This window comes from Kolteria novifilia (genome assembly GCA_007748055.1).
Taxonomy (GTDB): Bacteria; Planctomycetota; Planctomycetia; order Kolteriales; family Kolteriaceae; genus Kolteria; species Kolteria novifilia.
The window spans coordinates 57,672-173,014 of sequence record CP036279.1 but is presented as its reverse complement, the minus strand read 5'-3'; the positions used below and the strand labels follow the sequence as shown (position 1 = coordinate 173,014).

The window sequence follows — 115,343 nt, the reverse complement described above, 5'->3', positions numbered from 1 at the left end:
GGCGATGCTCGCCGAACCGCGGTTCGTCTCCGGGAGGGGGCGACTCGATTCTCGGGTGATGGAGCACGCCGGCGGAGTCCTCATCGCCAAGGGGGGGGCCGAGGGTGTCTACGCGGCGGGCCTTGTCGAGCGGGGACTCGGCATCGCGATCAAGATCGCCGACGGTTCCGAACGTGCCCATCCCGCCGTCCTTGGTCGACTGCTCCGACAGTTCCTTCCAGACATCGACTGGACGGCGATCGACCGAGAGTTCGGCGTCCGGTTCCGTGATCCTTTCGGCCAAGAGGTCGGCGCGATCGAGGCCGCCTTCTGACTTCGTTTGCCCCGATTTAGTGTCTTGATTGGCAAGTTCGTTCCATGAAATCCCAGCGCTCAGATCGTGCGGGAGACTGCCCAATCACAGGTGTGTCCCACGTACCCACGGCGAGCGTGGTCCTTTCACGCATGCCCACGGCGAGCGTGGTCCTTTCACGCATGCCCACGGCGAGCGTGGGCATGATACCCAAGATGTTTTGGGGCAATAAATTAGCCAATCACGACCCTAGCGAGTCAGCTTCTTGTACTTGATGCGATGGGGCTGATCAGCGTCCTTGCCCAGACGCTCGAGCCGTTGCTCGTGATAGGTTTGGTAGTTGCCCTCGCACCAGTGAACGTAGCTGTCTCCCTCGAACGCGAGGATGTGCGTCGCGATCCGGTCGAGGAACCAGCGATCGTGGCTGACGACGATGGCGCATCCCGGGAAATTCAGGATCGCTTCCTCCAACGAACGGAGGGTGTCGACGTCGAGATCGTTCGTTGGTTCGTCGAAGAGGACCACGTTGTTGCCATCTCGGAGCAGCTTGGCGAGCTGCACGCGATTGCGCTCTCCGCCGGAGAGGATGCCGACCTTTTTCTGTTGCTCGGTGCCTCGGAAGTTGAATTGCGAGACGTAGGCCCGCGTATTGATCCGCCGGTTGCCGATCTCGAAGAACTCCTGATCGTTGGAGATCTCTTCCCAGATCGACTTGGAGCTATTGAGCGAGTCGCGGCTTTGGTCGACGTAGCCGAGTTTGACGGTTTCGCCGATGCGCAGCGTGCCGGAGTCGGGCGTTTCCTCGCCAATGATCATGCGAAAAAGGGTCGTCTTGCCGGCGCCGTTGGGGCCCAAGACGCCGACGATGGCTCCCGGAGGAATCCGGAACGAGACATCCTCGAAGAGCAAGTTGTCGCCGAACGATTTGGAGAGGCCCTCGGCCTCGATGACCATGTCGCCGAGGTGCGGTCCGGAGGGAATTTGCATCTCGAAATCGTCGTTATTCGCCTCGGCCGCCTCGGCCTCGAGCTTCTCGAAGGCCTGCACACGGGCCTTGTTACGTTTCATCCGTGCCGGGGGCGTCATCTGAATCCACTTGAGCTCGCGCTCGAGGGTCTTCTGCCGAGTGGTCTCGCGTTTCTCTTCGAGGAGGAGCCGAGACTTCTTCTGTTCGAGCCAGGCGGCGTAGTTGCCCTTGTAGGGAATGCCACGGCCGCGATCGAGTTCCAGAATCCACTCGGCGGCGTTGTCGAGGAAGTAGCGATCGTGGGTGACGGCCACAACCGATCCGGGATACTCCGCCAGATGCCGTTCGAGCCAATCGATCGACTCGGCGTCGAGATGGTTTGTCGGTTCGTCGAGCAGCAGCAAGTCGGGGCGTTCGAGCAGGATCTTGCAGAGCGCGACCCGGCGCCGCTCTCCGCCGGAGAGGCTGGTGACGTCGGCGTCCCCAGGGGGGAGTCGCATCGCGTCCATCGCGATCTCGACGCGACGATCGAGCTCCCAAGCGTCGCAGGCCTCGATCTTCTCTTGCAGTTCCGCTTGCTCCTCGAGCAGTTGGTTCATCTCGTCGTCGGAGAGGGGTTCGCCCAGTTTCTCGTTGACGGCGTCGTAGCGATCGAGCAGCGCCTGGATGGGGGCGACCGCGTCCATGACGTTGCCCAGGACGTCCTTTTCGGGATCGAGCTGAGGTTCCTGGGAGAGATAGCCGACGGTGAAGTCTTTGAGGAGTTCGGCGGTTCCCTCAAACTCCGTATCCTCCCCCGCCATGATGCGAAGGAGGGAACTCTTCCCGGCGCCGTTGCGGCCTAGGACGCCAATCTTGGCTCCGTGGTAAAAGGAGAGAGAGACATCCTTGAGCACGTATTTCTCGCCATGCTTGCGCGAGAGTCCTTCCATGCGAAAAATAAAACGCTCGGCGGCCATTGCCATCCTTCCAGCACTTCTCGGAACCGTGGATCGTGAACTATTCGCAACCATTTCTACGGAACGGGTGGCGAATGGTCGCTACCGCGCTCGGCGAATGAGGGATGACTCTTGAGTAAAAGAGGTTGACGACGATCAGGTGAAGCTTATAGGGCCGCGATGTAGCCAGCGCCGTCCCACGTGGAATGAGCGCCGGTTAGCCGGTGGCGCAATCCAAAACAATGGTCGCGAGGCGCTGAACGTTGGGTCGGTTCAGGTTAGGCAAGCCCGCGCGGATGGGATCTAATCCTTCGAGGAGAAGCGGAATGAAGTGTCATGGATGGCTTCTCGGGGTGGTCATGATGATGACTCCCTTGGTGGTCGGCAACGAGGCGCGGGCCGAAGACGAGATTCCCGCCTCTGAACTTCCGGTGTTCGCGCTCCCCAGCGATGCGGGCGTGGCCCTTGAGAAACCGAGTGCTGGATCAGATCTGGCGCCCCCTCCCCCCGCGGTCAATCCGCTCTTCGAGGTCGCCAATCCCGGCCTGATGGAAGAGGAGCCGGAGAGTCCTCAAGGGGCGATGCTGACGAACTTCACGACCGCTCAACTCGGTCGCGAAACCGAACAAGTCGTCACCCTTTCGTGGGTCGGCCCGTCCGAAATCAAGGTCGGCAAGCCCTTCGGCTACGAGTTGGTCGTCCGCAATGTCGGGCTGGAGACGGTCGAGAACGTCACCGTCAAGGATACCTTCCCGGCCAGCGTGAAGGTCGTCTCGGTCGAGCCCCAAGCGGCCGGCGGCGAAGGCTTCTACACCTGGCGCTTCGGGAAGCTCGAGCCGCAGGAAGTTCGCCGGATCCAGATGCAGCTCGTCGCGATGGAGAAGGGCGAGTTCAACTGCCAAGCCCTCGTGACCGCGACCAGCCCCTCGATGGCTCACATTCGCGTCAGCGAACCGAAGCTGCAAGTGGCTCAGTCGGCCGCCAAGAAGGTGATGGTGGGTGATTCCCTTCCCGTCACCGTCGCGGTCAGCAATCCCGGCGACGGCAACGCCGACAACGTGATCATTCACGCCCAGCTCTCCGATGGTCTCAAGCACGAGAGTGGCTCGGAGTTCCATTTCGAGATCGGCACCCTCGGCGCCGGCGAGACGCGAGCGATTCAAGTGATCTGCTCCGCGATCAAGGGAGGCAACCAAGTCATCCGCACGACGGTGGTCGCCGAGGACGGCGTGCTCGAATCGACCGCCGAGTCGGTCGTCGTGGTGACCGAAGCGACCCTCGCGGTGAAGGTCGACGGTCCGAGCCGTCGCTACCTGAATCGCTCAGCTCAGTATGTCGTGAACATCTCCAACGAGGGAACGGCCCCCGCGAACAACGTGAAGGTCACCTCGAATCTGCCTAGCGGCTTCCGCTACACCAGCAGCACCAGCGGAGGACGCTATGACGTCGCCGCGGGAACACTCGACTGGTTCATCGGCTCGATCCAGCCGGGCGAGACCAAGCAGGTGGCGTACAAGTGTATCGCCATCAAGCCGGGTACCCAGAATCACAACGCGGTGGTCTCGGCTCATCGCGGTTTGGCCGCGAAGGACAAGATCGACACGACGGTTGAAGGGATCGCGGCTCTCTTCCTCGAGGTCATCGACGTCGATGATCCGGTCGAGGTCGGGGCCCAGACCGCTTACGAGATTCGGGTGACGAACCAGGGTTCGCTCGAGGCGAGCAACGTCGTCATCCAGGCGCTGGTTCCGCCGCAGATGGAAGTGGTCGGTGCCCAAGGACCGGTTCGCCACGCCCAGCAGGGTCAGGAAGTGGTCTTCGAACCTGTCAAGAAGCTCGCTCCCCGAGCGAACGCGATCTACCGGATCATCGTTCGCGGCACGGGGGTGGGTGATGCTCGCTTCCAAACGCGGCTGCTCTCCGATTCCTTGAAGGAGCCGGTGATCGAGGAAGAGAACACGAAGGTCTACGCCGACTAAGGGCGGTGACCGACGAATGGACGACAGGGCCGCGTGACAAAAGTCGCGCGGCTTTGTCATTTCTTGGTGTTGGTGAAGAGTGGGTGGGAAGGAAAGGTTGGCCCAATGGCCGACAGACTCTCGGAGAGAGCCTGCCGGCACTTGGCCAGACAGAGACGGTGTTGCCACCGCCACCGAGGGCCCGAAGTGCCCTAATTTAGCCAAGCCAATTGTTGCTTATCTCCCGATCTTGTGTGTGAAAGTCCGGTGAAGGCCGCGTGAAGATTGTGCTGACGGTGGACTGTCACGTTTGTTTGACTCCGATGGAAGACGACGTTTGCCTGCCCACGACAAGCGTGAGTCCTTTGGGCCTGCCCACGACAAGCGTGAGCAGGGGCACCCAAGGCGTCCAAGGTGAGTTCGCCGTCGGCGGGAAGGGACGTCCCGACGGTCAGGTCGATACCATCGAATCGGTCGTCGACGTTACCGCGGTCACTTCCGGGAAGACGCGACGCAGTTGCTGTTCGAGACCGAACAAGAGTGTCTGGCGTTCGTGGGGCAGCGGGGTTCGGTCAAATCGCCAGCGAAGCTGTAGCAGGCCGTCGTCTTGGAGCGTCGCCGACCCGAAGGAGCCACCCGTCGTCCGTAGCGAAGGCTCCACCTCCTGCATGATCCATTCGGAGATGGTCGAACAAAGTTCCGCACGCCGCGCGGCGGAGGAACGCTCTTGCTCTTGCTCTTGCGTTAGGACGCGGCGGCGAACTTCGTCGACGTCCTGGGCGAGCTGAGCCTTGAGGGCCGCCAAGTCGGCGAAGCGCTCGGTCCCGCGAAGACGCGACAGAAAGTCGACTTCCACCCACGCCCCGTACAGGCTTCCCGAATAGTCGAGCAAGTGAATCTCGACCTTCCGCTTTTCCTGGTCGAAGGTCGGGTTGGTTCCAACATGACACGCCCCGGCATAGGGCGTCTCCCCAACATGAACTCGCACGGCGTAGACTCCATCCTTGGGGACCAGGACGGGGATCGACTCGAGATTGGCGGTCGGAAACCCGATCGTCGCTCCACGCTGATCGCCTTGAACGACCTTTCCTCGAATCCGATGGGGCCGGCCGAGCATGCGTTGGGCATCCTCGATCTCGCCTTCCCGCAGCGCCCCACGGATGCGCGTGCTCGAGACCGCCTCCCCCTCGCCCTCGACGAGTCCCACGATATCGCAGGGCATCGTCGCTTCTCGGCAGAACTGCCGCAGCGTGTCGACGTTCCCCGCGCGGCCTTTGCCAAAACCAAAGTTGGGGCCTTCGACCATCGCGACGGCTTGAAGTCGGCCACGAATGATGTCGTCGAAGAAGGCTCGGGCCTCGAGATCGAGGAGTCGGTGATCGGCTTGATAAATGATGACGCCATCGGCGCCGGCGGCGCGGAGTAGTTCCGCCTTCCGCCCGGGCCAGACCAGCGGGGTCGGCGCGAACTGAGGTCGCAAGAGGGCGATCGGATGGGGTTCGAAACTGACCGCGATCGCGGGAGCTCCGAGCGCCTGGGCGCGGGTGCGCAAGCGCGCGAGTAGCCGACGATGGCCACGGTGGACGCCGTCGAAGTTTCCGATCGAAACGACGCCATGACGAAGCTCGGAAGGGAGTTCGTCAAAACAGTCGTGGATCACGGTCGTGTCCGTCCCAAGACCAAGAGTGAGCCCATCACACGAGAAGAATACTAGCTCATCGTGGAGACCGGTGCCGGCTCCAGGACCGCATCGTTCTTCGCCGTTCCTCTTTCCAGGGGAGTGGGCGGCTTCCAATGTCTGTTGTGGGGAATTCGAGGAGCCTGGCCAAGGGCATTGCGAGCGTGGGAAGTTTTTCCAGCTTACCCCGCTTCTCGGGGAGGGGCTTCGCGCTAGCCTTCCGAGGGCGCCGATTGGACGTCTTGGCAGGATTGGGACGGTTTTACCGGGAATTCGGACGACGTCCTGCCGATGAAAGACGCAGTACCCAAAGAACGCGCACCGACGGAACTGGGTTTCGGCGCAAATCGAGAATCGAGAAATTTCGATTTCACAGGGCCCCCCGACGGCGCCGATGGAATTTGGGGGCCTTTGTATCCACAGGCCAAGGACGGCGACGGATGCGTACGCAGGCGGCAATTGTTGGAATCACGCTCGCGCTTGCCGCTGGCCCGGTGGAGCTTGGGTACGCCCAGGAGCCCATGCCGCCGCAAGAGTTTCTCGTCGGGCAAGAGGTTCCTCTCGATCCCGACCAGATGCCGCCGCGGGGATTGAGCATCACGCAATCGACTGCCGCCACCGCCCCCGCGACACCGCCGGGGGGAACGGCTCCCACCAACCCGCCGACGACTCCCGGACAGCCACCCGAGCCGCCCGCCTCCGATGTCGGAAGCGGGATGCCTCCCGGTGCCATGCCCGGTACCGAGGGGGATGTCGTCTACGAGGATGAGTTCGTTGTGCCGCCTTCGCCACCTCCCGTGGGTGGCTATACGCCGCGGATCGGTGCTCGTTACCAAACCGAGGGATACGGCTACGAAAACGGCTACTCCGCGATCCAGGGCTTCCTGCCCCTGCTGGAAACCCCAGGCGAGGGACTCACCTTCCTCGACGCGAACATTCTCATCAACAACCACTCGCAGCGGGCCCTCAACGTCGGCCTCGCGCATCGGCAGTTCTTCGAATCCGCCAACCGGACGCTCGGCGGGTACGTCTTCTATGACAACCGCGACGACGAACGAAACTACAACCAGGTCGGCCTCGGCATCGAGACCCTTGGACGGGCGCTCGACGCTCGCCTCAATGGCTACATCGTGCTCGGGGACGCATTTGTCAGCAATTCGTACTACGATCCGCGCTACTTCGAGAGCGTCATCCTCCTGACCGAGAGCTTCCAGGAAGCCCTCAGCGGGGTCGACTTCGAGGTGGGTGGTCCGGTGCCAGTGCCGCTGGTTCGCGACTTTAACCGCGTCTTCGTCGGAGGCTACTACTTCCGGGCCAACGAAGTCTCCGAAGACGCGATCGGCTTCAAGGCGAGGCTCGAGTCGCGCTTCACCGATCACGTGATCACGAACCTCGAGTTCCAAACCGATCAGCTCTTCGGGCAGGATCTCGTCTTCGGGGTGCAGGTCTTCTGGCCGGGCTTTCGGCCTCGCAACCTGACGCCACGGTCCGACGGTCGCGACCCGATGATCGCGCCGATCGCGGTGCGTGATCGACTGGGCGAGCCGATCGTCCGCAATCAGAACATCGTCCTGGTCAACGACACCCGGACCGTGGTGGCGACGAACTCGTCGACCGGCGATCCGATCACCGTGATCCACGTCTCCAGTTCCGGCTCGGATACCGGAACGGGAACGGTCGACGATCCGGTCAAGACCCTGCCCGAGGCGCAGGCGATCTCGACGACCGACAACATCATCTTCGCTCACGCCGACAGCGTCTTCTCCGGCCAGGGGATCACGTTGCAATCGGGGCAGTTCTTCTACGGCGAAGGCATCACCCATACCTTCACCTCGACGCAGGGGACCTTCACGCTCCCAACCGCGACATCGGGCACGGAGCTGCCGATCATCCTCAACTCGCCGGGTAGCGCCGTCACCCTCGGCGATAGCAACGAGGTCTCCGGCTTCACGATCCGCTTCCCGACGATCGCCGGCGTCCTCGGCGACAACGCGTCCGATCCGAACATCAACTACGTTTCGATCAGCGACGCGGGCGGAGCGGGTATCCTGCTTCAGAACGTCACCGGAACGACGTCGATCTCCGACAACACGATCCTCCGCGCTGGTTCCGACGGCATTCAGATCACCTACGCACCCGATTCGACGACCAGCGTGACCGCCAACATCGAAGACAACACGATCGACGACTCAACGAACAACGGTATCTCGCTGATCGCGGCCCAGAACACGACGCTCACCACGACCATCAGCGGCAATACCGTCGACGACAGCGGCTTGGCGAACCTCTTCCTCTCGGTGCAGGATAGTAGCACCGCCACCGCCACGATCAGCGACAACACCTTCACCGACGCGTTGGGCAACGACGGCATCTCGATGGACGTCACCTCGTCCTCCGCGAGCCTGACCGCGACCATCGAGAACAACACGATCACCGGCAACATGCTCGACGGTATCAACGCGACCGCCAGCAGCGGCGCGACGATGACGCTGACGATCTCGAACAACACCGCGATCGAGAGCAATCGCGGCAACGCCATCAGCATCACCGCGGGCAGTTCCAGCAGCAACGTCTCGGCGGTCGTCACCAGCAACACTCTGGTCAGCTTCAACAGCGGTTCGGGCGTCTACCTCGACGCCAACGGCGGAACGCTCTCGTCGCGGATCTCGAGCAACACCTTCAGTAGCAACACCGGCTCGGGCGTGGAAGGCATCGCCGAGAACGAGGGCATGCTGACCGTCGGCCTCATCAGCAACACCTTCAGCACCAACGCCTCGGCGGTCTCCGTCACCAATGACGGTGACACCAGCGACACGACGACCACCGTCTGCTTGACGATGACGAGCAACACCTCGTCGGATAGCAACAGCGGCACCGACTACATCTTCACCAACAACACCGAGACCGCCTCGCAGTTCCAGATCGAGGAACTCGACGATCTCTCGTCGAACAACACGGGAACCTTCGAGTTCGATCCGACCGAGGACGACTTCGAGAGCGTTAGCTCCGGAACCTGTGTCCTGCCGACGTCGAACTAGACGACGCACCACCCGACGTTCGGTGTCCCAAACAACGTTCGGCGTGCCACTGGCTGCTTGTCAGCCAGTGCCAATAGGTCAGCTTGTCAGCCAGTGCCAATAGGTCAGCTTGTCAGCCAGTGCCAATAGGTCAGCTTTTGTCAGCCAGTGCCGATGGATCGTGTCAAGACGTGACGCTGAGGGCGAAGGCCTACTTGCCGGACAGGACGCCGAAGGCGGCCAAGTCCCTGACGACGAAGTAGTGCCCGTGGTCGGACGTCACGATCATCACCGCGTCCTGCCAAGAGCTGTTCTCTTCCACCCACTTCGTGATCGTGCGAACGGCGTCATCACCACTCTCGATGGCGCCGATCATGTTGTCGACGTTGTTGTCGTGACTGGCCCAGTCGACGTCTCCCGCTTCCACCAACAGCCAGAAGGGCTTGTCCCGCGCCGACAGCGCGATCAGGGCCGCCTCGGTCATGTCCGCGAGCGTCGGGTTCTCCTCGATGTCGGCGGGCGAGTAGATCTCGGCGGTCCGTTCCTTGCCCACGGTCGGAGTGTAGTCCCCGTCGGCAGTTCGGTAGGGGAGGTGCTGGTCCCGCGTCCCGTAGTAGCCAAAGAGCCGCAGCTTCTCGTTCCCGGCGGCGACGGCGTCGGCCAGGAGATTGTCGCGCCCACTTCGCCCGGCGGTCCGTTGGCTGACGAGATACTTGCCGCCGCGTTGGTGGTCGATCGCCTCGAGATCCTTCCGGGTGAGAAACTTGTTGCCCGCGACGAAGTTCGCGCCTTGGCTGCTGTCGGAGCTGACGTCGCAGCCGTGCCCCGCGCCGATCAGGACGTCGAGTCCCTCCAGCGGTTGGTCGGGATGACGCACCGATGGCAGTCCGAGCATGTCCCGCGTGATGTCCTGATAGTCGCCGCGGAGAACGTTGTTGGCGTAGGCGCAGGCCGGAGTCGCATGACTGACCGGAACGCTGGTGACGACGCCGGCGCTGTAGCCCTTCTCCTGCGCGAGGCGTCCGAAAGGCTTGACGTCGCGACCATCCGCGGCGACGTTGATCGACCCGTTGAAGGTCTTGATCCCGCTGTGCATCGAGGTGGCCGACGCGGCGCTGTCGGTGTAGGTGTGACGCGTCGAGGAGCCGAGGCCCTTGATGTAGTTGGGCTCGGTCGGCGTCGACCACGCATGGGGACCCGCTTGGGAGACGTCGTAGCCGCCGGTGGCGGTGGGGACCGCGATCGCCTGGGTGTCGACGTTCAGGCGCGGCGCCTCGCCAAAGGGACTGGTGACCATCTCGCCGAACTGGGTGGTGCCGTCGGCGTCGTACTCCTGGAGGAAGTGTCCCGCTCCACGCCCCTCGTCGTAGCTCTTGCCGGTGCGGTAGATCGACGATGCCCGCAGCCCGTGCCAATCGAGTCCGTCGAAGACCACCAGAATGATCTGCTTCTTGCCCGCCTCGAGGGCCGCCTCCTGGATCTCGGTGATCGCGGTCTGATCGAAGTAGCCGGCGTCGGGATTGAGTGTCGCCGGGGGGAGCCGACCGTAGAGCTTTCGTAGTCCCGCCTCGTCGCGGTAGACGCTCCGCTTGCCAGCATAACTCGCGAGGTCGATCCCGTCGCCTTGGCCCTTGGTCCCGAAGGCGAAGACCGGGACGATGCGGTTGGTGTGGTTTTGCCACTGGGTATAGTCGTCGGGATTCGTGCCCCAATGAACGACCGAGCAGCGCCCCGTTTCGACGGCGGAGCGTTGCAGATCGCGCACCGGATCGCCGGTCGCGTTGGCGCCGGATGACTCCGAGCGGCTACATCCCGTGGTGACGAAGAGGGCGACCACCAGTGTCTTGACAATCAGCGAGCGGCGCGGCGTGGCCAATGGCTCGAACGCTGCGGGAAGGTGGGTCGGGGTTCGGTGCATCCTGCCTGAAGACCTCCGGGGTGAGCGGGACTACTGAAGCTGCGCGACACGACCCCGAAGGGACATCAGTTGTTGATCGTCGACGACGCCGATGATGACGTCGCTCGACCGGTTGCGTTTTCTCTTGGTTACCAGCGCGATCCGGGCGGAACCGGACGCCATGCGCTGCTGGACCTCGGCCACCGACGCGTCGGCGTCGACACTGACCGAGTGCTCCCCGTCGAGGCTCGCGAAGCTCAGATCCTTGCAATTCTCGACGAGGGTGGGGGCGTAGTGCAAGACGCCCCGGACCAAGCCGTTGTCGATGATGATCGCCAGTCGCTTGTTCGGCGGCCACGTCGTAACCAGGGAGTCGATGGGGGCGAGGAAGAACTCGTCGGTCATGAAGTCGCGAGCGCGGAAGGAAAGCACGAAGCCCGACTCGAGCCCTTCCGCCAAGGGCGTGCCCTGTTGCTTCATGCCGTGAGTGTAGACGTTCTCATAGGAGAAGGTCTTGCGCACGGTGTAGGCCGCCGCGACCGTCAGGATCGCGGGCTGCACGAAGTCGAGGTTCTGCGTCATTTCGAAGACGATGATGATCGAGGTGAGCAAGGCGCCCGTGGCCCCGCCGACCATCCCGGCGATTCCCGCCATCGCGAAAATCGTCGGCTGAAACCCGGCGTCTGGGAAGAGAGCCTGGAGGAAGAACCCCAGCGCTCCTCCCGACATCGCCCCCAGGAAGATGCACGGCGAGAAGATGCCGCCGGACGCTCCCGAGCCGAGCGTCAGCGCGGTGACCACCAACTTCACGACGACGAGTACGAGCAAGAGCCAGGGCGATGTCAGCCCGCCGCGCAGGACGTCCTCGATCGCCGCGTAGCCGACACCCTGGACATAGAACCGACCCTGCCAGAGATGAACCAGGTACAAGACGATCCCCACCAAGAGCATCGCCGAGCAATGCCGGAGGTAGTAGTTCCCGCTAATGCCTTCCGTCTTGCGCGTCACCCAGTAGATGGAACGAACGAAGACCGAGCATAGGAGCCCCAAGGCGAGCCCGAACATTAGGTAGACCGCCAGTTGATAAGGGCCGGTGTAGACCGTCGGAGCCCCTTCGAGGGCCGGGATGTAAAAGGTCGGATGCAAGCCGAAGTAGTAGCGACCGATGAGCGTGGCGATCGTCGTCGAGATCGCCACTGGGAGGAGCGTCGTCGCGGTGATCGACGGAAGAAGAAGCTCGACCGCGAAGCAAACCCCCGCGATGGGAGCGTTGAAGGTCGCGGCGATCCCTCCGGCGGCGCCGGCGGCGATCAGGGAAATTCGCTGCGAGGCGGTCATCGAGGGAACCTGGCCCAGGGCCGATCCAAGCGACGCGCCGATCTGCATGATCGGGCCTTCGCGGCCGGCCGAGCCGCCACTGCCGATCGTGATCGAGGAGGCGAGCGCCTTAAAGATCGCGACGAGGGGACGGATGCGTCCCTCATGGTAGTAGATCGCCTTCATCACTTGGGGAACGCCACTGCCACGGGCTTCGGGCGCGAAGCTCGTCACGATGAATGAGACGATCACCGCGCCGACGACGGGCGCGAGGATGATCCCAATTCCCCAGACGCTCTGGGGGGGCTGGTCCATCAGCGGAGTGAACGAGCAGGTGCCGAGAAAGAAGAGGTTGTGAGAGAGATCGACGAGGGCACGGAACGCGACGGCGCCGAATCCCGAGAGGACACCGACGACGAAAGCGAGCACGCCGAGGGTGAAGTGACCGAGCGGCTTCGGGCCGGACGAGAGAAGAGGCTCATTCTGAATGGGCATTGCCGCTCGCTTCTTCGCGCTTGGGGATCGCGTTGCTAGGCAAGATCCGCGACTTCGGGACGGAGACGATCGAGCTTTAGCGACTCGTAGGCGTCATGCCGCCCTGTTTATGCAACAGGGGGAGAAGGGAAAAGGGGGCAAGGTGATGCTTTGCGGACATCACGTGTGCGATCGGTCAGCCGAGACCACTCGGCGCCCCGATGGCGCACTCGTTGAAAGAGCCTTGGGTGTCATGTTCTCAATTGGCTAGCGTGATCCACATGCCCATCATGCCCACGCAAGCGTGAGTCTTCTGATCATGCCCACGCAAGCGTGAGTCTTCTGATCATGCCCACGCAAGCGTGAGTCTTCTGATCATGCCCACGCAAGCGTGAGTCTTCTGATCATGCCCACGCAAGCGTGGGCATGTCACCCAAGAGGCACCCAGGAGGTTCTTAGGCAATGAGTGGACCAATCGGGACTGCTAGACGGCGCTGAGAATCACCGCCGCGTTCTGTCCGCCGAAGCCAAAGGAGTTCGAAAGGGCACAGTTGACCGGTCGTTCGCGCGCCTCGTTGGGAATGTAGTCGAGATCACACGTCGGGTCGGGATTGGTCAGGTTGATCGTCGGTGGCAACACCCCTTCGGAAATCGTCAGGGCGGTTGCCGCCGCTTCCACGGCGCCGGCGGCGCCGATCAGATGGCCGATCATCGACTTGATGCTGCTCATCGGAGTCCGCTTGGCGTCGGCGCCGAGGGCTCGCTTGACCGCCATCGTCTCCATCTCGTCGTTGAGACGGGTGCTCGTTCCGTGAGCGTTGATGTAGTCGATGTCGTCGCGATCGAGATTCGCTTCGCGCAAAGCCCCTTCCATGGAACGGGCGGCCCCGATTCCCGTCGGACAAGGTCGGGTCAATCCGAAGGCGTCACACGAGGATCCGTAGCCTCGGACCTCCGCGTAGATCTTGGCGCCTCGCCTCTTGGCTCGCTCATAGTCCTCCAGGACGAGCACCGCCGATCCCTCGCCGAGCACGAAACCGTCCCGCTCGCGATCGAACGGCCGGCTCACTTCGTGTTGCGGGCGCTGCGAGCGACTGAGCGCTCCCAGGGCGGCGTAGGCGACAAGCATCAGCGGTTCGAGACGACTGTCGGAGCCACCCGCGAGCATCACGTCCGCATCGTCGCGGGCGATCAGCCGAAAGGCCTCCCCGATCGCTTGGGTTCCCGCGGCACACGCCGTGGTGACCGTGATACACGGCCCTTCGGCATGATGCAGGATCGCCAAGTGAGAACTCAGCATGTTCGGCAGTTGCTTGAGCAACCAAAGTGGTGGAAGGTGGTTGGGTCCGACCGTCCCGAACTTCTGAGGGTCGAACTCGCCGTCTTGATCGATGCAAGCGGCGATCGCGGGGGCGAGTTCTCCCAATTCCATGGGAACGACCCCCGACCCCATGCAGACGCCGAAGCGGGCCGGATCGAGCGAGTCGTCGGACAAGCCGGCAAAAGCCGCGGCTTGATGAGCCGCCCCGACGGCGAACTTGATGTTAGGCCCCATCACCTTCAGTGACTTGGGGTTCTTTACGTAAGGCTTGACATCGAAGCCCTTAACTTGTCCGCCAATCGTCGTTGGGTAGCCGTCCGTGTCGAATCGGTCAATCCGCGAAACTCCCGATCTGCCCTCTACACAGGCGTCCCAGAACTCTTCCGTGGTATTCCCGTTCGGGCTGACAACGCCGATGCCGGTGATGACGACCCTGCGCATCCCTTTCCCCAAACCAGACTCGTGTGAAATACAGGCCAAACGACGTGAGGAGGGGCCGGTCAACCGTCGCAAACCGTTACGATCGGACCTTTTGCGGCCCTCCTCAAGCCCGCAGCCATCATGTGTTTTCCATCTTTCCTATTCAATCTATCTTGCCGAAATATGACCCGATTTGTCCGCCGTGAGTGAGCTTACGCCCGCATGACCGATACACCCGTGATGTCCGCGAGTCGAAATCCGGTTTGGAGGAGGGGAAGTTCGCCGAAGCGCGCGAGAACGAACACGGATTGGGCGTCGGTGAGCGATCAAGAGAGGAAATGGAGAGCGACTCTGACCAAGATCGTGCTCTGCCCCAGCTTGAGGTCGGTGTTCGTGCGACCCTAACCCTTTGGCACTGGCAGACAAGCAGCCAGGGGCACCCGAAAAGTTAGATGGACCAGTGCACTAGTCGGTCGCGTCGAGGTAGCGGCGGGCCCAGAGTTCGAGCATCAGCAGCGACCAGAGGCGATAGCCGTGATCCCAACGCTTACTGAGATGTTCTTCGATGAGTCCGTTGATGTATTCGGGGCGGAACCAGCCGCGCTGTCGTGCCTCTTGTCCGAGCAGGAGATCGCAGGTCATGTCCGCCAGATCGTTGCGAAACCAGGCGTGGATCGGGACGCCAAAGCCCATTTTCGGGCGTTTGAGAAGCCGCGTCGGGATCAAGTGGCCGAATGCTTGCTTGAGAAGATGCTTGGTTTTGAGGCCTCGTAGCTTCATGCTCGCGGGCATCCGGCCGGCCAGGGCAACGACTTCCTGGTCGAGAAAGGGGCTGCGGCATTCGAGCCCGCACGCCATCGAGGCGATGTCGACTTTCGCCAGCAGGTCGCCCGGCAGGTAACTCAGGAGATCGACGTAGCCCGTCCTCGTGACGAAATCTCGCCCCGGCAGCTCGTCGTAGAGGTCGAAGATCCGAGATTCCGCCCGGTAGCCATTGAGTTGCTGCTGGAATTCGGGATCATAGAGAGCATCGCGCGCCGAGCGATTGAGGATGGAAATCCACTCGACGTAGCGTTGCTTCGGCTCCTTGCCGAGGCTCTCGACTAGACGCTTGAACCGCCGCGTCTTGGACTTCTGATCGTTCGACCCGGGAAGGCGTTGCCAGCCGCTCCAAGTGGCCGCGTCCCGGAGGATGCCGGGCATTCGGTCGAACCACTCTCCCAGCCTGACGGCTTGATAGCGCGGGTAGCCCCCGAAGAGCTCATCGCCCGCGTCGCCGGTGAGCGCCACGGTGACGTGCCGTCGACTCAGTCTTGAGACGTACCACGTGGGAATCGCGGAACTGTCGCCGAAGGGTTCGTCGTGGAAGTGGGTCAGTTTCTCGACGATCTCCGCCGCGTCGGGATTGACGAAGAACTCTTCGTGGTCGGTCCGGTGGAAGTCGGATGCCTCGCGAGCGAAGGGAGTCTCGTCGTAGTCGCGTTGCCGAAAGCCGATCGAGAACGTTTTGACGGGCGAATCGCTGAATTGCCGCATCAAGCCGACGACGATCGTCGAGTCGATCCCGCCGGAGAGGAACGCGCCCAACGGGACATCGGCGATCAAGCGGAGTTTGGTCGCTTCGGCGAGGGTGGTTTGCAGCTCCTCGATCCATTCGGCTTCGCTATGGCGGACTTCTTCTTGATAGGGCGGGGTCCAGTAGCGTTGCAGGCGGAGTTCGCCGTTCTCGAAGGTGGCGGTATGGGCGGGAGGGAGCTTGAAGACGTTGCGGAAGATGGTCTTCGGGGCCGGGACGTACTGGAGGGTGAGAAAGTCATCCAGCGCGAGTGGATCGAGTTGCTTGGGAAACCCCTCTTCGGCCGCGAGCGATTTGATCTCGCTGGCGAAACGGATTCCCTGGTCGTCTTGCCAATAGACGAGGGGCTTTTGCCCAAGGCGGTCGCGCGCGAGAAAGAGCTTCCGCGCCCGGGAGTCCCAGATGGCGAACGCGAACATGCCGCGGAGATGATGAACCATCTCGGGTCCGTGCTGCTCATACAGATGGACCAGGACTTCCGTGTCGGTTTTGGTTCGAAAAACGTGCCCCAAACGCTCTAATTGGTGGCGAATCGGGGCGAAATTGTAGATTTCGCCGTTAAAAGTGACCCAAATCGTCTCGTCTTCGTTGGAAATCGGTTGCCGACCGTGGTTGGGATCGATGACCGCGAGGCGGCGATGACCAAGGGCGACGCCCGGGGTCGCGTGGATGCCTTGACCGTCCGGCCCCCGATGATGAAGCCGATAAGTCATCCGCTCGATCAGGCCTTCCGGGGTCCTTCGTTCCGGGTCGCTCCAGACAATGCCGCAGATACCACACACGCTGGGGGTTCTCCTCCGCCGCGAAAGACAGTCGGGATCGCGATGGCCACAAGGTCGTCACCGTCGACGTTCCGTGCCCCCAGGGTTGGGGCGGCAGGGGCAACCAAGCGGAGACCGGCCGCGAACCGGAAGGCGTGTGGTCAGTCTATACGGCCCGAGGGATGACACAACGTCGGCGCGACGCGCGGTTAGCTCGGGTGTTGGATTTTCATCGCGGCCTGGGAACGATACACTTGGTAGGACGGCGAAACCGCAAGTTCCGCACCCCCGATTGCGGACTCGAAGGATTTCGCGTCTGGGTGAGAGTGGTCCGGAACATCGGACGGGAGGCATCAGCGTGGAATACGACGAGTTCGGATTTCCGGTCCCTGAGCAGTTCGAGGACCAGAAGCCCCGCTATCGGGCGAAGATCACTCCAGGCCGGATTGCTGTCTTGATGTTCGTACTATTCCTCGGTGTCCTGATCGCGTTCGCCGCCGAATACGGCGACAAGCTCGCGGACAACTTCAAGGACGGCCTGGCTCGTTTGGCGGCCAACCGCCCCATGCGAATCGAGGCCCAGATCATCTCCCGGCTACAGCGTGGGGATGTCGACGGCGCCCTCAAGGCCTCGGATGAACTTGCCAAGCTCGTCCCTAAAGCGGGCTTCCTGTGGCGCGGTGAGATCCTGATGCGGGTCAGTCGGCCGGGAGAGGCCGCGAAGACCTACCACCGATTGGTCGAACTCGATCCCACCGATCATCTCGCCCTCAACAACCGCGCCTATGCCCTCGCGCTTGCGGAGGAGAACTTGGACGAGGCGATGGAAAACGTCAACCAAGCCATCGACATCGCCGGAGACGTGCCGGCGTATATCGACACCCGCGGCTATCTTCTCTATCTCTCCGGCCGCGTTCCCGAGGCGCTCGAGGACTTCAACAAGGTGCTCTCGGATCAGGCGCGGCGCTCGCAGACGCGGGACGCGGGGATCGGCGAACTCTTCTTTCACCGGGCCCTCGCGTACAAGGCCCTCGGGAAGGAGGAGTTGGCGAAGAAGGACTTCAACACCGCCACCCGCTTCGGCTTTCTCAGTGATCGCGAGCCGCAACCCCTGAAACCGATCGTGGAGAGCAAGGAAGAAGGGGAAGAGCAAGCCAAGGAAACACCGCCGGCTCCGAATGAGTCCGAGGTGAGCGAGGAGGCTGTCGAGCCCTCCAAGCCGTAGGCTTTGGATGCCACTGGAGATCATGTCCGTTCGGTTCGCGTCGAGGGGCGAGGCGGGCCCGAACGATGTAGCGGGGAATTAACGTGGTCGACGATCCATTCAGCGAGGAAGACGGGCCTACCGATCCCGTAGGCCAGGAAGTACTCGATCTCCTTCGCGAAGGCCGCAAGATTCAGGCCATCAAGCTTGTTCGCGAACATACCGGAGCGGGGCTGAAGGAGGCGAAGGAGGCCGTCGAGGCGATCGCCGCCAAGCACGGTATCGAGCCTCCCAGTAGTCAGGGATGTGCCGCCAGCGCGATCTTCGTGGCGATCTGCATCGCCATCGGCATCGTGGTCGCGCTGATCTCGTAGGACTCTGTCAAGATCCGACGTTCGGGGACCACTGGCCGCTCGCCAGCCAGTGACCGTCGACGGTGTCTCGACTCCGGCGACACCTTGATGGCACCACCGGCTCCCTCTCGACCTCTCCCAGGTCAGGGAAGAAGTTCGGCGACGTCATCGATCTCGGAATCCTCATCCTCTTCGTACTCGGCCCAAACTTCATCGACCTCGTTCTCGCCAAGTCGCCGCCGACGCTCCGTCGTCGTGGAGGTGTCGGTGGTCGTCTCCGTCGTCGTGATGTTCGTGGTTCCCGCGTCGTCGACGGGAGTGGAGGCGTTGACTGGCGGCGCGGTCCTGGTTTCGGTGTAGCCGAGGAACTGGGTCGAGACCGTCGCCGTCGGATCCGCGCCGGTCAGGTCGACGCTCGCGGTCTGCTCGGGGAGCGTGATGTTGCCCGGGATGATGTCGTTGGTCGTCGACGCGAAGAAGAACCGCTTCGAGACGAACTCGGGCCGCAGTCCGAGGAAGCCAAAGTTGTAGTTGACGCCGTCGGTGAACGCCGGCAGCGAGATGTCGACGATTGTCGACGTGTTGACCATGGTTCCTCCCGCGGTCCCGACGATGGTCTGGCCGGGGATGTACGCCGCGGGTTGCTGGATCGTGATGTTGTAGACGCCAGCGGGGAGATTGACGGTGAAGTTGCCGTTCTCGTCGGTTGACGTGACGACCGTTTCAAACGGGCAGATGAAGGTGTTGCCCGAGATCGTGATCGGGGTGTCGGCCAAGCCCGGCTCGCCCGGCTGACGAATGCCGTCGTTGTTGAAGTCGATGAAGACCTGCCCGGAGAGACTCGAAACGATCGGATCCTCGATCCACTCGACGATCGCCGTCGCGTCGGCATTTCCCGAAGTCGCGGTGATGACGTCGAAGCCGGGGTTTGTCCCGGTGTAGTTGAGCACGGCCTGTCCGAAGATGTTGGTCGTCAGCGACACGGTTTGAGGATTCGCCCCGGTGATCGTGAAGTCGACCGTCGCGCCGAAGACCGGGTCGCCGGCGAAGTCGAGGACCGTGGCGGTGATCGTCGCGGTTTGATCGGTGCAGCGTTGTTGGAAGTCCGGCTCCAAGGTGATCGAGTCGACGTCTTGCGAGGGGTCGGTCGAAAGCAGACGAAGGAAGGTCGTGACGGTCGCGGTATTCGCGGTCTCGTCGACGCTCCAAGCGAACGCGGTGGTGATGTCGGCTGGGCCGTAGACGGTGCCGAGGTCGGGATCATCAAAGGGAGGAAGGTTGGTCGTGTTGATGTTGCCATCGATGGTATAAGTGGTGCCGCCGCCGGTGATGTCCGATCGCAAGTTCGAGAAGGAGTCCGCCGCCCAGCCATCGTAGTTCGCGTTGACCTGTTGCGTTCCATCCGAGTAGATGCCGCCCTGGCTGAAGCCGACTCGTTCGGGATTGTCGAGGGTGAAGGCTTGGAAGTTCGACGCGCCCGCTGTCCCCGACGGAGCGAGAATGTCATCGGAGACGCCTCCAACATCCTCGTCGAGATAGCTGATCACCTGGAGATCGCCGAGAGCCGATGCGCTCGTGAACGTCACTTCGGTGAAGACGGTGTCACCATTCGGCGCAATGGAGGTGCGCGCTTCCCAGTTGATATCGCCGTTGGCCCCCGCGAAGGTTCCCTGGCTGACGACCGAGCCGTCGGTGTCGAGAAAGGCCGGCGTCGTGACGGTCGTGCTCTGAAGCGTGACCGCGTTGCCGTCGGATCCGACATCGACGTACTGGAAATAGTCGAAGATCCACTGACCTTCGGTGATGAGGGTCGTGTTGCCCTGCGCGGTGACCGAGGAGCTGATTCCATTGCCACCATCGCCGACGTCGATGCCGAAGTAGCCGACCGAGTCGGGGGCGAGGCCGTTGTCGATGAAGACCGGTACCCATCGATTCTCGAGCGCTTCGAGAGAGGGTTGGAAGCCGCCTCGAGCGGCTTGCCGCGCCGGAGCCTGAACACCGCGGGTCAACATCGCCATCGCATACTCCTTGCCGATCTGCCCGGCATGGGCATCCATCCCCCACCTGGAGACGTTGCGCACGCCTTCCCCGCTTGGGGCATCGAGAATCGGTGGTAAATCACCCACAATTGGAATCGGTCGCAGGAAGTGGAGAATTGAGAAAAAGGGGAGAATCGCTACGACCGGCGGAACAGCCGGAGGTGGCGGCTTGGGAAAACCTGCCACTTTCGGGGCCATTCAGCGAGTCGTGAAGGCGACGATCCGATTCCTCGTCCGGGTGATGCGATGGGAGCGGTCGACAAGTGCACCGGTTCATTAAAGTTTTCGGGTACCACTGGCTGCTTGCCCGCCAGTGAGTACGGGCAACCCGAAGCGAGACGTTTGACCTCGCTCTAGTGTCCAGATTGGCGAGTTCGTTCCATCAATTTCGACCCTCTGATCGTGCGGAGGACTGCCCAATTGTGGGCGTTTCCCGCATGCCCACGCAAGCGTGGGTCTTTCCCGCATGCCCACGCAAGCGTGGGTCTTTCCCGCATGCCCACGCAAGCGTGGGTCTTTCCCGCATGCCCACGCAAGCGTGGAGCATGGCACCCAAGAGTCTGCGGAGCAATGAATCAACCAATCAGGGCACTAGGTTGTACCTTTCGTAACGGCTTCTTCCTCCTCGAGTTCGGCCAAGACTTCGTCGATTTCGTCACTGCCGAGGTTGCGGTAGCGATCGGCGTCGAGTTGCTGGCGGTGCGCCGTCCATTCGTTGTCGATCGCCGGCGGTGTGATGACGGGGTCTTCCTCTTCTTGCTCCTCCAGCGATGGAAAGAAGTCGTCGGTGACGATGGGGGCCGAGTCGACTTGGGGGGCCTCCGTGGTGACGGGGACGATCACGGCGGGGCCGGTCAGGTCGACGTTGGCGGTCTGTTCGGGACGCACAATGTTTCCCGGCAAGACGTCGGTATTGGTGGACGCGAAGAAGAAGCGTTTCGAAACGAACTCGGGCTGGAGTCCGAGGACCGTGAAGTTGTAGCCGGTGCCGTCGACGAATGCGGGCAGACTGATGTCCACGATCGTGGAGGAGCCGATCGCCACGCCCCCCGCGGAGCCCGCGACGGCTTGTCCCGCGATGTAGGCGGGAGGGGATTGAATGTTGATCGTGAAGATCCCCTCGGGCAGGGCCACCGCGAAGCTCCCGTCGGCGTCGGTCAGGAGGCTCACCGACTCGAAGGGGCAGATGAAGGTTGTTCCGGAGATCGTCACGTTCGTGTTCGCGATTCCCGGTTCGTCCGGTTGGCGAACCCCGTCGCCGTTGAAGTCGAGAAAGACCGCGCCGGAGAGACTCGACACGATTGGCTCCTCGAGCCATTCGACGATGGCGGTATCGGTGCCTGCTCCCTCGGTGGCGGTCGCGGTGATGACGTCGAATCCCGGTTCTTCCCCCACGTAGCCGAACGTCGCTTGACCGAAGATGTTGGTCGTGACGGTGGTCGACTGTGGATTGGCACCATCGACGACGATGTTGAGCGTGGCGCCGACAACCGCCTCCCCGGCGGAGTCCAGCGCGGTGGCGGTGAACGTCACCGTTTCTCCGGTACAGGCTTGGGTGAAATCGGGCTCGAGGATCAGCACGTCGACTTCCGGCTCCGGGATCGTCGGTAGGAACTCGAGGAAGGTTGTGATCGTTGCGGTCGTGGCCGAGGGATTGACGGACCAAGCGAACGCGGTGGTCACGATCTCCGGCCCGTAGGCCGTCCCAAACTCTGGATCGTCGAAGGGCGGGAGATTCGTCGTGTTGATGTTTCCCTGAGGCGTGTAGAAGGTTCCCGGCCCAAGGATGTCGAGAATCAGGTCCGGGTACTCGTCGGCCGCCCAACCGACGTAGCTCGCATTGACGAGCTCGACGCCGTCGGAATAGACCCCGTACTGGGAGAAACCGACCGGATCGGTGGCGTTTAGGACATAGGCCTCGAAGTTGGAGGCGCCCGGGGATCCAATCGGCACGAGGATCTTCTGGGGATCGTCGTCGAAGCCACCGATCAGCGTGTCGAGTTCGGAGATGAACTGGATGCTCCCGAGGGGATTGTCGGAGTCGAGGGTGACCGATGTGGTGGCGACCTCCGATCCGGGCTCGAAGCTCGTTCGAACCTCCCAGCCGACCACGCCGTTCTCGCCATCGAACGTACCTCGACTGACCACACTGCCGTCGGTGTCGAGAAAGGCTGCTTCGGTGACGTTCGTGTTTTGCAGTTGGACCCCACCCCCGTCGGAGCCGACGTCGACGATCTGCTCGTATTGAAACATCCAGTCCTCGCCGGCCGAGAAGACCCCGTTGAGTTCGGCCGAGTTCGACGATTCCAGGACTTGTCCGCCAGTGAGCACGTTAAGGCCGAAGTGACCGCTCGTGTCGACCGGCAAGCCGTTGTCGATGAAGACCGGCACCCAGCGATGTTCGAGCGCTTCGAACGCGGGCTTGTAGCCACCCACAGGACGTTGGAAGGTCGCGAAGGGACGAATAGAGCGGATCGCTCGAGACATCCGAAGCTCCTTGTGCATTCGTTCATGTAAGCGTGATGAGGCGGGCTAGCAAGCTTATTGCATGGCGCAAATGCCTCACTTATTGCATCGGCATCAAGTGGTCGGACAACTGAGAAAAAGCGAGCAACTCCTACGATCCGACCAATGGTCACGAATGGAATACGAAGCGAGAGGTTGGTGGGTGGGGGCAGCGCGAGGAGATGATCGACGCGTCGACGCCGACGGGGGATGTCCGCGGCGCTACGTGGGTGGTGGTTGCGTCGGCACGAAGCGCTCTGTCCCAACGTGAAGTTGGTGTCTGTGCAATCTCAGCAGTCCGTTGATTTAAGCGAGCCGGCAGCGAATAGATCAACGGGCTGCTCACCCTTTGGCACTGGCTGACAAGCAGCCAGTGGCACCCGACGACTTCGGTGAACCGAGCAGCCAGTGGCACCCCAAAACTTTGGTGAACCAGTGCACGAGGAGCACGGGTGCCCGGCCGGGGACGCACGAGTCGAATGGGAACGTGGCACGAGTCGAATGGGATCGTGACACGTGCGATGTCGAGCGCCGGCGCGGGAGCTGTTGGCAGTTGAGCTGGGAAAGGGAGAGAAGGATTTCGCCGCCGTTCCCGGAGATGATGGAGGGGGCGGCGACGTCGATGGAGCTGGAGGATGGGTTCCTCGCCGCGAGTCGTTCCGGGGCGAGGTGTCGTCTGAAGGGGCAGTCTGGGGCGGTGTCGTTAGAAGCCGATGGCGGCACCAACCGTCAGTCCGTGAGCGATGACCGAACTGTTGGCGATATTCTCCGTCGACCGCTCGGGATAGCCCGCTTGGGAGGGAGCGATACTCGCCGGGTTGACCCCTTCGCCGATGAGGTCGGTCGTGCGAACGATCGGCGTGAGCAACAGGAAGTTGTAACCGATGCTTACCCGAGCCGGGCCGAACTTGCCGGTCACCTTCGCGCCGACCTCCGGGATGATGCCGAAGTCGAGGTGCTCGTCGCGGAGCCCGTCGTTGGAGGCGTTGACGAGGACGCCGCCGTCATTGGTCACCGTCGGTTGGCCTGGGGTCACGACCTGGGTCGAGCCGTCGTAGCGGAAGTTCCCGCCGACGCCACCGATCGCGAGCTTGGTGAGGAACCCGGCTTCCCAAAAGCGGCCTTGGGCCTTCACCTCGCCGCCGATCTGGACGCCGCCGAAGTAGTTTTCCGCGTCGAAACGCTCGTGAACGTTGAACTGGGTACCTTGGATCGTCGCGGCGGTCGGATCGGTCGAAACGAGTCGCTCCTGAATGCGGAGGGACTCCTCGAACTGCATGTAGCGAATACCGCCCATCATGTTGAACTCGAACAGGCCGCCGCGGGCAACGTTGACCCAGCGATTGAGCTCCGCGTCAAGCATGAGGTTGTCGGTGTTGAAGTTGATGCTTCCCTCGGAGAGGCCCGGATAGGCGACGAGTTGAGAGTCTTGACGTCCGAGCAGCGTGTTGGTGAAGGGGCGAGCCAGGATCGGGTCTCCGTTGGAGGTATATCCCGTGCTGGCACCGTCGCCGAGCCCGAAGAAGAGGGCTTGGAAGTAGCCTTCCTCGAAGTCGTTGTTCGAGAAGTCGATGGTGATGCGTCCGCCGTTTTGGGGCTGATCGATGATATTGCCCTCGAGCAGCACCGACGTTCCCGGGCGATCCAGGACGCCGGCGTCGGCCCGCGCGGTGCCGTTGGGGCTGGTGGTCAGCAGCGGCTTCTGGTCGCTGGTGATCTCCCAGAGGAGCCACTCGGCGCCGAAGCGGAAGGTCTGGCGTCGGCCGCCGATCCCGACCATCTCGGCGGGTTCCTCGACAAACTCATCGAAGACCGGCTCCTCGACGACGGAGGTTGGCCCCGTCATGAGTTCTTGAGCCCCAGCGGTCCCGGCAACGAAGAGACCGACCGCGGTGATGAGGAAGGCGTATTTCATGGACTGGCGCTCTCCTTGTCGGCCGTGACGCTCCGTGGTGGCGCCATGGACCGACCGTCGAGGATCTCGAGAACATTCGGTTCTCTTCCTCTAGGTCCCTCGACCGACTGGCGGCAGAGGGGATCTCTCAGTGCACGAAAAAGTTATCGTAACGCGGGATGGACCGACTTTAGCGAGTGTGGCAGATCAAGGGATTTTGGGGCTTTTTTGGAAAAGCAGCGAAGAGCGGCTCAAGCGGGCTGTGACTCTTGGTAGGTTGCGCTGACGGCTTGCTTGCTGTTAAAGAGACTTTCGGACGCCAGTCTCTGGGCGCGGGAATGGTCGCGAGGGAGGCTCATGGCATGCGACTAAGAAGAAAGGGAAAGCGCCAACGAGTGGTAGGAGTAAGGGGGTAGTGAATACTTGAACGGTTCGCTTACCGTCGACGTCGGTACATCGACTTTTTCTCGATGAAAAGTGGCAAAACTTCGCCGCATTAGGGAAATCCCCAATGCCAGCTCCTGGTCGTGGGCGGTAGAATTGGGTTCGTGGGCTCAGTGGTCTCCTCACATTCCCCCCTGTTGGCGTCGTTGATCGTTCCCGAGCCGTCACTTTGGAGCACTCCGTCGAACCAGCGGGTTGGGGCCAGGGAGAGGGAAGGCGATGTTGGTGGTTCATCTCCTCGCGGTCGCGCTGTTGACGGGCGATTCCCATTCGCAACGTGTCTACGACGACCTCACCGCTCTCGACAAGAAGTCGATCTACACGCTTTACCGCTCCGCGTACAAGTTCGGCAAGTACAAGGAGGACGCCGTCGCTTGGGTGTCCCGTGCGCGCCGTGTGCCCGAGGGGACGGTCGAAATGGTGGTCGACGAGATGCGCGATCGGGTCTCGTACAAGCGCAAGGACGAGGACGAACCACGCGGGGCTCAGGCCCGGAAGATCACTGGCATCGATGGGGTCAAACGCTACGGGTCGGTGGAACGCATCGAATGGAACGGGTCCTTGCTGCGCCCCGATCAGTTCGTCAAGAAATGCGATCCGGTCGAGGGCTCGACCCTCAAGGGACAAGCGACCAAGCGCCCGATCACCTTTGACGGTAAGGTGGGTGAACGGCGTGGGATGGGGTTGCTAGTCAATGTGATCAAGGCGGGCAATGACTGGGAACGGCCGGTCTTGCTTCCCTTCAAGCTCTGCACCGCCGACATCAACGACTGGAAACGGGGCATGAACGTCCGCGTTTTTGGTTGGATCGACGACGCTCAACCGACGATGGAGATCGACGGCGAGGAGATTCCCTGCTTCGTCGCGGCGGCCGGTCAACCGGTGGGCAAGCAACATCCGGAGCTACGCTGGACCTACGAGTTCGTCAGTCGCTACGGTTCGGCCAACGACGCGATCGGGTGGGTGGTTCGCGTCAACGTGAAGAACACCGGCGGGCAGGCGCTCGAACAGCTTCAGTTAGAGGTGAGCCTCAACAACCGCAACCAGGGCGGGGCACTCTCGAGCGACATGGAGTACGTGGAGTTCGCCCGCATCGATCCCGGCGAGACGAAGAGCACGCTGGTGCGTCTGTTGAATCTGACCGAGAGCCGCAATAACCCCTCGGTGTCGATTCGGCTCCTCTCGGCGAAGGCCGATCTCGACTAGCGATCTGGTTCGGCGATGTCCGAATCGCGTATCGCGAGTTGACGGTTCACCCCGTGTGAGTCTCTTTTGCATGCCCACGGCAAGCGTGAGTCTCTTTTGCATGCCCACGGCAAGCGTGAGCACGGCACCCAAGCGCGGCGGGCGCGATCGCCTTACTCGGCGACTTCCTCGTTGCCCTTACTCTCCTTGGGTTGGTTCCTGCCGACGGAGGTGTCGGGATCGGACTTGTTGTCCTTGAAGTCGCTGACGGTCATTTCCCCGATGCCGATGGAGGAGTCGGCGCTGGTCTCGGGAATGTTGGTTCGCATCGGAAGTTCGATCTCGAAGGTGCTCCCTTCCCCTTCATGACTGGTGACGAGCACGTCGCCACCATGCTCGCGAGCGATCTTGCGGCTCACGGGCAAGCCCAGGCCACTACCGCGCGAACCTTTGGTCGACGAGAAGATCTGGAAGATGCGTTCGACCTGTTCCTCGGGGATGCCGCAGCCGTTGTCGCTGACGACAATTTTGACGGTGTTCGTCGCGGGGGAACGGGAGGTAACGAGCCGGACGATGCCCTCTTCCTCGCCGTCGACGGCATCGATCGCGTTGGTGACGATGTTCAGCGACATGCGATGGATCGCTTCGGGATCGACGGCGATCTCGGGGAGTTCCGGGTCGAGTTCGAGCTTGATGGTGGCGCCGAAATCCTTCGCCCGCCCCTCCATCAGTTCGGCGACATCGCGAACGATCTCGTTGAGATCCGACAGCTCCCACGCCGGCTCGCGCTCCTTCGAGAAGCTGAGCATGTCCATTACCAGGTTGTAGATCTTGTCCTGGTTCTTCTCGACGATCCGCCAACCCTTTTCGATGACGTCGGCTTTCTCGTCGGTCAGGCCCATCTCAACCAAGTAGCTGCCCGACTTGAGCCCCTGCATGATGTTCTTGATGTGATGGCTCAGCGTCGCGATCGTCTGCCCGATGGCGGCGAGTCGTTCGGCCTGCATCATCGCCTGGTAGAAGCGCGTGTCCTCGATCGCCAAGCCGGCTTGGTGGGCGATCGCGATCATCAGGCGGAGATGGTCGTCGCTGAACTTGACCGGCGTCTGTTTCTCGAGCGCCTTTTGCCCATCGCTCTTCGTGTCGAGATAGACGACGCCGAGCGTTTCGTGACGACCGCGAAGCGGAACGCAGATCGCCTCGCGAATCCCCAGTTTGACGATACTCTGGGCCTTGCCGAAGCGTTGGTCCTGAGAGGCGTCGAGGACGATAACCCCTTCTTCCTTTCGCAGCACGTAGTCGACGATCGTCCGGCTGAGCGTGATCGTCTCCTTTTGATCGGGCTCCTCGGCGAAGCGGACGGCGGTCGGCTCGAGCTTGCCGGTGTCGACGTCGCGGAGCACGATGCAGCTCCGGTCGGGCTTCAGCGACGAGAAGATCAGGTCCATGATGTGATCGAGGAGCTGATCGAGATCGCTGATGCGGCTGATCGCCTGGCTGGTCTCGTACATGACCGCGAGGTTGGAAAGGGCGTTCTGAAGCCAACGACTCTGGGCCCGCTCGGGGTTGCGCAGAAAGGCGGTTCCCTCGTCGTGCTTGATGGCGCGAAGGATCGCGGAGGACTCGGCGACTTGTTGGGGGCTGACCACGCTAATGCGTTCGGCCATTTCCGCGGGCCGACTCTTGCTAATGCCCGCGTTGAAGATGAGTTCCGTTTGTCCGATCAGGACGCGATCGCCGGTCTTGAGCAGGCCGCGATCGATGCGGGCATCATTGAGGAACGTGCCGTTGGAACTCTTCAAGTCGTGGACGATGTAGCCGTCCTTGGTCAGTTGCAACTCGGCATGGTGGCGCGAGGCCTCGGTGTCGTGCAAGCGGATCGCGTTGGTGGCATCGCGCCCGATGGTCGGCACCGAGTCGGTCAATTCGAACCGCCGTCCGCGATCGGGTCCTCGGATGACTGTCAACGACGCCACGGTATCTCTTCCTATTGCTTGACGGCGTTCCGGAACGCTCCGGGGATGATCGCTGGCGAAGGATTGGGCAAGTCACTCCCAACTCGCGATCGATCGCGAGGGCTTGCTTCGTCCGAGCCCCGCGCCAACGCGCGGCTCTCTCCGAACCTCGTCGCTAGTCCCTGGCCCCCACGTCCACTCCCCGGTTTAGAGTGGCTCTGATGTGCCGGTTCATCTTCCTCCTAGGATAGACGTCGTCCCGGCGAAAGGAAGAAGGAAACGTCTCCGGTTCTCCGGCCCTTCGGTCTTTCGCCTCCGGCGGCGGTCGAGGTCGAGTCCAGCAGCACTTTTCTGGCCATCAATCCCATCAGGGTCATACATATGTCGACGGAGTCGCGAAGTCCCCGCTCGAAAGGACGACACCATGGGGCAGCCATTGGACGGAAAGAGTTTCCTCTTCTTTGTCGGCGATATCTACGAGGATCTCGAGCTTTGGTATCCGAAGCTTCGATTGATCGAGGCAGGCGCGTCGGTCACGTTGGCGGGGCCCGAGTGCGGCAAGACCTACGCGGGTAAGAACGGCTATCCCTGCGTGTCGGACGCGGCGATCGCCAGTGTCGCCTCCTCCGCGTTCGATGGGGTTGTTTGCCCCGGCGGGTTCATGCCGGATAAGCTTCGCCGTGACGACAAGGTGAAGAGCCTGCTCCGCGAATTCTCCGAGGCGGGAAAGTTGGTCGCGGCGATCTGCCACGGCGGCTGGATGCCGATCTCGGCGGGTGTCTACAAGGGCGTTCGCGTCACTGGTTCGCCGGGCATCAAGGACGACCTCGTCAACGCCGGCGCTCTCTGGGAGGATGCGTCGGTCGTGGTCGATCGCTATTTCGTCTCGAGCCGCAAGCCGGACGACCTGCCCGACTTCATGAAGGGGATCTTCTCCGTCGTCGGCGCCGAGTGAGCGCCCTCCGAGCCAGCGTCCAAGAGAACTCTTCATGCAACTTCCCTCCGTCCTGAACACGGAACATCTTCTGTTCGCCGGATCGATTCTGTTGATCGTCGCCGTCCTGGCGAGTCAGCTATCGGCGAAATGGGGGGTGCCGGCCCTACTCATCTTCCTTGGTATCGGTGTCTTGGCCGGTTCCGACGGGATTGGGGGAATCCCCTTCGAGGATGCCAAACTCGCCCAGGGGCTGGGCATCCTCGCGTTGGTCCTCATCCTCTTTTCCGGGGGACTGAATACCGACTGGCGATCGATTGTCCCCGTCATTCGGCCGGGTCTGATCTTGGCGACCGGGGGCGTACTCTTGAGCACCTTCCTCGTCGGGATCTTCGCCTATCTGGTTTGTGGGATCGGTCTTCTTGACGGGTTCTTGCTCGGCGCGATGATCTCCTCGACCGACGCGGCCGCCGTCTTCGCCGTCTTGCGAAGTCGCGGGGTGCCGCTTCGCCCGGAACTGGCTTCGTTGATCGAGTTCGAGTCGGGCAGCAACGACCCGATGGCGGTCTTCCTCACCAACGCGCTCATTGGGCTGCAATTCGCGGTGGGAGCTTCCTTCGCCGGATCGCTCCTCTCGCTGATCCCGAGTTTCTTCATCCAGATGATCGTCGGCTCGTTGTGTGGATGGGGAGCCGGCCATTTGATCGTCTTCTTGTTGAGGCGATTTCCACTCGCGATCGAGGAGCTCTATCCCACGCTTTCGGTCGGGTTGGCCCTGCTCACCTACGCGGGGGTGACGCTGATCAACGGCAACGGGTTTCTCGCGGTCTACCTCGCGGGCATCGTGGTCGGCAATCACTCGTTCGAGCAGCGCCGCCAACTCATGTCCTGGCACGAGTACCTCGCCTGGTTCATGCAGATCGTCATGTTCCTGACGCTGGGGCTGCTGGTGTTTCCCTCGGAGATGCCTCCGCTGATCGGCCAGGCGATCGTGCTCTCGGCGTTCTTGATGTTCGTCTCGCGCCCGGCGAGCGTCTTCGCGTGCTTGCCGACGAAGCGATTCACGACCAACGAGAAGATCATGGTTTCCTGGGGCGGACTGCGTGGGGCGGTTCCGATCATCATGGCAACGTATGCCAAGGTCGAGGGGCTGCCGATCGCGGATTATTTGCTGCACGCGATCTTCTTCATCGTGGTGACGTCGGTGTTGCTTCAAGGGACGACGCTCTCCTTCATGGCCCAGTGGTTGCAGATCGCCCAGCCCCAGCGTCAGCCATTGCCGCCGACACCCACATCGTTGCTTGCTGGCGAGACGAGCCTCACTCCCCCGCGGGAGGATGACGAAGACGAGGTGGTGATCACCTAAGCAGCCCGTCGATCTATTCGCGGTCGGCTACGAACGGCCCTTCTTGACCAATGTCCGCGTCAAAAACTCGACGAATCGACAGACTCGCCGCCGTTCCTTCTCGTTGATCTTGGCCAACATGGCTCGTTCTCGCCTTGGCCCGCTCCAATCAACGGACTGCTTGGCCCCTGATTGTGGGTTCATCGCCCGAAAGACTCCTCGGGTGCCGGGTGCCCTGCTCACGCTCGTCGTGCGCATGCGGGAAACATGCGGGATACATGCGGGAAAGACTCACGCTCGTCGTGGGCATGCGGGAAACGCCTGTTGTTGGGCAATCTCCCGCACGACTTGAGGGCCGACATCTCATGCAGCGATCTTGCCATTCACGACGCAAGCAGGCCGATGAACGACTCGATGCCCGCTGATTCCAACTGCCTGCTCGCGGCGGATCCCGACCCATTGAGTACGGGCTCGACCCAAGCGGGACATGTTGCTGATGCGCGCTTCCCGTGCACTGCCCGTAGGCAGAGGAGGGTGGCACTCGCTCTTTTTTTTCCCGAGTGATCGGCGTAAGGCTCATTGCCGTAAGGTCTTCCGTGTGGCGGCGTTGTGGGGCGTCGTCGGCACGGAAACTGCACCGGTTACAACTAGGGAACGTCTCGATACCCCTCGTGCTGTGTCCGATTTCAAGAGTTTGGGTGCCGCTGGCGACTCGTCAGTCAGCGAGGACAGGCTGGACGCTCTTGTCCGAAGCCTCGCAGGCGACCAAACTCCAGTCCGCCGTTCGGTGAATGAGATCGCCCATCTCATTCGGGACCGACCGGGTGGCGCGGGGGAGACGACGGATTCCCGGCATCGTGAGCGCGATGCGACAGGGGGCATCAAGCGAGAGATCGCCCGCGCCGATGACGTCGTCCTTTCGCCGCATCTCGACCGGCATTCTCATCTTTGTCGTGACTTGCATTGTCGCGGTCTTCGGCTACGCATCCGCACCGGGATGGAGCATCCTCGATGCGATCTACATGGTGGTGATCACGATCTTCGGCGTCGGCTACGGCGAGGTCAAACCGCTCGACACCCCCGCGCTCAAAGTCTTCACCATGCTCGTCATCGTTGCGGGGACGACATCGGCCGTTTACATCGTGGGGGGATTCATCCAGATGGTGACCGAGGGAGAGATCCAAAAGGCTCTGGGCGATCGGCGTCGCAGTCGGGAGATCGAGGACCTCGAAAATCACGTGATCGTGTGTGGCTACGGACGCATCGGCCAGCCACTGACGCAGATTCTCGCGGAATCCGACGAGAGGTTCGTCGTCGTCGACGCCAGCCCCGAGCGCATCGAACTGGCCCAGAAGAACGGCTATCTCGCGATGTCCGGCAATGCCACCGAGGACCGAACCTTGATCGCCGCCGGGATCAACCGCGCTCGCATGCTTGCGACGGTCCTCCCCGACGACGCGAAGAACGTCTTCATCACGTTGACCGCGCGGAACTTGAACCCGGAGATCGAGATCATCGCTCGAGGCGAGTATGGCTCGACCGAGTCAAAGCTCGTCCAGGCGGGGGCCAATCGCGTCGTCATGCCGGCGAGCATCGGTGCTCTTCGCATCGCCCATCTCATCACGCAACCCTCCGCCACCGACCTGCTGGGACGGGACTCGCGCCACTCGCAACTCAACTCGAACCTCGAGCAGATCGGATTGCGACTGGACGAGATGAAGTTGATGGAGGGAGCGCCACTCATCGGCAAGCCGTTGTCGAAAGCCGAAGTGCAGGGGGAAGGGGCCTTCGTGATCGTCGCAGTGAAGAAAGCCGATGGAGAGATGGTTTCCGATCCTCCCAAGGACATGATTCTCAGCGAAGGGGACGCATTAGTCGTCGTCGGGCATCGCTCCGATCTACCCAAGTTCGCCCAGCGCTACGTCGTCGGGCAAGAGGTGACCTACCGCGGCGTCAAGCAGAAGGTTCGCTCGTAGCCCTCTCTCTGGACTGGTTGGTTCGTTACCAAGCGACTCCTGGGTGCCCTGCCCACGCTCGCTTGCGCATGCGGCGAAGGCGCTCGCACTCGCGTCGGGTGGAGACAGGTTGCTCGCTGACGCGGTTGCCCATCGCAATCTTATTCCCGCGTCGTGCCAGCGGATTTTCATTCTTCGCGGACAACTCGCGAACCTTGAAGGTCCGTCCTTCGTCGCAATGGGTAACAAGTTACGCATTGCGAGCTTCCATTCCCCACAGACGCAGGAGGGAAGAGACGAATGAAGAGCAGCCAAGCCGAGCCCGTCCCGGATGCCATGGCCTCCTGGGGGTTACTGTGCATGGGCAGTCGATTGCGTCGTCTCTACGACCGGATCGTTCCCGACGTCACCGCGATCTATCGTCGGCATGCGATCGCATTCGAGCCACGCTGGTTTCCGCTCTTTCGCTTGATCGCCGACCGCGGAGAAGCGTCGGTGATGGAAGCCTCCGAGCGACTTGGAGTTAGTCATCCGCTAGTGAGTCGCACGGCACGCGAACTCGAGCAGGCTGGTCTTGTCTCGCTGCATGTCGATCCCTCCGACCGCCGTCGCAAGCGGATGACGCTCACCGCGCAGGGCGGGGAAATGCTCGAACGGATGCGGCCCGTCTGGGCGGAAATGAGCCTCGCGATTGCCGATCTTCTGGGCGACGATGCCGAGCGTTTGCTCACGTTGGTTCATCAGGCTGAGGAGTCGTTGACCAAGTCGTCGTTGCAGGAGCGGACCGTCTCCTCCGCACCGTTGGCCGGGAACGACTCGATCGCGATCGAGCCTTACGACCCACGGTGGAAGCATCACTTCCGCCGTCTCAACGAGTGGTGGGTGCAGACCTACTTCGCGATCGAGCCACCCGACGAGCAAGCCTTCGCGGATCCGCACGGCGTTTACCTTGAGCCGGGGGGAGAGATCTTCTTCGCTCGACAGGGCGGGAGGATCGTCGGCACCTGCGCCCTCAAGCCACGCTCGGCGGACGAGTTCGAACTCGCCAAGATGGGCGTCGACCCGAGAGAACACGGCAAGGGGATCGGGTCCCAACTCATGAGCCACGCGATCGCGTGGGCGACCGAACGCAACGCAAAACGGCTCGTTCTCGAGACCAATAGCCGGCTGAGATCGGCGATTCGGCTCTACGAGCGATTCGGTTTTCAAACGGTTCCTCTCCGTGGTGACGAAGGCCATGCTCGGGTCGATAGGGTCATGGTGAAACGGCTCGACTAGCCGCTGTTCCTCTCACGACCCTACTGCTTGTGTTCGTCACCGTCGATCAACGTTGGGGCGTGCACCGCCACAGATGGTTTCTTTCCATTCATCTTGGCTCGTCCCAAGCCATGCGGGCCCAGGGTAGGTGAAGCAGGCTTGTCAGCCGACGCCTACTTCATGTGAGCTTCATGCGAAGAACTTTCTCCTCGTCGGCGAGATTTCCCATCGTGGGACGATGCTCCCGTGAACGGCCTCTCTGAACCTTCACGATTTTCCATCCCGAGCCCTTTTCGACGGCAATTGGTCCGACGCCAGTATGGTGTTGGCGTGCCATTTGCAATGTCCGAGGGGCGCGTTCGACAGCGCGGTCGAGTTATTCGACTTCGACGCGGATTGTCGAACCAGGGATCAGCATTTCCGCGTGGAGCATCCAATGATCGGGGCGAGTTTGCCTATCTTATCGCGTTGGGTCAGTTACCTGGCCCTCCCGCTCACACTCGCCGCGGTGGGGGCGGCGACGCCCGACGCGAATGAGGACAACACGCCGACGACCGCGTTCTCCTTTGCGAGTCTTCAGCGACACGCCCAGGAGATGGCGGCTCGGCCGCACGTTCCGCCGAAGCGTGTCGCCGAGCAACTCGATCGGCTGACCTACGACCAATACCGCATGATCGCCCCACGCCATGACGCGGCTCTCTGGCGCGAGCAGGAGTTGCCCTATTGGGCGGAGTTCCAGCACGCGGGGTTTCTGTTTCACTACCCGATCGAGATCGCTCTGGTGGAAGAGGGGCGGGTGAGGGAGTTGCCCTTCGATGCCGAACGCTGGTTCCAGTATCGCGGCGAGATGGAGTCGCTGGGGCGCTCGATCGAGGGAGGGGGGTTCGCCGGGTTTCGGGTGCTGGGCCAACTTCCGGAACGCAAGTACATGCAGGAGTTCGTCTCGTTTCTGGGGGCGAGCTACTTCCGGGCGATTGGATCGCATCAGTGGTATGGGGCGTCGACGCGCGGCTTGGCGATCGACATCGGTTTGCCGACTCCCGAGGAGTTTCCGAAGTTCCGCAAATTCTGGATCGAGAAGCCTGTCAAGAGTGATGAGACGTCGCCCATTCGCATTTGGGCTCTCCTAGAGAGTCCGGCCGTCGCCGGCGCGTACGCTTTTGTCATCAAGCCGGGGCTCACGACGTCGATCGATGTGGAAGCTCACCTCTGGTTCCGCCACGGCGTGCAGAAGGTCGGAGTCGCTCCGATCACGAGCATGTGGATGTGGAACGCGGACCACGCCCGCGACGGCGATCATCGTCCTGAAGTTCATGACTCCGATGGCTTGCTCATAAAGTCCGACGGACGTTGGGACTGGCGGCCGCTGATGCGACCGGAGACGCCGCGAGTGAGTCGTCTTTCGCGAGAACACCTCGAGGGGTTTGGGCTGATGCAGCGGGAACGTACCTCGGCGGCCTACCGCGATCGGGAGGCTCACTACCACCTTCGTCCGAACGTCTGGATCACGCCGCTCGAATCGTGGGGCCCAGGCCGCGTCGAGCTACTCGAGCTTCCGAGCGATCACGAAGGCAACGACAACATCGGCGCCTACTGGGTCCGATCCGATCCTGCCGCCAAGGGCGATCATTGGGTTCTACGCTACCGGATCGACTTCGGGCTGTTCGAGCCGACCGAGCATCAGGTCGCGCGGGTCGTCGAGACCCACGTCGACCGGTTGGAGGAAAGCTATCAAGTCGACGTGGTCTACGAGTTCCCGGAGCCGATCTCGGACTGGGAAGGGTACGAGCCTCACGTAAAGGCCGAACACGGGCAGGCGTCCGATCCACGGCTGCACCGCCTCGGTGGCAACCGGGCGCGGCTTAGGTTTGGCTACGAGCCGAAGGATGAGAATCAGCAAGTCATCGAAGCCTGGATATCGCCAGGCGACAAGCGAAGCAATTCTGGTGAACGCACTTCTGAAGTCTGGAGTTACCGATGGCTAACACCATGACAACCCTCAACAGGACGACTGCCGTGATGGAACGTTCCGCGCAGGTTGAAACATCCCGAACAGGTGAACCCAAGTCCCACCGGCTGGCGCGTGTCGTTGTCGCCGACTACGCCCGCGCTCACGGTCTCGATGATCCGGATCAGGTTGCGAGCCTCGCTCGAGAGTGCCTGGGAGAAGCGGTCTATCTCCTCGGGGCCGACGCCGACCCTCGGCAGTTGATTGGCGAGTCGCTCGAGCGGGCGATCGAGCGACTGAAGGAGCAGGACGAGTTGGCGCGTCGTTCGCCCCGTCGTGGCGCGCCCCAGAGTGTTCCGCCGACGGTGCTGCGCGACATGCCGGCGCAGCGTCTGGGGGAGCTCCCCGCGCCGTTGCGATCGACGAGCATGCAAGGACTCGTCGTCCGCCTTCAGAGTGTGTTGGCGTCGGGGCTGCTGTTGCTTCGCTAGGGGGGACGGCGTTGTGTTGGACTGAACGGACTCAACGCCAATGTGTCGAGGCTACCTGACTCGGGAGACTGACATGACGAGTTCGACTTCCCTAGTTCGCATCGGCGTCTGGTCATTGACGTTGATCACCACGGCCGTGGGCACGATTGCACTCAACGAGCTGGCGGCTCGTGACGGGTTCGGGTTAATCGATCTGCTGTCGCTGGTGCTCTTTGGGCTGCTGACGGCGTGGGTCAGTTTCTTCTTCTGGATGTCGACCGTCGGGTTCCTGCGTCTGACCCTTGGCCGTGAGTTCGCCTCGAAGCCGGTCAGTGACATTCGCCGTACTCGAGACACTCCAGTTGATCTTCCGACGACGGCGGTCCTCGTTCCCGTCTACAACGAGGATCCCGCCACGGTCTTCGCCGGCATCCAGGCGATGATCGAGTCGGTGGCCGCCGAGGGACTTTGCGAGACCTTCGACTTCTTCGTGCTCAGCGACACGACCGATGCCGAGGTCTGGGTCGAGGAAGTTCTCCACTGGAACCAACTGCTCGATCGGATCGGCGACTCGCCGAAGGTCTACTACCGGCGGCGTCCGAAGAACGTTGCTCGCAAGGCCGGAAACATCGCCGACTTCTGCAAGCGATGGGGGACCCACTACCCCTACATGATCGTCCTCGACGCCGACAGTCTCATGCCGGGGCATGTCCTTGCCGAGATGGTCCGACGAATGGAGAACGAACCGGACGTCGGACTTCTTCAAACGCCCCCCCTGCCTTTGGGCGGCGACTCGTTGCTGTCGCGTGGACAGCAGTTCGTGGCGAAACTCTGTGGGGCCGCGCTGCAGGAAGGGCTTCGCTGCTTCATTGGCGACGATGGCAACTACTGGGGACACAACGCGATCATTCGCACGCAAGCGTTCACGGGCCATTGCGGTCTGTCGAATCTGCCTGGAGAGCGGCCCTTTGGCGGGTCGATCATGAGTCACGATTTCGTCGAAGCGGCGCTGATGCGACGAGCGGGTATCAAGGTTCGTTTCGCCCCCGACCTCGCCGAGAGCTACGAGCAAGGTCCGCGAACGTTGCTCGACTATGCCACCCGCGATCAGCGCTGGTGTCAGGGCAACTTGCAGCATCTACGCATCGCCTGCGGCAAAGGCATCCCCATGATGAGTCGCTGGCACATGATCGGCGGCATCATGTCCTACCTCGCTTCCCCGCTGTGGTTGCTCTTCATAATCGTGGGGTTGCTTTCGGTCACCGTCTCCGGAGGCGCGGCGTCAGTGATCGCCGACGGGAGAGGAAACGCGATCAGTTCCGCCACGTTGGCGCTGGCGATCTTCGGAACCGTCATGGCGATGCTCGTGATGCCCCGTCTGTACGGACTCGGGCTCATTCTCCTTGGGGACCGCGAGGAATCGACGTTCTACGGCGGCGCGGGGAGGCTTGTCGCAAGCACGCTACTCGAGTTCGTGGTCTCGGTCCTGCTCGCGCCGATCCTGCTCGCGTTTCACACGGAGTTCGTCCAAGCGTGTTTGCGAGGACGCCGCGTCGAGTGGGACGCCCAGAATCGGGGTGACACCGGGACGACATGGGGGGAGGCCTATCAGGCCCACTTCCGACACACCATGCTCGGACTGGGCCTTGGCCTGGTCGCTTGGTGGGCGGCGCCGGCCGCGTTCGTATGGCTGTTGCCGGTGGTGGTCGGTCTCGTGCTGTCGATGCCGTTGTCGGTGCTCGTCAGTTCGCCCGGCATCGGCCAATTCGTCGGGAGACTCGGGCTGCTACTCGTCCCGGAAGAGAGTCGGCGGCCCGCGGTACTTCGGCGGTTTGACGAGCTCTCGTCCGAAAATGACCAGCCGCATGCGCGGGACGGATCGGCGTGCGAGCATCTCTTGCGCGATCCGGCGGCCAATCGCACGTTTCTCGAACTGCTCGAGGATGTGTCGGAAACGAGAGGGTTCGACGTACCTCCCTCGCCCAAGTTGATGTCGCGAGCGCTCGCCTCGATGGACTCGCTCTCGAACGACGAGAAGCTCGAGGTGCTCGGCAATCCGCTCGCCCTCCGGACACTCCATCGGGAGAAGTGGATTCCCGCCGATCTCGACTCGGCGATGAATCGTCAGCAGTCGTCCCACCCTCCCTCGGCGATCTCGTCGTGATGGCAGACGTCACCCGCGTTCGCCAGGGCATACCGACAACGCCTTCTCTCCGGCCAAATGCCGACGCAGAATGTAGCCGAAGCCTCATACGCCGCTCTCGTCGCCTTGGGGCACTCGTCTAGTCCCGGTGGAGCACGATGCGGTAGCGGGCGTTTCCGCCGCGAAGGTGCTCGAAGGCGTCGTTGACCTTACTCATGGGAAAGTGCTCGTTGACCGGCGCGATCTCGTGCCTGGCGGCGAAGTCGAGCATGCGGCGGATGACGACCGGGGCTCCGACGGGCATTGCGCCGACCGAGAGCTGTTTGAACATCATGTCCGGCAGGAGGTTGATGCCGAGCGAGTCGGTCACGGCGCCCGGCATCTGCAATCGGCCACGAGGTTTCAACGTCGCGAGGATGGCGTTCCAATCGAGGGGGACGTTGACGGTCGACAAGACCAGGTCGAAACGTCCGGCCGCCGCCTTGATCGCCTCAGGATCGCGCGAGTTGATCGTTTCGTGAGCCCCCATGTCGAGAGCCTCCTGACGTTTCGACTCCGAGGTGAACGCCGTGACGTGGCATCCCCAGGCATTGGCGAACTTCAGCCCCATGTGGCCGAGGCCTCCGATACCAATGACCCCGACGCTGTCGGTGGGGGTCAGGCCGACTTGAACCATCGGGTTGAAGACGGCGATACCGCCACAAAGAAGCGGGCCGGTTTCGTGGGCATCGAGTCCGTCAGGAATCTTGATGACACTGGGAGCCGCCGCCCGAACGGTCTCCGCAAAGCCTCCGTGTCTTCCGGCAATCGTCGGCTGAGCGTCGACGCAAAGGTTGTGGTCCCCGCCCATGCATTGATCGCACACCATGCAGTAACCGGCGTGCCACCCAAGGCCGACGCGGTCGCCCACCTTCACGTGGCTGACATGCTCTCCGATCGCGGAGACGGTTCCGATCACTTCGTGGCCAGGGACGAGCGGAAACGCCGTCATTCCCCACTCGTCGTCGACCATGCTCAAGTCGCTGTGGCAGATCCCGCACGACTCGACACTGATGTCGACTTCGTTGGCGCCGATCTCGCCAAGCTCGAACTCAAACGGCTCGAAGGCGCCCTTGGCTTGATGCACGGCATACGCTTTCACGGTCATCGATGTGCTCCAGTCCTGAAGTGGGTCATCGAGTCACTGAGGAATCGTCCTCGGCGGAGGCCATTCGTATCGAGTGCTCCTCCCATTCTAGACATCGGTTAGGGGGGGGGGGAGGACGTTATCCCCAGGCCCGGATTCCGGCCGTCGACGGAGAAGAGATAGTGTTTGACATATAAAACAGCGTGCTATATCCTCGTCTTTCTCGCCTGGGTGCCGGATGGGGAAAAGGGGAAAGCGATGCTTCGAATTGCCGCCTCGATCGTCATGTCCATGCAACTGGTTGGACAGGCTGAGACGAAGCCTGCCGCGAGCCAACCAGAGGTTTCAACCGACCTGCTTGTCGTTGGGGGAACCGAGTCGGGATGGGCGGCGGCGATTCAAGCCGCCCGCATGGGTGTCCCCTCGATCACGCTCGTCAACGACATCGAGTGGCTCGGGGGCCAGTTCACCGCGGAGGCGCTCGTCGCGGTTGACGAGAATCGTTCGCTGTCGGAAACGAGCTCCGTCAAGATTCGACGAAACCCTCCGTTCCCTCGTTCGGGGCTCTTCAGGGAGCTGACCGATCGCATTGAGGCGTTCAACGAGCGGAAGTACGGCCACCCGCAACCTGGCAACACCGGCGTCCGCACCACCTGCCGGCCTTCCGAAGCCGAGGCGATCTTCCGCGAGATGATCCAGCCCTTCGTCGACTCAGGCCAGCTCACAATGATTAGTGGCTATTACCCCATCGCCGCCGAGGTGGACCAGCAAGGCCAGCGACTCGCCGCGGTTCGTTTCGGGCCGACGGCGACCTTTGGCGAAGGGGAGCCGATCACGGTAAGGGCGAAGATCACCATCGATGCCTCGGACTGGGGAGAGGCGATTCAGGCGGCGGGGGCCGAGATCGAGTTCGGCCCCGATCCCAAGAGCAGGTACGGCGAAGCGTTGGCTCCCAAGGATCCGAAGAACTATCCGCTGACCGATATGAACCCGATCACGTACTGCATGATCATCGAGGAATCGGAGGAGGCCACGCCGATCGCGCGTCCGGATCGCTACGACGAGCGCCGCTATCGTGCGGCTACCGGGGCGACGTGGCGGACACGCAAGGCGCTTGGTTGGACGCATCGCCCCATCGTGGGCCCCGTCTCGGCCGAGCGCATCTATGGGTCGCGGCGCATCGTCGATCGCCACGCGCTGGCGAAGAAGGCGAAAGCCGATTCGATCCTCCTTTGTTGGGCGGTTCAGGACTACCCACTCGACCAATTGCCGGGCGTGGTCGTGGAGCAACTCGAACGTGACGAACCGGGAGCCTCCAAGAAGAACATCGCGACGATGACGCGAAAGCAGCGCCAGTTAGTCTTCGAGGATGCGAAGCTCCATTCGCTCGGGTTGCTTTACTACCTGCAAACGACCGTCCACGATTGGATGCCGGACAAGTCGCGCAGCTTTCGTCGCTTCAACCTGAGCGATGAGTTCGGGACACCCGACAAGCTTCCCTTCAAGCCTTACATTCGTGAGTCGCTACGGTTGGTCGCCGACTACATGATGCGGCAACAGGACACGACCGGGATACCGAACAGCGAGGGCTTCGCGCGAGTGATGTACCACGACGGCATTTCCGCTTGGCAGTTCGAATACGACTTTCATCCGACCGGCCGAGCGTTCCTTCCTGGCGAAGGCCCCAGTGGCCCGTGGGAGTCGTACTTCAAGGAGGGACGACGCTGGGGACCGCCGTACGCGGGCCGTTCGCTCTTTCCGTTGCGGAGTCTCGTTCCGCGACACGTCGACGGCCTGCTCGGCGCTCAGAAGAACCTTGGCTACAGCAGCATCGTCAGTTCCGCGATCCGCTTGCACGATCAGTGCATCGCGATTGGTCAGGCCGCCGGTGCCGTGGCCGCGGTGAGCCTGGCCAACGATGTCCAGCCATGGGTCATCTCCGGCAACCCGACGCTGCTGGCCGAGGTGCGCGACGGCCTTTGCCGCGACTCGGGCAATGCCGTCCCGCTGACGCTTTGGCCCTACCGGGACTTGGAGCCAGCCGATCCGTCGTTCGCCGCTGTCAATCGGCTCGCGGTCCGACAGGTGTTTCCGTGGAAGTCGAAGCGGACCGCGTTTCGGCCCGAAGAGCCCGCGACCGAGGAGTGGCGACGCCAAGTGATGGCGCGATCGTTGGCGGGTAAGATCGCCGATCAAACGATCGAGCCGCCCCAGGAGACGTTGACTCGCGGCGAGTTCGCGCGACGCTGGTGGGGCGCGATCAAAGGGCTACCCGACAAGCCATTCGTGAGGAAGGGCACGGGTGACGCCGATGGAGATGGCATCGCCGATCACGACGACGCGGCGCCATTCGATCGGGACAACAACAATCTCATGGACCACCTCGAGACGACGAAGTCATCGGGACAGTAGGGACCATGCCGGACCGGCCGTGATTGGGAGAAGTTTGATGGATCAGAGACTAGACGGAGCGGTCGCGTTGGTGACCGGTGGTTCCAAGGGTTTTGGCGTCGGCATCGCGAAGGTACTCAAGGAGGCCGGCGCCGATGTTCGGATCACGGGGCGCGACGAAGCGACTCTCGCCGCGACCGCGGAGCGTATCGGCGTGCGGGGTATCGTCGCGGACGTGGCATCACCAGCGGACTGGGATCGCGTGATGGCCGATATCACCGACGAGTTCGGACGGCTCGACATCCTGGTGAACAATGCCGGCGCCGGCGTGCGGATCGCGCCACTTGACGAGCACGACGATGAGGAGATCGCCCAGTCAATCGCGGTCAACTTGACCGGTTCCCTTTTCGGTTGTCGGCGGGCGGCGGCGCTCATGAAGAAGCAACGCTCCGGTACCATCGTCAACGTGGCCAGCGTCTGCGCCAGCCAAGCATGGCCTGGATGGTCTGTCTACTCCGCGGCAAAGGCGGGGATGGTTCAGTTCGGCAAGTGCCTTCAGGGGGAACTCCGCGAGTCCGGAGTTCGCGTGACGAGTGTCATGCCCTCCTGGGGCGCGACCGAGTTCTTGCCCGCCGCCAGCATGGAGCCGATGACCAGCGAGACCCGCGAGAAATGCATCCAACCCGATGAACTGGGAAGGCTTGTCCTTTCGATCTGCACGCTACCAACTCACTTGGTGATCCAAGACGTCACCCTTTGGCCGATGGTCCAAGACGTCACGCCACTCTAGTGCTCTGATGGGCATGAGTTCCCGATGGCGACGAGGCGAAGAGGACGACCACGACGCGATGAACGCCGCGAAACGAAAGAACGAACCGGGTGATCTCCAGCGGTACCACGTGCCGAACCTCGAGCGGGCCCTACGGATCATGGAATTCCTCGCGGAACAAGCCGAAGGTTGCGGCCTCAGCCTGATCGCCGAGAAGCTGGAGTTCCCGAAAAATAGTGTCTTTCGCATCGTCTCGACGCTGCACGCCTATGGGTACGTCGAGCGTGACGAGGTTGGGAAGACTTATCGGCTGAGCCGGAAACTTCTCGATCTCGGGTATGCCGCGATCGACGAGAGCAACCTTGTCGAGAAATCGCTCGATGTGATGCGGCGCCTGCGGGACGAGACCGGCGAGACCGCGCTGATCGCGACCCTGACCCAGGGCCGGGGGATCGTTCTCGAGCAGGTGCCTGGGCTTCATCCCGTCAAAGTCGTCGTCGAGGTGGGGCATTCCTTTCCGCTCCACTGTGCCGCGCCCGCCAAGGCGATGGTGGCATTCCTTCCCGAGCCTGAGCGAAAGTCGCATCTCGACACCATGAGCTTTCCGCGATTCACGAAGCGGACCATCACCAGCAAGCAGGCGATGAGGGAAGAGCTGGAACAAGTCGTGTCGCTCGGGTACGCGGTCGACCATGCCGAAGAGCTCGAGGATCTTCACTGCGTCGCGGCGCCGGTTCTCAATCACCGAAACTATCCCGTGGCGTCGATCTGGGTCACGGGACCATCGTATCGACTGCGAGCGGCCGACTTCGCGAAGATCGGGCCGCTCGTGGCCGCGCGTGCGGGAGAGATCTCCGCGCGCTTGGGGCATCAATCGATCCGCTTGGCGTGAGGCTCGGGGGCGCGTCACGCCAGACGTCATTTCGCGGATCCGCACGCCCGCTCTTCGCGCAAGAGTGGCGCGCCGACGGAGCATTCTTCCTTTGACCGGTTGGGGTACCTCATGTCGTTTGGGAGCCAGTCACAATGGATGTACGTCTCGAAGCGTATGGTGAGAAGCGTTCCGCGGGCTTCACGCTCGTGGAACTCTTGGTGGTCATCGCGATCATTGGGGTGATGATCGCGTTGCTGTTGCCGGCGGTTCAGCAAGCACGCGAATCGGCGCGGCGCATTCAATGCCAAAGTCGTCTACGACAGCTTGGCATCGCGTTGCACAACTACCACGAGGCCCATGCGACCTTCCCGCCCGGTGCCGTCACCGCGAGCAGCGTTCCGCAATCGAACTGGTGTCGCTACCCCGGTCGTACCAATCCGAATCCGGGAAACGTCGGGGCGCCCTGGACCGTGCTCATTCTTCCCTATCTCGACGAGCAAGCCCGCTACGACCGCTTCAACTTCGAAGGAGAGTTTCATCGCCTCCTGGATGACACAGGCGCCGCCGATGAAGCCGGCAATCCAGAGAACATCCCGCCGACGCGGCGGTCGCTTTCGAAGTTCCAGTGCCCGTCGGATCCCAATACGGGCCCCGCCTCGTTGGCGTCCAGCTACAACGGTTGCCAAGGAGGTGGTCCGTCCCCGCACTGCTCCAACGGTGGCGGCCTCCGTGCCTTCTACATCAATGGCGTGCTCTACCCCGATTCACGAATCACGCTCGGGGCGATCCAGGACGGAACCGCGAACGTCTTCCTCTTGGGGGAGACCAAGTACAACCTCCAACCGGGCGGACGCGCCAGTAGCGATGGTCGATACTTCAGTTGGGCCTCGAGTATTCGCGTCGCGGGCGGGTCCTCCGCGCCGACCGGAATCACGGCGGCGGCACTTCCCATCAACGCCATCGAGGGCGACGGAAATCGTATCGACACGGCGTTTGCCAACAGCGGGGTACAGCACCGATCGTTCAGCAGCTTTCACGACGGGGGCTGTCACTTCGCGATGGGGGATGGCTCCGTCAGATTCCTCGGCGATCACGTCGACTTGGAAGTGTTTCAGCAGCTCGGACAACGTGCCGACGGCAAGCCGCTTGGTGGCGGGGGACTGTGATGACGTGGTACGTGGTTGTCTTCCACGGAGGGATCTTCTGATGAACCCACTTTTCGTGCTTGGACTACTCGGGATCGCCGCCTCCGGTGTGAACGCTTCCGTCCCGGACATGCGGCCGAACATCCTCCTCTTGATCTCCGACGATCAGAGTTGGCTTCACACCAGCGTGATGGGCGACAAGGTGGTGAAGACCCCGGCCTTCGACCAGCTCGCTCGCGAGGGTGTCCTCTTTCCCAACGCCTTCGCGTCGGCCCCTACTTGCACGGCGTCGCGAGGTGCTCTCCTCACCGGACAGGACTTGTGGCGACTCGGCCCCGGGGCGAACCAGCGTTCGACGCTACCGGCCGAGCATGAGACCTACCCCGATCTGTTGGCCGGTGCTGGCTATCACGTGGGATGTGGGGGTAAGGGCTGGGCCCCGGGCAACGTCAAGGCCGGAGGTCGCAAGGCCCCTCCCGCGGGAAAGCCGTACAAGAGTTTCGCCAGCTTCCTCAAGGCGAAGCCGCCGGGGGCTCCTTTTTGCTATTGGTTTGGAAGCAAGAATCCCCATCGTCCCTACGATCTCGATTCGGGTGTGCGGGCGGGCAAGGATCCGGCCGCCGTGGACGTTCCGCCGTCGCTGCCCGACTCGCTAGCCGTTCGGAAGGACCTTCTCGACTACTACCTTGAGATCGAACGTTTTGATCGCGAAGTGGCCGGGATCCTTGCGAAACTCGACCGGGCCGGATTTGCCGAGAACACGATCGTCGTCGTGACCAGCGACAACGGCATGCCCTTTCCTCGCGGCAAGGCCAATCTCTACGACCTTGGGGTCCGCATGCCGCTGGTGATCCGTTGGCCCGCCGAGATACCGCCGAATCGGGTCATCGAGGACTTCGTTTCGCTCGTCGACGTAGCGCCGACGTTTCTCGCGGCCGCCGGTCTCCAGCCACCTCGTGCGATGACGGGGCACAGTCTCTTGCCCGTGTTGCGATCGGACCGACAAGGCATTGTCGACTCGGCATGCGATCGAGCTTTCTTTGGACGCGAACGCCATGCGCTCTGGTACCCGTCCCGGGCAATTCGAACGAGGGACTATCTCTACATCCGCAACTATCGTCCCGAAACGACGCCTCGCGATTGCGATCCATCCCCGTCGTTGGGCGAGGTGCTCGCGCGTTGGAACGATCCGGTCGAACGCCGCTTCTACGATCAGGCCTTCGCCCGCCGTCCGGCAGAGGAACTGTACGACCTCCGCGCGGATCCCGATCAACTCGTCAATGTCGCCGCGGAGTCGAGCCATGCCACCGCCAGGAAGCGGCTTTCCAAGTCGTTGTCCGCCTACCAACGCGAGACGAACGATCCGTGGCTGGTGGGAGACGGCGCCTACTTCAAGACGGCTCCCACATTTCGTCCGAAGAGGCTGCGCGGTCGACTCAACGTGCCGGAACGCCCGACGGGGGAGTAATAGCGAGTCGTCGCGATCTGTTCGAGTACGGGGCCATCGCCCAGGCTAAGAAGACCCGTCGACGCCCTTCATGAACGTGGCGAGGGCCTCTTCGTAGCCCCGTTGATCGTTGCAGTCGCAGTGGGGAAAGTCGTCCGGGACCGCGAATCTGCGGACCTTGTCGGGATGCTCGTCAAGCACGTCACGCAGCCCCATGGGACGGCGCTCGATCTCGTTGAGCAATACCCGGCAAGCCGCGCCGATGACCACCGGATGACCACCGCGACCCTTGCGATCGGGAAGGTGGATACCGGATGGGTCTGCCGCGGCGATGGCCCGCAAGCGTCCATAGATGCTTGGAGGCCGTGGCTGATCGACCGCGGTGATGAGCACGCTGCCAACTGATGGACAGTCTTCCAACCCGATCCGAAGGGAGTGGGACTTCCCTTCCTCGGGTTGTGGATTGAGCACTCGACGGAAGTCGGTCAGCTCGCTTTCTGCCCAATTCCAGTTGTGGGGACCGAGGACCACACGCACCCGCCAGCCCGATTCCCGCAGCGCCCTAGCCATCCAAACAACGAGGGGACGACCTTCCAGCCAAGGGAGCCGGGCCTTGTCGCGACCCATGCGCGATGAGATACCGGCGGCCAAGATGATGGCATAACCATCTTCCGCATCGTTCATGAGTCGCGTCGTCGCGTCGCGATGATCTCGGCGAGGATGCTGATTGCGATCTCCTCAGGGGTTTCCGCGCCGATGGGGATGCCGACCGGCGCGTGGGTGATGCTCGATGGCCAAACCGGTAGGCCTCGCGCAGCGCAGAGGTCGCGGACGGTGTCGATCCGGTGTTCGCTGCCGAGGACGCCAAGATAGTCAAGCGAATCGAAGTGCGGAGCCAGGTCCGCAAGAGCGGTCACATCCTGCTTGAATCCGCGCGTTACCAGCGCGACGTAAGCTGGACCCTGCCAAGCGAGGAACTCCTCCAGCAGTGCGGGCCAGTCCATCGACAGCCTCGACGCGGCGGGAAAGGCGTTTGGGTCGAGCCACTCGGGGCGCTCATCTTGCACCAAACACTGAAGACCAACTTCTGTCGCGCGATGGGCGAGGACCCGGCCGATGTGGCCCGCCCCAACGATCAAGAGCGCTGGGTCTGGGTGAAGTCTTTCGGCCCAATCGTCAATCCCGGCCGACGATGAACTTGGAGACTCGACCCGAAGATGGGGCTTCTCCAGGGAGGTGTGAACGACGAGCCGCTGGCCCGACCGTAGCATCTGGGCGATGTGGGTGACGGTGTCCGTGTCGCTGGTGGAGAGTGGTGTCAGAAGTAGACGCATGGTGCCGCCGCAAATCCCGTCGCGTATCGCGCCCGGCTTTCCGCGCAGGTCGATCTCCAGAAGACGCGCGTGCTGCTCCCGCAAGACGACTTCGCACTGATCGAGACACTTGCCCTCCGCGGCCCCGCCGCCGATGCTGCCGATGAGCGTTCCGTCGGTCGCGACTGCCATCCGTGCTCCGGGATTGCGCGGGGTGGAGCCGTGGCACTCCACCAAGGTGACGAGGACCATCGGATGTCGGCCCAGAGCAGTGGAGATGGATTCCCAAAAATTCTTCATGGGCGGACGATCAACCTGGGGCCGCAACGTTTACTGGAAGATGGAGTCGTCATGACGCGTCGCCTGGAGACGTTTGGTTGCGCTCGATGTCGGTCAATCGCACTGGTACCCCATGCTAGGCGCCCTTGTTGACGAAATCCAGCAGGGCTGCACGGCTCGCCGAAAGGCTGCGTCCTGTTCCCGCTTGCGGTTGGATTCCGTACTCCCTACGATTCAATCAACTTCACGCATGACGAGTCCGGCTAACCATGGATCTTCACACCATCACGACTGTTCTTCGGCCGAGCGGTGCGGACGAAGTGCAAACTTGGGCCGACGGGCATGCCTGGCTCGCCGGTGGCACCTGGCTCTTCTCCGAGCCGCAAGTTCATACCGACACGCTGATCGACCTCGAGGGCTTTGGATGGGAACCGCTCAAGGTGAGCGACGCCGGTCTCGAGATCGCGGCGACGTGTCGCATTGTTCAGTTGGACAATTTCAAGGCCCCGCCTGATTGGGTGGCGGCTGGGTTGATCCCCAGGTGCTGTCGGTCGTTCTTGGCTTCCTACAAGATCTGGAACGAAGCCACCGTGGGCGGCAACTTGGTCATGTCGTTGCCCGCCGGCCCGATGATCTCGCTGACGTCGGCGCTCGAAGGCGTTTGCACACTCTGGTCGCGCGACGGGACCGAGCGCCGGTTGCCGGTGGCGGAGTTCGTGACCGGTGACAATCGCAATGCCTTGCGGCCAGGGGAGCTTGTGCGGTCGATCCATTTGCCACTAGCCGCGCTAAGGAAGCCTTTCGCGTTTCGGCGCTTCACGTTGACGAACCTGGGACGCTCCGAGGCGCTCCTGATCGGGACCCGCGATCCCGATGATGCTGCCATCTTGTTGACCGTGACCGCCGCGACGCTGCGGCCTTATCAGTTTCGTTTCCCGGCTGGAGTCAGCAACGCGGAGGTTCGCAATGCTCTGGACGGCGCGATCGCCGACGACAGGTACTTGGACGATACTCACGGTTCGCCGCGCCATCGTAAGCACCTCACCTACCTGTTCGCGGAGCAGATCCGCGCGGAACTTGGGGTCTAGCCGCTCATGAAACTACAGGTCAATGGCCAGTCGTTCGATCGGGAGCCCCAGCCCGGACAGTGCCTTCGCACCTACCTACGCGACCTGGGATGGCTCGCGGTACGGAAAGGATGCGACGCCGGCGACTGCGGCGCGTGTACGGTCTGGGTCGATGGTCGTCCCGTTCATAGCTGCCTGATGCCGGCCTTTCGCGCCCAGAGCCGGGAGGTCACGACGCTCGAAGGGCTCGGGGCCGATGGCCAGTTGCATCCGATGCAGGCGTCATTTCAGAAGGCACAGGCGTTTCAGTGTGGTTTTTGCACGTCGGGAATGATCATGACGTGCGCGAGTCTGAACGAGGAGGAGAAGAAGGATCTCCCCTTCCGGCTCAAGGGAAACCTATGCCGCTGCACCGGCTACCGCGCCATTGAGGACGCGGTTCGGGGGCATGTCGTGGTGGACGACGATGTCGCCGGCCGCACGTGTGGCGCGAATATCGGGACGTCGTTCGCCGAGGGACTCGTCCAGGGACGCGAACGCTACACGATGGACTGCGTCATCGACGACCTCCTCCATGTCAAGGTGGTCCGTTCGCCACATGCCCATGCCAGAGTGCTCGCGATTCGTCAGGATGCGGCCAACGCTCTACCGGGCGTACGGTTGATCCTGACTTGGGAGGACGTCCCGCGAAAGGCCTACACCACGGCGGCGCATGACGACTACCACTGCGACCCCGATGACACCTTCCTCTTGGACAACGTGGTCAGGTTCAAGGGGCAGCGCGTGGTCGCGGTCTATGCCGACACCGAGGCGATCGCGGAGGAGGCCTGTCGGCTGATCGAGATCGACTACGAGGTCTTGCCGGCGGTCTTCGATCCCGTGGAAGCGATGAAGCCGGGGGCACCGCGGCTCTTTCCCGAGGGGAGCGAAGCCCGAATCGATGATCCCGAGCGGAACATCTTCAAGCAGATCGAGAGCGAGGTTGGCGATGTCGCCCAGGGATTCGCCGAGGCGGACGAGATCTACGAGGGTGACTATTCCACCGATCGAATTCAGCACGTTCATCTCGAGACGCATGGGAGTGTTGCTTGGAGATCCGACGATGGGCGCCTCCACGTTCGGACCGACACGCAAACGCCCCACCTTATCCAGGAGAAGCTCGCCTACGTCTTCTCGGTCGACCCGCGATCGCTGCATGTCTTTTCGGAACGGGTAGGAGGTGGCTTCGGGGCCAAACAGGAGATGCTTACCGAGGATCTTTGCGTCCTGGGAGTCCTGAAAACCGGCCGGCCCACGAAGTGGGAGTGGACGCGAAGCGAGGAGTTCATTGCTGGACCGGGTCGACACCCCTACCAAATGCGGGTCAAGCTCGGAGCGCGGAAGGACGGGACGCTGACGGCGGTCGAACTTCGCGCGGTATCGAATACGGGAGCGTATCGCAACCACGCTGGGGAGGTGCTCTCCGCAGCCCTCGTCTCTCCCATCCTCAGCTACTGGTGTCCGAACAAGAAGGGGACGGGCTTCGCGGTTCACACCAACGCGATCCCGGCGGGAGCGTTCCGCGGCTTCGGGAGAACCCAAACGGCATTCGCGATCGAGTGCGCGATCGACGAGCTGGCCGAGAAGCTCGGCCTCGATCCTTTCACGATGCGGCGGATCAACATGATCCGTGAGGACAGCGCGGTTCGTGGTATCTTCCCGGGCGGCGACGAGTTCGACATCGGTAGCTACGGTCTGGATCAATGTGTCGACTTCGTCGAACAGGCCCTTCAAAGCGGCCGAGGGGAGCCCAAGCCCCAGGGTGATGAGTGGCTCGAAGGCAAGGGGGTGGCGATTCACGTTCAAGAAGGGGCCCCTCCGAAGGAGCACCGATCCCAAGCGAATCTCTCTCTCGCCGCGGACGGCACATTCCATTTGTCCAACGGCGTCGCGGAATTCGGCAATGGCACCATGAACACGCTGCGCCAGATCGCCGCACAGATCCTCGGCGTTCGCGCCGCGCGGGTCGAGACGGTCGTCGGCGATACCGACAGGACCCCCTTCGATGACGGCACGTTTGCCAGTGCGGGGTCGAGCGTTTGCAGCAAGTCGGTCGAGCTCGCGGCCAATGGCCTGAAAGGGCGTTTGCTGACCGCCGCGGCGAAGTTGCTTGATCGTCCCGTCGAGGAAGGGAAGCTCTTCGACGGCAACGCGGTCTTCGCGGACCAATCGATCAGCCTGTCGGAACTCTATCGGCGAACGCCGCAGGCCGACCTCAAGTTCGACGTGAAACGCAGGGCCTATTCGACGCCGACGACGTTGGGGTTCGTCGTTCAGGGCTTTCGGATCGCGATCAACAAGGAGACCTGCGCGATCCGAATGCTGCAGAGCGTTCAGGCCGTCGACGCCGGCACCATTTTGAATCCGATGCAGCTCTCCGGCCAGATCGAAGGCGGTATCGCCCAAGGGGTTGGGAGCACCCTCTTCGAGCGGGTGGTGATCGACGACGAGGGCGACGTCCAGAACGCGACGCTGCGGAACTACCGGATCCCGGCCTTCGCGGATGTTCCACGCACCGAGATCTTCTACGCGAACACCTATGACAAGGTGGGGCCGCTGGGCGCGAAGCCGATGGGCGAATCGTCGATCGTGCCGGTCAGCGCTGCGATTGGCAATGCCATCAAGGATGCCATCGGGATCAGGTTGACGAGCCTCCCCTTCAGCGCGGATCGAGTCTACGAGGCTCTTTACGGCGACGATGCCGAAGGCGCCGAATCGACTTCCTGAAGCGTGACGCGGCTACATGTCCGTTTCCGCGTTCTGATCGCTTTTGTCGTCGGATATTGCCGAACTGTAACCGTTCACACCCTGTGAGTTGGTCTTTTCACGAAAGGGAAGTCGTGAGAGAATTCGTTCATGACAGGGAAGTCGAAGATACCTCCTGAACTCGCGGCCCAGATGACGCCGGAGGTGCGTGCCTTCGTCGAGTCGTTGCTGCTGCGAATCGCGGAATTGGAAGAGGCACTTGGCCCTCCCAAGAACCCGCGGAACTCGTCGCTGCCTCCCGGCAGTTAGCATCCTCATGCCAAGACACCGCGCAAGGCGCCGTGATCGAAGCGGAAGCGTGGTGGCCAACCAGGTCATAAGAAACACGAACGTTCTTTGGTTCCCACTGAGGAATGCCAGGAAGTCGTGACGCTGCTGCCGAAGACCTGCCGGCGTTGCGACACGCCGTTGACGGGAGAGGACGCCGATCCGTTGCGGCATCAAGTGTGGGAACTCCACGAGATCAAGCCGATGATCACGGAGTACCGTCGTCATCGACTCGCTTGTCCTTGGGGCCGACGAAACGCCGACCAAACAAGCGGGTCAGAAGGCTTGGTTGTGGACCATCGTGGCCAGCACCTTCACCCTCTTCACGATGCGTGGCTCGCGGGCGGCTACCGTGCTAACCGAACTGCTTGGCGAGACCTTCTCGGGCGTCGTGATGTGTGACCGAGCCAAGATGTACTGGCAGCTTGGCCGCCTGCAGTGGTGTTGGGCTCATCTCAAGCGTGACTTCCAAGCCTTGATCGACAGCAGCGACCACCAAGTCAAACGCCTGGGGCATGATCTGATGCGACCGACGAAAAGACTCTTTCGCGAATGGGCACGCTGCCGAGACGGAACCATCACACGCCGAACACTCAAACGTCGTCTGACTCCCGTTCGTCGCGAGATCGAGCACTTGCTGCTGCGCGGTCTCTTTAGCGGAAACCCGAAACTGATCGGCATGTGTCGTGAACTCTACGACCATCGCCAATGGCTCTGGACCTTTCTCGACCAAGATGGCGTCGACCCGACCAATAACCTCAGCGAACGTTCGCTACGTCACGCCGTGATCTGGAGGAAGCTCTCGTTCGGCACTCAGAGCGCCGCCGGCAGTCGCTTCGTCGAAACCACACTGACCGTTATCGAGACCTGCCGACAACAATCCCGCGACCTCTTCACCTACCTCACCGACGCCGTCGACGCTCATTTCCGATCGCAACCAAGCCCGTCCCTCATCACCAAACCGTGAACGGTTACCGGACAAGAGAGAAGGGAGCTGAGAAACGCGCAGGCGCCCCTCCTCACACGATGAGAGCACTCAGCGAATCGGCTTCGCGAAACTCGAGCAAATGGACGTCAACCTGATTCGAGAAGAACCGCGCGAAACGGAATGCCTCTCTCCCGACTCGCTCTTGCGAGCGACCCTCTCGCCGGGAGAGAGAGCATTCGTCGGAACACCGTTCCTATGCCATCACATCGTCGATCAGGGCGACACTGAGCGACGCGACCGGCGCTCCGTTGATCACGAAATTCGTCGGCCCGGCGGTGACGTTGCCCGGTGTCGCTTGGAAGCCGAACGTGACCGTCTGCCCGGCGCCGATGGTGCCGTTGTAGCCGGCGTTGCGAATGACGTAGTGGTCGCCGACGTGGCTGACAATCTCGGCGTTCCAGATGTTGACGAAGTCGCCCGCGAAGTCGAACTCGAGCACCCAATCGTCGACCGGCGTCGTCAACCCGTTGCTGATCGCGATGTTGCCGACAAAGCCACTTCCCCAGTCACTCGCGACATTGAAGTCGACCGTCACGGGAGCGACCGACGCGTCGTCGTCGAGGATCGTCACCAGGCCGCTCGCGTCCCCGAGATCGGCTCCCACCGCTTGGGACAGGACGATGTCGAACGCTTCGTCGCTTTCGAACAGATCGTCCCCGACAACGGCAATGGCGATCGTCTTGGTCCGCTCCCCAGGGGCGAAGGTGAGCGTTCCACTTGTCGCTTCGTAGTCCTCTCCCGCGATCGCGGTGCCATCGGCGGTGGCGAAGTCAACGGTGACCGTCTCCTCCGCGGCGCGGTCGAGTTGGACGGTGACGGTGGCAGTCGTCCCGTCATCCCCTTCGGTCACCTCGACGTCCGCGACACTCAGCGTGGGTTCCATCGGCGTCACCGAACCGTCGAGGTTCTGCCCAAGAGGATCACCCAATTCGACCATGCTCTGGAAGTACTCGATGACGGTCGGATGCGAGACCTCGAGGGCCGGCCACTGCGGGTAGTCGAAGGTGTCGTTCATGAAGGGTTGGGTCTGGTCGTGACTGAGCACCGTCAGGTGGTTGACGTCGTGGGCGGTCGCCACCCCTTCGATCGAAAGTCGGCCATGAGCCCGGCCGTGCATCCAGCCGGCGTAGTGGGGCTCCATCTTGAGGGTGCTGATGAAGACATCGACGACGCCGTAGGTCTCGAGGTAGTCGGCGAAACCGACGTGGCCGTACTGGCGGACCATCGCCATCACGTCGGCCGGGTCGCCGAGACGGGCGGTGCGCTGAACGTCGGCGGAGATCTGCGGATCGAACGCGTCGTCGCGAATCCAGCCGATCTTCGCCCCCTGCATCGAATACCAAAGACCGACCCCGAGAATGTCGTTGTTATAGGGCTCGGTGTTGTTGGTGAGCTGGTTGGCGAATGCCCACTGCCCAACTTCCTCAAGCCCGACCGCCTCCATGCCGAAGAAGCCACGCAGCGCGTTGTACGCGAAGAGGGCCTCGGTCGTGATCGGGGTTCGCCCCCCCATGAGCTGATCGTGCCCGGTGTGATCGCTCGAGTGGAACATCCCCCAGGTCATCAGGTCGATGTAGTCGCCGGTCGGCACCGGGGGCGGAATGGACCCCTCGATCGGCTCGCCGGTCACGTCGTCGTCGAGGATCGTCCCGATGCCCTGACCATCGACGATGGTGGCCCCGGCGGCATCGCTCAGATTGACTTGGAACGACTCGATGTTCTCATCGACGAGGTCGCCCAAGACATCGATCGAGATCGTCTGTGTCGTCTCGCCGGGAGCGAAGGTCAACGTGCCATCGGCGCCGCTGTAGTCACTCCCCGCGAGTGCCGTATCATCGCCGGTCATGTAGTCGACGGTCACCGACTCGGCGGTGGCTTCCGAGAGCGTCACGGTAAAGGTGGCGCTGACGTTGCCCGAGTCTCCCTCGGTGATCGTGACATCGTCGATCGAAACATCGGGAACGACCGGGGGAGGCGGCGGCGAGACGGGCTCATCGTCGTCGAGGATCGTCCCGACCGCTTGCCCGTCGACGAGGTTCGCCCCGCTGACGTCACTGAGATTGACGAGGAAGGTCTCGTCGCTCTCGTCGATCACATCACCGAGGACGTCGATCGCGATCGTCTTGACGGTCTCGCCCGGAGCGAAGGTCAACGTCCCGCTGGCCCCCGCGTAGTCACTGCCCGCCGTGGCGGAACCGTTGGCGGTCATGTAGTTGAGCGTGACCGTCTCGGTCGTCGCCTCGGAAAGGGCCACGGTGAAGGTGGCGGCGGAGCTTCCGGCATCACCCTCGCCGGTCGTGACATCGCCGATCGAGAGATCGGGGACGACCGGGGGCGGCGGCGGAGAGACCGAACCGTCGTCATCGACGATGGTGCCGGTCGCCTCGGCATCGACGATCTGGGCATTGGTCGCCCCGGTCAACCGCAAGAACAGGTTCTCGTCTTCCTCGGCGAGCTCATCGCCTAGGATCGCGACCGACACGGTCTTCTCGGTCTCCCCCGGCTGGAACGTCAGCGAACCACTGGTCGCGTTGTAGTCGGACCCGGCGATTGCCGTTCCATTCGCGGTCGTGAAGTCGACGGTGACGGGAACCGCGTGAGCCTCGGAGAGGGAGATCGTGAAGTTCATCTGGCTGGCCGGAGCCGAGTCGCCACCGCCATCGGGAAACTCGAACTGGACGGGTTGGAGCTTCTCGAGGATGTCGGTGCGAACGGTCGTCCAGTCGTCGTTGAGGATGCCCCCGGTATCACTGGAGTTGGGGTTCCACGACCAGAAGGTCCAACTGATGCCGAGATCACCGTTGGCCAAGTCATGAGATCCGTCGCCATCGAGGTCGCCGGAGATGTACTGGATCATCGTGTCGATCCAGGGCTCGTCGAGCGGGTTCTCGAGACGGCTGCCGAACTCGCCGAGCATGATGGGAGCGATGTCCTGGCGGAAGAGATAGCCCCAGTGATCGTCCCAAATCTCGGGCAGGTTGTTGGGGAAATCCGGATCGCTGAACCAGTCTTGATTGAAGACCGAGGCGGGATAGGCGTGCGGTGAATACACGAGCCGGCCGGGGACATCGAGCTCGACCGGAGCCTCGCCGGCTTCGGAGAGATTGCCGCCCCACCAGTAGCTGCCTTCGTCAGTGTTCTGAATGCCTTCGACGAAGATGAGCCAGTCGGAGTTGGCCCCCAGGATGGCGTTGCCGGCTTTCTCGGCGGCCAAACGCCAGTCGGTGGCCGGATTCCCGTCGCCCCACGTGGCGCCGGCATGCGGCTCGTTGCGAATGTCAGCCCCGATAACCGTCGGGTTCCCCGCGTAGCGCTCCGCGAGCATGGTCCAGTCGTCGATCCAGCGCTGTTCGGAGTAGCTCGACGTGTACCAGAGCCCATTGCCCTCGGGGCCGCCCCCGACGCTGGAACGATGATTGTCGAGAATGATCCGTAGCCCGATCTCGTCGGCGTAGTCGACGATCTTGTCCATGATCTCCAGGCCGCTGAGGCCTTCGAGATCGGGGTTCGCGAAGAAGTTGATGCCGTTGGGCGTGCTCCCGGCATCGAAGAGCTGGTTCGAGAAGGGGAGACGGATCGTGTTGAAGCCAAGGTCCCGCATCTGATCCATCATCGACTGGTAGCTTCGCGACGTCCAAAGACCGTGCGGCGCGAAGGTGTTGGTCTCGAGCCCGAACCAGTTCACGCCCGCGATGCGAACGTTGTTACCCGCCGAGTCGACGATCTGATTGCCCTCGGTGTGGAAGAAGCCGGGAGCGATCGCGGTGGCAACGTCGCCTTCCACCGCCGAGACGTCGGCCACGGAGACCGTGACGTTGTCGGGCGCCGCGTCGTCGTTCTGAATCGTGACCGTCGCCTCGCCGTCACCAAGCACCGCGCCGACGGGGTTCGACAGGCGAACGAGGAAGGTCTCCTCGATCTCGTAGTTCCCGTCCGCGACCAACGGAATCGCGACGGTCGCCTCGGTCTGTCCCGCCGCGAACTGCACCAACGCGCTCGTCGCCTGGTAGTCCGATCCGGCGACCGCGGTCCCGTCGACGGTGGAGAGGCTCACCGACACAGTCTCGGCGGCCGCTTCGGACAACTGGACGGTGATGACCGCTTCGGAGCTAGCGCCCGTTCCCTCGGCGAGAGCGACATCCGCCACACTCAGCGCGGGCAAGGGATCGCCACCGATGGGCGCGCCGTTGAGGAGCACGTTGGCCGGTTCACTCGAGACGTTTCCGGGAGAGCCCTGAAACCCGAACCCGACGGTCTGCCCCGGAGCGATGGCCTGATTCCACGAGGCGGCCTCGATCGTGAACTGGTCGCCCACGCGAGAGGCGATCTCCGCGCTCCAAATGTTCCCGATGTCGTGGGGAAAGTCGAAGACGAGTTGCCAGCCCTCAATGGTGGTCGTTCCGTTGTTCGTGAGCGAGAGATCGGCGACGAAGCCGCTGCCCCAGTCGTCGCGAACGTTGAAGTCAAGCTCGATCGCCGCTGTGTCCGAGGCGAGAATGGAGACGTTGGCGACGCCGACATCCTCTCCGATCGCGGCCAGGGGCATGTCCGCGGAAAGGACGAAGCGATCCTCAAGGGACTCGAACATTCGAGACGGACGCGAAGCAACGAGCGAGCGACATGAGCGACGAAAGCCATTGGCCATGGCGAAGGTCTCCTGAAGATGACCGCAGGTGATGTGAACAAACCTCGACGGTGCGATCGCGGAACGGGACGCCGCTCACCGTACGTAGGACTCGACGTATCACCGGCGAGAAGTCTGCGCGATCGTCGCCAAGTGATGCATGCCCAATGTTGAAATGAGAGAACCGCTCGGTCGCCCGTCACGGAAACGGGAAAGTGGCAAAAAATCGTGTCAGGGAAGAACGTCCCTGAGGAAACGCCGTCCGAGAGCCCCGGGTAGGGGACGTCTTCCGACAAAATGCGTATGCAAAGGTTAGACGGGAACGTTCATCGGGCAGCGTTTTCTTGACGGTCTCTTAACGAATTCAGCCAGGCCCCCTCTTCGTCGAGCCGAACAGCGCGAGACACGCCAACCCTTCGATCACGGAACAACGATAGATGGCTTCGCCGAGCCCCTTGCCTGTGAAGGACATCGAACGCTATCAGGTCGCCACCGCGCTGCTTGGCGGAGTGGTCACCGAAGCCCAGTTGCGCCGCGCCCTCAACGCGTCTCGGAGCCGCCCCGGGGAGGAGTTGGCGCTCTTTCAGATCCTTATCAAGCAGGGGGTGCTCCTTCCCGAACAGAAGCTCGCGTTCGACCAGTCGCTCAAAGCGTTGCTTCGCAGTAGTGGTGGGGATGCCGACGAGGTCTTTCGCCAAGTGCTCGATTCGACGCTCTCCTCCGCCTTCGAGCAGGTGCGGGATCCGTCGGTTCGCCACTATCTTCGCTCGGGTCGCTGCATGCTGGGCAACCAGCTCGCTTCGGAGACGACCGCCCGCTACATGCTCACCCGCGTGCACGCCCAGGGCGGAATCGGCGAGGTGTGGCTCGGGCACGACATGATGCTCAATCGCGATGTCGCGGTGAAGCGAATCCGGGAGGACGTCGATCACTCCGACACGACCCGACGCCGCTTCCTGCGTGAGGGCCGACTCACGGGCCGACTCCAACATCCCAACATTCCCGCGGTCTACGTCGTCGGCGGGGACGCTCCCGGCGAAGATCCCTTCTACTCGATGCGGTTCATCAATGGAGAACCGCTGAGCAAGTTGATCGCCCAGGCCCACGATTCGGCGGAGGACGGGAAGCTTCCCTACCCGGTCCTGAGCCGATTGTTGACCGTCTTTTTGAGCGTCTGCGACGCGGTCGGCTACGCCCACTCGCAAGGAATCATTCATCGCGACCTCAAGCCGCCCAATGTCGTCGTGGGACGGTTCGGCGAAGTCTTTCTCGTCGATTGGGGCGTCGCCAAGTCGACCAGCCTCTACGACGAAGCGTCGATCGCCTCGGTCACCTCGATGGCGAGTTCGATGAGCCAAGTCAATCAGATCGGCTGGGAGACGCGGACGCGCGCCGGCGATATCGTCGGCACTCCCGCCTTCATGTCCCCGGAACAAGCGGCGGGGCACACCGATCAAGTCGATCAGCGGACCGACGTCTACGGCCTCGGTTCGATTCTCTACAGCGTGCTCACGGGGAAGGCTCCGCATCAGCGACAACGGGGAGAGGATCCCGACAAGGCGCTGGAACGGATCGCCACCACTCCCGTGCGTCCGCCGCGCACGATCAATCCGAACTGTTCGCGCTCGCTGTCGGCAGTCTGCGTTCGCGCGATGGCGAACGACCGCGACGCCCGCTACCAGCACGCGACCGAACTTGCCGACGACGTCCGGTCGTGGCTCGCCGGCGAACCGACCAAAGCGTTTCAGGAACCGTGGAGTCAGCGACTGGCCCGATGGGTCGTCCGCAACCAAAACTCCTTTCGCATCGGCACCGCGCTCTTGGTCGTCGCGATCCTCATCGCCACGATGTTCATCGGCTACGGCTGGGCAGTGAGCATCGGCATCGAGAAGACGAGCCTCAACGAGTTCTCCGACAGCCTCACCAATCTCTCGCTCTCGTTGCACGCCGACGCGGCGATGCTCGCCAACCAAACGCGCTTTCTCGCCGAAGTCCCGGAACTCAAGACCTATCTCAAGGCTCTACAAAACGACAACAAGGTCATCGAGCGCGCCGAGGAAGACGAACTGACCGCGAGGATCAGCACCTTCCTCGAACACCAGCGAGGGAGCATGCAAGTCACCCTCGTCCTCGTCAAACCGAAGCCCCACGCGGTCTTTCACATGGAGCGTTCCTCCGACAGCGTCGATCCCGTGCGCGTCGGCGCCAGCAGTGAACTCGACGAGTCCCAATTGGCCGAGTTGACCAACGCCGCGATCAAGCTACCGCCCGGGCAAGTCTTCGCGAGCCCCGGCGAGGCGGAGTTGCGCGGCAAACGCTACGTCAACGACACCGATCCGTTCGTCCACCTCGTCGCGTCAATCCGCTTTCGGGCGAGCGAGGATCCGATCGGCGTGGTGATTCTCCACTCGTCGTTCAGTCCTTCCTTTCCTTCCTTGCTGGGATCCGAGGCGGACCGGTTCCGGTTCAACTCGAATTTCTACCTCACCAACGAGCAGGGGGAGATTCTGGGCTATTACGTCTCCTACGTCCCTCCGGGCACGATCCTCGACGATACGCCCACCAACATCACCGACATCTTCCCCGACCTGGAACAGCTCTTTCAAGACAAGAGCATGACGACTTTCTCGAGCCTGCGGATGCCCGATGTCCCCCATCACCAGAACATCGTCTACTCCATGAAGGAGCGGATCGAGGACTGGCACCCTTCGCGTCAGTACGCGCTGGTCCTCGCCATCTCCGAGAGCAAGGCGCTTCATCCGGGAGAACACTGGCTGCACATCACCTTCGTCGCCACGCTGGTCATCCTCGTCCTGGCGGTCAGCGGACTTGGCATCATCCGGCGCACGCTCAACCGGGTCGCGGGACGCATCCACTAGGTGACTTGGTTGGAAACCATCCCCTCCAACCAAGTTGCCGAGTCACGCTCATTCACCAAGGCTCCATACCTCGCCCAACCACTTCCGAGAACTCCTCGAATCGACCTCGTCCGTTTCTCGAAGACCCGCTATGGTGCGCGCTTGCCGCCCAGCAGTGGCGCCGTGCCGCGTCAAAAGTGTGCGAATCGAGAAGGACCATCGCGTTGGAAAGCCGTCTAGTCGAACTTGAACACCGCCTAGCTCGCCTCGAGGGCCAATGGAGCCAGGATACCCTCGCCGACCTGGAACGCCGCCTCGCGGCACTCTCGTCGTCCGCCTCAAACACCGCCGACGAATCGCTGGCCGATCAAGGCCACCGCTTGGAACAGATCGAAGCGGAACTCCGTCGCGTCGCCGATAGCGATAGCCGGCGGCAAGAGCGGATCGGCGAACTCGCCTCCCTGGTCGAATCGCTCGCCACGCAGACCGAGGAGATCGGCACCCAACTCGCCGAAGTCGAGATCGGCGCCCTGGCCGAGCACGTCGAAACGCTGGCCGCCGAAGCCAATGAGCAGCGGCAACAACACGACGGTTCCTTTGAGCGCTCCGAAGCGCTACAGCGTGGCCTCCAGGAGATCGCCGAGCGACTCACTCGCTGTGAACAGAGTTCCTCCGACGAGTCCACTAACGAACTGCGCGGCACCGTCGCGGAACTCGGCTCCAAGCTCGAACACTTGCGGCAACTCACTTCGGAGATACACGAACAACACCAACAGCAAGCCAACGTCCTCGAGCACGTCGAGGGTCTTCGCCATGGACTCGACCAGTTCGGCGAACGTCTCCAACGCTGCGAAGAGCACGCCTCCCCCGAGGATGCCGGCGATCTCCGCGGGACTGTCGAACAGCTCGCCGCGAAGGTCGAACAGCTCCAACACGTCACCTCGGAAGAGAACGATCAACGCCAACAGCACGACGACATCACGCACCAACTTCACGAGCTCAAGCAGGGTTTCGACCAGTTCGGCGAACGTTTAGCCCGCTGTGAAGAGAGTGCCACCAAGGAACCGGACGAAGGACTGCGCCCCGCCGTCGACGAACTGACGTCGAAGGTCGAGCAAATCCAGCGGGTCATCGTCGAGTCACACGGGGAGCGAGAGCAACACGCCGAGCTTCTCCAGCAGGTCGAAGTTCTTCAAAGCGGGCTGCACGAAGTCGGCGAGCGACTTGCCCAGGTCGAACGGAACGCTTCCGGTGAGCAGACCGACGAGCTGCGCGTCTTCGCCGAGGGACTCGCCGCCAAACTGGAGCACGTCGAAGGTCATGGCAACGCGTCCCACTCGCGGCTCGAGTCCCTTGAAAAAGCGCTCGCCGAGTTCCAGGCTCACCAATACGCCTCGACCGAGAACTTCAAAAACGTCGCGTTGCCCGAACTGGCGACCCGGCTGCAAGCGATCGCGGAGAAGACCGTCGAACTCGAGTCGAACGCCGCGGGACGCGCCTCCCAGCTCGACCAACTTCAGCAACACGTTTCCGCCCTCGGCAATGGCGTCAAGCAACGACTCGAGGCACTTCCCAATCAGTACCTCGCGACGTTGCCCGGACTCCTCGATGACCTTTCGCAACGCATCGTCCAACTCGAACCGGTTCAGGAGACGCAAAGCAGTCATGTCCGCAAGCTTGAGCAGCTCAGCGCCCGCCTCTCCGAACTCGAGAGCCGCGAACAGATCGACCCGAGCCGCTTCGCCCCCAGAGAGTCGGTGGCGACGGCCCTGACCCGTCTGGACGAATTCGAGGAACGCATCGCCAAAGCCGAACAAGCACCAGCGGAGCGCGGCTCGTCGACCTCCGCCTTCGCCGCGTGGGCATTCGCCTTTCTCGCGTTGATGGTCGCGGGCGGTAGCCTCGCCTCGTCGCTATGGCCCCAACCGGTCGTCTCGGCGCGGAAGTTTGTCCTGCAGGATGCCGACGGCATCAAACGTGGCGAGTGGGCCGGCGAACCAACCGGCTCCTCTCTCACTTTGGGCGATCCCCAGGGTGGCGATCGCATCGGGCTGGTCGTCTCCCCCGAGGGAGCGACCCTCGCGCTCCGAGACCAAGGGGGAAGCATCGGCCTGCGGGTCTCTCCGGAAGACTCCACGCTGTCGATGGAGAACCGGGAGAACATCAAGGCCGTTTCCTTTCTCGTCAACGAGGCGGAGACTCGCCTCAACCTCGCCAAGGCAGTCGAGGGCGAAGCGATCTCGCTGCTCGCCGACGATGCGGGTTCGGCACTCGTCCTCAGCGACAAGACTCGCTCCCCGCGCGTGATGCTCCTCGCTCACCAAACCGACGACGGCGTTCGCGTCTTCGACGCTCAACGACGACTCCGCGCCGGCTTCGGCGTCTCCGAGGATGGACCGGCGCTGAATCTGTGGGACGCGAAGGGGAACCGCCGCGCGGTGCTCAGCGCCAACGAGACAGGACCGGCCCTAGGGTTCTGGTCGGGAAACAAGACCCCGCGAGTGATGCTGGGCGTTTCCGACTCCGCGACGTCGCTGCTGAACCTCTACGACGTGCAGGGCAAGCGACGGGTGCTGCTCGATGTCTCGTCCGAAGCGGCCACCGCCCGTTTCTACGATGACTCCGGGGCCCCCTTGCTCACGATTCCCGAACTTCCCCTTCGTCGCTAGTGCTTTGTCAGATCCAAAAGTTCGGGTGGCACTGGCTGCTGGTCAGCCAGTGAGAAGTGATCGTGGATTCCCGACCCGACATCTAGTGCTTGACCAGCACTAGGATCCAGATTGGTTGGTGTGAAGAAGTGGCGAGACGATCGTGCTCTCTTGTTCGAGCAGTTCGGCCTCGTGATGTGAGTCATGATTGACGCGAACCGATAGCCGGTGTTCACCCACTTCGGGGGCCGCGACGACCAGTTGGCAACTGCGGATCTCCCCCGGATCGAGCCTGGGAATCGTGACCGCCGCCGTCGACGCGGACTCCATCGCCAGCGCCAACGATCCCCGCACCCGAAGCAAACGGAGCCCCTTGGAAAGATGAGCCTCGACCGCGACATCGCGCGCGACGCCATCGCCTCGGTTCTCGATCTTCACCCAGTAGCGAATCTCTCCTTGAACGCGCACGGGGTCCTCGAGGTCATCGACCTCCACGCGCAACGCGGGCCAACTCGGCACCTCGAATTCGCTGGTAGACGTCCGAGCGGGAATGCCCTTCGCGGCGATCCTCGTGACCACCGGATGCCCCACCATCGCGGCGTGGGCGATCGCGATGACGTCAAGATGTCGCTCCTCACCGGCGGCGAGCGTATCGAGCGACCAGTTGATTCCATTCTCGACCTGCCGGCCATCGACGTCCGCCGACACTCCCCCGGGAAGCTGCTCGGAGAGTTCGACCTCGCGCGCGGCTTGGTCGCCTTCATTTCGAATCACGAGCCGGTACTTCTGAGGCTGACCGATGCGCCATCGGGTCGGACCACGCCGGACGACGCTAATCTTTGGGCGACCATTTGGTAGCGACAGGTCGCGTGTCGCCAACTCGTTTGCCTGGTCGCGCACCGCGAGCCGCACCGGCAGAACGGACGTCAAGTCGGCGGCCGCCTCGAGATGCAACGTCCGCCGCAGCGGGTTCTCGTCGACGAGTTGCCCCAGAGCGATTTCGGCACCGCGCCGCGTTCTCGCCGTCAGTCCTTCCCCGAGCAACGCGACGACTGTCCCCTCGGCAAGCGACCGCGGATCGTCGACGGAGGCTTCGACCACCACCTCGAACGCACCCGGCGTGTCGCCCGATCCCTCCCGTCGGCTCAGCAGATTGACTTTCGCAGGTGCGACAGCGGCCTCGAAGGGGACTCGGTCGACGACGAGGTCGCCTTCGCGGCCATCGGGCAGCAAGAGCTCCGCCGTCAGCCGCCCGGCAAAATCCCTCGTCGGAAGCACCCACGCGACCTCGCCCATGGAGTTGCTGCGGGACACCATCCCGCCCAATCCCCGAAGTCCGAGCAGACGAACATCGTATCCCGCCAAGGGCCTCCCGTCGGCACGGCGGACCGACGCATTGACCACCACGCGGCCAGCTCGGCGCTCGGCGCTCGGCGGCATCGGCCCTATCCTCGCGTCGACCCAGTCAATTCGGTGTTCGCAGGGCGGCACGTCCCCCTCGACGACCGCGCGGACCGACGTTCTTCCCGATCGATGCGTCACTAGCAGGCACCATGCGTCCCCCGGCCCGAGCGAGACCTTTCGCCCATTCCCGTCAGAGATCTCCCGGGCAACGGACATGCTCGTGGAAGTCGCCGTGGTCGGCGTGAGGATCTTTCCCGATGTCGCCGTCCCGTCCCCCCCACTCGTGGCGAGGAAGATCGCGTTCCCGTCGAGTTCCCAAGAGACCGAAGCCTTTGACAGCGGGGCGCCATCGAGATCGGTCAGCTTAGCGATGACTAACAGGGGCCGGCCCACCACGTGTCGCGATGGGGCGGGGAGAAGTTCGAGTCGGCCGGGAGCGGGCGGCGCCGGCGCGTCCCGAAGCAGGTCGATCTCGAAGTCGATCTGCCGAGGAGGGATCGGTTCGTGCTTGAGTCTCTTCGGCGAACAGCTGATCAGAGGGGGCATTGTCTGGGACTTGAGAACCGAGAACGCATCGCGTTCTTGGCCCGTCGCCGCCGAGGATGGGGGCAGTGGTTCAGAGAGCGTCGGTAGAGTCGCCACGGGGGTCGTGTCGGGTTCCTCGACGTCGCGATCGTCGCCTCGAGGAGCCTCAGGTGAAACAGCAAGCGATGGGGGCTTTGGCGAAGACCGAAAGACTAGCCAAGCTCCCCAAGCGACAACGAGCCCGACCAGCGCGAGGACTAGGGGATAGCTCAACCGCTGCCGCAGGGACTGCATGCCACGCCACGATCGGCGGGGAAGCAAGGCAAGGCGACGTCGCCAACGAAGCGGCAGTGTTCCCACGGGAAGCGATTCCATGAGGCTCCACCGACGGCGTGGCAGCCGTTCGCGTGCGTTCCGAACCAAGGTCCGGACGTCGATCTTCGGAAGGAACCGACCCACGTTTCACCATCCTTCTCCCCCAAGCGCGCTGGGTGCGATACTCGATTCCTCCATTTCTCACAATGGCTCATCGACGCGGTAGAGATCAAAGATGGATAGTCTGGGAACACCCGGCAGCTTTCATGGCGAGTTCATGGCCCATTCGGCACGGGAACGCCTTTCGGGAGCGCTCGCCGTGGGCATACGGGAAACACCTTGGATTCGACGATATCGCACGATCAATGAATGAGATCTCGTGAAGCGACCAGCGGAGTCGACGCACTAAGAAACGTCTCGACGTGAGGTGACGTGGCGAATGATCGCGCTGAGTGCCCCGTGGATCTTCGTCCCACGCGCCTGAAAGACGTCGCAGTCCTGACGCGAAGGGGCTAGCGCTCGCTTGCGGGTCACTTCGATCAGTCGATCGAACATGCCGTCGGCCGCGTCGAACAGACGTCCGTGCAGGAAGATCGCTTGGGGGTTGAGCAGGTTGATCACCGCCGCGAGCCCGATCCCCAGGTAGTCGATCAAGCGGTCGATTTCTCGCTTCGCCTTGACCTCCCCGGATTGGATCGCGTCAATGGTCTCCTCAATCGACAACTCGCGCCCGAGCTTCTGGGAGACCCGTCGAGCGAGGGCGGCGTCGGTGGCTTCCGTTTCCAGGCAGCCGATGTTCCCGCAGCCGCACTTCACGGCGTCGGATGATGTGTTGACGGTGACGTGCCCAAGTTCCCCCGCGATGCCACGATGTCCCCAAAGGGGATGCCCGTTGACGATCGCCCCGAGCCCCAAGCCGTCGGCGATGTCGATGACCGCGTAGTCATGCAGATCGCGAGCCTGTCCCTCCATCTGTTCGGCCAGGCAGAGGGCATGCGATTCTTGAACCAGGATCGTTGTCAGCCCGGTGAGCGCCTCGACGTCCTTGCCGAGTTGGCGGCCATCGGTTTGGTGAAGGTTCGGAGACGTGAGTGTCCGCTGTTCTCGCTCGTCAAGCAGCCCCGGAATACTGATTCCCAGACCGAGGACTGGAATGCTGCTTGCCTTCGTCGCGGTTGTCACCGCCTCGGCGATCATCTCCGTCAGCTTCTCGTAGCGTTTAGGAGTCTTGAGCACTTGGGGCTCGTTCGAGTGGAAGCGTCCATCGAGTCCCGCCGACGAGAGAAAGCAGTCGCGAATGCCGACCTCAAGGGCCAGGACGCGAACGCCCTTGGTCGCCATCCGAAGCGTCTTCCCGGGACGCCCCATCCCCGAACGTTGGAATTCGCCCTCCTCGAGCAAGTTCGCCTCAATGAGAGCGGCGACCGTTTTCGAAACGGTGGGAGCGCTGATCCCCGTGAAGCGAGTGACTTCGGCGCGGGAGACCGGACCGTGCTGCGCCACGGCCTCGAGCACTCGTTGCTCGTTCATCTGACGCAGGAGGGAAGGTCGAGCCTTGGCGATAGCGCGTGGCATGAGGGCAAGATGTCCCCGATACAGTCACTGAATCAACTCGAAACCATCACCCTTTCGGGATGGCTCACGACGAATCGTAGCATGCGGATGGAGATCCGGACTACTGGCGATTAGCGAGAGATGAATCGCACTCTTCTCTATAACTATCTAAAGCAACATTCTCCGCACGCCTCCACTCCCAATCCGATCCGATTTGTCGATCGACCGCTCGCCTGGCGGTCGCCCGTTGCGTCTCCGAGTCGCGTCTACCAGTTCGTTCGGCCACCGGGAAACCGACTTCACCGTGGTCGGGCCGGGGACGATGCAGTACGCTCAACCAAGATGGCCACCTAGCGTATTGTCAGCTCCAAAAGATCGGGTGGTACTGGCTGCTGGTCAGCCAGTGAGAAGTGATCGTGGGTTCACTACCCGAAATCTAGCGTTTGACGCGGCACTAGTCTTGAACGTTGAGCGATGACCCAGCCCGAAACACCTGAGTCGATGGACGAGATACTCGCGCGTGCCCAACGAGGAGATGACGCGGCGAAGGAGCGTCTCTTTCACTCGTGCCGACACTACCTGCGGGGAATCGCTCAAGAGGAGGCCCGGTCGTGGTTCAAGGCCAAGGTCGATGCCTCCGACCTCGTCCAGCAGACGATGCTCGATGCCTGCCGCGACTTCGAGGAGTTTCGGGGCGTTGGTGACGAGCAACTCCGGGCCTGGCTGCGCACGATCCTCACGCGAAACGCGACCGACGTCGCGCGTGCCTATGGCACCACCGAGAAGCGGCGCGTCAGTCGCGAACGCTCCCTGACCGCCGACACCGATGAATCGACCGATCGCGGCCTGGAACCGAACGACCCCGGCGATACGCCAAGCCGATGGATGATGCGGCAAGAGGACGAGGAACAGCTCGCCCTCGCCTTGACGGGCCTCTCCGAGCCCCATCGAGAGGTCATTCGCCTCCGGAATCTGCAGCGACTCTCCTTTGCCGAGATCGCCGAGCGCATGGGAAGAACCAGGCCCGCGGTGCAAATGCTGTGGATGCGAGCCCTGAGGCAGCTCGAAAGCTTGATGCCCGAGTCATGACGATGGACGACGACCGACTTGCCGAAAAGCTCGAGGCCTACCTTGAGGCGATCCACGAACAGCGGGACCAGGACGCCGTCGCGCTGCGCCGTCAACATCCGGAAATCGCGAGACTCGCCGACTGCCTCGACGGTCTCGACCGTCTAGGTGACAGCTATCCATCGCTGCAGGAAACGACTCCCCCGGACGATTGCCTCGGCAAACCCCACTCACCCCATGGTTCGCAACCCGACTCCCCCCTCGGATTCGGCAAGTACGAACTTCTCGAGGAGATCGGTCGAGGCGGCATGGGAGTCGTCTTCAAGGCGCGTCATCTGGAACTCCAGCGTGTCGTCGCGGTCAAGATGCTCCTCTTCGGTCAGCTCTCGACTCCCGACCAGATCGAACGCTTTCATGCGGAAGCCCGCGCCGCGGCCCGACTGAGTCACCCGTCGATCGTCCCGATCTTCGATGTCGGCCAGGAGAACGGTCAGCACTACTTCGCGATGGAGTACGTCGAGGGGGAAAGCCTCGCCGAGCGTTTGCGCCGCGGACGCCTCGAACCGATGGAGGCCGCTCGTCTGACCACCCGCATCGCGGTGTCGGTCGACTACTTGCATCAACAAGGCGTCATCCATCGGGACCTCAAGCCCTCGAATGTCCTCTTCGACACCGCCGACTTTCCCAAGCTCACGGACTTCGGTCTGGCGAAGGTCTTCACCGAGGACACCTCACGGACCCGCAGTGGCGCGATCGCGGGGACCCCGGCGTACATGGCTCCCGAGCAAGCCGCCGGACGCTCCCGCAACGTCACCCCCTCCAGCGACGTCTACAGCCTCGGCGTGATGCTCTATGAGATGCTCACCGGGCGGACGCCTTTTCAGGCCGACAACGCGCTCGACTTGCTCGTCGACGTCGTCGAAAGTGATCCCGTCAGCCCCCGACACTATCGTCGCGATCTGCCGCGCGCGCTCGAATGGATCTGCCTCAAATGCCTCGCCAAGGATCCCGGCGAACGTTATCGCTCGGCGGCGGAACTCGCGGAGGATCTCCGGCGTTTCCAAGCCGAGGAGAGCGTCAACGCCCAACCGGCGGGGAGGTTCGAACGACTCGTTCGCTGGATGCGTCAGGAGCCCGGACTCACCGTCCGCATCGGCGTGGTCATCTTCACGGCCCTTGTCCAGTGGCGACATTGGCTCAGCGGCGAACCCTTCTCCCTGACGGGGCAACTCATCGTCTTCGTCGCGTTGATCCTGCTCCTCCTCGGCCGCTCGCTGGTCCTCCGCGTTCACTTCCGTTGGGGACTCTCCCGAGCCGCCCCCTACGTCGCGGCCGGACTCGACGCACTTCTGGTGACGTGCGTCTTGCTCAATTTGGGAGGCGACGCCGGTCCGCTCCTCGTGGCGTATCCCCTCATGATCGTCGGTTCGGGGCTCTGGTTTCGACGTTCGGTCGTCTGGTGGACGACGGGACTAACGATCGCCTCCTACTTGGTGGTCGCTTGGCTCCGGCCAATCGGGCTCGATCGTTCGGAGTACCATTTTCTCTTCATCGTCGGCCTCTTAATGATGGGCTTTGTCCTCGTCTACCAAGTGAGACGGGTTCGGCTCCTCGGTAGCCACCTCGATCAACTGCGCGCGGCGGAGGATTAGTGTCCTGATTGGCACGTTTGTCACCTTAAATCTTCGCCCTCAACTTGTGCGGAAGATCGCCCATTCACAGGCGCTTCCCGCATGCCCACGGCCAGCGTGGGCATGCCACCCAAGCGTCTCTTGGGGAATGAACTTACCAATCAGCTAACAGCCCGTTGATCTATTCGCTGGGGGGATTCGCCGATGGGCAACGCGATCACGGAAGCGAAGACCGCGCCCGCCAACGCGCCGCTGACGTGAGCCAACGTGACCGGATCGCCGATGTCTCCCACGGTGCCGGTGGCGAGGAAGAGCTCGCCCGTCAGCCCTTCGTAACCGATCTTCGTGAGGAAGAAGAGCGCGACGATCATCAGCATCGCCCCCCACTCGTCGAACCGCTTGAGCCTTCGTAGCCCCATCACCAACAGTGCCGCGAACAACCCGCTCGCGACTCCCGAGAGTCCGCGATAGACCAGGACGTCTGGCTGGAACACGCAGAGAGAAACGCCGATCGTACCCGCGATCCCGAGGAGCAACGTCGGGTATCGTTCGCGAACCATCCGCTCCAAAACGCCACCGATGATCACGACGGCCGAGAGGTCGAGCAGCAGATGGCCGAAGCTCCAGTGCAAGAGGTGCCCCGTCGCCAGTCGCCACCACTGCCCCGAAACAACCGCCGCTCGTTCGTACTCCAAGAGGGCCGGCGCCCCAACGGACTCCGTGACGATGGGCTGGAAGTGGACGACAAGCGTCGCGACCGCGAGGAGAGTCGTCCAAGGAGCCAAATGGAAGGCGATTCCACTTGCTCCCCCGCTCCCCTGCCATTCCGTTGCTCGCGAAGGATACTCGGCACTCATCACCCCAACTCCCCGTTCTCTGTCATCGTCCGCCATCGACCACCCCTCGGGTTGCCGGTGATACAACTCGTTCTCACTGGCTGACAAGCAGCCAGTGGCACTCAAACATCTAGATGGGCCAGTGCACGAATGTCCTGATCGGCAAGTTCGTTTCACGAAGACTGGCTCCCCGCTCGCGCGGGTGTGTGCTGAACTAGTGGCGGTTCCCGCATGCCCACGGCCAGCGTGGGCATGGAGCACCCAAGAGACTCTCTTGGACAATGAATTGACCGCTCAGAACTCTAACCTTCCTCATCCTCTTCCCGACGACGCAGCCGCGAACATCCGAAGGCCAAAGCACCGGCGGCGCCCAAGCAGACGATGTCGATCGGGCCACCGCCGCGGGAAGTCGATCCACTCGACGAGGAGTTGCTGAAGACCGGAGCGGGTTGCGACGTCGCCACGTGGGACGCCGAACCCGCCCCGGCCGCGGGGGCTCGTGGGGAAGCCTTGCGAGCGGGACCGTTCGCGTTCGCCGCCGTCGCGAAGGCCCCGGAGGCCAGCGCCGTCATGCCCTCCGGCAGCATCGGCGCGACGAGATACTGCCGCGGTTGACCCGCGAGAACCGGCTCGTCATCTCGCTCCACCGCGATGAAGGAGGTGTACTTCGTGACAAGCTGGTACTCGATCCCGAGGCGAGTGATCGTTTTCTTGGCGTCCGCCGATTCGTGACCGAGCTGGCGATTCCAGATCTGCCGAATCCGCTGTCTAGCCCAAAGGGGCTCGAGGGCATCGTTGGCCGCTTCCTGCTCGGGCAGCTCCAGCGACAAGCTCGTCGCCGCCATCTCGCCCATCAGGTTCCCCTTGATGCTGATCTCCGCCTTGCCCGGCTTGGCATAGCGTCCCATGACCACAAGGGGTCGATCGGCGTAGAGATCGGGCAGGGGACTCGGCAAGACTTCCTCCACCGCCAAACCACCCCATTCGATCTCGAGGTCGGTCATCACCGGTTTGGCGATCTTTCGCGAGAACCGCTGGGCAATCTCTGCGGGGTTGTCCTCGTTCGTCGTCCGCAGCGAGAAGCCACGTCCCAGTTCCGCCGCACGACGAATGAGGTAGTCGTTCGGGGCCGAGCCCATCGCGACCGGAAAGACGCGGACGTCGGCGAAACGCGGAGTCTTGAGCGTCGCCAGGATCGAGTCATCGTTGCCGACCAGGGCATCGGTCACCAGGACGAGGTAGCGGGGTCGCCCAACCTCCCCCTCGCGCGGTGCGACGATCTCATGCAGGGCGCCGTTGATCTCGGTCCCGCCGTTGGCCCGAATGCCTCGGATGAACGCCTTGGCATCCGCGATGTTCTCGGGGGTGGCGAGGATCGGCTGCCGCCGATGCGAGCGAACGCCGTTGTTGAAGGTCGCCACGCGGAACGTGTCCTGTGGGTTGAGACCGTCGAGCAAGTGCTGGGCGAGGATGCGAAGCTGACTGATCGCTCGCCCCGACATCGATCCGCTGCGATCAAGCAACAGGAGGTACTCGCGCGGCGTCGCGTCCTCGGCGTTGACGCCATGCTGGGGCTGGATCACCACCGCGAAGGTTCCCTTCTCCTGGGAACGATGGGCGAGCGACGCGACCACGACTTGGTCCCCGGCGAGTCGGTACTCGATGACGAAGTCCTTGTCCGCGAGGACCTTCTTCTCCTTGAGACGGACGACCGATCGCGTCGGCGTGACCTTCTTGACATCGACCTCATGCGTGACGGGAACGATGTCCCGGATCGGCATCGCTCCCTCGATCGTCAGTTGAATGGCAACGTCGTTGCCGCTCCGCTTTCCGGGAGGAAGAGGCGCCGGCGTGACGCGCGAGGCATCGGGAACCTCGTCGGTGTCGGGGGCCCAACCGCGCCCGACGCTGGGTCGTCCAAGCGGCTGCCCAGGGATGTAGCGCGGTCCGACGACCATCGGGAACCGGAAGACGTAGGAGCTCCCGTCGATGTCGACCGGGTGGACGTACTCGATGTGAACCGTGACCTCGGCTCCGGGTGGGATGTTCGCGAGCGACTGGGTGAAGATGTTGGCTCGCTCTTGTTCCAGCAGCGAAGCCTTGCGACCTTCGCTCTTGGCTTGCTCGTACTCCTTGCGGGCCTGTTGGCGCTCCTTGACAACCCCGCGAATTACCTTCTCGCCCACTTTGAAGAAGTAGCCGTCAACGGCGGCGTTCTCGGGAAGCGGGAAGACGTAGACCGCTTCGATCCGGTCCGAGAACGGGTTCTGAAAGGTCTGTTCGACCCGAACGCGGGCCAGGACGGAAGAGATCTCCGCATCGACCTTGGTCCCTTTGAGGACGAAGTCGCTCGAACGCTGTTGCGAGGGCGTCGCCGGGTCCTGGGTCAGCCCGATCCGCTCCGCATCCGCCTCGGCGACGACCATCCGACCTTGAGAGATCGGCTTGCCGCGAAACTCGGTGTATTCGGCTCGTGCCGTTGTCGCTGTTCCCGACAATAGGACGGCGAGCATCACCGCTCGGCCGCAATGACCGCTGAACATGATCCATCCCCCTACGGAGTCGTTTCATGAGGGAGGAGACCACTCTTCCCTCTCCACGAACCAAGGCGGAGGCCTGAGCGAGATGTAACGCGGAAATCGGAGAAACTCAGCGCACGCCCAACTCGCGAGCGCGGCGACGGAGAGACTCGAGTTCTTCGGGAGTATTGCAACTCCTGAATCCGTCGAGGGTTGCGTCGACTATCCTGAGGGCATCTTCGTCGACAAACGTGGTGTCGATCCCATCGACAAAGCGCGTCGGTCGCCGCTCACCAGCAGCGAACGCTGCGCGGAGTTCGCCCAAGACCGAACGCCGGTAAAGCGCCGTCAGGGGACACGATCGCCCCGAGACGCGAGGGACCGCCGCCTGCGTTTGCCCCAAGCACCCAGCCAGGAACGCGACGAGGTCGGGCCTCAGCAGTGGAGCATCGCAAGCGGTGACGAACACCAACGGCACCGAATCGGGAAGAGAGGCGAGTCCGACCATCATGCCGAGGAGCGGCCCCTCGAAGGGAGAGGGATCCCGCACCACTTCGACGGTCGGAGCGAGCGGTGGGAGGTCCTGGTCGGGACTCGCGACGACGACGATGGGAGCGACAACCGGGCCGAGCAGGGCGCAGACGTGATCGAGAAGCGATCGGTTCCCCCACGAAAGGTTCGCCTTCGACTCTCCCATCCGCTGGCTCTTGCCACCACAGAGCACGATTCCGCCCACTGGTTCAGGCAACGTCGCTTCGTCCTCAAACAACCGCTACTTAGGCCCACGATCCGTAGAATAGCAGTTTGTCGCGATTCACGAGAGGGTTCCCGATGCCGGCCGATACCGCGGTCTCCCCATCGACGTCCGAAGCAAGCTCGAATGTCTTTCCGCTGCCGAGTCCCTTCACGCTCGCGGCGCTTTCGGGCTACTCCGACTTGGGCATGCGCGTAACGTGTCGCTCGCTGGGGGCCTGTTTGACGCGTCACGAGGTCGTCCTCGATCAGTGCGTGCTCAAGGGGAGCAAGGGGGCACGTTCCGGCACCTTTCTCGAACCGAGCGATCGTCCGATCGCCGCTCAGCTCATGGGCAACGATCCCGAGCAGATGGGGCTCGCCGCCGCGCGGATGGTGGCGGAAGGTTACGACCTCGTCGACATCAACTTCGGCTGTCCGGTCAAGAAAGTCCTCGGGCGGTGCCGAGGAGGGTTCCTGCTTGGCGAACCCGAAACGGCGATCGAGATGATCCAGCGCGTGAGAGATGCGGTCACCGTCCCGGTCACGATCAAGGTGCGTCGCGGCCGCGATGACAGTCGCGAGGCGACCGAGAGCTTCTGGCGGATCATCGATGAAGCGGTCGATCTCGGCGTCGTCGGCGTGGCGATTCATGGCCGAACCGTCGATCAACGCTACGAGGGTCAAGCCTGCTGGAACCGCATCGCCGAAGTCAAACGGCGTCACCCTCACCTGGTCGTCTTTGGAAGTGGCGATCTTTTCACCGCGGAAGACTGTCTTCGGATGCTCGAACAGACCGGCTGCGACGGCGTCACCATCGCCCGTGGCGCGATCGCGAACCCCTGGATCTTCCGCGAGTCGCTCGCCCTCTGGAAGGGGCTCCTGAAACCCGCTCCGCCGACCATCCGCGAGCAAGGCGAGTTGATCGATTGGCAGTATCGGCTCGCTGTCACCCAATACGGTCCGGAACGAGCGAGTCGTCAGATGCGAAAGTTTGGCATCAAGCGGGCGGCCCTACACCCACGCGCCGACGAACTCCACCAAGCCTACATCCGGCTCAGTCAGCTCAGCGACTGGCACGCCCTCATGAACGAGTTCTACGCCACCGAATCGACGGCCATCTCGGCCTAGTGTCTCTCGCCGTTGACTGTCCGGTCTCGGCGAACGACAAGGAAGAATGGGTCGTGGTGAACGATCCGAAATGGTCTGCCACGAACGCCTATCGTTCCCTCACCTGGTACCGACTGATCGCGCATCACTTGGAGAAGCTCCCGATCGGGATTCTCGTCACCGCGTCCCCACCAGCCTTCGGTCTTGTCGAGCACGATGACGTCGATGTCGTCGATGGTGACGTGGCCGCGAAGGGTCGGGTAGTCATGAGCCGCTCGATGGTGCGTGAAGCGGGAGCGGACGTAGTCGGTCGCGGCGACCCGCTCGTCGGGTTCGATGTGCGCGAACGCATGCTCGAACGCTCGAGACCGCTCGCCCGGAACGTAGAGGTCTTTCCAATAGGCGCCGCGTGGCTCGAAAAGGACCAGCGGCGGATCGAAACGGCGAGGCATCGCTCGTGCCGGATCCCAGAACGCGACTGACAGGGGAGACCGTCCATACGCCACTCCCGTCAGCAGCGCGAGACAGCAAATCCAACGAGCGAGGTGTTCGGGAACCCGACAGCACCGAAGATTGACCACCCCGCCGACGGTCGCCCACCACAACAGCGGCACCAGCGGCGCGTGAAAGTGAAACCACGGCTGGGTGAGACTCTCCAGGTCGCCGAGCATCAAGTACCCGAAGATCGGCGCGGCCACGAGGAAACGTCCTGGACTCGTCAGCGGCACAAACCCCAACGGCAAGAGCATCCACAGTAGGAACTGCCAGTCATCGAGCGATGTCACGCGCCGCAGGACCAGCAGCGGCTGAGTCAGCACCGTCCTGATCTGCTCACTGGTGGATTCGCCGAGCCCCTTGAAGTAAGGCGTGTAGTGAGGGGCCGCCCCAGCGCGAAAATAGGGAATGAGCACCGAGAGCGTCAACCACAGAAACAGCAAGCTCGCCAAGAATAGTCCGATGCCGATCGGGATCTCGAGCCGGCCCCTCGGTCCGCGACCTCGTCGACAGGACAAGTAGACGCCCAGCGCCGCCGCGACGAGCGCATACTCCTCCTTCGCCGTGAGCGCCAAGCCGAGCAGCGCGATCATCAGCCAAAGCCGATGCGATTCGAGCGCCGCGAGCGCGAAGAGCACCAAAGGAATCCCAAACGTCGTCGGCCGGAAGGTCTTCCAGGAGGCTTCCAGGTTTAGGTACTGGAGCGGGAAGTAGAGGAGGTACGCGACAGCGAGCGTCCCGGCGGCGCGGCCGCTGAGCCCCAATCGTCGCCCTACCCAGTAGACGGGAATCGCACCGATGCCGAGGGCGAGACTCTGCAACACGTTGAGGGTCTCGAGCGACGGAGCCAGCCAATAGACCGGCAGCAGCACAAGGTGGACGAACTGGATGTGCTCGCCGAGAAAGAGTCGCCCGTCGTCGAGTTGGCTGCGGAAACCCTTCCCTTGGAGCGTGTTCCAAAGGTGTTCCTCGTACATCCCCGTGTCGCCGTGCGGGACGTGCAACGCCCGGTACTGCAAGATCGACAGCGTGCTGAAGAGCCCCACGTAAACGAGCACGGCAATGGCGACGATACCAAACGACAACTTGGGGCGATCGGTCAGGGCTTCCGGAACCGCGACCTGCCAGTGCCCCGCGAGCCACCCCGCGACGCCGAGGATCCAAGCCGCTGGGACGACCAAGACGATCACCGGAACAAGATTCGTCTCCGACGCCAGCGCGAGCAGGCTCAAGCATTGGACGGCGACCGGCAGCAGCCACCACGCATTGGCCCAACCGATCCCAATCCGGGCGGAAGCCCTCGGACGCCCCAGCGCGGTTCCGATCATCCGAGCCGCAACGCTGGCCCCACAGAACGCTAGGGTGATCCAAAGCCAGTTCCACTCGTTCGCGAACCAACGCGAAAGAAAGAGAACCTGGTGCTTGGTGAGAATCCCAGGGATGAACTGGGGATAGTCGACGAGCATTCGTGCCGAACCGATCGCGACCGCGGACGCCACCAACGGGCTGAGGATCGCCAGCACTTCACCGAGCCGCCCAGGACGACGCACCTTACCCAATCGACTCAACTCCTCTGCGGTGCCCCTGTCATTGCCCGGCGACGTCGGGAGACGTGGTCATCCGGCGAAGTCCCTAGCTCGCCCCGTTGACACAAGACTACGCGAAGGCCATAGGGGACGTCTACGCTCTTGCGGGTCGCTCCCCGAACTCCTGGGATCGGGCACGATTCGCCGGAGCCACAACGACCGGGAAGGGCGTCTCACCTCGCGAGGCGAACGCCGACGGGAACAACTCGTCGGGGAGCAAGGAGTCTGGACCATGGTGACGACGGAAACGACGGCTGCTCAGGAAGTAGCCTCCAAAGCGGGACAAGCGACCTTTTTCCAACGTTGGTGGCGTGGCTTGCTCATTGTGGGCACGCTCTCCACCGCGGTCGTGGTGTTGTTGACACTCGTTTGGTTCCAACCTCCCTTCTACGCCGACCGTGTGAGTGAGAAGGATGCCGCGAAACGCCGCGAACTCTCTCGACGGTTTCTCAGCAGCGGCTCGCGCCTCTTCAGCGACATCCAGAACTCACGAGTGTGGAGCGCCGACTTCACCGAAGAACAGATCAACGCGTGGCTGGCGGAGGACTTCGAATCGAATCTAGCCGCCTATACTCTCCCGTCCGGCGTGTCGAAGCCGCGGGTGGCGATTCAAGGCGACCAAATTCAGGTCGGGTTTCGCTATCAGCGAGGGCCGCTGGCGACGATCGTCCATTTCTCGGCGCGAGCGTGGGTTCCGCAACGAAATGTCTTGGCGCTGGAGCTTTCGGGAGCGAAAGCGGGAGCCCTACCCCTGCCCGCCAGTCATACGCGGCAAGTCGTCGAAACGATCGCCCTAACCAATGGCGTCGAAGTGACTTGGAAGCGCAACGGCCGGCGGCTGGTCGCGTTGTTTCGCTTTCCGCGAAACCCGGAACATGTCGTGCTGCTCAAGCTCCAAATCGAAGGGAATCAGGTCGCTCTCGAAGGCACCAGCGGCCGAGGGGACTTTCAATCGACCGATTACGCACCAACCGCGAACTGACTCGCTAGCAAACGGGGCGGTAACGGTAGCGGTCAACCTCTTCCACGAATCGCTCGAAAGGCTCGAACTCGACGACGCCGCGGAGGCGCTCGCCTCGAACCAGCGCCCGATAGAGATGCTCCCGATCGACCAGGAGCTCAAAACTTCCCGAGTCCCAACGGCGGACGAACCCGCGACCGGGGTAGACCACTCCCTCGTAAGTCAGGTAGACCGTCCGGTGATCCGGCAGCGGTGTCGCCAGCCCGACGCTCTGGTGGTCCGGTGGCGTCGAAAGGGACCAGGTCCGCAGGCTTCCTCCGGGTCGTTGGGCGAGAAAGTCCCAGTGGAACCCCTCTTTCGTGTGATGTTCCAGCACGGCGAATCGCATCCGTCATTTCCTCGTCGTCGGCGAAAAAGGACCGGGAATCTCGTTTTCCCAAGGTCATGATTGGTCGATTGGGTTGCCGGTGCCACTGGCGACCACTAGATTGAACGATTCGGAGCGACCTCCGCGTTGAAGTCGCTCCTCGCTCCCCGGAGCGATGGCTGGACAGATAGCTCAGTTGGTAGAGCACTGGACTGAAAATCCAGGTGTCGCCGGTTCGATCCCGGCTCTGTCCACTTTTCCCATTTCCGCCATCTTTTCGCCAAGAAGTAGACAAGACCGACGGATGATCGACCATCCGCCGGTCCGATGGTTGTTAGCACGTTCGAAGGGGAAATTACGGACAACCCCACTCGAATTTGATCGTCAGCTTATCCTCAAGTTCGACCTCGCTGCCACCTCTTGGCGTCACATACAGAGTCGCTTCGACGCCGCTGGTTGGCAGATCGGTGAGATCAAGGGGTGCCTTGGGAGCCGCGCCGAGATAGGCGTGAAGCATACACTTCAGCGTCTTCTTCGTGCCGACCTTGTAGACCACCACTTGGTCGTCCTTGTCCACAGCATTGACTTCGGTGACACAAACATCCGGGACCTCAATCTTCACGTCAATGGTGTCAGGGGCTCCGGTTGCGCTTCTCGCAAGGCCAACCTCATTGACATTGCTCTTGATGTTCCACGCAACAAGCTGACCTGTCATCGCATTCCTCGTCACGTTGACACACGCGACGATCTCCTTCTCCAACAAGGTGTAGTCACTCGAGACCGTGTCCATCGTGATCGTGCCATTGGCTCCCCGCTGGAGTTGGATGGTCAACGTCTGGGGCACCGTCAGTGTCGTTCCCGACGTGGAATTGGCTCCATTCGTCGGAGTCACTTTGACAGTAGCTTCAACCGAAGCGGGCAAGTCGGTCGTGGGAACATTGGCGAACGGACCGAGATGCCCCTCGACAATGCCCTTGATGACATCGGCCATCGGTACCTCGTAGGTGTTTCCAGGCGACCCGGAGGGGATCGAGGCCACATCGACTTCGACCGGAGCCACCTTCGCATCGTCTGGGAATTCAAACGTCACCTTGATCGGTTCCGGAGCCGAACCCAACGGAGTCGTCGCCGCGAGATCGAGCTTCCCGTCGGAGTCAAATTTCCAACTCGTGCCATCGCTGCCGAACTTGCCGACAAACTCGGTGGTTGGAAGCGAGTAGCCGTAGGTCGAGGACGCCGAGTCCTCACTTACCTTGAGCAAGACGCGATTGGAGATGCCGTTCGGGGTCGCGACATGGACTTCCACGTACTCCTTGTCGTCCTTGAGCACCGTCTTGAAGGTCCCCGCGGGGAACGAGACGGCCATGACTTCACGACTCAAGATGTCGACGTTGTCCTCTTCGATCAATTGCCCCCCGACAACCACGCGCGACTCGACCAACGAAAAGTTCTTCCCATAGAGGAAGTAAGCACCACTCTTCTCGGTGTTGATCGTGTCGATTCCCTCGTAGCCGACGAGCATGGGAACGAGGGCGGCATTGCCTTCCTGGAAAAGGTCGAAGCCTCCCTGCGCATTCTCGTAGGGGACCGTGACGTACTCGGTCTGCATCGGCAGCTTCGCTTCGAGGCGTTCGATTCGGCTCGAGATGCCTTCGATATCGGTCGGGCGGTAGCAATCGGCGTCGCAGGCACGCTGCAGTGCTTGCCTCAATTGACCGACTCGTTGCCCCTGCTGGAGCATTCGCTTCGTCGAGACAAGTTTGTCGTCCGGTTGCGTCAGCCGGAACCAGTTCCCCGACGTGTCGAAACGAATTCGCTCGAGGAATGACGGGATAATCGCTACCACGGTCAACTCGCGCTGTCCTCCTTCGATGTAGCTATGACGGAGTTGGTGACCACGCCCGGGTCCCGTTCCCAAAACCAAGTTCTTGAACACCGAGAGGTTGTTGCGCTCAAAGGGTGGATTCTGATAGCGCGGCGTGAACCGCCACCCGAACGTGTCGTTTCCGGCGGCGTAGGCAGTCACCGTCCGGTTCAGCGCGATGGTCTCGGCATCGAACTCAATCCGGCGTTGAAAGCGATTCAGTTGGGAAAAACTCACGCGTCCTGTTGCGAACGCATAGGCCATGGCCAACTGCAAGTCACGTCGAAGGGAAAACGCATCGGCGATATTCTGTTCATTGGTCACCGGATCGAGCGCGAAAGTGATGATGGGCCAGCGAACTCGCACGTAGTCGTTGAAGAGTTCCTCGAGATAGGCGCCGGGTTCTGGGACATAGAAGAAGTGTCCACCCTCTTCATTCAGGCACTGATCGACACTGCCACCGTTGCGGCGTGTGATGTCCTCGACCAACGCGCGATTGAGCAGGCCAGCATCGACCGCGATGGTATAGCAGAGAGCACCGATAATGCCCTCGCTCAATTCCCTGTGCAAGTCGCCGGCACAGACACCGCCAGCCAGGTTCTCCGCGCCACAGGCCGAAATGACGCTCCAGAGGCGATCGCGCAGAACCTTCAGCTCGCCGCAATCTCGGCATAGCGCCCCGTTGGCAACCTCCTCGATCAGGAAGACATCCCCGAGAGCTGACGTGTTGGTCTTTGGACACACGCCAGCCATCAAGTCATAGGCCGCGTGAAGTTCCTGCTCAAGGTACGCTCGCACGTCAGTACCGCGTGGCCACTTTGTCGAGAGGGCTTGATACGTCGCGATCGCGATCTTCGTAAGATTCTCTTCGCCGAACACACATTGGAACTCCGACGGCGCAATGGGATAAGAGTAGTTAACGACGCGACCGGAAGCAAGGGTGCCGGGGGCGTCGGTTTCGCCAAGAGACTGAATGCGGGAGGCAGTCGATTGAATGTCGCTGATCGCATCGCGGACGCCCCTCACCGCTTGCTCGATTGCGTTCGCCAACTTATCACTAGAGTTAGACAGGAAAAGCTCCTCTACTCCTTCTCGGTAGAGAGTGGCGAGCCTCGAGGCGTCAACGTCACTGTCCGAAGGAGTGGCTGAACTGGTCGATCTTCGAGCCTCGGTTAGGCCGAACTTCTGTAGTGCTGTCTTGAGCTCAACATTGTCTCCTTTGGACACCTCGTCGTTCAGTCGTCCCAGCTCACCTGCCTTTAGCTCCACGTTGTTGGCAAGTTTGGCATTCATTCCTTTTAGTTTGTTGAACGCCGGGCTGTCCGCAAGGGATCCGGAGATGGACGCCTCGACAATCGGATCCAAGAGAGATCGTTCAAAGAGCGCCAAGCCAATTGGTGAACGCTTTTCGCCCGACGGGCCAAACGGCTTGGACCTGAGACTCTCGTTCCATGGTGCAGGAGAGAGACTGAGTCCTGTTGCTCCAGAGAGGCTCACGAGAGCACCATACAGTTGATTGATTCGTGCTCGTGCCACGCTGTTCTCCAGGAACGGAGAAATGGCATCGACAAGCTCATTGATGTTGCTGAGAATCTCTTCGGGCGATGCACGTCGCGAGTCAATGTTCCTCCAGCCGACATCGCGAAGCACGTCGATCGAGAGTCCCGAGTTCATTGCAAACTTCCCTAGGATGTCGTTGACCTGTGTTCTCGTGAGCATCGGACCTGCGGCGAGCCGCGTCCTGGCGATAGCAATCTCTTGTCGGAAGTGTGGGCTGAGGAACGTCACTTCACTAGTTGGTGTGACAAGCTGTTCGAGAATTGCCAAGCCTTGTTGAGCCTCCTTTGCAGGTGCTGCGGAATTCGCCTTTACGGCAACGGTAGTGGGATAGTAGCGGTAGGATTTCCGCAGCTCTTCCAGGCCGTCCTCGTACTCTGATCTAATCAGCTTCCTTCCCTTGATCGCTGTCTCCACCTTTCCCGAGCGAATCGCCTGGTAGACGACCGGCGAGATCTTGTCGAGAAGGTCGTTAATCACGAGGCGGCGAAAAGTTCGCTGAAGAAATCCCGGATCGAATTGATGGTAGATACTGGCGTCCAATACGGCGCCGTACCCACGCTGGGTGCGATGGCCGGGGATTAGGGATACCGGCATTCGGAGGAGATAGAGGGCGTAGCCCGCGGAGTCGGCCGTGTCGTCGCCAAGGTTGACGCGGCGAATCTCGTTGAGGTGATCCAAATAGCGACGCTTCTGGTCCAGGTAAACGGTCGGCTCGACCCCGAGCTTGCCGTCCTGCATACCAATGTCCTCGAATACCTCCTTGAGTAGGCCAAACGCCTCCTTTCGCGCAATCGTATTTTCCGCGAGCTGTCGATTGAGCATGTCGACTGATCGCTGATACGCGGCATCGCGCTCCGCGAAGAAGGTATCCTCGATATCGGGACCGCTGCCGGACGGAGCACCGATGGTTGAGTCGACTTTAACGGTCGAGATTGTTGCGTTCTCCATCAGGTCAAGCAATGCGGCGAGTTGCCTATCTCGTTGCGGAGGACTCGATGGGTCAGGCGGGGAAGGCATCACTGTCGTCCCCTTCTTCTGAGCGAGAGAGAATCCAAGTGCTGTCTCTTGCTGAAATGCTGCCTGATCGGTGCGGGCGACACGTGCGGAGAGGATGAACTTGAAGGCGTTGAGGTCCTTCTTCATCTCGTTCTCGAAGTCGAGGCGATATCGCGTCATCCGGGCTTGGCCCCAGATGTCGGGCTGCTTGACGGCGACGACGCCGTCGTCCATCACCCCTTCCTCGATACCGTCGAGCGCTTGTCCAACCTCGACGAGCGTGCAGGCCGTGTTGGGATCGTCGAACTCCTTGAGCAAGAAGCCTTGCTTGTCCTTGTGTCGACCCGCCTTGATCCGGTCGAACCAACCGGCTTGAAGAACTTGTGCTGGGGGACCAGCGATCAACGCACTCGAAACGAGCATGGGAACAATGAGACGCCGCATCCTGCCTGCCTCCTACAGTTTAGTTTCCATCCCTGGACTGTCTGATTGTCTAGATTTCATCAAAATCGGCGTGAGTTACTCATTCCTCCAGCTTTTAATGGTCCGCGTGCAGTATTCTTGAAACAAAACGACCCACCCCTAGCAGGTCGATGGGTATGCCGGAGAATGGAATGGCTTCTCGACGAGAGACGTTGGCGCATACCACCCCCCTCCCCGTGATCTTGCCTGCAACCTTTCGGCGCGGAGGACATCAATTTCGCCACTCCGGGAACTTTCCTGTAGACTCTCCTACTGCGGAGGGTGCAGGTACCCAGGAAGACGGCGATGAGCGGTGTGGATTCCGATCGTGCGGGGGAGAAGGAGACGACGAGCGCGCTCGAGGAGACGCCGTTGACGGTGATCGAGCCGGTCTCGGGGTGGAGCGGGCTCGACGTTCGGGAACTGTGGCGCTTTCGCGATCTGCTCTTCTTCTTCGCCTGGCGCGACGTCAAGGTCCGCTACAAACAGACGATCCTCGGGGTGGCGTGGGCGATCCTTCAGCCGACCTTGCCGGCGATCCTGATCACCCTCGCGCTCGGCCGACTCGCGAAGCTTCCCTCCGCCGGCTATCCCTATCCGCTCTTTGTCTTCGCCGGGCTGCTCCCCTGGACCCTCTTCGCGACGATCCTCACCAACGCGACCAACTCGTTGACCAACTCCGAACACATCGTGCGCAAGGTCTACTTTCCGCGCCTGGTGCTCCCGCTCGCGGCGGTGGGCGTCGCGGTGGTCGACTTTCTGCTCGCTTCGATCATTCTCGTCCTGCTGATGGTCTGGTTCGCGGTCATCCCGAGTTGGTCCATCATCCTGCTTCCGCTCTGCGCGGCGCTCGTCGTTCTGACGGGACTCGCCGCGGGCACGCTGCTCGCCGCCCTCAGCGTTTACTACCGCGACTTCCGGCACATGATCCCGCTTCTGGTACAGGCTCTCCTCTTCGCCACGCCGAGCATCTACTTGGACGTGCAGTCGATGGAACGAGAACACCGGTCGCCCCCGGCCGTGTCGAGCGATGCCGACGCCGCGACCGGCGCGAACCAAGTCGCAAGCGAGACGACGTCGTCCGAGGACGACACCCAACGGGGTGGCGGTTGGCTGATGGTGCTCTTCTACGCCAATCCGCTGACCGCGATCATCGCGGCTTTTCGCGCCGCGGCGCTCGGGATCGCTTGCCCCTGGGGACCGCTACTCGTCTCGACCGGGATCGTCTCGATCGGGTCGATCGTCTCGTTGTTGATCTTCCGACGGATCGAGCACACGTTCGCCGACGTCATTTGAAGGAGCGCCCGCCGACGTGTCGTTTTCGCTACGTGCCGAACAACTCTCCAAGCGTTTTCGTGTCTCTTGGAGCGACGTCCATGCGGACTACCGGACGCTCCGCGAGGATGTAATGGGGCTCTTCCGTCGTCCCTTGGCGTGGCTCAAGGGGACGCCGACCGACACGACCAATGAAGACTTTTGGGCGCTGCGCGAGGTCGACCTCGACGTCGCCCCGGGCGAGATTGTCGGGATCGTCGGCCGCAACGGCGCGGGCAAGTCGACGCTGCTCAAGATCATCAGCGGGATCACCAAACCGACAAGCGGGCGGCTGCTCCTCCGCGGGCGCGTGGGAAGTCTGCTCGAGGTGGGCGTCGGGTTTCATCCCGAACTCTCCGGCCGCGAGAATATCCTGCTCGCCGGCGCCATCGCCGGGATGCGCCATGCCGAGATCCGGGCCAAGTTCGATCAGATCGTCGCCTTTTCGGAGATCGAAGGCTTTCTCGACACGCCGGTGAAGCGTTACTCCAGCGGGATGTACGTCCGGCTCGCCTTTTCGGTCGCCGCTCACCTCGAGTCGGAGATTCTCGTCGTCGATGAAGTCCTCGCCGTCGGCGACGCGGCATTTCAACGCAAGTGCCTCGGCCAGTTGCACGAGACGACGCAAAGCGGCCGCACGGTCCTTTTCGTCAGCCACAACATGGGCGCGATCCGGCAGGTCTGCCAGTCGTGCCTCTGGCTCGACGAGGGCAAAGTTCGCGATCGCGGCGAGCCGGCCGAGGTGATCGGGAACTACCTCAAACAGGTTCGGCCCGAAACGACGTCCGAGATTACCTTCGACGAGGATGAGCGGCTTCCGTTTCAGCTTCGCGCCGTCCGCCTACTCGATCTTCAAGGAGAGCGGCAATCGACTTTCACTTGCGACGAACCGGTCGTCCTCGAGATGGACTGCGTCTCCCGCAAACGAGTTCGCATGCTCTTCGGTCAGATCCACTTGCTCTCAAGCCGCGATGGAGCGTTGATCTACGAGGGAGACAGTCACGACCGAGGGGAGAACCCCTTCGACCAAATGGAACCTGGGCGATGGCGAGTCCGCTGGACGCTGCCGGCACGGCTACTCGCTCCTGGCAGCTATGACGTCCACCTCGACTTTGTCAGCCACATGTCGGACGGGCCGAGGAATATCTTCTCGCCGGGGATCACGTGCACGTTTGAATTAAACGACTTTGCCTCGACGCTCGGCGCGAAACGCCGGGGGCATCTCGGAGCACTGATCGCTTGGGAAGCGACGATGGAGCAGGGGCAACGCGAAGGAGAGTGAGGCGCCACTCGCCCCCTCGTATTAACGCTGGGTGCCATCCTAAGAGGATTTACGCTTGTGAGGTCAAGGTACCCGATTCGGTTCGGGAAAGAGTTCCTGGTACGTCTCATTCTGAGGATGTCAGGTTCTCTTCACCTCTCAAGACCAGAGAGTGCCAAGCGCTCCTGGCGGGCTTGGCTTCGGCGAGGTCGTCGAACATAGGGAGCCGGGGGAGGGAGATTCCGGCTCGGAACGTTGCGGGTGATTTTTGAAGACGAACCCCCTCACCCCTAACCCCTCTCCCACAGGGAGAGGGGAATCAAGAGGCTGCCTCAGCCCACAGGGAGAGGGGAACCCTAGAGGCTGACATCTAGGCCTCGACACAATACTACGCCGCCATGCGTTGGGCCTGGGCAGCGGGCTTGCGACCGACGACGATGAGCGACATCGCGGGGATGGGCAGGATCTTTTCCAGAAACTTCGCAACGGGAAGAAGCCGATCGAACCAGATCATCTGCCGCGGGCTCAGGTGTCGTTTGCGGAGAATCTTCCCCGACACGAACCAACCAATCGATCCCAACTTGTTGAACTGCTCGGCATGTGCGATCTCGAACCCGGCGTCTTGCATCTTCTCGATGAGTTCCTCTTTCGAATAGCGTCGATAGTGGCCGAGTTCCTCGTCAAGCACCGTGTAGAGTCGCTGTTCCGCGGGAACGACGATGATGCAGTGTCCCCCCGGAGCGATCGTGTCGTGGAAGGACTGGAGTACGCCCTCGTCATCGTCGATGTGCTCAATGACGTTCGAGCAGAAGACCGTGTCGGGTTCCTCCTCCTTCCACTGCTCCAGATCGCATGACTTGGTGAGGTCGCCTTGGGCGATGCGGACGTTCTCGCGTTGCCCAAAGCGTTCCTTCAGCTTCCCGACGTACATGTCGTCGTAGTCCATGAGCATCAGCCGCTCGTGCTTGAGCAGCAGCGTGCTGAGGTTGCCGACGCCCGCGCCCGCTTCAAGGACGCGCTGGCCGAAGAAGCTCTTGAGTTTGTCGAGGATCCAGCGATTGTAACCGTTGGCCCGCTTGACCGACGTCAGGATGTAGAAACCCGAGTGAGTCGTGAACTGGGGATCGAGGTACTTGCACCGAACGATCTCCCACAGCGCTTTGACGCCGTCGATCGGTCCGATCTTCTTGCCTTCCTCGTAGCTGCGTCCGGCGTAGCTGATCGGCACTTCGTAGATGCGCGCCCCCCACTGGGAGAGCCGACAAGTCAGTTCCGGCTCGAAGGTGAAGGTGTGGCTGCGCAAGCGAAGTTGTTTGAGGATGTCCGCTTTGACGACCTTGTAGCAGGTCTCCATGTCGGTCAGGTTGAGGTCGTTGACCATGTTGGAGAGGAGCGTCAGGACCTTGTTGGCCATCGTGTGCCAGAAGTAGAGCACGCGTCGCGGGTGGCCGGCGAATCGAGAGCCGAAGACGGCGTCGGCACGGCCATCGAGGATCGGCTCGAGCAGCCGCGGGTACTCGGCGGGATCGTACTCCAGATCGGCGTCCTGGACGACCGCGATGTCGCCGGTCATCAGCTCGATGGCGGTGCGGATCGCACACGCCTTGCCCTTATTGTGTTCGTGTTGGTGAGCGATGATGCGCGAGTCTTCTTCAGCCATCCTCTGAATCAGTTCCCACGAGCCATCGCTTGACCCGTCGTCGACGATGATCAGTTCGATCTCCATCTCGATCGGGCTCGAGAGGACGCGATTGACGATCTCGCGAAGGGTCCAGCGCTCGTTGTAGACCGGCATCAGGACCGAGAGGGTCTGGTAGTCGTCGTTCTTTGAGACAGAGAGGCGATCGCCAACATCGAGCGACTCGAGATCCGTCGCGGGCATGCGTCACTCCTTGACGGGCGCGGCAACACGGCGGTGCTCTCGAGAACTCCGGCGGCGCCCTGAAGGTCGGTTCTTACCCAAATCGCGTTGTCAATCGGTGTTGTGGTCGGCCCTATATCGGGGCATCGAAAAGGGGTCAACCCGGTCTGGGATGAATGATGCCGCCATCTCTTCCACTTTCAAACATTTGCTTGAACGTTCCAATGTCGGCTGCTACCAAAGGTAAGTACGTCACCTCGACGCCAAGCACGAACCCCAGGAGCCCGACTCATGTCGACCAAGCCCCCCCAAGCGGTCAGCCGCCGTGGGTTCCTCCAAGGCGCCGCCGGGGCGACCGCCCTGGGAGCCTGGTCCAATTCCGCCGACGCCGGCACCGATGGCCACTATCCCGCCTCCTCCGAACTACCTCCCGCGTTCGACTTCACCCAACAGTCCGGGGCCCTCCAGCCCGACCGCGTCGTCGACAGCGCCTGCCAGTTCTGTAACAGCCTGTGCGGCTTGAAGGTCCATCTCAACCAAGGTCGCGTGATCGACATCCAAGCTCGGACCGACGATCCCGTTCAACAGGGAGGCCTCTGCGTCAAGGCTCCCATGATGGCCCAGCTTCTCTACAACCGCGACCGGCTCAAGACGCCTCTTAAACGGGTCGCCGGCGCCAAGGGATCTCCCGAGACCCGCTTCGAACCGATCTCTTGGGACGAAGCGCTCGATCTCGTCGCCAAGCGGATGATCTCGCTGCGCGATGCGGGCGAGGCCAGCACCATCGTCAACCGCACCACCGGCCGGCAACCGCGCGGCGTCGGGAGCCTGGTCGGCCGACTCTTCGCGCTGCTCGGCAGTCCGAACGCCACCGACGTCGGGCCCGTTTGCAATGACGCGGGGGGCAACGCCCTGGCGATGTCGTTCGGGCTCGGCAACTTCACCAACGGCTACGGTATCGATCAAGCCACCGGCAAGGAGGACCTCGGGGCCGCGAAATTCCTGCTCTTTCTGGGCACTAACCAAGCCGAAACGCATCCAGTCACCTTCGCTCACCTCTTGCGGGAGCGCGCCAAGACGGGAGCGAAGCTGGTCGTCGTCGATCCCCGGCTGACGCCGACCGGAGACCACGCCGATCGCTGGATCGCTCCCAAGCCACATACCGACATGGCGATTGCCCTGGCGATGCTCCACCGGATCATCGCGACCAAGCAATATGACCAGCAATTTGTCGATCGCTGGGTCCTCGGCTTCGACGAGCTGGCGCAACACCTTCATCGGCAGGAGACCACGCCCGAGTGGGCGGCGTCGGTCTGCGAAGTTCCCGCCCAGGCGATCCGCGACCTCGCGGATGAGTATGCGAGCAGCAAGCCGGCGGCAATCTTCTGCAACGCGGGGATCTCGCATCAGCAGGGGGCGTTCGACACCTACCGCACGCTCACGTTCCTCGCGGCGATCACCGGGAACATCGGCGTTCCGGGCGCTGGCTGCAACTTCATGCACAACACTTGGCCGGGCCATCTCGCGTTGCCCCCCATCGACGGCGAGAAGCCGGAGACCGGTCCGGCCCTTCCCGTCGGTCCCGACCGCATCGCCGACGCGATCCTGACCGGCGAGCCCTACCCGGTGAAGATGCTCCTCACCGCCGGCAACCCGCTACTATCCTCATCCAACACGGGCAAAGTCGCCCAAGCGATGGAGCAGCTCGACTTCTACGTCTACACCGGGCTCTTTCTCGAGGAGGCCGCCAACTACGCCGACGTTGTCCTCCCCGTTCCCAGCGGACTGGAAATGGAAACGGTCTACATGCGGCGGGACGATCGAGCAATTCGCTGGCAAGAGCGGTGCGCCGAGCCGGTCGGCCAGTCGCGTCCGGAGTGGGAGATCTGGATCGACCTGGCCCACGTGCTCGCCCGGAACGATTCCCCCAAGCGGGCCGAACAGTGGCGAGCGAACTTTCCAGCCAAGTGGAAGGACTACAAGACGCTCTGGTCGGAGTTTGTCGCCCGCACGCCGGCGATGGCTGGGATGACGGTCGACCGGTTGCGTTCTCGCGCCGAACCGCTCCGTTGGCCTTGCCCGTCGACAGACCACCCGGGTGTTTCGACGCTCTACCTCGACGATCCCTCGTGGTACGACGCCGCGAAGCAGCTATCTCCCGATGGGAGCGAGAAGCGTTTCCTCACGCCGAGCGGCAAGGTCGAGATCTTCACGCCGGAGTTGGAAGCGAAGCTGACCCAGGTCGGACACCACGCGTTGCCGCGGTTCTACACCCATCCGGAAGTGACGGGGATGCACCCCCGATCGCTGCACTCGAGGGAGCTGGTTCGCAACCCGATCAACCCGCGTTCACTGACCCCGAAGAGCCGCGTCGAGACGAAGCCGCGATCGGTCAGCACGCGGGACTTTCCCCTCATGGGGATGATCGGTCGGCCGAGCGTGATTCACTTCGCGAGCGTGACTCAATGGACGCCGACGGGCAAACAGATGAACGGCGTGCGGCTCGTTCAGATCCACCCCAAGGCCGCCGAAGCCGCGGGGATCGGCAATGGGGAAACGGTGCGTGTCGAGAGTCCGCGCGGGGCGATCGAGGGAACCGCTCAGCTTTGGGACGGGATTCGCGAGGACACGATCTACGTGCCGAACACCTTTGGACCAGCCCAGAGACTCGCGGAAGAGATGGGCGTTCCCCAATATGCCGCCGCCAACAACCTCGTCGACGACGGGATCTTCGACAACCTCTCCGGGCAGCAAGCTTACAAGTGTTTCGCGTGTCGCGTTCGGCCGGCGGGACGGAAGGGGTAGCTACTTCGGGCGGACTTACGGTGCTTCCGATTGCCTGCCCTCGCAAGCGTGAGTCCTCGTTGCCTGCCCTCGCAAGCGTGGTGCATGGTTTCACCCGGTCACGGTTTGTTGGCGTTGGATGTTCGCGATGCGAGTAGCCTCTTCGACGGTGCGTAGCCGGCTTGCTCGGCGGTGGCGGCGTCCTTGAAGACGAGCAGGTTGTTCGCCGAGATCCGCTTCGCATAGGAACTGTCGATCGCGTGAAAGACCTTGCCGTTGCGTGAGGCACAAAATCGGATGGTCGGATCGGTCGCAAGGGCGGTCTCGATCGCCGAGGGAGCTTGGTTGTCGACCGGAGCACTCGTCGCTCGCTCGGACGTCGCCGAAGCGATTTGGGCGAGGAGCCCGCGCCAACCACCCGGCGTGAGCAGGCTCCCAAGGACGATCGCCGAAATCGCGAACATCCCGACCACCATCGCGGCCGGCTGCCGAAGACGACGGCGAGCCTTGCCGACACGGGCCCGCATCCGTTCGATCGCTTCAATCGCCTCGTCGGCGTCGCGGTCGACCTCCTCGAGTTCGTCGGCGACCTCTTGCTGCACCTTCTCGTGAACCACGCGTTGTAGGTGGGCGGTACTGCGGGCATCGAGCTTCGCTCGGGCGTTTCGCAAGTGGTGCTCGACGAGTTTGCGACTGCGGCCCATCTGACGAGCGATCCCGTCTTGGGTCTCGCCGCGACCGGTCCGTTCGATGATCTCCCGCTCCTGGGGAGAGAGGTTGTCAGGATTGCTATCGGCGGACATGCTCATGGAGGGCTCCAACGATGGGTTCCGGCTGGTGCGAGCGCAGCCAACACCAATGTATGAACCCTAACAGGAATTGGGTGATCCCATCCACGATATTCGCGCCACGGCCGTCAAGTCTCCGGAATCGGGATTCCTGGGTCACGTTCGGTAGGCATCGCGACCAAGCCGCCGCTCCGGTCAATTGAGGGCGATTCCTCAAGGGAGCGTTTGTCAGCGCCCCCCGCGAGCGCTATGATTGGAACTGAGATTGATTCTCAATTCACTGACGGAGCCTTCATGAGTCAAGTTGTCCCCCTCGACTTAATGCGCACCGGGGAATCGGGCCAGATCGTCGATCTCTGCGGCGACGAGCGGCTGATCTCGCAACTCGCCGAGAAAGGGATGAGGCAGGGCTCCACGATTGTGGTTCTTCAAGAGGGGAATCCACTCGTCTGCCTGGTCGACCGGACGCGGTTGACCCTCCGCGCCGACGGCCTCGTCGAAATTCTCGTCGCTCTCGAAGCCGCTCCCGCTTCCGCCCCGACGGTCAAGGAACACTGATGTCCGCGAATGAATCTGAAGTCGTCGACCAATTGTCACTCGATACGCTCAACATCGGCGATCGGGCAACCATCGAGTCCCTGGAAGGATCGGATGCCGTTTCGCAACGGCTGATGGAGATGGGGCTCCTCGAGGGCTCCGACGTCGAAGTCCTCGCCTTCGCGCCGCTGGGCGATCCCATCGAGATCAAGATTCGCGGCTACCAACTCTCCCTCCGGCGGACCGAAGCGGCCCGTATCCTCGTGCGACGCCTCTAGGCGACGGCTCGTCGATTCGCGGCCGGCTTCGCTCGAAAGGGGCAGTTGGGGCCTTGGTTCTTACGATCTCTTTGGGGGCCACTGGCTGCTTGTCTGCCAGTGTGAAAGTGGCAAGGTTCCGCCAACACGACGCTTAACCTGTGACTACTCACGAGAGAGCAATGACATGGATGCGCAGAACGTCCTTATTGGCGTGATCGTCTTTGCCGCCGCCTACTACTTGGTACAGGCCATTCGCAAGGCGCTTCGTGGCGAAGGGGGTTGTTGCGATCGTGGCTGCGGCGGCTCCTCAACCAAAGCCACCCTTCACCAAATCGGCATGCCGCCGACCGTCCGGGAAGACCGCTCGGGCGCCGAGTCGGGCCACTCTCTCCCCTCTTGACTAGAATCTGTCTCCTTGCGTCAATGACCCTCCCTCGCAGCGCGCGACGGAGCAGGAGGCTATTCGATGAGTGAAGAGGTGCTCACCCACGAGCTACCCATCCGGGTCCGCTACTTCGAGACCGACCAGATGGGCGTGGTGCATCACGCCAATTACTTCGTCTACTTCGAGATGGGACGGACGGAGGCCCTTCGGGCGACGGGGATCGACTACCGCTCCCTGGAGAAACGCGGGTACATGCTCGTCGTCGCGAAGATCGCATGCCAGTACCGAGCCCCGGCGAACTACGACGACGAGTTGATTCTCGCGACGACCGTCAACCGCATCTCCTACGCGCGCATCGACCACACTTATATCCTCCGGCGTGGAGAAACGATCGTCGCCGAAGGCTCCTCGACACTCGCCTGTGTCGACCGCAACGGCCGCCCGCAAGCACTTCCCTCGGACCTTCGTCCATCCGATTAGGGTGGTGCGGCGAGCGAGACGATACTTCTGAAATAGCGAGAGTCGTTCGCGAAAACGAACCCCCTCACCCCTAACCCCTCTCCCACCGGGAGAGGGGAACAAGAGGCTCACTCTCCCACCGGGAGAGGGGAACAAGAGGCTTACTCTCCCACCGGGAGAAGGGAACTCTCGGTGTGGGTCTCTTCTCACCTCTCCTTGGGGAGAGGTCGGCGAACGCAGTGAGCCGGGTGAGGGAGTTTCCGACTTGGCAGAACAAGGGTCGAAATCAAAGACAGGCCCCCTCACCCCTAACCCCTCTCCCACGGGGAGAGGGGAACAAGAGGCTTACTCTCCCACCGGGAGAGGGGAACAAGAGGCTCACTCTCCCACCGGGAGAAGGGAACTCTCGGTGTGGGTCTCTTCTCACCTCTCCTTGGGGAGAGGTCGGCGAACGCAGTGAGCCGGGTGAGGGAGTTTCCGACTTGGCAGAACAAGGGTCGAAATCAAAGACAGGCCCCCTCACCCCTAACCCCTCTCCCACCGGGAGAGGGGAACAAGAGGCTTACTCTCCCACCGGGAGAGGGGAACAAGAGGCTCACTCTCCCACCGGGAGAGGGGAACAAGGACGAGAAAGGGGACTGGCCTAACTGACAGGTTCGCCAGGTGATGACTCGTCCATCGTTCGTGCGGGAGCTTGCCGAGTCATCGGCATACCCCACATGCCCACACCGAGCGTGGGCATGGCACCCAAGACTCTTTTCGTCAAAGAACGAACCAATCAGGACACTAGGCGACGAGCTTGTGCCCCTGCATCATGCAGAGCGGGGGGACGTGGAGAAAACGCCGCGAACGCCGAACCAACTCGAACCGCTCCTCGAGATACGGAGCGACCATGAACGAATACTGGTAGACCAGGAAGAGGCCCTCGGGGGTCAACGCCGACGCCGTGCGGGCAATGATTTCCCGGCGAGAAGGTTCGTCGAGAAAAGAGAATGGGATCCCCGAGAGGATGTAGTCGGCCCCTCCGAGCCCGTAGTGCTCAAGCCACCGTTCCACGTTTCGGCAATCGTCGTTGACCACGTGGACCTGGGCACCGGACGCGGTCTTCGCGAGGCGTTCGGTGAGCGTCTCGGCGAAGAACTCGTTGAGTTCCAGGGCTAAGACCGTCGACTCAGGATGGAGTCGACGCTTGAGGTATCGCGTGAAAACCCCGGTGCCGGGGCCGTACTCCACGACCGTCACCGGTCGCGAGATGTCCATGGGCTCACAGACGGCCCGGACGCTTCCCTTCGGCGTGGGCGCCACCGCGCCGACGTAGCGGTCGCGAATGGCCGTCCCCAGAAAACGCAAGTGCTCGATCAAGGCTCCTACCTTCGTTGCAATCCACTCTTCGGCGACCGCTCTTCGATCGCGTACCACTTGGCTAGCAGCCCAGGCGTCCGCCGGCATCGGGGCGGACGCGGCTCCCATCGGAGACTAGGCTCCGTCTCAAAACTCGGCTCTGGCTTCGACTCGCTGCATCGGCACGGGACTTTGTCGACCCGCACCGATTGGCTGAGCCTCGGGCCGACGACCTACTTTTGAGACGAAGCCTAGCACTCTTCTATCTTTTCCCGATCGCATCGGTTGGAAAACAAGAAAATCAGGGACCGCGCTTGGGGAGGGCGCCGCGCGGATCGGTGAGGCCCCCCGAGGGGTTGCTCTCGGGACCGATCGGCTGGGCCGGTTGGAAGAACTCGATGCCGCGGGCGAACGCCAGCAAATCGCCCCCGAGACGCGACGCATCTTCGGCTCGAAAACGCCCCGCGAGGGTCACGCCTCGCTTACCGCTTCGCAGCACGCCGTAAGCCAATACCGTCGGCGTTCCCTTCTCCACGGCATCAATCCGGAAAGTCTCCAATTCGCCACTCTTCGCGGTCGACTTCGACACCGGAGTCGACGCGGTCACCTTCACGTTCGTATCCGCCAGGTGCTTGAGGATATCCTCGCGGTACTGTTTGCCCGAGGGCGTTTCTCCATCCTTTTCCCAATGGATGACCAGCGCGTTGCCGTGAGACTCGAACGTCATTTGGCGATCGACCGCGGAGGTGAGGAGCCAATGCCTTGGGTGCAGGACCCGGCCGCCCAGTCCCGGATGCTCGTAGAGCAGGGCGGTCAGTTCGTCAGTCGGTCCGGGAATGGCGGCGACGACTTTGTCGGTCAACTCCGGATCGTCCTCGAGCGGCGTCAGGATCAGGCCGTAGTCGACCTCGAGTTCCCCAACCACCTTGCGGTCCCTGTCGAGAAGCTGCCTCGTCCCCAGGGCCCGAATCGATTGCAAACGCCGCGTCTTCTCGTCGAGGTAGACGCCACCACGAATCAAATCGCGTACTTGGCCATCCTCGGTCTTGCCAAGAAGAGTTCCCTCGAAGCCGATCTGCTCGAGCGCCCGTCCGGAGAGATCGATCACGCCGTGATGGGTGCAGTGCAACGTCCCCGACTCCAAGGCGTCGAGTCCGGTCAATTCGAGGACCGCCTCCTTGGGAACGTCCCACGTCGACCCTTTGGCGAACGATCCCTTGGGCAGAAATCGCTCCAAGACCGGGACCAGGACGTGGGTCTGCAAGAGATCGATCTCGGTCCAGCTCAAGGGGGCGTCGGGGCTATAGGGAATGTCGCGACCGTTGCGGCGGACGAGCACCACCCGCTTGACATCATCGCGAAGGCCCGCCTCCTGCTGCTGGTCGCCGACGGTGCGCTCGTACTTCACCCCATCGTAGAGCCGCAGAACCCGATCGATGCGGCCTTGGTCGTTGACCTCAAGGGGTCGCTCTCGGTAGCGGACGGTCGCGGTTCCATTCACCTCAAGCCGCCGGGGAGCGTCGCCCTCCTTGGTCGGTGGAAGGCTCAGAGTACCTTTTAGCGTGCTTCGCGACCGGACCGAGTAGCGATCGCCGGGCTGAATCGAGCGATAGGAGTCCTCGGCATTCGCCGGGCCACTCCAGGTACTCACGAGGAAGATCGCGAGGAGAGTGATCATCTCGGCCCTCGCCGCTGGCGAGTGCCGAACCTGAGTCGGAGCGATGCCCCCCGTCGTTCGTCTTCCGAGAATCTCGCAGATCATTGTCCGATTGGCTTCCTTTTCACTCGGACGAAACGTCATCGCGCCGGTGTCGTGCCCGCGAGGGCTTCCCATCGGTTGGCGCGAAATCCACCGACGAGCCGCGAATCCCACCGCGGGAGAGAAGACAACGGGAGACGAAACAATAGGTTTCCCTTGTATCCCCCGCAGGCGCGTCGGGGCAGTGCATTGTTTCCAATGACTCGACGCGAGGCAAGGCGTGTTGCCCCGCGATCTCATCTGGGGAGGAGTCGACCTTGAGTCCCCTGTTGCTGCTTTGTTGTCTTGGCCAGGGTGATCCGGCACTCTCCACCATCGATCGCCCGAACATCGTCTTGATCGTCGCGGACGATCTGGGCTTCGGCGACTTGAGTTGCTACGGGCATCCGAGCATCAAGACGCCGCACATCGACGGCATGGCGGCCCAGGGCATGAAGTTCACCCAGTTCACCGTCGCGGGAGACGACGACGCGGCGAGCCGGGCGTCGCTCCTGACGGGCCTCTACCCGATCGACACGGGCCTGGTGCCCCCCTTGAAGAACGACGTACGCGGGGTTCTCCCTTCCGGGGCCGTGACCATCGCGGAGATCCTCAAGGAACGCGATTACGTCAGCGGATGCTTCGGGCGTTGGTACCTGGGAACGGCGCCCAAGGAGCTGGCCACCGGACAGGGGTTCGAGGAGTATGTCGGCTATCCCCCCGACTTTCGGCCGTCGAAGTCGTCCTCGGACGAGCAGCCGCTCGTCTTCGTCGAGGGAACAAAGACCGTCGAGCGATCGTTCCCCCAAGACGACGTGAACCAACAACTGACCGAGTCGGCGCTGCGCTTCATCGTCGAATCGAAGGCGAAGCCCTTCTTCGTCTACCTCGCCTTCACCGATCCCAAGCATCCCTTCGAGGTCCCCTCACATTATCGCGGGACCAGTTTGCGAGGTCACTACGGCGACTGCGTGACCAGCATCGACAACGACGTCGGCCTCCTGCTCGGGCGACTCCGGGAGATCGGCATCGCGGAGCAGACGCTGGTCATCTTCATGAGTGACAACGGCCCCGATCTCGACCAGAAGTTCAACGGTGGATCGGCCGGTCTGCTGCGAGGGGGCAAGCATTCGATCAACGAGGGGGGATTTCGGGTGCCTTGTATCGCGTGGTGGCCGGGAACGATCAAACCGTCGACCATCTGGGAGCGTCCCGTCTCGGCCCTGGACCTGCTCCCGACATTTGCCGGACTCGCCGGCGCGGCGCTTCCCAAGGGAACCGACTACCCCGGATCGAGCTTGGCCCCTGTCTTGTCGGGACAGATCGAGTCCGGAACGCTGAACGATCCGAGCTCGACGTCGCCCGCGTTCTTCTATTACCAGAGAAACAAGGCGTACGCCGTCCGGCAGGGCCCGTGGAAGCTCTGCCTGTTGCCCGACGAAGAGCCGCAGCTTTACCAAGTCGATTTCGATCCCGGGGAGAAGCACAGCGTCGCCGATGAATACCCGGCGATCGTCAAGCATCTCCGAACGCTGATCGAGGAGCGACGGGCTCGCGACGATCACACGCTGCAAACGAAATAGCGGTCAGCCGCCAATCGCTCGGATTCCCAAAGCCGCTACGCCAAGAAGGCCGCGAGCATTCCCGAGAGGACGATCCCGTCGAAGGTTCCGGCGCCACCGATGCTCGCGACGGCGACATTGATTCGTTTGATGTCCTCGAGATGAAGCAGGTCGGCTCCGACCAGCGTGCCGATGGTTCCGGCCACGAACGCGACCGAGGGGGCATGCGAGCCGGCGAAGAAGTAGCTCGGAATCGCCGCGACGACGGGAGGAATCAACGCGGGCATCGCGATGCCGCGTCCCTCGATCGGCCGCGCGAGGTAGTACGTCACAACCGTGACCAGTAGCGTGATCGCCACCATGACGGTGAGCGTCTCCGAACCCCACGCGATGATCCGAACGATCTGCATCACCGCGATCGCGGCGGGAACCAAACACCCCCCGACGTTGACCGCCAGGATCGTGAAGCTCCGAGCGCGCCGCATGTCCGGCACGCCAAACCCCATCCCGTAGAGCGAGTTGGGTTCGTTAAAGACTTCTTCCTCGCGGCGGAGGAACTGGACGGGGATGTTGATGAAGCTTCCAATGAAGATCCCAAAGAGCGCGCACGTCGCCCCGACATGGCTCATGCCCAACTTGTGAAGTGTCGTGTCGAGAAAATCGACGAAGATCAGCGACAGAAAGAGGATGACGAGCGTCGCCAGAAACAGCGACAAACAGCCCGGATTGCGCATCATCGGTTGCCGTACCCCTCGAAACTCGGTCCCTACCCATCCACCGGCCTGGGGCGTTGCTCGCCGTCGGGAAACTTCTCCGAGAGGACCAACGACTCGCGGAGCCGGCTCTTGATCACGTCCACGAGACGGACCGCCTCTTCGACATCGAGCGTCCCTTCCCCCTCGCGCGGTCCCTTTTCCAGACGACAATAGAGCTTGTGCTGGGCGATGAGGGCCTGCACGTCGGTGAGAAGATCCATTGCCAACGCGAGGTTTCCCCCCAACGTTCCCCGCTGGAAGGAATAGTCGTCCAGGAGACGTTCCTCTTCGGGCGTCATCGACATTGCCGCGGTTTCCTTCCTTTTTCGCCGTTTTGGCATCCTAGAAGACGCTCTGGGAAAGGCCAATCGGCTCGACCAAGCTCGGCGAGCACCCCAGACGCGACCTATACTACTCGGGGAGCGTTCGCCTTGATGGAGTGACACCTCGTGAGCATGCAATCCCTCGCCACTGGTTCCAGCGGCCTACAGACGTACAGCCAAGGGCTCGCGGTCACCGCGAACAACCTGGCGAATCTGCAGACGACCGGATTCAAAGCGAGCCGGGCCAACATCAACGATCTGATCTACGGCATCCTCCGCGCTCCCGGAGCCGGGGGACAAGGGCCGACGGCGGCGGGACTCGGAACCTCCTTCGGGCAGGGGGCCTCGGTCGGCAGCACCCAGCTCGACTTCGCGCAAGGCCCCTTGGTCCCCACCGGACAACCGCTCGATGCCGCGATCAGCGGACCGGGCTTCTTCAGCGTTACCGACGCGGAGGGCAACGAGTTTTACTCCCGGGCGGGCAACTTCTCGCGCAACGCCGAGGGCCAGCTCGTGCTCCCCGGCGGCGATCAGTCCTTTCTCGCGCTCCCCCCCGTGCAGATCCCCGCCGACGCGACCAATGTTTCCATCGGCGCCGACGGGACCGTCACCGCTCAGCAGGGGGGCGAGACGGTCGAACTCGGCCAGCTCCAGGCGACTCGCTTCGTCAACGAGGAGGGGCTCCAGCAGGTGGGAAGCAACCTCTTCGCGGAGACGGGTGCCTCGGGGCCACCCCAGGGCGGGACGTTTGGGGAAGACGGCTTCGGGTCCATCGCCTCGGGCTTTCTCGAGGGCTCGAACGTCGAGCCGGTGGAAGAACTCACCACGCTGATCAAGGACCAAAGCGCGTTCGCCTTCAACGCCGAGGTCGTCCGCGCCGCCAACGAGAACCTCATGACCCTCCAACGACTGCGCGGCTAGTCGTCGTCCTCGTCGTCTTCATCCCGGTCGGGATTGAGCGGATCGTCGGGGTCGAAGAAGAAATCCCCCAAACCCGCAGGCAGAATCTGGCTTCCCAACGCGCTTTGTCGCTGTTGGGCGAGCCGTTCGAGATCGTCGGCGTCCTCCCCCAGCACTTTCGTCAATGCCTCGCGCCAGACCTTGTCCTTCCCGAGCGGATGGTCGGGGTTCTGCGCCAGCCGCTTCAGGGCATATTGCAGGACGTGGATGCCGTCACGCGGGGAGAAGTCGAGCCGCAACTCGTGACTGCGCTGGAGGAAGTCGACGGTAAGTCGGAGCATCTCCTCCTCGGCGAAGGGGAGATGGTACTTCAGGATCGCCATCTCGTCGTCGCGGTTGGGAAAACCGAGCGTCAGCGTCGGTTGCAGTCGCGAGAGGATATAGTCGGGGATCTCGTAAGTCGACTCGTCCTCGTTCATCGTGACGCAACAGCGAAACTCGCGATGGGCGGGGACTGAAATGCCCGCGATAATCGACTCGATGTAGCGGCGATGGTCGAGAAGCGAGGCGAGCGAGGCCCAGCTCTTCTCGTTCATGCGATTGCCTTCGTCGAGGATGCAAATCCCGCCCTTGATCATCGCGGTCACCAACGACGAGGCGTGGTAGCGGATCTTCCCCGACTCGGCCAGCACCGGGGTCACCAGCAAGTCTTCCGGGCGGGTGTCGGCGGTGCACTGGAAGTTATAGAGCGTCTGGTCGCGGCGCTGGGCGGCGGCCATCGCGAGCGTCGTCTTGCCGATGCCGGGCACGCCGGTGATGCGCGGCGAGAGCGGCATGTCCTCCTTCGCGATGACCAGCCAACACGCGAGAAGCTGTTCGAGCACCTCCTCCTGCCCAATCCACTCCTCATGGACGGGAACCGGAGCGGAAAGCCACAGCTCCACGCCATCGATGTCGACTCGCTCTTCCGAAGATTCCACGTTCAAGATCGACTCCTTCCCCAGACAACGCCCGTGGCCACTACTATAGCATCCCTCGAGCTCAGGCTCGACGGGCGGCTCGCGGCGCCTCCGCGCCACTTCACCAAACGCGAACTCCGGCCGGCGAGGACACCAAGAGACCTCACTGGCTGGCGAGCCGCCAGTGGCAGCCGAAGCTCAGGCTCAGACCTAGGCTCCCAGCAGACCCGACCAAACGGCCGGTTCGACCCGCCAGGCCCAACGGCCGTTGGTTCGCTCGACCTCGACCGGACAGTCGAAGGCCTTCCCGACGCGGGCCGAGGTCAGCACCTCCTCGGGGTGACCCGACGCGATCACTCCTGCCGGCCCCATCAAGAGCACGACATCCGTGGCGGGCGAAAGCTCCTCGAGATGGTGCGTCACCAGCACGATCGTCAACTCCGGCCGACGGGCCTTGAGCCGCTCGGTCGTCGCCAGCATCGTTTCGCGGGCCCGCAGGTCGAGTCCCGCGGTCGGCTCGTCGAGAAGGAGCAACTCCGGCTCGCCGATGAGGGCACGGGCCAGCAAGACGCGCCGTTTCTCCCCGGTGGACAACGTCTTGAAGCGACGACCGGCGAGCCTCGCCATTCCGACCTCCTCAAGGGCCTCCTCGGTCGCCTCCCGCTGGGCGGCGGTGGGCCGCTCGAAATCGAGCGAGAAATTCCCGAAGAACCCGGTGAGCACCATTTCCTTCACGCGAATACGTTGCTCGTCGAAGAATTGATTGAACGGGTCGACGAGCCCGATGGAGCGACGCAACTCGTGTACCGGAACCGTTCCCAGGCGTTCTCCCAGGCAATATGCCGCCCCGGAGGTCGGAAAGTGATAGCCGGTGACCAGACGGATCATGGTGCTCTTGCCGCAGCCGTTGGGGCCGAGGACGGCCGCCCGCGACCCGGTCGGGACCGACCAGGAAAGACCTTCGACGATGGTGACTCCCCCCACCCGGAGGGAAACGTCCTCGAGCGCCAGCGCGTGCATTGCAGCTTTCCTTGCCACTTATCCCTTGCGCCGATTCCCCTTGTGGCCAAAGGGGACGCCCTTATAATGCCCGATCGCCGGGGCATGAGGACGGCTAACGGCCTCTCCAGATTCATAGACTAACCATTTGCGGAACAAATGGGACGATGGCAATGCCCGGGTCAGCGATCGTGACCGGGCTCGGTGAAAGCCGTCCCGAGTTTCCCCCAACGACAGCGAGGATGCTTCGATGGTTTTTGAAGTCTTTCGCAAACGCCAAAAAACCCTCATGGTGATGCTCACCTTGTTGGCGATGTTTGCGTTCGTGTTCGCCGCCTTCTTCGATCAACTTCTCAGCCGCGCCGAACGACCTGGGGCCAACCCCGTCCTCGCGACCGCCTGGGGTGAGGAGATCAAACTCAGCGACGTCCAACAAGCTCGCGGCGCTCGGCAGATCATCAACCAGTTCGTCTTTCGCGCCCGCCAATACCTCGGCCTCCAACCCCAACAGCCGCTCTTCAGCACCGACGAGCAGGCGGTGGTCGATGGCTTGGTCGTCCTCGGCAAGGCCAACCGCATCGGGCTGACGGTCGACGATCGCGACATCAACGAGTTCGTCAACATCGTCACCGAGAACAAGCTCTCGGTGAACGACTTCGACGCCGTGCTCCGCGGCACTCCCCCCAAGGGGGTCAACGCCGCCGACGCCGCGCTTGATCCGCTTCCGGTGGGCCAACGCGAGCTCTTCACCCTGATCGGCGATCAGTTGAAGATCCGGCGAACGATCCTCGCCCTCACGCCGCTGGTCGCGCGGGAAACGCCACTGGAGATTTGGAGCCAAAGCGAGCCGGCCCTGACGAAGATGAAGTTCGAGGTGGTCAAGTTTCCGGTCGCGGACTTCGTTTCCGAAGAGGAGAAGCCGACCGACGAGGATCTCCAAAAGGTCTTCGATCGCTACAAGGAGGTCATCGCCGACCCCGATGCGGACATGATCGGCTTTCGCGTGCCCGAGCAGGTCGAGGTTCAGTACCTCGTCGCCGACTTGGGCAACTTCACCGATCAAGTGAAGGTGACCGACAAAGAGATCCGCGACTACTACGACAACAACAAGGACGAGTTCAAAGTCATCTCCAGTTCGGTGCCATTGCCTCCGAACAACAGCGAGGATGCGGGCATTCCGCTCCCTCCCAAGATGACCAAGGACGCGAAGTCGGCCCCCGCCCCGAAGGCAAGCACGCCGAGCGAAAAGTCCGCTCCCGCCCCGGCCAAGGGGAAGGATGACCAGCCGACGGCGCCCAAGACCGACAAGCCCAAGGACGCGAAGGGCAAAGAGGCTCCCAAGACGACTCCTCCGAAAGCGGAGGCCCCGAAGAAGGAAGCGAGCGAGCCGAAGACACCGAGCAAGCCCGCGGAGAAGAAGGCGGAGGCTCCCAAGAAGGACAGCAGTTCGCTGATCAAGCAGCGTCCTTCCATGGGGCTCGCGTCAACGGCCCTTCTGCTCCTCGCGGCCGACGAGACCAAGCCGGAGTCTCCCGCCAAGGCCGCCGAGCCGAAAGAAGTGAGCAAGCCGACTGCGCCCAAGTCCGATCGCTCCCCCTTGTCCAAGGGGGAGAAGGAGGGGGTCTCTTCCAAGAAGGAGGGGGTCTCCCCCAAGGAGAAAGAGGGCAAAGCCACCGTGAAGAGCGAGGCGACCCCCGACAAGGATCGCTACAAGCCGTTCGAGGAGGTGAAGGGCCAAATCGAGAAGAGCCTCCGGCGCCGCAAGGCTCGCAAGCTCATCGTCGCCCGGCTCGAAACGGTCCTTCGCGAAACGATGGACCCTTACCTCGACGAGTACCTGCGTGTCCGTTCCCAATACCGCAACGAGCAACTGACCAAGCTCGCGGCGAAGGACAAGACCGACAAGGTCTCGGCGAACGATCTCGACTGGTCGGGTTTCAAGGCGCCGACTCCTCCCGATCTGGAAGCGATCGCGAAGAAAGCCGGCTTTGAGTTCAAGCAGACCGGCCTGATGACCTCCGCCATCGCCCAAGAGGTTCCCGGTCTCGGCAACGCGGTGCGGGCCGTCTCCGACGACGTCTTCCCCGCCACCGAGCCCTTCTTCCAGATGGTCTTCGAGCAGGGTGACTACCGCGGACGCGTGCTCGAGGCTCCCGGCCGCGACCAATACTATCTCTACTGGAAGACGAAGACGATCGACTCGCACGTGCCGAAGCTCGAAGACGTGAAGCAAGAAGTCATCGCCGTATGGCGTCAGGAGCAAGCGGTGCCGAAGGCCTCCAAGGCGGCCGACGAGTTGACCGACAAAGCGATGAAGGAGATGGGGAATCTCACCGCCGCGCTCGGCAAGAATTCTCCCTACAAGGTGGAAGAGACACCTCTCTTCTCGCGGATGTCGCCGGGCTTCTCGACGATGGCTCCACGAGCCCAGCGAACGCTCCAGCCAACCAAGGTTCCCCAGTTCCCCCTGCCGGACGAAGCCTTCTACGACAAACTCTTCCAGCTTCAGGATGGAGACGTCGCGTCGGTGGAAGGGCCGGAGCAGGAGAACTTCTACGTCGTCAAGGTGCTCGAGCGCGAGCAGCCTGACTTCGAGCGGTTCGTCAACGACTTCCGCGAGCAGATGCTCTTCCGCAACAACCCGATGATGCTGATGCAACAGATGCGTTTCGGTCAATTCCGAACCGTGGAGGGCATCAAGCGAGAGTCCGGCTTCCGCATCGTCGCCACCAACGACGACGCGTAGGTTGCTTGTGTGGGACGCGGAGAAAGCCTTTCCCGCGAAGAAGACGAACCCCCTCACCCCTAACCCCTCTCCCACCGGGAGAGGGGAACAAGAGACTCTCCCGCGCACGCTCATGACATGAAGCTCATCCCGACCAACGGCGAAACGATGGGCAGGATCAGCCACTTCCACGCCGCGAGTGTTCCCAAGCCGATGCCGACATACCCAAGGGTTATCCAGTAGCCTTGGAGAGAGCGACGTGGCCTGGGCGGGGGCCCGATCGCCAATCGCTCAGGGGTTGGTTCGAAACTTTCGAGCGCATCGCCGAAGATGATGTCCCACGCGTCCAAGGGAATGTAGACCGCGTTCCCTTTGATGCGCATCAGGCCATCGCTCAATCGTTCTCGGATCCGATCTCGCTCCTCCTGGGGCAAATCGTCGATGGGGACGAGGACACAATACTCCTCATCCACAAAGTGCCGGAGGTAGTGGATCCGAGGGGCAAACCTCGACTCCCTCTTCATCCGTCGTCTCCGTTTGGACAGCTCGGCGAAAGAGACCCGCGACGAACTCAATCCGGAGCCGAAGCGACTTCGGCTCGTTGAATTCCCCTTCCCGCCACGCGGCCACCTCCCACGAGGATTGACCAATCCCTTCCGTGGTGACCAGACTTTCCACCGAGTATCTACCCGCAGGCATATAGTCGTACGCCAGCAAGGCAAGTTTTGATGGCCCTAAAATGGAAATCGGAACCCGCCGTTCGTCTTCAATGACGGGAAGAACGACCGGTTGCGGATGAACTTACTAGCGAGAATTTTTCGGGATCGCTCTCGCGCGATTCGGCCTTGCGATCCATCGGAGTTTCGCGTCATTTGAAAGGTGGGCACGCGCGGGCGTGCTCTTCACGTCGTTGAGATCACCATCGCCACGAACCGCGACGGCGCGTATCGCCGCGGTCTGGAGGAGACGCGGCCGACCGGGTTCCGTAAGGAACCCAAAACGGATCGTGGCGTCAACGGGCCCTCTCGCTCGTGGCAGCTTTCGCAACTCCTTCGCAAGTTCGCCCGCGAGACGATGCGGCCGTCGATCCAGAGGAGAAACCAATGCCCCCCGTGGTTTGCGAGAACGCGACTTGTATGTGTGCGGCTGGAACGGCCCCACAACCACTTTCGGTCACGAGCCAGATGATCTACAAGATCGACGGCATGAAGGTCGCCACCATCATGGACATGACCCCAGGCGTCAATCTCAAGCCATTCGGCACCTGCAACATCCTGACGGCGAGCGCCTCGGGCGTTCCCACCCCTTGCGTCCCCGCCCCCGTCGGGCCATGGCAACCCGGATCGGTCGTTCAGGGAGTCATGGGACTGAAGGTGCTCACCATTCCCGCGACCGTCAACTGCGGCGTCGGCGGCGTGATCTCCGTCGTCCAACCCAACAACATCATCGAACAGAGCGTTTGAGACGTCCGTCATCGTCGAGCCCACGCTCGGAGGATTCAACCGCATGGCCTCGTCTCCGACCCGTCCCCATGACGTCGATCTCGAAGTGCTTCGACAAATGCGTCATCGCTTTCCAAGCATTGACGCCGCCCTGGCGGAGATCGCCCGGCTCTCGGCCGAGTTGCCCCTTCCCAAGGGACCGATCCACATCATCAGCGATGTGCACGGCGACGACGTCAAACAGCGCCATGTCATCAACAACGCCTCGGGCCGGCTCCGTCCACTGGTCGAACGACTCTTTCGCGACCGGCTTCCCACCGAGGAACTCGAACGCTTCATCGCCCTGATCTTCTACCCGCTGGAGACGATCGAACTCTTTCGCTCGAAGCACCCCTCACTCGAGGCACAGGAGAAGTTCTTCAGCGAAGCGATGACAAACCTGCTCGAGATCGTCGTCCATCTCGCCGCGAAGCTACCCTTGCGACGAGTTGATCGCGTGCTTCCCAATGCCTATCGCGAGCTCCTGACCGAGTTGATGCACGCCTTCACCGCGGGCAACGGTTGTGCGGCAATCGCGGCGGCGGTCGCTTCCATCGCCGGCGAGGATCATGCCGCCCACTTGCTCCGCGCCACAGTCCGCGTGCTGCGCGACTTGGCGGTCGACGAACTGATCATTGGCGGGGACTGCTGGGACCGGGGCCCGCGCGGCGATCGTGTCGTCAACTACCTGCAGCGGCAACCCAACATCAGCTTCATCTGGGGAAATCACGATGCCGCGTGGCTGGGAGCCTGTCTCGGCCAGCAAGCGCTCGTCGCCCATGTCTTGCGGATCTCGTGCCGTTATCACCGTCTCCGGCAGTTGGAAGAGGGCTACGGCATCTCGCTGTTGCCCCTCGAGCAACTGGCCAACTCCGTCTACCAAGACGATCCCGCCGCCCAGTTCCAACCACGCAAGCAGGGGCAGCGCGACAACCAGCTCGTCGCCCGTATGCAAAAGGCGGCCGCGCTCATTCAGTTCAAACTCGATGGTCACACGATCGAGCGCAATCCCCAGTTCACGCTCGACCACCGGCGTCTGCTCCACCACATCGACGTCGCCAAGGGAACGATCACGATCGACGACGTGACCTATCCTCTTCGGGATACTCATTTTCCGACGCTCGACCCGAGCGAGCCCTACAGCCTAACCGCCGAGGAACAGGCCTGCATCGACGAGCTGACCCACTCGTTCACCACGAGCTGGACGCTCTGGAATCAGATGTGTTTCCTCCGCGAGCACGGCTGGATGTACCTGGTTCGCGACGACAACCTCATCTTTCACGGCTGCGTCCCGGTGGAGGAGGACGGCTCGTTCCAGACCTTCCCCGTCGATGGCGAGCCGCTCGCGGGGCGGGAACTCTTCAACGCCCTGAATCGGTCGGTTTCGCGGGTCGTCGACGCGCCCACGCAGCCGGATTTGGACCTATGTTGGTATCTCTGGTCGGGGCCCCGATCGCCCCTGTTCGGCAAGGACCGCATCTGCACGCTCGAGAACGATTTCGTCGAGGATCGCGCGACCCACGTCGAAACGAAGAATCCCTACTTTCGTCTCATTCACGAGGTCTGGTTCTGCGATCGCGTCCTCGAGGAGTTCGGCGTCCCCACCGACCGGGGCTTGATCGTCAACGGCCACGTCCCGGTGAAGATCGACGAGGGCGAATCGCCCCTGAAGCGAAGCGGGAAAGCGATCACCATCGACGGTGCCTTTTCCGAAGCCTATGGCGATCACGGCTACACCTTGCTGCTGGAGCCGCAGCGAACAGTGCTCGCCGAGCATCACCATTTCTCCTCGGTGCAGGACGCGGTGCGCGACGGCGTCGACATCGTTCCGGCGATGGAAGTGATCCGCGAATGGGACCCGCCGCGAACCGTCGCCGACACCGAACGCGGGGCGGAGATCCGGCATCAAATCACGCTCTTGGAAGCGCTCGTCGAGGCCTACCGACGCAACCGAATCCGCCCCAACTGAGGGGCTCCCCGGCGGCCCTCGAAAACAGGCATTCCCGTCACCACTTTTTGGCTGCCCAATTTCTGTCAGGCGCATTGGGGAATCCTTCAGCAGCATCTTCATCTCAACCGCGAAAACCTGAACGGATCGGGGCAAAAATTCGCCGCGAATTACTTGCTCGGGGAGGAAAACAAGTCTCGGAGGTGGCAAGATCTTGACATGGACACCGCGACTCCAAGGAAGGCGCTCTTTGTCGTCGTCTTCACCCTCAGTATCGTTGCGTCTTTCTTCGCGTTCCCGCGCTTCGGCCAAGCCGAAGAAAAGTCGCGTTACTACATGGTGATCTTCGCGTACGAAGGAGGCACGAGGTTAAGACCGCGAGCCCACTGTTTCGCGAGTTTCCTCAAGACGACTCCCCGCGACTCGCGCGTTCACGTCAGTCGCAAACTCTCCGACTTGAGAGTCACGACCTCCCCGCCGCGGAATCAGAAGGTCGAGACCAAGACCATTAGCTGGTACTACACCTCCGAAGAGATGCGGATGTTCTCGCCGCCACAACGCGGGGTCAATCGCTCGCTCGACTGGACACTCAAGTTCGCCGCCAAGCATCGCCTCAACGTCTACCAATGGGGCCCCTACGAGATCAAACCCGAGCTCTACAAGCGGGCCATCAAGCAACACGATCGGCTCCGCAACGGGCATATGCTCTGGTCGGCGCTCGATGTGGTGGGGCGATCGCGGGGCAGTGCTTGCAACTGCATCCACGCGATCGCCGACATCGACACCCGCCACGGCCGGCTCCGGACAGGCATCTCCGTCGGTCGGTCCGCCAGCGAGAAACTCGCCACCCACCTGCGTCCCTGGATCATCGAGCCCAGTCGCCAATACGACTGGCTCGAAGCCCACCTCGGCATCGAAAAACGCCCAATTATCGACGTTTCCGATCAAATTGCCTCCAATCGCTGACCATTCCTGACCAAAAAGCTTCGGGGTTGCCCCAAAACGGCGCCAAATTAGACTGTTGTGCCACGCGCTGACGATGCGCCGTGACGATTCGCACACCGTCTAGGATGGACTTCGATGACGACCCTTTCGAACCCCGACTGGCTCGATCCGCGTCTCTCGAGCGATGATCACTTCCTTCATCCCCATGCCCTCGTCGACAAGGGAGCCACCATCGGCCGGGGCAGCCGCGTTTGGGCTTTTGCCCATATCGCCGCGGGAGCGACCATCGGCACCGACGCCAACATCTGCGATCACACCTTCATCGAGTCGGGCGTCACCGTCCGCGATCGTGTGACCATTAAATCGGGCGTTTTCCTCTGGGAAGGGACCTATCTTGAGGACGACGTCTTCGTCGGACCGAACGTCAGCTTCACCAATGACCCACGCCCGCGAAGCCGCCATCGGCCCGACCAGTACGACGGCATCAGGGTTCAGCGGGGGGCCAGCATCGGGGCCGGAGCGGTCCTCTTGCCGGGAATCACCATCGGCGAGGGCGCCATGGTCGGCGCCGGCGCCGTCGTCACCCGCAACGTCCCCGCGTTCGCCCTCGTTCACGGAAACCCTGCTCGTATCAAGGGTTATGTCTGTCGGTGCGGCCAATCGCTCAACGTCGGATCAGAGCCGGGCGACCGCTGCTCGCAGTGCGAACCCGCGCCTCACTTCGAAAGATTCGCGGCATGAGTGACGAGCAACTCGTCGTCGTCGTCCCGGTTTACCACAACGCCGCGACCCTCCACGAGTTACACGCTCGCCTCGATCGCATGGCGACCCAGTCCGACGTCCGTCTGCGCTACCTCTTCGTCGACGACGGCTCCCAAGATGACAGCCGGGCTGTTCTCGAAGAACTCGCCGCCCAAGACGAACGGGTTTCCGTTCTCCCGCTGGTTCGCAATGTTGGCTCGTTCCAAGCCATCCGCGCCGGGCTCGATCATGCCGGAGACGCGGACATCGTCGCGTTTTTGAGCGCCGATTTACAAGACCCACCCCAACATCTTTCCGCGATGATTGCGGATTGGCGCCGTGGCAGTCCCGTCGTCCTCGCCACACGCGAGTCCCGATCCGACGCCTGGAGCGTCACCGCGACCTCAAGCCTCTTCCACCGGCTCTTTCGGACGCTCGCGCTGCCGAGACTGCCGCAAGGAGGCTACGATTTCGCTCTTCTCGATCGTCGCGTCGTCGACGACCTCCAGCGCTGCCCCGAGCTACACACCTCGCTGACGGCACTCATCGTCTGGCTCGGCTACCCGCGCACCGAACGTCCCTATGTCCGGGAGGCTCGCCAAGAGGGTCGCTCGATGTGGACGTGGGCAAAACGTTGGAACCTCGCGGGTGACTCGTTCGTCGCGTTCTCGGCGCTGCCGCTGCGTCTTGCGAGTCTCGCGGGGGGATGCTGCCTGCTCGCGTCGCTGGGGACGGCGGTTTCGCTACCCTTCGGTTCGGAGACCACACTTCGTCTCGTCCTCGCGAGCATCTTCGGCGTTGGGGGCGTGCAGCTTCTTTGCGTGGGCGTCCTGGGCGAGTACCTTTGGCGAGCGCTCGGCGAACTGCGTCAGCGCCCGAGATATCTCGTCGATGAGAAGGAAGTGCTTCGTTTGAACGGTGTCGCAAGCATCAACGAGGATAACCGAAGGTTAGAAAACCCCTCTGGGGTTTGGACGACGGGGTGTCACCCTAACCCAGGGTGCGCGAAGCGCGACCCTGGGCTTCGCTAGTCAATGCCTTCGGCATAGGCCCAAGGTGCTTTCCGCCTATTCCAGCAAACGTCGACGGACCCCGCGGGGGTTGTCTAGCTGATCGTTGGAATAAGACCGAACACGACGACGAGCGCAAATCCGAACGGCAACGCCGTTCTCTGACGAAGCCCAGGGTCGCGCTTCGCGCACCCTGGGTATCGAATGATGGAAGCCACCAACCCCGTGGGGGTTGTCTAGCTGATCGTTGGAATAAGACCGAACACGACGGCGAGCGCAAATCCGAACGGCAACGCCGTTCTCTGACGAAGCCCAGGGTCGCGCTTCGCGCACCCTGGGTATCGAATGATGGAAGCCACCAACCCCGTGGGGGTTGTCTAGCTGATCGTTGGAATAAGACCGAACACGACGACGAGCGCAAATCCGAACGGCAACGCCGTTCTCTGACGAAGCCCAGGGTCGCGCTTCGCGCACCCTGGGTATCGAATGATGAAAGCCACCAACCCCGCGGGGGTTGTCTAGCTGATCGTTGGAGTAAGACCGAACACGACGACGAGCGCAAATCCGAACGGCAACGCCGTTCTCTGACGAAGCCCAGGGTCGCGCTTCGCGCACCCTGGGTATCGAATGATGGAAGCCACCAACCCCGCGGGGGTTGTCTACCTGATCGTTGGAATAAGACCGAACACGACGACGAGCGCAAACGGTCGAAGCAAGCGACGTGACATGACGATTTCCATTCATTGCGGAGACGTCAACCGACCAATCGAAGAGCGCTCCATCCGAAGGCGTTGGGCGTGATGCGCGTTCGCTTCATATCGTTTGATTGGCGAGGGACCACTGACGGCATCTTCGCCGGCGCAACCTCTCCGCAAGGAAAGTCGACACCATCCACGATGCATCGGGACCGGCGGAGAGTATCTTCCCCCGTGGCCGATGTCGCCCACTCAGGGCTCCGCATCGGTGATTGACATTTACCTGGCACTGACGTGTCAGGCGTCGTGCTGTCACCGCTTCGCGGCTGGGAACTGCCATCGGCGAATGGCGCCGAATCAATCGGCCGGCTTTGTCCGCGGCGGGCAGCGTTCCACGCAAGCCAGAACTCTCTGAGCATGCCCACGCATGCGTGGGCATGCGGAAAAGACTCACGCATGCGTGAGTCTTACCCATGACGGTCCCCTGGAGACCCCTGACCGTTTGTGGTGACGGCATTGGCGAGGTGGTCTTTCAGCTCCGCGTTTGGGTGGCGGTCATGAACTGGGTCCAGTTACCTTCGTCGTCCTGCAGTTCGCTGAGAAAGAGCCAACGGTCGTTGTCGACAAGCTCGATCGTGTCGCGGTAGTTGCAGGTGCCGCTACCTTCGCACTTGGGGCCGTGCGAGTTGAGGGGTAGGCGCTTGCCGCTCTCGTCGAGGACGCCGTGGTAGGGCCAGATGTTGGCCATCATCGAGCCGATGAAAGTGCCGACGAACTGGTTCTGGGCCGGGTCGAACCCAAGGGTCATGATCGAGGACCATGGACCGTGGTCGGGCGCCTCGCCGGAGCTCTCGACGATCAGCCACAACCCGCCGAGCATCCGACAGGAGATGGTGCCTGAGCTCGTCGACTTCTTGCCGTCCGGCTCCTCGCACTCGTGAACGAACGTCCATTCGCCGACGAGTTGGGCGAGCCATTCGTGTTCTTTCTGCGGTTTGGCAAACATCGATACGGTCTCCTCAATGTGTGGAAGATGGATATCAACGATACAGCCCGACGTATCGAAGGTCACGTTATTGCTTAGTCGATTGGCGATGGCGTCATTCGACCGCGAGCTGGAAAGAAGTCGAAATGCGAGGTCGATGGGGATCGAAGCCACGCCCGCCAGGATCGCTGGGCGCGAGCCCCCCTCTTACTCCGCCTTGGACAAGGGGGAGAAAGTGGGCCTATCCCCTTGGGCAAGGGGGAGCAGAGGAAACGCACCCTACTCCTGATACACCCTACAGACTCTTGCGGAGGGCGGCTTTGGCGGCGAGGTAGCCGGGAGTGCCGAGGACGCCGCCGCCGGGATGAACGCCCGAGCCGCAAAGGTAGAAGTCCTTGATCGGCGTCCCGTAGCGGGCGCACGTTGGGAAGGGGCGCATGAAGAGGAGCTGATCGAGCGTCATCTCGCCGTGGAAGATGTTGCCGCCGGTCATGCCGAAACGGTCCTCGATCCCCTTGGGCGTCAGGATCTGGTACTCGTCGACGATCTCATCCCAGTTGGTCACGTACTCGCGGATGACCGCGAAGACGCTGTTGGCGAAGTTGCGCTCGGCCGCGTCGTCCCACTGCTTGCCATCGGCCAGCTTATAGGGAGCGTATTGCACGAAGAGCGAAATCAGATGCTTGCCGTCGGGAGCGAGGCTCGGGTCGACGACACTCGGAATGCACATCTCGACCACCGGCTTCTTCGATGGGCGGCCCCGTTTGGCGTCCTCGAAGGCGTCCTCCATGTAGTCGAGGCTGGGGCAGAGGTGGATCGTCCCCTGGTGCTGCGGACCTGCTTTGGTGCCGGGGTAGGCGTGGAAGTTGGGTAGCCCCGACGCGGCGATGTTGATCTTCACCGAACCGCTGGCCATCCGCAGCCGCCGGACATCGTCGACGAGTTCTTCCGGCAAGTCGAGCGGGTCGAAGAGTTGCAAGAAGGTCCGCTTGGGGTCGGCATTGCTCAGCACCGCCTTGGCTTGGAACTCGCGGCCGTCGCGAAGAAGCACGCCCTCGGCGCGCTCGCCTTTGACGACGATGCGGGCGACGTCGGCCTCGGTCTCGATGGTGCCACCCTTGGCGCGGACATAGTCGGCGATCGACTCACTGATCGTTCCCATGCCGCCACGGACATAGCCCCAAACTCCCCGCTGACCTTCGGTCTGGCCCATGACGTGGTGAAAGAGGACATACGCGGTACCGGGCGTGTAGGGCCCCGCGAGAGCACCGATGACGCCGTCGGTGGCGAGCCGGACCTTGAGTTCCTCCGACTCGAACCAGCGATCGAGGTAGTCCGCGACACTCAGCGAGCTGAGGCGAATCAGTTCCGCCGAGCGCTTTCGCATTCGCAGGCCGAGACGCGCCAGACGCCACAGGTCGCGCCAACGCCTGGAGGCCGGATCGATGGGGGGCATGCGAAGGAGCGGTTCGACGAGTTCGGCAAGCTCCTCGAGATGACGTTCGTAGTCGGCGAACTGGGCCGCGTCACGCTCGGAGAACTTCGAGATCTCCGCCCGCGTCTTGTCGGCGTCGCGCCAGAAAAAGAGATAGCGTCCGCCGGGGTAGGGGGAGAAGGAGGAAGGATCGCGGACGATCACTTCATAGCCGCGTTCCTTGAGTCCCAGATCGCGGATGATCTCGGGCCGGAGCAGACTGACGACGTAGGAGGCGGTCGAGACGCGGTAGCCGGGGAAGACCTCCTCGGTGACGCAGGCGCCGCCCACGAGGGGTCGGCGTTCCAGGACGAGGACCTTTCGGCCCGCCCGCGCAAGGTAGGCGGCCGCGATCAAGCCGTTGTGGCCGCCACCGATCACGATCGCGTCAAAGGTGTCGGCAGCCATGCGCAGTCGATTCCGAACGAGTGATCGCGAGCTCAGACATCCCCGAGGCCCCCTCGCTGGTATGGATGGAGGAGACCTCGTTTGGTCGGCGGGTAGGCGGCGCGGAACACCGCGCCATCACACGACGAGCATGATCGACCCACACAAGCACTTTGTTTCGCGAATTGTGAGTCGATCGTCAATAACTTAATGATGCTCTTCCATCTCCGGTTGGGCGTATTTGGCCATCACTTGCTGCTGGACATTGGCCGGAACGACCGCCATGTGGTCGAATTCCATGCTGAACGAGCCTTGGCCGGCAGTGAGGCTCTTGAGCTCGGTTTGGTAGCGAAGGACCTCCGCGAGCGGCACTTGGGCCTTGACGACCTGGAGCCCGCCCGGAAGAGCGTCCAGCCCGGTGATATGAGCCCGGCGCGTGTTCAAATCGCCGTTGACATCGCCCATCCGCTCGGCGGGGACGATGACCTCGATCGAGACAACCGGCTCGAGCAAACAGGGTTTACATTGCTCGAACGCCTCTTTGAACGCCATCGCGGCGGCGTACTTGAAGGCCTGCTCGGAGCTGTCGACGTCGTGGTACTTGCCGAAGTGGACCTCGGCCTCGAGATCGATGATCTCCGATCCCGAAAGAATCCCGCGAGCCATCACCTCGCGCACCCCCTTTTCCACCGCGGGGATGTACTGGCCGGGAATCGCTCCGCCGACGATGCTGTTGACGAATTCGAAACCTTCGCCCGGCTGACGGGGCTTGAGCCGAAGGTGGACCTCGGCGAACTGGCCGCGCCCGCCGGTCTGCTTCTTGTGGCGAAAGGTCCCCTCCCCGGGAATTGTGATCGTCTCCTTGTAGGGAATCTTGGGCTCGTGCGTGACGATCTCGACCCCGTCGCGCTGCTTGACGCGATTCTGGATCACTTCCAAGTGGAGCTGGCTGGTCCCCTCCATGATGGTTTCGAGTGTCTCGTCGTCGCGATGGATGATCAGACACGGATCCTCGTGGACGAGCTTGCGCAGCGATTGAATGATCTTGGCATCGTCGCTGTGCTCCTTGGCGCCGACCGCCAGGGGGAACATCGGACGCGGAAAGCGGACCGGTGGAATCAGGAGGTCTCCGTTGGTCGTGAGGGTGTCGTTGATCTCGACCCCGTCGACCTTGGCGACGCAGAGAAACTCGCCGGGGCCGATCTCGTCGACCTTCTCGTGTTCCTTGCCCTGAACGACGTGGAGTTGGCCCAGTCGATGGGTGGAGCTGTCGCGAGCACACCGGACGTTGGCGTTGGGATGAAGGCATCCCTGATAGACCCGAATGAAGGTCTGATTGCCGAACTTATCGACGAGCGTCTTGAAAACCCGTCCGACGAAGGGCTTCTCGGGATCGGGCTGCAGGGCGATCTCGTCATCCTCGGCCCGTGCCGAGCGGAGGAGTCCCTCGGTCGGGGAAGGGGCGAAGGTCGCGACCTCCTCGAGAAACTGCGTCAGGCCGATGCCCTTCTTGGCCGATCCGCCCATGATCGGGATGATCTGCCCGGAGACGATGGCGCGATCGAGGGTCTCGGCGAGGACTTCCGTCGGAGGGATGTTGCCTTCGAAGAACCCCTCGAGCAACTCGTCGTTGGTCTCGACGATGTCCTCGATCAGCTCCTCGCGCAGGGCGGCGGCATCCATCGGGAGTCCGTCGGGCCACTCCGGGGGCGGGGTCAGGAGATTGACCACGTCCTTGAGGTCGGGGCCAAGGCCGACCGGCAACTGGATGGGGATGCACTCGTTGCCGAAGGTCTCGCGCACGAGGTTGACGAGCGTCTCGTACTCGATGCCCTCGCTGTCGAGTTTGTTGAGAAAGATGATCCGCGCGACGCCCGCCTTGCCCGCCTCCTC

At 62.3% G+C, this 115,343-nt stretch carries 78 protein-coding genes and 1 tRNA gene (2 of these 79 cut by a window edge); 44 read left to right on the top strand and 35 right to left on the bottom strand.

Annotated features, from left to right (window positions below):
• Positions 1–313 carry the final stretch of an asparaginase gene (locus Pan216_RS00615; RefSeq protein WP_145253384.1) on the top strand. It extends 686 nt beyond the left edge of the window, so the window shows 313 of its 999 coding nt (coding positions 687–999); its start codon lies off the left edge, out of view; the stop codon is at positions 311–313.
• A 228-nt stretch (positions 314–541) separates the two neighbouring features.
• On the opposite strand, the gene ettA is transcribed toward Pan216_RS00615, so the two are convergent.
• Positions 542–2,218: an energy-dependent translational throttle protein EttA gene (ettA, locus tag Pan216_RS00610; RefSeq protein ID WP_145253382.1), complete on the bottom strand. Its 1,677-nt coding sequence runs from the start codon at positions 2,216–2,218 to the stop codon at positions 542–544.
• Between the two features lie 305 nt (positions 2,219–2,523).
• Between ettA and Pan216_RS00605 the strand changes: the two genes are divergently transcribed.
• Complete coding sequence (locus tag Pan216_RS00605) at positions 2,524–4,176, top strand: CARDB domain-containing protein (RefSeq protein WP_419193110.1); 1,653 nt, start codon at positions 2,524–2,526, stop codon at positions 4,174–4,176.
• Positions 4,177–4,606: 430 nt separating this feature from the next.
• Here Pan216_RS00605 and Pan216_RS00600 read toward each other — a convergent pair whose 3' ends face one another.
• A complete protein-coding gene (locus tag Pan216_RS00600) occupies positions 4,607–5,815 on the bottom strand; it encodes a bifunctional riboflavin kinase/FAD synthetase (RefSeq protein WP_145253379.1) in 1,209 nt (402 codons plus the stop codon).
• Positions 5,816–6,273: 458 nt separating this feature from the next.
• Between Pan216_RS00600 and Pan216_RS00595 the strand changes: the two genes are divergently transcribed.
• On the top strand, positions 6,274–8,871 hold the full coding sequence (locus Pan216_RS00595) for a right-handed parallel beta-helix repeat-containing protein (RefSeq protein WP_419193109.1): 2,598 nt from the start codon (positions 6,274–6,276) through the stop codon (positions 8,869–8,871).
• A gap of 190 nt (positions 8,872–9,061) precedes the next feature.
• Here Pan216_RS00595 and Pan216_RS00590 read toward each other — a convergent pair whose 3' ends face one another.
• The 4 genes from Pan216_RS00590 to asnB form a co-directional block, all read right to left on the bottom strand.
• Positions 9,062–10,768 (bottom strand): alkaline phosphatase, encoded by a 1,707-nt coding sequence (locus tag Pan216_RS00590; RefSeq protein WP_145253375.1) that lies wholly within the window; start codon positions 10,766–10,768, stop codon positions 9,062–9,064.
• Between the two features lie 30 nt (positions 10,769–10,798).
• On the bottom strand, positions 10,799–12,559 hold the full coding sequence (locus Pan216_RS00585; RefSeq protein ID WP_145253373.1) for a chloride channel protein: 1,761 nt from the start codon (positions 12,557–12,559) through the stop codon (positions 10,799–10,801).
• A gap of 463 nt (positions 12,560–13,022) precedes the next feature.
• Entirely contained in the window at positions 13,023–14,300 is a 1,278-nt protein-coding gene (locus Pan216_RS00580; protein WP_145253371.1) for a beta-ketoacyl-[acyl-carrier-protein] synthase family protein, read from the bottom strand.
• A gap of 444 nt (positions 14,301–14,744) precedes the next feature.
• Positions 14,745–16,637, bottom strand: a complete 1,893-nt coding sequence (asnB, locus tag Pan216_RS00575) for an asparagine synthase (glutamine-hydrolyzing) (RefSeq protein WP_145253369.1) — start codon at positions 16,635–16,637, stop codon at positions 14,745–14,747.
• Between the two features lie 337 nt (positions 16,638–16,974).
• On the opposite strand from asnB, the gene Pan216_RS00570 reads away from it, so the two are divergent.
• Positions 16,975–17,841, top strand: coding sequence for a tetratricopeptide repeat protein (locus Pan216_RS00570; RefSeq protein WP_419193108.1), 867 nt, complete (start codon positions 16,975–16,977; stop codon positions 17,839–17,841).
• A gap of 83 nt (positions 17,842–17,924) precedes the next feature.
• Positions 17,925–18,194 carry a ribosomal protein L7/L12 gene (locus Pan216_RS00565; protein ID WP_419193107.1) on the top strand — a complete coding sequence of 90 codons (270 nt, stop codon included), beginning with the start codon at positions 17,925–17,927 and terminating at the stop codon, positions 18,192–18,194.
• Positions 18,195–18,316: 122 nt separating this feature from the next.
• Here the strand turns inward: Pan216_RS00565 and Pan216_RS00560 are convergent, their stop codons facing one another.
• From Pan216_RS00560 to Pan216_RS00550, 3 genes are all read right to left on the bottom strand, one after another.
• On the bottom strand, positions 18,317–20,191 hold the full coding sequence (locus tag Pan216_RS00560) for an Ig-like domain-containing protein (RefSeq protein WP_145253363.1): 1,875 nt from the start codon (positions 20,189–20,191) through the stop codon (positions 18,317–18,319).
• 612 nt (positions 20,192–20,803) lie between these two features.
• The gene (locus tag Pan216_RS00555) at positions 20,804–22,699 is read right to left on the bottom strand and encodes an Ig-like domain-containing protein (RefSeq protein WP_145253361.1); all 1,896 of its coding nucleotides are present in this window, start codon (positions 22,697–22,699) and stop codon (positions 20,804–20,806) included.
• Between the two features lie 721 nt (positions 22,700–23,420).
• Positions 23,421–24,632 carry a BBP7 family outer membrane beta-barrel protein gene (locus Pan216_RS00550; protein ID WP_145253360.1) on the bottom strand — a complete coding sequence of 404 codons (1,212 nt, stop codon included), beginning with the start codon at positions 24,630–24,632 and terminating at the stop codon, positions 23,421–23,423.
• A 642-nt stretch (positions 24,633–25,274) separates the two neighbouring features.
• On the opposite strand from Pan216_RS00550, the gene Pan216_RS00545 reads away from it, so the two are divergent.
• Positions 25,275–26,261, top strand: a complete 987-nt coding sequence (locus tag Pan216_RS00545; RefSeq protein ID WP_145253358.1) for a hypothetical protein — start codon at positions 25,275–25,277, stop codon at positions 26,259–26,261.
• 152 nt (positions 26,262–26,413) lie between these two features.
• Here the strand turns inward: Pan216_RS00545 and Pan216_RS00540 are convergent, their stop codons facing one another.
• Positions 26,414–28,216 (bottom strand): ATP-binding protein, encoded by a 1,803-nt coding sequence (locus Pan216_RS00540; RefSeq protein ID WP_145253356.1) that lies wholly within the window; start codon positions 28,214–28,216, stop codon positions 26,414–26,416.
• Between the two features lie 403 nt (positions 28,217–28,619).
• On the opposite strand from Pan216_RS00540, the gene Pan216_RS00535 reads away from it, so the two are divergent.
• Together Pan216_RS00535 and Pan216_RS00530 are read left to right on the top strand one after the other, a co-directional pair.
• Positions 28,620–29,150 (top strand): type 1 glutamine amidotransferase domain-containing protein, encoded by a 531-nt coding sequence (locus Pan216_RS00535; protein WP_145253354.1) that lies wholly within the window; start codon positions 28,620–28,622, stop codon positions 29,148–29,150.
• A gap of 34 nt (positions 29,151–29,184) precedes the next feature.
• On the top strand, positions 29,185–30,495 hold the full coding sequence (locus Pan216_RS00530; RefSeq protein WP_145253352.1) for a potassium/proton antiporter: 1,311 nt from the start codon (positions 29,185–29,187) through the stop codon (positions 30,493–30,495).
• Positions 30,496–31,189: 694 nt separating this feature from the next.
• Here Pan216_RS00530 and Pan216_RS00525 read toward each other — a convergent pair.
• Positions 31,190–31,402: a hypothetical protein gene (locus tag Pan216_RS00525; protein WP_145253350.1), complete on the bottom strand. Its 213-nt coding sequence runs from the start codon at positions 31,400–31,402 to the stop codon at positions 31,190–31,192.
• Between Pan216_RS00525 and Pan216_RS00520 the strand changes: the two genes are divergently transcribed.
• The 5 genes from Pan216_RS00520 to mdoH all read left to right on the top strand — a co-directional run bounded on the left by Pan216_RS00520 (position 31,380) and on the right by mdoH (position 38,268).
• Entirely contained in the window at positions 31,380–32,450 is a 1,071-nt protein-coding gene (locus Pan216_RS00520) for a potassium channel family protein (RefSeq protein WP_145253348.1), read from the top strand. The genes Pan216_RS00525 and Pan216_RS00520 overlap by 23 nt on opposite strands.
• Before the next feature lie 279 nt (positions 32,451–32,729).
• Positions 32,730–33,707 carry a bifunctional helix-turn-helix transcriptional regulator/GNAT family N-acetyltransferase gene (locus Pan216_RS00515; RefSeq protein WP_145253346.1) on the top strand — a complete coding sequence of 326 codons (978 nt, stop codon included), beginning with the start codon at positions 32,730–32,732 and terminating at the stop codon, positions 33,705–33,707.
• A gap of 415 nt (positions 33,708–34,122) precedes the next feature.
• Positions 34,123–35,679 carry an OpgD/OpgG family glucan biosynthesis protein gene (locus tag Pan216_RS00510; RefSeq protein ID WP_419193106.1) on the top strand — a complete coding sequence of 519 codons (1,557 nt, stop codon included), beginning with the start codon at positions 34,123–34,125 and terminating at the stop codon, positions 35,677–35,679.
• A 26-nt stretch (positions 35,680–35,705) separates the two neighbouring features.
• Positions 35,706–36,125: a hypothetical protein gene (locus Pan216_RS00505; protein WP_145253343.1), complete on the top strand. Its 420-nt coding sequence runs from the start codon at positions 35,706–35,708 to the stop codon at positions 36,123–36,125.
• 73 nt (positions 36,126–36,198) lie between these two features.
• Complete coding sequence (mdoH, locus tag Pan216_RS00500) at positions 36,199–38,268, top strand: glucans biosynthesis glucosyltransferase MdoH (RefSeq protein ID WP_419193105.1); 2,070 nt, start codon at positions 36,199–36,201, stop codon at positions 38,266–38,268.
• A gap of 118 nt (positions 38,269–38,386) precedes the next feature.
• On the opposite strand, the gene ahr is transcribed toward mdoH, so the two are convergent.
• Positions 38,387–39,394: an NADPH-dependent aldehyde reductase Ahr gene (gene ahr, locus Pan216_RS00495; protein ID WP_145253341.1), complete on the bottom strand. Its 1,008-nt coding sequence runs from the start codon at positions 39,392–39,394 to the stop codon at positions 38,387–38,389.
• A gap of 165 nt (positions 39,395–39,559) precedes the next feature.
• On the opposite strand from ahr, the gene Pan216_RS00490 reads away from it, so the two are divergent.
• From Pan216_RS00490 to Pan216_RS00470, 5 genes are all read left to right on the top strand, one after another.
• On the top strand, positions 39,560–41,785 hold the full coding sequence (locus Pan216_RS00490) for an FAD-dependent oxidoreductase (protein WP_145253340.1): 2,226 nt from the start codon (positions 39,560–39,562) through the stop codon (positions 41,783–41,785).
• A 37-nt stretch (positions 41,786–41,822) separates the two neighbouring features.
• Positions 41,823–42,554: an SDR family oxidoreductase gene (locus Pan216_RS00485; protein WP_419193104.1), complete on the top strand. Its 732-nt coding sequence runs from the start codon at positions 41,823–41,825 to the stop codon at positions 42,552–42,554.
• A 58-nt stretch (positions 42,555–42,612) separates the two neighbouring features.
• The gene (locus Pan216_RS00480; protein WP_419193103.1) at positions 42,613–43,425 is read left to right on the top strand and encodes an IclR family transcriptional regulator; all 813 of its coding nucleotides are present in this window, start codon (positions 42,613–42,615) and stop codon (positions 43,423–43,425) included.
• A gap of 134 nt (positions 43,426–43,559) precedes the next feature.
• Positions 43,560–44,573, top strand: a complete 1,014-nt coding sequence (locus Pan216_RS00475) for a DUF1559 domain-containing protein (RefSeq protein ID WP_145253337.1) — start codon at positions 43,560–43,562, stop codon at positions 44,571–44,573.
• A 40-nt stretch (positions 44,574–44,613) separates the two neighbouring features.
• Positions 44,614–46,020: a sulfatase family protein gene (locus tag Pan216_RS00470; protein WP_419193102.1), complete on the top strand. Its 1,407-nt coding sequence runs from the start codon at positions 44,614–44,616 to the stop codon at positions 46,018–46,020.
• Between the two features lie 45 nt (positions 46,021–46,065).
• On the opposite strand, the gene Pan216_RS00465 is transcribed toward Pan216_RS00470, so the two are convergent.
• Both Pan216_RS00465 and Pan216_RS00460 read right to left on the bottom strand, forming a co-directional pair.
• Complete coding sequence (locus Pan216_RS00465) at positions 46,066–46,683, bottom strand: nucleotidyltransferase family protein (protein WP_145253334.1); 618 nt, start codon at positions 46,681–46,683, stop codon at positions 46,066–46,068.
• Positions 46,680–47,564, bottom strand: coding sequence for an XdhC family protein (locus Pan216_RS00460; protein WP_419193101.1), 885 nt, complete (start codon positions 47,562–47,564; stop codon positions 46,680–46,682). Before Pan216_RS00460 ends, Pan216_RS00465 begins: the two co-directional genes overlap by 4 nt.
• A gap of 296 nt (positions 47,565–47,860) precedes the next feature.
• Here Pan216_RS00460 and Pan216_RS00455 point away from each other — a divergent pair, with 296 nt between their 5' ends.
• The 4 genes from Pan216_RS00455 (at position 47,861) to tnpC (ending at position 52,697) form a co-directional block, all read left to right on the top strand.
• Positions 47,861–48,679, top strand: coding sequence for an FAD binding domain-containing protein (locus Pan216_RS00455; RefSeq protein ID WP_145253330.1), 819 nt, complete (start codon positions 47,861–47,863; stop codon positions 48,677–48,679).
• A gap of 6 nt (positions 48,680–48,685) precedes the next feature.
• On the top strand, positions 48,686–51,424 hold the full coding sequence (locus Pan216_RS00450) for a molybdopterin-dependent oxidoreductase (RefSeq protein WP_145253328.1): 2,739 nt from the start codon (positions 48,686–48,688) through the stop codon (positions 51,422–51,424).
• Between the two features lie 129 nt (positions 51,425–51,553).
• Positions 51,554–51,712, top strand: coding sequence for a hypothetical protein (locus tag Pan216_RS27920; protein ID WP_419193100.1), 159 nt, complete (start codon positions 51,554–51,556; stop codon positions 51,710–51,712).
• 244 nt (positions 51,713–51,956) lie between these two features.
• Positions 51,957–52,697: an IS66 family transposase gene (tnpC, locus tag Pan216_RS00440; RefSeq protein ID WP_145253326.1), complete on the top strand. Its 741-nt coding sequence runs from the start codon at positions 51,957–51,959 to the stop codon at positions 52,695–52,697.
• A gap of 214 nt (positions 52,698–52,911) precedes the next feature.
• Here the strand turns inward: tnpC and Pan216_RS00435 are convergent, their stop codons facing one another.
• Positions 52,912–57,306, bottom strand: a complete 4,395-nt coding sequence (locus Pan216_RS00435; protein ID WP_419193099.1) for a Calx-beta domain-containing protein — start codon at positions 57,304–57,306, stop codon at positions 52,912–52,914.
• 473 nt (positions 57,307–57,779) lie between these two features.
• Between Pan216_RS00435 and Pan216_RS00430 the strand changes: the two genes are divergently transcribed.
• Positions 57,780–60,221: a serine/threonine-protein kinase gene (locus tag Pan216_RS00430; protein WP_145253323.1), complete on the top strand. Its 2,442-nt coding sequence runs from the start codon at positions 57,780–57,782 to the stop codon at positions 60,219–60,221.
• A 203-nt stretch (positions 60,222–60,424) separates the two neighbouring features.
• Positions 60,425–62,869, top strand: coding sequence for a coiled-coil domain-containing protein (locus Pan216_RS00425; protein ID WP_145253321.1), 2,445 nt, complete (start codon positions 60,425–60,427; stop codon positions 62,867–62,869).
• A 99-nt stretch (positions 62,870–62,968) separates the two neighbouring features.
• On the opposite strand, the gene Pan216_RS00420 is transcribed toward Pan216_RS00425, so the two are convergent.
• The gene (locus Pan216_RS00420) at positions 62,969–64,798 is read right to left on the bottom strand and encodes a COG1361 family protein (protein ID WP_145253319.1); all 1,830 of its coding nucleotides are present in this window, start codon (positions 64,796–64,798) and stop codon (positions 62,969–62,971) included.
• A gap of 699 nt (positions 64,799–65,497) precedes the next feature.
• Positions 65,498–66,667 carry an ROK family transcriptional regulator gene (locus tag Pan216_RS00415; protein WP_145253317.1) on the bottom strand — a complete coding sequence of 390 codons (1,170 nt, stop codon included), beginning with the start codon at positions 66,665–66,667 and terminating at the stop codon, positions 65,498–65,500.
• Positions 66,668–67,120: 453 nt separating this feature from the next.
• Here Pan216_RS00415 and Pan216_RS00410 point away from each other — a divergent pair, with 453 nt between their 5' ends.
• Positions 67,121–67,735 (top strand): sigma-70 family RNA polymerase sigma factor, encoded by a 615-nt coding sequence (locus Pan216_RS00410; RefSeq protein ID WP_145253315.1) that lies wholly within the window; start codon positions 67,121–67,123, stop codon positions 67,733–67,735.
• 2 nt (positions 67,736–67,737) lie between these two features.
• Complete coding sequence (locus Pan216_RS00405) at positions 67,738–69,366, top strand: serine/threonine-protein kinase (RefSeq protein ID WP_419193098.1); 1,629 nt, start codon at positions 67,738–67,740, stop codon at positions 69,364–69,366.
• A gap of 140 nt (positions 69,367–69,506) precedes the next feature.
• Here Pan216_RS00405 and rrtA read toward each other — a convergent pair whose 3' ends face one another.
• The 3 genes from rrtA to mobA form a co-directional block, all read right to left on the bottom strand.
• A complete protein-coding gene (gene rrtA, locus Pan216_RS00400; RefSeq protein ID WP_419193097.1) occupies positions 69,507–70,202 on the bottom strand; it encodes a rhombosortase in 696 nt (231 codons plus the stop codon).
• 281 nt (positions 70,203–70,483) lie between these two features.
• Positions 70,484–72,724 (bottom strand): VIT domain-containing protein, encoded by a 2,241-nt coding sequence (locus Pan216_RS00395; protein WP_145253309.1) that lies wholly within the window; start codon positions 72,722–72,724, stop codon positions 70,484–70,486.
• A gap of 106 nt (positions 72,725–72,830) precedes the next feature.
• On the bottom strand, positions 72,831–73,448 hold the full coding sequence (gene mobA / locus Pan216_RS00390) for a molybdenum cofactor guanylyltransferase (protein WP_145253307.1): 618 nt from the start codon (positions 73,446–73,448) through the stop codon (positions 72,831–72,833).
• 83 nt (positions 73,449–73,531) lie between these two features.
• Here mobA and Pan216_RS00385 point away from each other — a divergent pair, with 83 nt between their 5' ends.
• Positions 73,532–74,563, top strand: a complete 1,032-nt coding sequence (locus Pan216_RS00385) for a tRNA dihydrouridine synthase (protein WP_145253305.1) — start codon at positions 73,532–73,534, stop codon at positions 74,561–74,563.
• Here Pan216_RS00385 and Pan216_RS00380 read toward each other — a convergent pair.
• On the bottom strand, positions 74,560–76,587 hold the full coding sequence (locus Pan216_RS00380) for a DUF2079 domain-containing protein (protein WP_419193703.1): 2,028 nt from the start codon (positions 76,585–76,587) through the stop codon (positions 74,560–74,562). The two genes, Pan216_RS00385 and Pan216_RS00380, sit on opposite strands and share 4 nt — an antisense overlap.
• Positions 76,588–76,855: 268 nt before the next feature.
• Between Pan216_RS00380 and Pan216_RS00375 the strand changes: the two genes are divergently transcribed.
• Complete coding sequence (locus Pan216_RS00375; RefSeq protein WP_145253301.1) at positions 76,856–77,605, top strand: hypothetical protein; 750 nt, start codon at positions 76,856–76,858, stop codon at positions 77,603–77,605.
• Between the two features lie 4 nt (positions 77,606–77,609).
• Here Pan216_RS00375 and Pan216_RS00370 read toward each other — a convergent pair whose 3' ends face one another.
• Complete coding sequence (locus Pan216_RS00370) at positions 77,610–77,972, bottom strand: DNA polymerase ligase N-terminal domain-containing protein (protein WP_145253299.1); 363 nt, start codon at positions 77,970–77,972, stop codon at positions 77,610–77,612.
• Between the two features lie 160 nt (positions 77,973–78,132).
• On the opposite strand from Pan216_RS00370, the gene Pan216_RS00365 reads away from it, so the two are divergent.
• Positions 78,133–78,205: transfer RNA gene (locus Pan216_RS00365), tRNA-Phe, on the top strand.
• 101 nt (positions 78,206–78,306) lie between these two features.
• Here Pan216_RS00365 and Pan216_RS00360 read toward each other — a convergent pair.
• On the bottom strand, positions 78,307–82,815 hold the full coding sequence (locus Pan216_RS00360; protein ID WP_145253297.1) for a hypothetical protein: 4,509 nt from the start codon (positions 82,813–82,815) through the stop codon (positions 78,307–78,309).
• Positions 82,816–83,139: 324 nt separating this feature from the next.
• Here Pan216_RS00360 and Pan216_RS00355 point away from each other — a divergent pair, with 324 nt between their 5' ends.
• Both Pan216_RS00355 and Pan216_RS00350 read left to right on the top strand, forming a co-directional pair.
• Positions 83,140–84,129 carry an ABC transporter permease gene (locus tag Pan216_RS00355; RefSeq protein WP_145253295.1) on the top strand — a complete coding sequence of 330 codons (990 nt, stop codon included), beginning with the start codon at positions 83,140–83,142 and terminating at the stop codon, positions 84,127–84,129.
• A 16-nt stretch (positions 84,130–84,145) separates the two neighbouring features.
• The gene (locus tag Pan216_RS00350; RefSeq protein WP_419193096.1) at positions 84,146–85,429 is read left to right on the top strand and encodes an ABC transporter ATP-binding protein; all 1,284 of its coding nucleotides are present in this window, start codon (positions 84,146–84,148) and stop codon (positions 85,427–85,429) included.
• A 367-nt stretch (positions 85,430–85,796) separates the two neighbouring features.
• Here Pan216_RS00350 and Pan216_RS27915 read toward each other — a convergent pair whose 3' ends face one another.
• On the bottom strand, positions 85,797–87,290 hold the full coding sequence (locus Pan216_RS27915; protein WP_419193095.1) for a glycosyltransferase: 1,494 nt from the start codon (positions 87,288–87,290) through the stop codon (positions 85,797–85,799).
• A 270-nt stretch (positions 87,291–87,560) separates the two neighbouring features.
• Here Pan216_RS27915 and Pan216_RS00340 point away from each other — a divergent pair, with 270 nt between their 5' ends.
• Positions 87,561–90,074, top strand: coding sequence for a molybdopterin-containing oxidoreductase family protein (locus Pan216_RS00340; RefSeq protein ID WP_145253293.1), 2,514 nt, complete (start codon positions 87,561–87,563; stop codon positions 90,072–90,074).
• A 98-nt stretch (positions 90,075–90,172) separates the two neighbouring features.
• Here the strand turns inward: Pan216_RS00340 and Pan216_RS00335 are convergent, their stop codons facing one another.
• Positions 90,173–90,862, bottom strand: coding sequence for a helix-turn-helix domain-containing protein (locus Pan216_RS00335; protein ID WP_145253291.1), 690 nt, complete (start codon positions 90,860–90,862; stop codon positions 90,173–90,175).
• A 273-nt stretch (positions 90,863–91,135) separates the two neighbouring features.
• On the opposite strand from Pan216_RS00335, the gene Pan216_RS00330 reads away from it, so the two are divergent.
• The 4 genes from Pan216_RS00330 to Pan216_RS00315 all read left to right on the top strand — a co-directional run bounded on the left by Pan216_RS00330 (position 91,136) and on the right by Pan216_RS00315 (position 92,503).
• Positions 91,136–91,399: a FeoA family protein gene (locus Pan216_RS00330; RefSeq protein WP_419193094.1), complete on the top strand. Its 264-nt coding sequence runs from the start codon at positions 91,136–91,138 to the stop codon at positions 91,397–91,399.
• Positions 91,399–91,656, top strand: coding sequence for a FeoA family protein (locus Pan216_RS00325; RefSeq protein ID WP_145253287.1), 258 nt, complete (start codon positions 91,399–91,401; stop codon positions 91,654–91,656). Before Pan216_RS00330 ends, Pan216_RS00325 begins: the two co-directional genes overlap by 1 nt.
• 166 nt (positions 91,657–91,822) lie before the next feature.
• On the top strand, positions 91,823–92,038 hold the full coding sequence (locus Pan216_RS00320; RefSeq protein WP_145253285.1) for a FeoB-associated Cys-rich membrane protein: 216 nt from the start codon (positions 91,823–91,825) through the stop codon (positions 92,036–92,038).
• A gap of 66 nt (positions 92,039–92,104) precedes the next feature.
• On the top strand, positions 92,105–92,503 hold the full coding sequence (locus tag Pan216_RS00315) for an acyl-CoA thioesterase (RefSeq protein WP_145253283.1): 399 nt from the start codon (positions 92,105–92,107) through the stop codon (positions 92,501–92,503).
• Between the two features lie 765 nt (positions 92,504–93,268).
• Here Pan216_RS00315 and Pan216_RS00310 read toward each other — a convergent pair.
• Positions 93,269–93,844 (bottom strand): class I SAM-dependent methyltransferase, encoded by a 576-nt coding sequence (locus tag Pan216_RS00310; protein WP_419193093.1) that lies wholly within the window; start codon positions 93,842–93,844, stop codon positions 93,269–93,271.
• A gap of 280 nt (positions 93,845–94,124) precedes the next feature.
• Positions 94,125–95,501 (bottom strand): hypothetical protein, encoded by a 1,377-nt coding sequence (locus Pan216_RS00305; RefSeq protein WP_145253279.1) that lies wholly within the window; start codon positions 95,499–95,501, stop codon positions 94,125–94,127.
• A 338-nt stretch (positions 95,502–95,839) separates the two neighbouring features.
• Here Pan216_RS00305 and Pan216_RS00300 point away from each other — a divergent pair, with 338 nt between their 5' ends.
• Positions 95,840–97,144, top strand: a complete 1,305-nt coding sequence (locus Pan216_RS00300; RefSeq protein ID WP_419193092.1) for a sulfatase-like hydrolase/transferase — start codon at positions 95,840–95,842, stop codon at positions 97,142–97,144.
• A 35-nt stretch (positions 97,145–97,179) separates the two neighbouring features.
• Here Pan216_RS00300 and Pan216_RS00295 read toward each other — a convergent pair whose 3' ends face one another.
• Both Pan216_RS00295 and Pan216_RS00290 read right to left on the bottom strand, forming a co-directional pair.
• Positions 97,180–97,860: a DUF1614 domain-containing protein gene (locus Pan216_RS00295; RefSeq protein ID WP_145253275.1), complete on the bottom strand. Its 681-nt coding sequence runs from the start codon at positions 97,858–97,860 to the stop codon at positions 97,180–97,182.
• Between the two features lie 29 nt (positions 97,861–97,889).
• Complete coding sequence (locus Pan216_RS00290; RefSeq protein ID WP_145253273.1) at positions 97,890–98,183, bottom strand: hypothetical protein; 294 nt, start codon at positions 98,181–98,183, stop codon at positions 97,890–97,892.
• A gap of 150 nt (positions 98,184–98,333) precedes the next feature.
• Here Pan216_RS00290 and Pan216_RS00285 point away from each other — a divergent pair, with 150 nt between their 5' ends.
• Positions 98,334–99,122, top strand: a complete 789-nt coding sequence (locus tag Pan216_RS00285) for a flagellar hook-basal body protein (RefSeq protein WP_419193702.1) — start codon at positions 98,334–98,336, stop codon at positions 99,120–99,122.
• On the opposite strand, the gene Pan216_RS00280 is transcribed toward Pan216_RS00285, so the two are convergent.
• Positions 99,119–100,087: an AAA family ATPase gene (locus tag Pan216_RS00280; RefSeq protein WP_145253269.1), complete on the bottom strand. Its 969-nt coding sequence runs from the start codon at positions 100,085–100,087 to the stop codon at positions 99,119–99,121. The two genes, Pan216_RS00285 and Pan216_RS00280, sit on opposite strands and share 4 nt — an antisense overlap.
• A 183-nt stretch (positions 100,088–100,270) precedes the next feature.
• Positions 100,271–101,080 (bottom strand): ABC transporter ATP-binding protein, encoded by an 810-nt coding sequence (locus Pan216_RS00275; RefSeq protein ID WP_145253267.1) that lies wholly within the window; start codon positions 101,078–101,080, stop codon positions 100,271–100,273.
• 229 nt (positions 101,081–101,309) lie between these two features.
• Here Pan216_RS00275 and Pan216_RS00270 point away from each other — a divergent pair, with 229 nt between their 5' ends.
• Positions 101,310–103,805 (top strand): hypothetical protein, encoded by a 2,496-nt coding sequence (locus tag Pan216_RS00270; protein ID WP_145253265.1) that lies wholly within the window; start codon positions 101,310–101,312, stop codon positions 103,803–103,805.
• A 110-nt stretch (positions 103,806–103,915) separates the two neighbouring features.
• Here the strand turns inward: Pan216_RS00270 and Pan216_RS00265 are convergent, their stop codons facing one another.
• Entirely contained in the window at positions 103,916–104,308 is a 393-nt protein-coding gene (locus Pan216_RS00265; protein WP_145253263.1) for a hypothetical protein, read from the bottom strand.
• Between the two features lie 579 nt (positions 104,309–104,887).
• On the opposite strand from Pan216_RS00265, the gene Pan216_RS00260 reads away from it, so the two are divergent.
• The 5 genes from Pan216_RS00260 to Pan216_RS00240 all read left to right on the top strand — a co-directional run bounded on the left by Pan216_RS00260 (position 104,888) and on the right by Pan216_RS00240 (position 109,930).
• Complete coding sequence (locus Pan216_RS00260) at positions 104,888–105,247, top strand: DUF4280 domain-containing protein (RefSeq protein WP_145253261.1); 360 nt, start codon at positions 104,888–104,890, stop codon at positions 105,245–105,247.
• 43 nt (positions 105,248–105,290) lie between these two features.
• Positions 105,291–107,234: a fructose-bisphosphatase class III gene (locus Pan216_RS00255; protein ID WP_145253259.1), complete on the top strand. Its 1,944-nt coding sequence runs from the start codon at positions 105,291–105,293 to the stop codon at positions 107,232–107,234.
• A gap of 198 nt (positions 107,235–107,432) precedes the next feature.
• The gene (locus Pan216_RS00250) at positions 107,433–108,179 is read left to right on the top strand and encodes a hypothetical protein (protein ID WP_145253257.1); all 747 of its coding nucleotides are present in this window, start codon (positions 107,433–107,435) and stop codon (positions 108,177–108,179) included.
• A gap of 114 nt (positions 108,180–108,293) precedes the next feature.
• Complete coding sequence (locus Pan216_RS00245) at positions 108,294–108,899, top strand: acyltransferase (RefSeq protein WP_145253255.1); 606 nt, start codon at positions 108,294–108,296, stop codon at positions 108,897–108,899.
• Positions 108,896–109,930, top strand: coding sequence for a glycosyltransferase family 2 protein (locus Pan216_RS00240; protein ID WP_145253253.1), 1,035 nt, complete (start codon positions 108,896–108,898; stop codon positions 109,928–109,930). Before Pan216_RS00245 ends, Pan216_RS00240 begins: the two co-directional genes overlap by 4 nt.
• A gap of 1,206 nt (positions 109,931–111,136) precedes the next feature.
• Here Pan216_RS00240 and Pan216_RS00235 read toward each other — a convergent pair.
• The 3 genes from Pan216_RS00235 to fusA all read right to left on the bottom strand — a co-directional run.
• Positions 111,137–111,610, bottom strand: coding sequence for a DUF1579 domain-containing protein (locus Pan216_RS00235; protein ID WP_145253252.1), 474 nt, complete (start codon positions 111,608–111,610; stop codon positions 111,137–111,139).
• Positions 111,611–111,884: 274 nt separating this feature from the next.
• Complete coding sequence (locus Pan216_RS00230; protein WP_145253249.1) at positions 111,885–113,471, bottom strand: phytoene desaturase family protein; 1,587 nt, start codon at positions 113,469–113,471, stop codon at positions 111,885–111,887.
• A 186-nt stretch (positions 113,472–113,657) separates the two neighbouring features.
• A protein-coding gene (gene fusA, locus Pan216_RS00225) for an elongation factor G (protein ID WP_145253247.1) crosses the window boundary here: on the bottom strand, positions 113,658–115,343 show its 3' portion. Its footprint extends 357 nt past the window's final position; only the last 1,686 of its 2,043 coding nucleotides appear in the window; its start codon lies beyond the right edge, outside the window; it ends in the stop codon at positions 113,658–113,660.

Excerpts from the sequence above, each read along its gene's own strand:
- Pan216_RS00295 (WP_145253275.1), bottom strand. The coding sequence starts at position 97,860 with ATGATGCGCAATCCGGGCTGTTTGTCGCTGTTTCTGGCGACGCTCGTC.
- Pan216_RS00450 (WP_145253328.1), top strand. The coding sequence starts at position 48,686 with ATGAAACTACAGGTCAATGGCCAGTCGTTCGATCGGGAGCCCCAGCCC.
- Pan216_RS00580 (WP_145253371.1), bottom strand. The coding sequence starts at position 14,300 with ATGCGCAGGGTCGTCATCACCGGCATCGGCGTTGTCAGCCCGAACGGG.
- Pan216_RS00240 (WP_145253253.1), top strand. The coding sequence starts at position 108,896 with ATGAGTGACGAGCAACTCGTCGTCGTCGTCCCGGTTTACCACAACGCC.
- Pan216_RS00475 (WP_145253337.1), top strand. The coding sequence starts at position 43,560 with ATGGATGTACGTCTCGAAGCGTATGGTGAGAAGCGTTCCGCGGGCTTC.
- Pan216_RS00415 (WP_145253317.1), bottom strand. The coding sequence starts at position 66,667 with ATGCCACGCGCTATCGCCAAGGCTCGACCTTCCCTCCTGCGTCAGATG.
- Pan216_RS00525 (WP_145253350.1), bottom strand. The coding sequence starts at position 31,402 with ATGCGGCGAAAGGACGACGTCATCGGCGCGGGCGATCTCTCGCTTGAT.
- Pan216_RS00455 (WP_145253330.1), top strand. The coding sequence starts at position 47,861 with ATGGATCTTCACACCATCACGACTGTTCTTCGGCCGAGCGGTGCGGAC.
- Pan216_RS00260 (WP_145253261.1), top strand. The coding sequence starts at position 104,888 with ATGCCCCCCGTGGTTTGCGAGAACGCGACTTGTATGTGTGCGGCTGGA.
- Pan216_RS00320 (WP_145253285.1), top strand. The coding sequence starts at position 91,823 with ATGGATGCGCAGAACGTCCTTATTGGCGTGATCGTCTTTGCCGCCGCC.
- Pan216_RS00480 (WP_419193103.1), top strand. The coding sequence starts at position 42,613 with ATGAACGCCGCGAAACGAAAGAACGAACCGGGTGATCTCCAGCGGTAC.
- Pan216_RS00485 (WP_419193104.1), top strand. The coding sequence starts at position 41,823 with ATGGATCAGAGACTAGACGGAGCGGTCGCGTTGGTGACCGGTGGTTCC.
- Pan216_RS00370 (WP_145253299.1), bottom strand. The coding sequence starts at position 77,972 with ATGCGATTCGCCGTGCTGGAACATCACACGAAAGAGGGGTTCCACTGG.
- Pan216_RS00460 (WP_419193101.1), bottom strand. The coding sequence starts at position 47,564 with ATGGTCCTCGTCACCTTGGTGGAGTGCCACGGCTCCACCCCGCGCAAT.
- Pan216_RS00330 (WP_419193094.1), top strand. The coding sequence starts at position 91,136 with ATGAGTCAAGTTGTCCCCCTCGACTTAATGCGCACCGGGGAATCGGGC.
- Pan216_RS00555 (WP_145253361.1), bottom strand. The coding sequence starts at position 22,699 with ATGTCTCGAGCGATCCGCTCTATTCGTCCCTTCGCGACCTTCCAACGT.
- Pan216_RS00285 (WP_419193702.1), top strand. The coding sequence starts at position 98,334 with ATGCAATCCCTCGCCACTGGTTCCAGCGGCCTACAGACGTACAGCCAA.
- Pan216_RS27920 (WP_419193100.1), top strand. The coding sequence starts at position 51,554 with ATGACAGGGAAGTCGAAGATACCTCCTGAACTCGCGGCCCAGATGACG.
- Pan216_RS00465 (WP_145253334.1), bottom strand. The coding sequence starts at position 46,683 with ATGAACGATGCGGAAGATGGTTATGCCATCATCTTGGCCGCCGGTATC.
- Pan216_RS00305 (WP_145253279.1), bottom strand. The coding sequence starts at position 95,501 with ATGATCACTCTCCTCGCGATCTTCCTCGTGAGTACCTGGAGTGGCCCG.
- Pan216_RS00360 (WP_145253297.1), bottom strand. The coding sequence starts at position 82,815 with ATGCGGCGTCTCATTGTTCCCATGCTCGTTTCGAGTGCGTTGATCGCT.
- ettA (WP_145253382.1), bottom strand. The coding sequence starts at position 2,218 with ATGGCCGCCGAGCGTTTTATTTTTCGCATGGAAGGACTCTCGCGCAAG.
- Pan216_RS00590 (WP_145253375.1), bottom strand. The coding sequence starts at position 10,768 with ATGCACCGAACCCCGACCCACCTTCCCGCAGCGTTCGAGCCATTGGCC.
- Pan216_RS00515 (WP_145253346.1), top strand. The coding sequence starts at position 32,730 with ATGAAGAGCAGCCAAGCCGAGCCCGTCCCGGATGCCATGGCCTCCTGG.
- Pan216_RS00470 (WP_419193102.1), top strand. The coding sequence starts at position 44,614 with ATGAACCCACTTTTCGTGCTTGGACTACTCGGGATCGCCGCCTCCGGT.
- Pan216_RS00505 (WP_145253343.1), top strand. The coding sequence starts at position 35,706 with ATGGAACGTTCCGCGCAGGTTGAAACATCCCGAACAGGTGAACCCAAG.
- Pan216_RS00585 (WP_145253373.1), bottom strand. The coding sequence starts at position 12,559 with ATGCCCATTCAGAATGAGCCTCTTCTCTCGTCCGGCCCGAAGCCGCTC.
- ahr (WP_145253341.1), bottom strand. The coding sequence starts at position 39,394 with ATGACCGTGAAAGCGTATGCCGTGCATCAAGCCAAGGGCGCCTTCGAG.
- Pan216_RS00245 (WP_145253255.1), top strand. The coding sequence starts at position 108,294 with ATGACGACCCTTTCGAACCCCGACTGGCTCGATCCGCGTCTCTCGAGC.
- Pan216_RS00520 (WP_145253348.1), top strand. The coding sequence starts at position 31,380 with ATGACGTCGTCCTTTCGCCGCATCTCGACCGGCATTCTCATCTTTGTC.
- Pan216_RS00230 (WP_145253249.1), bottom strand. The coding sequence starts at position 113,471 with ATGGCTGCCGACACCTTTGACGCGATCGTGATCGGTGGCGGCCACAAC.
- mdoH (WP_419193105.1), top strand. The coding sequence starts at position 36,199 with ATGACGAGTTCGACTTCCCTAGTTCGCATCGGCGTCTGGTCATTGACG.
- Pan216_RS00270 (WP_145253265.1), top strand. The coding sequence starts at position 101,310 with ATGGTTTTTGAAGTCTTTCGCAAACGCCAAAAAACCCTCATGGTGATG.
- Pan216_RS00275 (WP_145253267.1), bottom strand. The coding sequence starts at position 101,080 with ATGCACGCGCTGGCGCTCGAGGACGTTTCCCTCCGGGTGGGGGGAGTC.
- Pan216_RS00315 (WP_145253283.1), top strand. The coding sequence starts at position 92,105 with ATGAGTGAAGAGGTGCTCACCCACGAGCTACCCATCCGGGTCCGCTAC.
- Pan216_RS27915 (WP_419193095.1), bottom strand. The coding sequence starts at position 87,290 with ATGCCCGCGACGGATCTCGAGTCGCTCGATGTTGGCGATCGCCTCTCT.
- Pan216_RS00545 (WP_145253358.1), top strand. The coding sequence starts at position 25,275 with ATGTTGGTGGTTCATCTCCTCGCGGTCGCGCTGTTGACGGGCGATTCC.
- Pan216_RS00290 (WP_145253273.1), bottom strand. The coding sequence starts at position 98,183 with ATGTCGATGACGCCCGAAGAGGAACGTCTCCTGGACGACTATTCCTTC.
- Pan216_RS00605 (WP_419193110.1), top strand. The coding sequence starts at position 2,524 with ATGAAGTGTCATGGATGGCTTCTCGGGGTGGTCATGATGATGACTCCC.
- Pan216_RS00410 (WP_145253315.1), top strand. The coding sequence starts at position 67,121 with ATGACCCAGCCCGAAACACCTGAGTCGATGGACGAGATACTCGCGCGT.
- Pan216_RS00395 (WP_145253309.1), bottom strand. The coding sequence starts at position 72,724 with ATGTTCAGCGGTCATTGCGGCCGAGCGGTGATGCTCGCCGTCCTATTG.
- Pan216_RS00405 (WP_419193098.1), top strand. The coding sequence starts at position 67,738 with ATGGACGACGACCGACTTGCCGAAAAGCTCGAGGCCTACCTTGAGGCG.
- Pan216_RS00420 (WP_145253319.1), bottom strand. The coding sequence starts at position 64,798 with ATGCCCCCTCTGATCAGCTGTTCGCCGAAGAGACTCAAGCACGAACCG.
- Pan216_RS00325 (WP_145253287.1), top strand. The coding sequence starts at position 91,399 with ATGTCCGCGAATGAATCTGAAGTCGTCGACCAATTGTCACTCGATACG.
- Pan216_RS00375 (WP_145253301.1), top strand. The coding sequence starts at position 76,856 with ATGGTGACGACGGAAACGACGGCTGCTCAGGAAGTAGCCTCCAAAGCG.
- Pan216_RS00535 (WP_145253354.1), top strand. The coding sequence starts at position 28,620 with ATGGGGCAGCCATTGGACGGAAAGAGTTTCCTCTTCTTTGTCGGCGAT.
- Pan216_RS00530 (WP_145253352.1), top strand. The coding sequence starts at position 29,185 with ATGCAACTTCCCTCCGTCCTGAACACGGAACATCTTCTGTTCGCCGGA.
- Pan216_RS00385 (WP_145253305.1), top strand. The coding sequence starts at position 73,532 with ATGCCGGCCGATACCGCGGTCTCCCCATCGACGTCCGAAGCAAGCTCG.
- Pan216_RS00340 (WP_145253293.1), top strand. The coding sequence starts at position 87,561 with ATGTCGACCAAGCCCCCCCAAGCGGTCAGCCGCCGTGGGTTCCTCCAA.
- Pan216_RS00560 (WP_145253363.1), bottom strand. The coding sequence starts at position 20,191 with ATGGCGATGTTGACCCGCGGTGTTCAGGCTCCGGCGCGGCAAGCCGCT.
- Pan216_RS00355 (WP_145253295.1), top strand. The coding sequence starts at position 83,140 with ATGAGCGGTGTGGATTCCGATCGTGCGGGGGAGAAGGAGACGACGAGC.
- Pan216_RS00595 (WP_419193109.1), top strand. The coding sequence starts at position 6,274 with ATGCGTACGCAGGCGGCAATTGTTGGAATCACGCTCGCGCTTGCCGCT.
- Pan216_RS00255 (WP_145253259.1), top strand. The coding sequence starts at position 105,291 with ATGGCCTCGTCTCCGACCCGTCCCCATGACGTCGATCTCGAAGTGCTT.
- Pan216_RS00250 (WP_145253257.1), top strand. The coding sequence starts at position 107,433 with ATGGACACCGCGACTCCAAGGAAGGCGCTCTTTGTCGTCGTCTTCACC.
- Pan216_RS00550 (WP_145253360.1), bottom strand. The coding sequence starts at position 24,632 with ATGAAATACGCCTTCCTCATCACCGCGGTCGGTCTCTTCGTTGCCGGG.
- Pan216_RS00435 (WP_419193099.1), bottom strand. The coding sequence starts at position 57,306 with ATGTTCGAGTCCCTTGAGGATCGCTTCGTCCTTTCCGCGGACATGCCC.
- rrtA (WP_419193097.1), bottom strand. The coding sequence starts at position 70,202 with ATGAGTGCCGAGTATCCTTCGCGAGCAACGGAATGGCAGGGGAGCGGG.
- Pan216_RS00430 (WP_145253323.1), top strand. The coding sequence starts at position 57,780 with ATGGCTTCGCCGAGCCCCTTGCCTGTGAAGGACATCGAACGCTATCAG.
- Pan216_RS00235 (WP_145253252.1), bottom strand. The coding sequence starts at position 111,610 with ATGTTTGCCAAACCGCAGAAAGAACACGAATGGCTCGCCCAACTCGTC.
- Pan216_RS00510 (WP_419193106.1), top strand. The coding sequence starts at position 34,123 with ATGATCGGGGCGAGTTTGCCTATCTTATCGCGTTGGGTCAGTTACCTG.
- Pan216_RS00335 (WP_145253291.1), bottom strand. The coding sequence starts at position 90,862 with ATGAGCATGTCCGCCGATAGCAATCCTGACAACCTCTCTCCCCAGGAG.
- Pan216_RS00265 (WP_145253263.1), bottom strand. The coding sequence starts at position 104,308 with ATGAAGAGGGAGTCGAGGTTTGCCCCTCGGATCCACTACCTCCGGCAC.